Annotated in this window: 98 protein-coding genes, 1 pseudogene and 1 riboswitch; of the genes and pseudogenes, 82 read left to right on the top strand and 17 right to left on the bottom strand. The window is 42.9% G+C overall.

Annotated elements, in window-relative coordinates:
- Positions 1 to 455 (bottom strand): annotated as a pseudogene (locus BN1067_RS09000) (IS5/IS1182 family transposase); the annotation flags it as partial.
- A 371-nt stretch (positions 456 to 826) separates the two neighbouring features.
- Here BN1067_RS09000 and BN1067_RS09005 point away from each other — a divergent pair.
- From BN1067_RS09005 to hxlB, 16 genes are all read left to right on the top strand, one after another.
- Positions 827 to 1,672, top strand: a complete 846-nt coding sequence (locus BN1067_RS09005) for a MurR/RpiR family transcriptional regulator (protein ID WP_053218544.1) — start codon at positions 827 to 829, stop codon at positions 1,670 to 1,672.
- Positions 1,673 to 1,688: 16 nt separating this feature from the next.
- Positions 1,689 to 2,762 (top strand): serine hydrolase domain-containing protein, encoded by a 1,074-nt coding sequence (locus tag BN1067_RS09010; RefSeq protein ID WP_053218545.1) that lies wholly within the window; start codon positions 1,689 to 1,691, stop codon positions 2,760 to 2,762.
- Positions 2,763 to 4,322 carry an ABC transporter substrate-binding protein gene (locus tag BN1067_RS09015; RefSeq protein WP_053218546.1) on the top strand — a complete coding sequence of 520 codons (1,560 nt, stop codon included), beginning with the start codon at positions 2,763 to 2,765 and terminating at the stop codon, positions 4,320 to 4,322.
- A gap of 55 nt (positions 4,323 to 4,377) precedes the next feature.
- The gene (locus tag BN1067_RS09020) at positions 4,378 to 5,322 is read left to right on the top strand and encodes an ABC transporter permease (protein ID WP_053218547.1); all 945 of its coding nucleotides are present in this window, start codon (positions 4,378 to 4,380) and stop codon (positions 5,320 to 5,322) included.
- Positions 5,323 to 5,355: 33 nt separating this feature from the next.
- A complete protein-coding gene (locus BN1067_RS09025) occupies positions 5,356 to 6,183 on the top strand; it encodes an ABC transporter permease (RefSeq protein WP_053218548.1) in 828 nt (275 codons plus the stop codon).
- Between the two features lie 19 nt (positions 6,184 to 6,202).
- Positions 6,203 to 7,126, top strand: coding sequence for an N-acetylmuramic acid 6-phosphate etherase (gene murQ / locus BN1067_RS09030; protein WP_053218549.1), 924 nt, complete (start codon positions 6,203 to 6,205; stop codon positions 7,124 to 7,126).
- On the top strand, positions 7,119 to 8,327 hold the full coding sequence (locus tag BN1067_RS20175; RefSeq protein ID WP_053218550.1) for an anhydro-N-acetylmuramic acid kinase: 1,209 nt from the start codon (positions 7,119 to 7,121) through the stop codon (positions 8,325 to 8,327). Before murQ ends, BN1067_RS20175 begins: the two co-directional genes overlap by 8 nt.
- A complete protein-coding gene (locus BN1067_RS09040) occupies positions 8,324 to 9,310 on the top strand; it encodes an ABC transporter ATP-binding protein (protein WP_053218551.1) in 987 nt (328 codons plus the stop codon). Before BN1067_RS20175 ends, BN1067_RS09040 begins: the two co-directional genes overlap by 4 nt.
- Positions 9,303 to 10,283, top strand: coding sequence for an ABC transporter ATP-binding protein (locus BN1067_RS09045; RefSeq protein ID WP_053218552.1), 981 nt, complete (start codon positions 9,303 to 9,305; stop codon positions 10,281 to 10,283). The genes BN1067_RS09040 and BN1067_RS09045 overlap by 8 nt, the downstream gene beginning before the upstream one ends.
- A 216-nt stretch (positions 10,284 to 10,499) precedes the next feature.
- Positions 10,500 to 11,582: a LacI family DNA-binding transcriptional regulator gene (locus BN1067_RS09050; protein WP_267893603.1), complete on the top strand. Its 1,083-nt coding sequence runs from the start codon at positions 10,500 to 10,502 to the stop codon at positions 11,580 to 11,582.
- A gap of 1 nt (position 11,583) precedes the next feature.
- Positions 11,584 to 12,594 (top strand): TRAP transporter substrate-binding protein, encoded by a 1,011-nt coding sequence (locus BN1067_RS09055; protein ID WP_053218553.1) that lies wholly within the window; start codon positions 11,584 to 11,586, stop codon positions 12,592 to 12,594.
- A gap of 403 nt (positions 12,595 to 12,997) precedes the next feature.
- On the top strand, positions 12,998 to 13,492 hold the full coding sequence (locus BN1067_RS09060; RefSeq protein ID WP_199868496.1) for a TRAP transporter small permease: 495 nt from the start codon (positions 12,998 to 13,000) through the stop codon (positions 13,490 to 13,492).
- The gene (locus BN1067_RS09065) at positions 13,489 to 14,769 is read left to right on the top strand and encodes a TRAP transporter large permease (protein WP_053218555.1); all 1,281 of its coding nucleotides are present in this window, start codon (positions 13,489 to 13,491) and stop codon (positions 14,767 to 14,769) included. The genes BN1067_RS09060 and BN1067_RS09065 overlap by 4 nt, the downstream gene beginning before the upstream one ends.
- Before the next feature lie 79 nt (positions 14,770 to 14,848).
- Complete coding sequence (locus BN1067_RS09070; protein WP_053218556.1) at positions 14,849 to 15,802, top strand: sugar kinase; 954 nt, start codon at positions 14,849 to 14,851, stop codon at positions 15,800 to 15,802.
- A 24-nt stretch (positions 15,803 to 15,826) separates the two neighbouring features.
- Positions 15,827 to 16,447 carry a 3-hexulose-6-phosphate synthase gene (gene hxlA, locus BN1067_RS09075; protein ID WP_053218557.1) on the top strand — a complete coding sequence of 207 codons (621 nt, stop codon included), beginning with the start codon at positions 15,827 to 15,829 and terminating at the stop codon, positions 16,445 to 16,447.
- Positions 16,444 to 17,007 (top strand): 6-phospho-3-hexuloisomerase, encoded by a 564-nt coding sequence (hxlB, locus tag BN1067_RS09080; RefSeq protein ID WP_324777874.1) that lies wholly within the window; start codon positions 16,444 to 16,446, stop codon positions 17,005 to 17,007. Before hxlA ends, hxlB begins: the two co-directional genes overlap by 4 nt.
- A gap of 190 nt (positions 17,008 to 17,197) precedes the next feature.
- Here hxlB and BN1067_RS09085 read toward each other — a convergent pair whose 3' ends face one another.
- The 3 genes from BN1067_RS09085 to BN1067_RS09095 all read right to left on the bottom strand — a co-directional run bounded on the left by BN1067_RS09085 (position 17,198) and on the right by BN1067_RS09095 (position 21,740).
- Positions 17,198 to 18,421 carry an ISL3 family transposase gene (locus tag BN1067_RS09085; protein ID WP_110943399.1) on the bottom strand — a complete coding sequence of 408 codons (1,224 nt, stop codon included), beginning with the start codon at positions 18,419 to 18,421 and terminating at the stop codon, positions 17,198 to 17,200.
- Between the two features lie 158 nt (positions 18,422 to 18,579).
- Positions 18,580 to 20,601 carry a penicillin-binding transpeptidase domain-containing protein gene (locus tag BN1067_RS09090; protein ID WP_053218559.1) on the bottom strand — a complete coding sequence of 674 codons (2,022 nt, stop codon included), beginning with the start codon at positions 20,599 to 20,601 and terminating at the stop codon, positions 18,580 to 18,582.
- Between the two features lie 536 nt (positions 20,602 to 21,137).
- The gene (locus BN1067_RS09095; protein WP_407701360.1) at positions 21,138 to 21,740 is read right to left on the bottom strand and encodes a class D sortase; all 603 of its coding nucleotides are present in this window, start codon (positions 21,738 to 21,740) and stop codon (positions 21,138 to 21,140) included.
- A 364-nt stretch (positions 21,741 to 22,104) separates the two neighbouring features.
- Positions 22,105 to 22,191, top strand: a riboswitch (cyclic di-GMP riboswitch).
- A 23-nt stretch (positions 22,192 to 22,214) separates the two neighbouring features.
- Between BN1067_RS09095 and sinI the strand changes: the two genes are divergently transcribed.
- The 6 genes from sinI (at position 22,215) to nagE (ending at position 26,729) form a co-directional block, all read left to right on the top strand.
- Positions 22,215 to 22,349 carry a DNA-binding anti-repressor SinI gene (sinI, locus tag BN1067_RS09100; protein ID WP_110943400.1) on the top strand — a complete coding sequence of 45 codons (135 nt, stop codon included), beginning with the start codon at positions 22,215 to 22,217 and terminating at the stop codon, positions 22,347 to 22,349.
- Between the two features lie 79 nt (positions 22,350 to 22,428).
- Positions 22,429 to 22,761 carry a helix-turn-helix domain-containing protein gene (locus BN1067_RS09105; RefSeq protein WP_053218620.1) on the top strand — a complete coding sequence of 111 codons (333 nt, stop codon included), beginning with the start codon at positions 22,429 to 22,431 and terminating at the stop codon, positions 22,759 to 22,761.
- Positions 22,762 to 23,054: 293 nt separating this feature from the next.
- Entirely contained in the window at positions 23,055 to 23,573 is a 519-nt protein-coding gene (locus BN1067_RS09110; RefSeq protein WP_324777875.1) for a VanZ family protein, read from the top strand.
- A gap of 126 nt (positions 23,574 to 23,699) precedes the next feature.
- Positions 23,700 to 23,846 (top strand): hypothetical protein, encoded by a 147-nt coding sequence (locus BN1067_RS19845; protein WP_199868497.1) that lies wholly within the window; start codon positions 23,700 to 23,702, stop codon positions 23,844 to 23,846.
- A 193-nt stretch (positions 23,847 to 24,039) separates the two neighbouring features.
- Positions 24,040 to 24,633, top strand: a complete 594-nt coding sequence (locus BN1067_RS09115; RefSeq protein WP_199868498.1) for an REP-associated tyrosine transposase — start codon at positions 24,040 to 24,042, stop codon at positions 24,631 to 24,633.
- 161 nt (positions 24,634 to 24,794) lie between these two features.
- Complete coding sequence (nagE, locus tag BN1067_RS09120; RefSeq protein ID WP_053218561.1) at positions 24,795 to 26,729, top strand: N-acetylglucosamine-specific PTS transporter subunit IIBC; 1,935 nt, start codon at positions 24,795 to 24,797, stop codon at positions 26,727 to 26,729.
- Between the two features lie 351 nt (positions 26,730 to 27,080).
- On the opposite strand, the gene BN1067_RS09125 is transcribed toward nagE, so the two are convergent.
- Positions 27,081 to 27,803: a GntR family transcriptional regulator gene (locus BN1067_RS09125; RefSeq protein ID WP_053218562.1), complete on the bottom strand. Its 723-nt coding sequence runs from the start codon at positions 27,801 to 27,803 to the stop codon at positions 27,081 to 27,083.
- 188 nt (positions 27,804 to 27,991) lie between these two features.
- On the opposite strand from BN1067_RS09125, the gene nagA reads away from it, so the two are divergent.
- Complete coding sequence (gene nagA, locus BN1067_RS09130) at positions 27,992 to 29,185, top strand: N-acetylglucosamine-6-phosphate deacetylase (protein ID WP_053218563.1); 1,194 nt, start codon at positions 27,992 to 27,994, stop codon at positions 29,183 to 29,185.
- A complete protein-coding gene (gene nagB / locus BN1067_RS09135) occupies positions 29,175 to 29,906 on the top strand; it encodes a glucosamine-6-phosphate deaminase (RefSeq protein ID WP_053218564.1) in 732 nt (243 codons plus the stop codon). Before nagA ends, nagB begins: the two co-directional genes overlap by 11 nt.
- A gap of 195 nt (positions 29,907 to 30,101) precedes the next feature.
- Here the strand turns inward: nagB and BN1067_RS09140 are convergent, their stop codons facing one another.
- Both BN1067_RS09140 and BN1067_RS19850 read right to left on the bottom strand, forming a co-directional pair.
- Entirely contained in the window at positions 30,102 to 30,734 is a 633-nt protein-coding gene (locus tag BN1067_RS09140) for a YigZ family protein (protein WP_053218565.1), read from the bottom strand.
- A 7-nt stretch (positions 30,735 to 30,741) separates the two neighbouring features.
- Positions 30,742 to 30,897 carry a hypothetical protein gene (locus tag BN1067_RS19850; protein WP_199868499.1) on the bottom strand — a complete coding sequence of 52 codons (156 nt, stop codon included), beginning with the start codon at positions 30,895 to 30,897 and terminating at the stop codon, positions 30,742 to 30,744.
- Positions 30,898 to 30,946: 49 nt separating this feature from the next.
- On the opposite strand from BN1067_RS19850, the gene BN1067_RS09145 reads away from it, so the two are divergent.
- From BN1067_RS09145 to BN1067_RS09165, 5 genes are all read left to right on the top strand, one after another.
- Positions 30,947 to 32,092 (top strand): sensor histidine kinase, encoded by a 1,146-nt coding sequence (locus BN1067_RS09145; protein ID WP_053218566.1) that lies wholly within the window; start codon positions 30,947 to 30,949, stop codon positions 32,090 to 32,092.
- Positions 32,093 to 32,385: 293 nt separating this feature from the next.
- Positions 32,386 to 33,066 (top strand): response regulator, encoded by a 681-nt coding sequence (locus tag BN1067_RS09150; protein WP_053218567.1) that lies wholly within the window; start codon positions 32,386 to 32,388, stop codon positions 33,064 to 33,066.
- 187 nt (positions 33,067 to 33,253) lie between these two features.
- Positions 33,254 to 34,096 carry a DegV family protein gene (locus tag BN1067_RS09155; protein WP_053218568.1) on the top strand — a complete coding sequence of 281 codons (843 nt, stop codon included), beginning with the start codon at positions 33,254 to 33,256 and terminating at the stop codon, positions 34,094 to 34,096.
- A gap of 529 nt (positions 34,097 to 34,625) precedes the next feature.
- The gene (locus BN1067_RS09160) at positions 34,626 to 35,666 is read left to right on the top strand and encodes a DEAD/DEAH box helicase (RefSeq protein WP_324777876.1); all 1,041 of its coding nucleotides are present in this window, start codon (positions 34,626 to 34,628) and stop codon (positions 35,664 to 35,666) included.
- On the top strand, positions 35,666 to 36,358 hold the full coding sequence (locus tag BN1067_RS09165) for a ComF family protein (protein WP_053218569.1): 693 nt from the start codon (positions 35,666 to 35,668) through the stop codon (positions 36,356 to 36,358). Before BN1067_RS09160 ends, BN1067_RS09165 begins: the two co-directional genes overlap by 1 nt.
- 53 nt (positions 36,359 to 36,411) lie before the next feature.
- Here BN1067_RS09165 and BN1067_RS09170 read toward each other — a convergent pair whose 3' ends face one another.
- Both BN1067_RS09170 and BN1067_RS09175 read right to left on the bottom strand, forming a co-directional pair.
- Positions 36,412 to 36,924 (bottom strand): GIY-YIG nuclease family protein, encoded by a 513-nt coding sequence (locus tag BN1067_RS09170; protein ID WP_053218570.1) that lies wholly within the window; start codon positions 36,922 to 36,924, stop codon positions 36,412 to 36,414.
- 2 nt (positions 36,925 to 36,926) lie between these two features.
- Positions 36,927 to 37,778 (bottom strand): hypothetical protein, encoded by an 852-nt coding sequence (locus tag BN1067_RS09175; RefSeq protein WP_053218571.1) that lies wholly within the window; start codon positions 37,776 to 37,778, stop codon positions 36,927 to 36,929.
- 373 nt (positions 37,779 to 38,151) lie between these two features.
- On the opposite strand from BN1067_RS09175, the gene BN1067_RS09180 reads away from it, so the two are divergent.
- From BN1067_RS09180 to BN1067_RS19855, 12 genes are all read left to right on the top strand, one after another.
- Positions 38,152 to 38,571, top strand: a complete 420-nt coding sequence (locus BN1067_RS09180; RefSeq protein WP_053218572.1) for a TIGR03826 family flagellar region protein — start codon at positions 38,152 to 38,154, stop codon at positions 38,569 to 38,571.
- A gap of 83 nt (positions 38,572 to 38,654) precedes the next feature.
- A complete protein-coding gene (gene flgM / locus BN1067_RS09185) occupies positions 38,655 to 38,924 on the top strand; it encodes a flagellar biosynthesis anti-sigma factor FlgM (RefSeq protein WP_053218573.1) in 270 nt (89 codons plus the stop codon).
- Between the two features lie 14 nt (positions 38,925 to 38,938).
- Positions 38,939 to 39,439, top strand: coding sequence for a flagellar protein FlgN (locus tag BN1067_RS09190; protein WP_053218574.1), 501 nt, complete (start codon positions 38,939 to 38,941; stop codon positions 39,437 to 39,439).
- A 19-nt stretch (positions 39,440 to 39,458) separates the two neighbouring features.
- Positions 39,459 to 40,991: a flagellar hook-associated protein FlgK gene (flgK, locus tag BN1067_RS09195; protein WP_053218575.1), complete on the top strand. Its 1,533-nt coding sequence runs from the start codon at positions 39,459 to 39,461 to the stop codon at positions 40,989 to 40,991.
- 10 nt (positions 40,992 to 41,001) lie between these two features.
- Positions 41,002 to 41,871: a flagellar hook-associated protein FlgL gene (gene flgL, locus BN1067_RS09200; protein ID WP_053218576.1), complete on the top strand. Its 870-nt coding sequence runs from the start codon at positions 41,002 to 41,004 to the stop codon at positions 41,869 to 41,871.
- A gap of 77 nt (positions 41,872 to 41,948) precedes the next feature.
- The gene (locus BN1067_RS09205) at positions 41,949 to 42,539 is read left to right on the top strand and encodes a DUF6470 family protein (protein WP_053218577.1); all 591 of its coding nucleotides are present in this window, start codon (positions 41,949 to 41,951) and stop codon (positions 42,537 to 42,539) included.
- Between the two features lie 13 nt (positions 42,540 to 42,552).
- Positions 42,553 to 43,005, top strand: coding sequence for a flagellar assembly protein FliW (fliW, locus tag BN1067_RS09210; protein ID WP_053218578.1), 453 nt, complete (start codon positions 42,553 to 42,555; stop codon positions 43,003 to 43,005).
- A gap of 2 nt (positions 43,006 to 43,007) precedes the next feature.
- A complete protein-coding gene (gene csrA, locus BN1067_RS09215) occupies positions 43,008 to 43,238 on the top strand; it encodes a carbon storage regulator CsrA (protein ID WP_026570974.1) in 231 nt (76 codons plus the stop codon).
- A 126-nt stretch (positions 43,239 to 43,364) separates the two neighbouring features.
- Positions 43,365 to 44,393 carry a flagellin N-terminal helical domain-containing protein gene (locus BN1067_RS09220; RefSeq protein WP_026570973.1) on the top strand — a complete coding sequence of 343 codons (1,029 nt, stop codon included), beginning with the start codon at positions 43,365 to 43,367 and terminating at the stop codon, positions 44,391 to 44,393.
- 144 nt (positions 44,394 to 44,537) lie between these two features.
- Positions 44,538 to 45,146, top strand: coding sequence for a hypothetical protein (locus tag BN1067_RS09225; protein ID WP_053218579.1), 609 nt, complete (start codon positions 44,538 to 44,540; stop codon positions 45,144 to 45,146).
- Positions 45,136 to 47,007: a motility associated factor glycosyltransferase family protein gene (locus BN1067_RS09230; RefSeq protein WP_053218580.1), complete on the top strand. Its 1,872-nt coding sequence runs from the start codon at positions 45,136 to 45,138 to the stop codon at positions 47,005 to 47,007. Before BN1067_RS09225 ends, BN1067_RS09230 begins: the two co-directional genes overlap by 11 nt.
- Before the next feature lie 371 nt (positions 47,008 to 47,378).
- Positions 47,379 to 47,672: a TylF/MycF/NovP-related O-methyltransferase gene (locus BN1067_RS19855; protein WP_267893609.1), complete on the top strand. Its 294-nt coding sequence runs from the start codon at positions 47,379 to 47,381 to the stop codon at positions 47,670 to 47,672.
- Between the two features lie 175 nt (positions 47,673 to 47,847).
- Here BN1067_RS19855 and BN1067_RS09240 read toward each other — a convergent pair whose 3' ends face one another.
- Genes BN1067_RS09240 through neuB form a run of 3 tightly spaced genes read right to left on the bottom strand, consistent with a single transcriptional unit; the run spans position 47,848 to position 50,728 of the window.
- Entirely contained in the window at positions 47,848 to 48,537 is a 690-nt protein-coding gene (locus BN1067_RS09240; protein ID WP_053218581.1) for an acylneuraminate cytidylyltransferase family protein, read from the bottom strand.
- A 2-nt stretch (positions 48,538 to 48,539) separates the two neighbouring features.
- Positions 48,540 to 49,685 carry a UDP-N-acetylglucosamine 2-epimerase gene (gene neuC / locus BN1067_RS09245; protein ID WP_026570969.1) on the bottom strand — a complete coding sequence of 382 codons (1,146 nt, stop codon included), beginning with the start codon at positions 49,683 to 49,685 and terminating at the stop codon, positions 48,540 to 48,542.
- A complete protein-coding gene (gene neuB / locus BN1067_RS09250; RefSeq protein ID WP_026570968.1) occupies positions 49,685 to 50,728 on the bottom strand; it encodes an N-acetylneuraminate synthase in 1,044 nt (347 codons plus the stop codon). The genes neuC and neuB overlap by 1 nt, the downstream gene beginning before the upstream one ends.
- Before the next feature lie 273 nt (positions 50,729 to 51,001).
- On the opposite strand from neuB, the gene BN1067_RS09255 reads away from it, so the two are divergent.
- The 17 genes from BN1067_RS09255 to BN1067_RS09335 all read left to right on the top strand — a co-directional run bounded on the left by BN1067_RS09255 (position 51,002) and on the right by BN1067_RS09335 (position 69,500).
- Positions 51,002 to 52,063: an NAD(P)/FAD-dependent oxidoreductase gene (locus tag BN1067_RS09255; RefSeq protein ID WP_053218582.1), complete on the top strand. Its 1,062-nt coding sequence runs from the start codon at positions 51,002 to 51,004 to the stop codon at positions 52,061 to 52,063.
- 127 nt (positions 52,064 to 52,190) lie between these two features.
- Positions 52,191 to 52,568: a flagellar protein FlaG gene (flaG, locus tag BN1067_RS09260; protein ID WP_026570966.1), complete on the top strand. Its 378-nt coding sequence runs from the start codon at positions 52,191 to 52,193 to the stop codon at positions 52,566 to 52,568.
- A gap of 14 nt (positions 52,569 to 52,582) precedes the next feature.
- Positions 52,583 to 54,094 (top strand): flagellar hook-associated protein 2, encoded by a 1,512-nt coding sequence (locus BN1067_RS09265; RefSeq protein ID WP_234400660.1) that lies wholly within the window; start codon positions 52,583 to 52,585, stop codon positions 54,092 to 54,094.
- Positions 54,095 to 54,120: 26 nt separating this feature from the next.
- Positions 54,121 to 54,522, top strand: coding sequence for a flagellar export chaperone FliS (gene fliS / locus BN1067_RS09270; RefSeq protein WP_053218583.1), 402 nt, complete (start codon positions 54,121 to 54,123; stop codon positions 54,520 to 54,522).
- Positions 54,519 to 54,875, top strand: a complete 357-nt coding sequence (locus BN1067_RS09275; protein WP_035427022.1) for a flagellar protein FliT — start codon at positions 54,519 to 54,521, stop codon at positions 54,873 to 54,875. The genes fliS and BN1067_RS09275 overlap by 4 nt, the downstream gene beginning before the upstream one ends.
- A gap of 188 nt (positions 54,876 to 55,063) precedes the next feature.
- Positions 55,064 to 55,636 carry a ribosome hibernation-promoting factor, HPF/YfiA family gene (hpf, locus tag BN1067_RS09280; protein ID WP_053218584.1) on the top strand — a complete coding sequence of 191 codons (573 nt, stop codon included), beginning with the start codon at positions 55,064 to 55,066 and terminating at the stop codon, positions 55,634 to 55,636.
- 357 nt (positions 55,637 to 55,993) lie between these two features.
- On the top strand, positions 55,994 to 56,230 hold the full coding sequence (locus BN1067_RS09285; RefSeq protein ID WP_053218585.1) for a hypothetical protein: 237 nt from the start codon (positions 55,994 to 55,996) through the stop codon (positions 56,228 to 56,230).
- Positions 56,231 to 56,428: 198 nt separating this feature from the next.
- Positions 56,429 to 58,939: a preprotein translocase subunit SecA gene (gene secA / locus BN1067_RS09290; RefSeq protein WP_053218586.1), complete on the top strand. Its 2,511-nt coding sequence runs from the start codon at positions 56,429 to 56,431 to the stop codon at positions 58,937 to 58,939.
- A gap of 104 nt (positions 58,940 to 59,043) precedes the next feature.
- Positions 59,044 to 60,142, top strand: a protein-coding gene (prfB, locus tag BN1067_RS09295) for a peptide chain release factor 2 (protein ID WP_234400661.1) whose coding sequence is annotated in 2 segments (ribosomal slippage) — positions 59,044 to 59,106 and positions 59,108 to 60,142 — 1,098 coding nt in all. Because the reading frame shifts where the segments join, the coding sequence is not laid out codon by codon here.
- Between the two features lie 263 nt (positions 60,143 to 60,405).
- A complete protein-coding gene (locus BN1067_RS09300) occupies positions 60,406 to 61,515 on the top strand; it encodes an AI-2E family transporter (RefSeq protein ID WP_110943404.1) in 1,110 nt (369 codons plus the stop codon).
- A gap of 218 nt (positions 61,516 to 61,733) precedes the next feature.
- Complete coding sequence (locus BN1067_RS09305; RefSeq protein ID WP_053218588.1) at positions 61,734 to 62,573, top strand: YitT family protein; 840 nt, start codon at positions 61,734 to 61,736, stop codon at positions 62,571 to 62,573.
- Between the two features lie 45 nt (positions 62,574 to 62,618).
- Positions 62,619 to 62,993 carry a cytochrome c551 gene (gene cccB / locus BN1067_RS09310; protein ID WP_053218589.1) on the top strand — a complete coding sequence of 125 codons (375 nt, stop codon included), beginning with the start codon at positions 62,619 to 62,621 and terminating at the stop codon, positions 62,991 to 62,993.
- A gap of 327 nt (positions 62,994 to 63,320) precedes the next feature.
- Positions 63,321 to 64,007 (top strand): cell division ATP-binding protein FtsE, encoded by a 687-nt coding sequence (gene ftsE, locus BN1067_RS09315; RefSeq protein ID WP_053218590.1) that lies wholly within the window; start codon positions 63,321 to 63,323, stop codon positions 64,005 to 64,007.
- Entirely contained in the window at positions 63,997 to 64,890 is an 894-nt protein-coding gene (ftsX, locus tag BN1067_RS09320; protein ID WP_053218591.1) for a permease-like cell division protein FtsX, read from the top strand. Before ftsE ends, ftsX begins: the two co-directional genes overlap by 11 nt.
- 68 nt (positions 64,891 to 64,958) lie before the next feature.
- Positions 64,959 to 66,380: a murein hydrolase activator EnvC family protein gene (locus BN1067_RS20510; RefSeq protein ID WP_053218592.1), complete on the top strand. Its 1,422-nt coding sequence runs from the start codon at positions 64,959 to 64,961 to the stop codon at positions 66,378 to 66,380.
- A gap of 190 nt (positions 66,381 to 66,570) precedes the next feature.
- Entirely contained in the window at positions 66,571 to 68,055 is a 1,485-nt protein-coding gene (locus BN1067_RS09330) for a S41 family peptidase (RefSeq protein ID WP_053218593.1), read from the top strand.
- A 245-nt stretch (positions 68,056 to 68,300) separates the two neighbouring features.
- Positions 68,301 to 69,500, top strand: a complete 1,200-nt coding sequence (locus BN1067_RS09335; RefSeq protein ID WP_053218594.1) for a PDZ domain-containing protein — start codon at positions 68,301 to 68,303, stop codon at positions 69,498 to 69,500.
- A gap of 248 nt (positions 69,501 to 69,748) precedes the next feature.
- Here BN1067_RS09335 and BN1067_RS09340 read toward each other — a convergent pair whose 3' ends face one another.
- A complete protein-coding gene (locus BN1067_RS09340; protein ID WP_053218595.1) occupies positions 69,749 to 72,940 on the bottom strand; it encodes a DEAD/DEAH box helicase in 3,192 nt (1,063 codons plus the stop codon).
- A gap of 171 nt (positions 72,941 to 73,111) precedes the next feature.
- On the opposite strand from BN1067_RS09340, the gene BN1067_RS09345 reads away from it, so the two are divergent.
- The 3 genes from BN1067_RS09345 (at position 73,112) to BN1067_RS09355 (ending at position 76,207) form a co-directional block, all read left to right on the top strand.
- Positions 73,112 to 73,672 carry a DEAD/DEAH box helicase family protein gene (locus BN1067_RS09345; protein WP_053218596.1) on the top strand — a complete coding sequence of 187 codons (561 nt, stop codon included), beginning with the start codon at positions 73,112 to 73,114 and terminating at the stop codon, positions 73,670 to 73,672.
- A gap of 286 nt (positions 73,673 to 73,958) precedes the next feature.
- The gene (locus BN1067_RS09350; protein ID WP_053218597.1) at positions 73,959 to 75,548 is read left to right on the top strand and encodes a peptide chain release factor 3; all 1,590 of its coding nucleotides are present in this window, start codon (positions 73,959 to 73,961) and stop codon (positions 75,546 to 75,548) included.
- A 284-nt stretch (positions 75,549 to 75,832) separates the two neighbouring features.
- Entirely contained in the window at positions 75,833 to 76,207 is a 375-nt protein-coding gene (locus BN1067_RS09355; RefSeq protein ID WP_053218598.1) for a VOC family protein, read from the top strand.
- 110 nt (positions 76,208 to 76,317) lie between these two features.
- On the opposite strand, the gene BN1067_RS09360 is transcribed toward BN1067_RS09355, so the two are convergent.
- The gene (locus BN1067_RS09360) at positions 76,318 to 77,076 is read right to left on the bottom strand and encodes a FixH family protein (protein ID WP_234400684.1); all 759 of its coding nucleotides are present in this window, start codon (positions 77,074 to 77,076) and stop codon (positions 76,318 to 76,320) included.
- A 307-nt stretch (positions 77,077 to 77,383) separates the two neighbouring features.
- On the opposite strand from BN1067_RS09360, the gene uvrB reads away from it, so the two are divergent.
- From uvrB to BN1067_RS09450, 20 genes are all read left to right on the top strand, one after another.
- Positions 77,384 to 79,366, top strand: a complete 1,983-nt coding sequence (gene uvrB, locus BN1067_RS09365) for an excinuclease ABC subunit UvrB (protein WP_053218625.1) — start codon at positions 77,384 to 77,386, stop codon at positions 79,364 to 79,366.
- Between the two features lie 7 nt (positions 79,367 to 79,373).
- On the top strand, positions 79,374 to 82,250 hold the full coding sequence (uvrA, locus tag BN1067_RS09370) for an excinuclease ABC subunit UvrA (RefSeq protein ID WP_053218600.1): 2,877 nt from the start codon (positions 79,374 to 79,376) through the stop codon (positions 82,248 to 82,250).
- A gap of 221 nt (positions 82,251 to 82,471) precedes the next feature.
- A complete protein-coding gene (locus BN1067_RS19860; RefSeq protein WP_199868501.1) occupies positions 82,472 to 82,639 on the top strand; it encodes a hypothetical protein in 168 nt (55 codons plus the stop codon).
- 415 nt (positions 82,640 to 83,054) lie between these two features.
- A complete protein-coding gene (locus BN1067_RS09375; protein ID WP_053218626.1) occupies positions 83,055 to 83,408 on the top strand; it encodes a YojF family protein in 354 nt (117 codons plus the stop codon).
- Between the two features lie 18 nt (positions 83,409 to 83,426).
- Entirely contained in the window at positions 83,427 to 84,095 is a 669-nt protein-coding gene (gene bshB2, locus BN1067_RS09380) for a bacillithiol biosynthesis deacetylase BshB2 (RefSeq protein ID WP_053218627.1), read from the top strand.
- A 76-nt stretch (positions 84,096 to 84,171) separates the two neighbouring features.
- Positions 84,172 to 85,293 (top strand): DUF4097 family beta strand repeat-containing protein, encoded by a 1,122-nt coding sequence (locus BN1067_RS09385; RefSeq protein WP_110943406.1) that lies wholly within the window; start codon positions 84,172 to 84,174, stop codon positions 85,291 to 85,293.
- 12 nt (positions 85,294 to 85,305) lie between these two features.
- On the top strand, positions 85,306 to 85,503 hold the full coding sequence (locus BN1067_RS09390; RefSeq protein WP_053218602.1) for a PspC domain-containing protein: 198 nt from the start codon (positions 85,306 to 85,308) through the stop codon (positions 85,501 to 85,503).
- On the top strand, positions 85,503 to 85,868 hold the full coding sequence (locus tag BN1067_RS09395; RefSeq protein WP_053218603.1) for a phage holin family protein: 366 nt from the start codon (positions 85,503 to 85,505) through the stop codon (positions 85,866 to 85,868). Before BN1067_RS09390 ends, BN1067_RS09395 begins: the two co-directional genes overlap by 1 nt.
- Before the next feature lie 334 nt (positions 85,869 to 86,202).
- The gene (hprK, locus tag BN1067_RS09400) at positions 86,203 to 87,144 is read left to right on the top strand and encodes an HPr(Ser) kinase/phosphatase (protein ID WP_053218604.1); all 942 of its coding nucleotides are present in this window, start codon (positions 86,203 to 86,205) and stop codon (positions 87,142 to 87,144) included.
- 12 nt (positions 87,145 to 87,156) lie between these two features.
- A complete protein-coding gene (gene lgt / locus BN1067_RS09405; RefSeq protein ID WP_053218605.1) occupies positions 87,157 to 87,984 on the top strand; it encodes a prolipoprotein diacylglyceryl transferase in 828 nt (275 codons plus the stop codon).
- A 20-nt stretch (positions 87,985 to 88,004) separates the two neighbouring features.
- Positions 88,005 to 88,964 (top strand): nucleoside recognition domain-containing protein, encoded by a 960-nt coding sequence (locus BN1067_RS09410; protein ID WP_053218606.1) that lies wholly within the window; start codon positions 88,005 to 88,007, stop codon positions 88,962 to 88,964.
- Positions 88,939 to 89,577, top strand: a complete 639-nt coding sequence (ppaX, locus tag BN1067_RS09415; RefSeq protein WP_053218607.1) for a pyrophosphatase PpaX — start codon at positions 88,939 to 88,941, stop codon at positions 89,575 to 89,577. The genes BN1067_RS09410 and ppaX overlap by 26 nt, the downstream gene beginning before the upstream one ends.
- Before the next feature lie 5 nt (positions 89,578 to 89,582).
- On the top strand, positions 89,583 to 90,122 hold the full coding sequence (locus BN1067_RS09420; protein WP_053218608.1) for an acyltransferase: 540 nt from the start codon (positions 89,583 to 89,585) through the stop codon (positions 90,120 to 90,122).
- A gap of 343 nt (positions 90,123 to 90,465) precedes the next feature.
- Positions 90,466 to 90,969 (top strand): GNAT family N-acetyltransferase, encoded by a 504-nt coding sequence (locus tag BN1067_RS09425; RefSeq protein ID WP_053218609.1) that lies wholly within the window; start codon positions 90,466 to 90,468, stop codon positions 90,967 to 90,969.
- Positions 90,970 to 91,230: 261 nt separating this feature from the next.
- Entirely contained in the window at positions 91,231 to 91,365 is a 135-nt protein-coding gene (locus tag BN1067_RS20425; protein ID WP_267893604.1) for a hypothetical protein, read from the top strand.
- Between the two features lie 26 nt (positions 91,366 to 91,391).
- On the top strand, positions 91,392 to 91,712 hold the full coding sequence (locus BN1067_RS09430; protein WP_053218610.1) for a GyrI-like domain-containing protein: 321 nt from the start codon (positions 91,392 to 91,394) through the stop codon (positions 91,710 to 91,712).
- A 53-nt stretch (positions 91,713 to 91,765) separates the two neighbouring features.
- Complete coding sequence (locus BN1067_RS09435) at positions 91,766 to 92,137, top strand: VOC family protein (protein WP_053218611.1); 372 nt, start codon at positions 91,766 to 91,768, stop codon at positions 92,135 to 92,137.
- A gap of 44 nt (positions 92,138 to 92,181) precedes the next feature.
- Positions 92,182 to 92,682 carry a GyrI-like domain-containing protein gene (locus tag BN1067_RS09440; RefSeq protein WP_053218612.1) on the top strand — a complete coding sequence of 167 codons (501 nt, stop codon included), beginning with the start codon at positions 92,182 to 92,184 and terminating at the stop codon, positions 92,680 to 92,682.
- Between the two features lie 149 nt (positions 92,683 to 92,831).
- The gene (gene glpK / locus BN1067_RS09445; protein WP_053218613.1) at positions 92,832 to 94,322 is read left to right on the top strand and encodes a glycerol kinase GlpK; all 1,491 of its coding nucleotides are present in this window, start codon (positions 92,832 to 92,834) and stop codon (positions 94,320 to 94,322) included.
- 255 nt (positions 94,323 to 94,577) lie between these two features.
- Positions 94,578 to 96,239, top strand: a complete 1,662-nt coding sequence (locus BN1067_RS09450; protein WP_053218614.1) for a glycerol-3-phosphate dehydrogenase/oxidase — start codon at positions 94,578 to 94,580, stop codon at positions 96,237 to 96,239.
- Between the two features lie 46 nt (positions 96,240 to 96,285).
- Here the strand turns inward: BN1067_RS09450 and BN1067_RS09455 are convergent, their stop codons facing one another.
- The 3 genes from BN1067_RS09455 to BN1067_RS09465 form a co-directional block, all read right to left on the bottom strand.
- Positions 96,286 to 97,032: a C40 family peptidase gene (locus BN1067_RS09455; protein WP_199868502.1), complete on the bottom strand. Its 747-nt coding sequence runs from the start codon at positions 97,030 to 97,032 to the stop codon at positions 96,286 to 96,288.
- A 167-nt stretch (positions 97,033 to 97,199) separates the two neighbouring features.
- Entirely contained in the window at positions 97,200 to 97,436 is a 237-nt protein-coding gene (locus BN1067_RS09460) for a hypothetical protein (protein WP_053218615.1), read from the bottom strand.
- Positions 97,437 to 97,572: 136 nt separating this feature from the next.
- Complete coding sequence (locus tag BN1067_RS09465) at positions 97,573 to 98,481, bottom strand: ketopantoate reductase family protein (protein WP_053218616.1); 909 nt, start codon at positions 98,479 to 98,481, stop codon at positions 97,573 to 97,575.
- Positions 98,482 to 98,626: 145 nt separating this feature from the next.
- On the opposite strand from BN1067_RS09465, the gene BN1067_RS09470 reads away from it, so the two are divergent.
- Complete coding sequence (locus tag BN1067_RS09470) at positions 98,627 to 99,433, top strand: hypothetical protein (protein WP_053218617.1); 807 nt, start codon at positions 98,627 to 98,629, stop codon at positions 99,431 to 99,433.
- Positions 99,434 to 99,491: the final 58 nt, after the last annotated feature.

The following is a 99,491-nucleotide window of genomic DNA, read 5'->3' on the forward strand; positions in this document are numbered from 1 at the left end:
CAGGCATCAGGATCTTGAGACTCTTGTAATTCCAGTTGGTCATCTGTAATCGTCTCTTTCAGTAAGTTCAGAGGTTCTTTGATTTTGGGGATAAAAACGAGCTTTGGTTCCTTTTCAATGACTTCGACAAGACGTTCTGAATAGTCCAGCTCAGCTTCAAGCGTATCTTCGGTTGGTTTCAGGAAATTTTTCTTCATGGATTCATCGAGAGAATAAATCATTTTACGGACGTTCTTGGAACGGCTACGCAATACTTCTTGAGGGGATGTTTGATTGTATCGAGCCTTTGTGTGTGTCGCATTAAGGATGAGAGACTTCGATTGGATCACGCCTTTCTCAAGCGCGACCTCTACGGTTTTTCCAATCAGGAAATCTAAAAGGTTTGGATCTTTCAGACGTTTACGACGGAAGTAAGCTAATAAGCTGGGATCAATGACGTCATCTTCCGGTGCCATTTCCCCTCTGTTGATTCCACGATGAGCGTTCGGTGGTGACGCCTGCGGGAACAGCGCGAGCCGAAGATCCACTTGGTTAAGTGATCTTCTTGACCAAGTTAGCTGAGGCCGTGCCCGCGGCAAGCATCCACCGATAAGCGATTCGCGAGAATCAACAACAAACTTTAAAATCTCTTCTGGATTAGAAAGGACTTTTTCAGTGGCCTCCCTTTCGAGGGTGGTTTTTTGTAAACCTTAATATTAAGAAAATTTAAACAATATATTGACCGATGTCGTTTCTTCTATTAAAATGTAGTTTAACTACATAAAAAATATAAAAATATGAAATAAAACTCCGTACGACTGGCCGAGTATCATTGGGGGATTTAAGGATGAATGACGGGTTAGAAAGAATCAGACAAGGAATTACAACGTTGAAACCTTCAGAAAGAAAGGTAGCTCAATACATATTAAAAGATCCTGACAAAATATTAGCGATGCCTATCTCTCGACTAGCCAAAGAGTGCGAAGCTAGTGAAGCTACTATTATCCGAATGTGCAGATCCCTCCAATTTAAAGGGTTTCGAGAATTAAAATTAAGTATTTCTGCTTCCGTTAATAAAAGAGAGGGTCATTCAGAGAGATATCAAGACATTACTACATCTGCAAGCATGAAAGAAATTATTGAAGTTGTTTCGAATAATAATCTCCAATCAATCGAAGCTACCTTATCTGTCCTAAATGAGCACTCCATGGAAGATGCTGTTACAAAGATGGAAAATGCACGAAGAATTTTAGTTGTGGGCGTAGGGGCTTCTGCAATTGTGGCACAAGACTTTGAACAAAAATGTAAGAGAATCAACAAATGGTGTGAAGCTTTGACAGACAGTCATTCCCAACTCACCTCTGCTGTACACCTTACCAAGGAAGATGTAGTGCTGGCCGTTTCTTATTCAGGAGAAACGAAAGAGGTCATCGACACGATAAAAATAGCCCTTGAAAATAAGGCTACTGTAATTTCTATAACAAGTTATGGAAATAATGCAGTGCAAGGTTTAGCAGATGTGAATCTATTTGCTTCCAATCTTGAACAAAGCGTTAGAAGTGGAGCAACGGCTTCAAGGATTGCACAGCTCAATATAGTCGATATTTTGTTTACCGGATTAGCCTCTAAGAACTATCAAACATCAATTGCATTTTTAGATAAGACTAGAAATGTGATTCAAAACAGATTTTAATTTTTTGGAGGTTTTTATGGAAAAAATAGATCAGATATTTGAGCGATACCTCCAAAAAAAGTTCTTTTCAGGGGGAGTTTGCTCTATATCCATTAATGGGCAAGAAGCTTTTCTAAAAGCATACGGAAAAGCCGATACGGTTAAAAATAAGGTAATGAAAGCAACTACCATCTTTGATTTAGCCAGCATCACTAAGATTTTCACCACCACGATAATCCTGCATTTAGTCACTAACAAGAAAATTTCTCTTTCAACGACATTGAAACACTGCCTTCCTATTACATCACGACATTCCACATTAGCTAACATAACAATCAATCAGCTATTATCCCATTCATCCGGGTTGAAAGCTTGGCACCCTTTTTATACGAAATTACCCAACAATAATTTTTTTGAAGTACTTGCTGAGATAGATTTAATAGAAGAAAACAGACAAGAAGTTATGTATAGTGACTTAAACTTCATGTTATTAGGTGAAGTGATTAAAGAACAGACTAACGAAACTTTAGAAACAACTATACAGAAAATGATAAGAGAACCACTAGAATTATCCACCTTGACTTACCAGCCTTCAAGCCATTCCGATATTGCCGCTACAGAATATGGAAACAGAATAGAGATGAAAATGTGCGAGGATAGGAATCTAGTGTTTGATGGTTGGCGGCCAACTCACCAGCCAATCTCAGGCACTGTAAATGATGGGAACGCTTTTTACTTCTTTTCTGGTGAATCGGGGCATGCTGGTTTGTTCTCTAATATAGAAGACTTAATAAAGTTGGGAAATCTGTATATGAAGGGAGGCGTTTATAAAGGCAGGCAATTGATCAGTAAGGAACTGGTTGATTACAGCATCAGCCAGAGAGTCCACAATCGGGGGCTAGGTTGGGAAGTGAATGGGATCTTTCCTGAAGGTGCAGGCCATACAGGATTCACAGGGACAGCTATATGGATTGTACCAGAAAAACAGTTAACTGTAGTAATTCTTACGAACCGTCTTCATGTTGAAAAACCGAAAAACATCAATCCTTTTAGAAAAGAAATCGTTGAAACAGTGCTCAAGGAATTTGAAAAATTAAAGGGGGATTTATAAATGTTTATTAACAGAAAAAAGTGGCTGCTGTGTTTATTCCTTTTTATTTCGCTTATCGTTGCCGGATGTTCCTCTGATGAAACAGGAGGAGAAGAGAATACTGGAGAAGTAAAGGGAGAGACGGCTGAAGAACAAGTTTTGAATATTGCGAATGATCAGGAACCGGCAGGATTGGATCCGCACAAAACACCAGCACATTCTTCTATACGGGTTTACTCCCAAATTTACGAAGGTTTACTTACTTTTGATGAGAATATGGAAGTGAAAGGACAACTGGCAACAGATTGGGAGCAACCCGATGACACTTCTTATGTATTCCATCTGGTAGAAGGTGTTAAATTCCACAATGGCCGTGAAATGAATGCGGAGGATGTTGTTTACAGCTTTGAACGAATTCTGGATGAAGAAACTGCTTCCCATATCGCATCGTATTTTTCCAATATAGAAAAAGTCGAAGCGGAAGATGAGTATACGGTCAAATTTACTTTGAGTGAACCTGATGCAACGTTCCTTTCTTACTTAACCAACGCCAGTGCTGTCGTCATACCTAAAGAGGTGGTAGAAGAGAATGAAGACTTACAGCAAACAGCTGTAGGAACTGGACCATTTAAGCTGGAAGAATGGGTTCCCGATAACCATGTAACCTTAGTTAAAAATGAAGATTATTACATGGAGAATCAGCCGAAATTGGACCAAGTAGTTTATAGCACAATGAAAGAGGAATCTTCCAGGCTATCAGCTATCCGTACTGGAGAAGTAGACTTAACAACTTTATCTGCCAAATCTGCTTCCTTATTACAGGATCAAGATGGAGTAAATATTATGGATTATCAGTCTCTCGAATACAGTTATGTTGGATTCAATGTCGATAAAGAACCATTTAATAATGAAAAAGTCCGTCAAGCATTAAGTCTGGCCACTGACCGTCAAAGCATTGCAGATATAGTATGGGATGGCGATGCCGTCATTTCGGGTCCAGTAGCTCCTTCTATGGGAGATTGGGCAATAGATGTCACAGAGGAAGAGCTTTATCAAAGGGATTTAGAAAAAGCGAAAGAATTATTGGCGGATGCGGGTTATCCGGATGGTTTTAAGACAGTAATTACTACTGCCTCAACATATCCAGACATGGTGGATACAGCGCAACTCTTACAACAACAATGGAAAGAGATTGGGGTAGAAGCAGAGATCAACCAAATTGAATGGGGAGAGTACATTGACACATGGTCAAATACTTCTGCAGATATTCTGGTGGGGCGGAACGGCTCTGGGACGGATCCAGATCGTTCATTAAATTACTTCTTTAACACCGAAGGTTCTGCGAATGTGTGGAATTTTTCGAACGAAGAATATGATGAGCTAGTGGAAAAAGGAAGGCAAACGCTAGATAAAACAGAACGACAAGAGATTTATACAAAGGCACAAGAGCAAATTATTAATCTATCACCTAACCTATTTCTGGTTTCTCCTATGAATTATGTAGCTGTCAGAGACACTGTCGAAGGATTTACTCCTTACCCACATAATGGTGAGGAAATCGTAGAGGTTTATAAGAAGTGATTTTAGGGGCTGTTTTTACAGCCCTTCCTATTCTCTTGGTAGTGAGGGTGATTGAATGTACGCATACATAGCGAGACGTTTATTAATGCTCATCCCGGTATTATTTGGGGTTTCCGTTTTTATTTTTGTCATTATGAGAATCGTTCCAGGAGATGTGGCCATGACTATTCTGGGAACCGATGCTACCCCGGAATCCCTGCAACAGCTGCGGGAAGATTTCGGTTTAAACCTGCCGATTTATCAACAGTATGTTGAATGGATGGCAGGTGTTCTTACAGGAGACTTTGGTGAATCAATGAGAACAGGCAAAGAAGTTCTTCCTGACATCCTTAATCGTTTTAAATTAACATTTGAGTTAACCCTTATTTCAGCAATCATCTCCTGGATAATCGCTATTCCATTAGGAATAATTGCTGCTATAAAGAGAAACTCCAAAACAGATTTTGGAGTCCGGCTGATTTCTTTGTTAGGTGTATCCGTTCCTAACTTTGCTTTAGCCACCGTTTTAATTCTGGTTTTTGCTTTGTTCTTTTCCTATAGTCCGCCTGTGGGATATGTTGGATTCTTTGATGACCCTGCCACCAATTTGCAGATCATGATTCTCCCATCCTTTGTGTTGGGTACCGCGATGGCAGGAGCTGTCATGCGTATGACAAGATCCTCCATATTGGAAATTCTGCGTCAGGATTTTATTCGGACTATTAGAGCTAAGGGAGCAAGAGAAAGAGTGGTCATTTTTCAGCATGCGTTGCGGAATGCGATGATTCCGATTCTTACCATCATTGGGATGCAAATCGGTACCCTTTTGGGAGGAACAGTTATCATCGAACAAATTTTTTCTCTGCCCGGCTTAGGCCAACTTGTTCTAACGGCTATTACGCAAAGAGATTTTACAGTAGTCCAGGGAGCAGTTCTTTTTATTGCATTTGTATTTGTATTGATCAACCTGCTAGTTGACCTTCTTTATTCTTATCTGGATCCAAGGATAACGTACAAATAAGGATTGGAAAGAATCAGGGAAAAGAGTGATGAGATGAAAAATTTTTGGGGAAGATTGAAAAAAGATAAAGTCGGTTTAATAGGATTTCTGGGAATCTTTGTCGTTATAATAATTGGTTTACTCTCACCAGTTATCGCCCCCTATAGTCCGGAACAGATGTTTACCGACCATACCATGGAAGGTCCCAGCAAACAATTCATTTTTGGAACTGATGAATTTGGCCGCGATATATTTTCAAGGATTGTTTATGGAACGCAAGTATCATTAAAAGTGGGAATCATAGCGGTAGGAATTGGAGCGGGCTGTGGGTTGATATTCGGTTTGATTAGTGGATACTTTCAAGGAAAAGTAGATCAGGTGATTATGAGAATTATGGACGTCTTTTTTGCTTTTCCTGATATTTTACTTGCCTTGGCCATAGTCGCGGTTTTGGGCCCTAGTTTAACGAATACCATGATAGCGATAGGCATTGTCTTTACTCCCGTATTTACCCGGACAGTTAGGGCAGCAGTTATCGCTGTGAAAGAGAATGAGTATATTACAAGTGCTGTGGCGATAGGTGTATCTCCATTAAATATTATTTTCAAGCATATAACACCAAACATACTTGCTCCTTTTATCGTCCAAATTACCCTGGCTTTATCTGGAGCAATACTGACAGAAGCGGCCTTAAGCTTCTTAGGTTTGGGTATTCAACCTCCAAATCCTTCATGGGGAGTAATGCTTGACGCAAGCCGGACTTATATGGAGTTCGCTCCATGGACGATTTTATTCCCTGCAGGCGCGATCGTATTCACCATCTTTTGCTTCAATCTTTTTGGAGATAGTTTAAGAGATATTTTAGATCCTAAAATGAAATAGTACACGAGGAGCGTTGCGTATGGACGTGAAAAAAAGCCATCTTGTTACTGAGGAGACCAATCGATTAAGCAGAAACATTGATGAAATGAGCACAGAGGAAATATTGACACTCATAAATGAGGAAGATAACTCCGTTGCTTCGGCAGTAAAACAACAAATACCTAATATCCAAAGCGCAGTTGACTTAATTGTTGCAAGTATTAAAAACGGTGGCCGCTTGTTTTATGTCGGTGCAGGGACAAGTGGGAGATTAGGAGTTTTGGATGCATCTGAATGTCCACCAACATACAACACGCCACCTAACTTGGTGAAAGGATTAATTGCAGGAGGATACTATGCGCTTGTTCATTCCCTTGAAGGAGTGGAAGATGATGAAAATCAAGCCGCTGTTGATTTGTCTGAAGAAGAACTGTGCTCCAAGGACATAGTTGTCGGAATCGCTGCAAGCGGCTCTACACCTTATGTTATAGGGGCTTTAAAGCATGCAGGATTAATGGATGCAAGCACTGTAAGTATTTCATGTAACCCTGCCTCTGTTATTTCCAATTATGCGGATGTTGCTATTGAGGCTGTAACAGGACCCGAAGTTGTGACAGGTTCAACGAGAATGAAAGCAGGAACAGCACAAAAAATGGTGTTGAATATGTTAAGCACAACAACGATGGTGAAACTTGGAAAGGTCTATCAGAACTATATGGTGGATCTTCAGGCAACAAATGAAAAATTGAGAAGAAGGGCTTGTCGTATTGTAAGTAAATTGGCTTCTGTATCGGAACCTGTAGCACATGCTACCTTGCTGGAATCGGAATGGAGCATAAAAGAAGCCTTAATCATGCTCGAGACAAACCTAAGTAGAAGTGCTTCCCGAAAATTTCTCCGTGAAAACAATGGATTGGTAGTACAAGCGATTAATTCAGCAAGACAGGGGTGGGATTATGAATAAACAATTAGGGGTCGGCTTAATGTCAGGTACTTCTCTTGATGGCATAGACGCTGTACTGATAGAAATAGAAGGAGTTTCACCCGACACGCGAGTTAGGTTAGTAGAGTCTTTATCCCATGAATACGATCCAGAAATAAGACAAGCACTAAAAGAATTATGTGATCCGGAGACAGCATCACTAGAAAAAATTTGTTCCATGAATATGTTTTTGGGAAAAGAGATGGGAAAGATAGTCAACGACCTATTAAACAAAGCGAATATAGGTAAAGAAGATGTTCTTTTTGTCAGTTCCCATGGTCAAACAATTTTTCACAAGCCAACAGGTGGAAAAAATGTAACAGATGTGCCTGGTACTTTGCAAATAGGAGATTTGTCGATGTTATCAGAAGTAACAGGAATAACCGCTGTTGGAGATTTCCGAACCGCAGATATGGCTGCAGGTGGACAGGGAGCTCCTCTGGTATCGTTTGTCGATTATATTCTTTTTAATAATCACGAACGTTCCAGGGCCATTCAAAATATTGGCGGAATTGGAAATGTTACATATATACCAAGAAATGCAAAGAGAGATCAGATAATGTCTTTTGACACTGGGCCCGGAAATATGGTAATAGATGAGGTTGTTTATAGAATAACAGAAGGAAAGCAAGCTTATGATAAAGATGGGGCGATTGCTTACAGTGGAGAAGTGAATCAGAAATTATTGGAGAAGCTTATGGAGCAACCATATCTTTCAATGGAACCTCCTAAGACTACTGGCCGTGAGCTTTTTGGAAGTTCCTTTGTAGATTCTATTATGAGGGAGACCGATGATTTGCGTCAGGAAGATATTGTGGCTACAGTTACCGCCTGGACTGCTAAAACAATAGCCGACGGGTACTCCCGTTTTATTGAATCCTCGAATAACGTAATCGATGATGTTGTGATAGGCGGAGGTGGCAGCTACAATCCATTTTTAATGGAGCAGCTGCGTCGGTATCTCCCGAACAAAACAGTTTACAAGCATGAGGATTTCCAACTATCCAGTGATTTTAAGGAAGCTATTGCCTTTGCCATTCTAGGTTTTCACAGTCTATGTGGCCAGTACAACCAAATCCCGTCTGCCACTGGAGCAGATCATCCTGTAATAATGGGCAAAATCTCGCATACTCAGCCACTATCATTTCTCCGATTGAACGCTTTAAGGAGGGATCTGCCGTGAGTTCGTTGCTTGAAATTAGAGATCTTTCCATAGATTTGCATGCAGATCGTAAAAAATTCAATGTGATCAATAGCATCAACCTTACAATAGATAAAAAGCAAAAATATGGAATTGTTGGTGAATCAGGAAGCGGAAAGAGTTTAACTTCTCTTTCCATTATGGATTTACTTCCAGATGCTCTTGCTATTAGTGATGGGAACATACTATTGGATGGAGAAAAAGACTTAACGAAACTCTCCAAAAAAGAATTGTTGAAAATCAGAGGAAATGAAATTTCGATGATTTTTCAGGAACCGATGACTGCTTTGGATCCCCTTTATCCCATAGAGCATCAAATAATGGAGGTATTGAAGTTTCACGGAAGTTATAGCAAAAAGCAAATGAGGCAGTTGGCTGTGGAGATGCTGGAAAAGGTAGGGATACCGAGGCCTCATCAGTTGATGAAAGAATACCCCCACCAATTGTCTGGAGGAATGAGACAAAGAATCATGATTGCTATTGCGCTAATTTGTCATCCAAAGCTTCTTATTGCGGATGAACCAACGACGGCACTGGATGTAACCATTCAAGCGCAAATTCTTGATTTGATGAATGAACTTACGGATACCTATGATACTTCTATTTTAATGATCACTCATGATCTGGGGGTCATAGCGGAAACATGTGAGAGGGTTGCCGTAATGTACTCTGGCGAAGTAGTGGAGGAAGCAGCTGTAACAACGTTATTTAAAAATCCAACCCATCCTTATACGGTGGGATTGCTTGAATCAGTGAAATCACTAGGGGACAAATCGAAAAAATTATATTCTATACCAGGTAATGTTCCATCACCCAAGCAATTGACAGGAGGATGCCGTTTTGCTTCCAGGTGTCCTCATGTAATGGAAATCTGTCATAGCCAAGCCCCACCATTGTTTTCAGTAGATGCAGATCATAAGAGTAAATGTTGGCTATACGGGGAGGAGGAAGTAGTCAATGGGTGATCAACCAGCAGTTCTGGAAGTGAAAAATCTTAAAAAGTATTTTCCTGTAAAAGAAGGAATATTTAAAAGAACGAAAGGCCATGTGAAAGCTGTTAATGATATAAGTTTTGAAGTTCAAGAACATGAAACCTTCGCTTTAGTAGGAGAAAGCGGCTGCGGGAAATCCACTACGGGGCGTTCTATTTTAAGAATCTTAGAACCTAGCGAGGGGGAGGTTTTCTTTAAAGGGGTAAATCTATTAGATTACTCGAAAAGAGAATTTCGAAAAATAAGAAAGGATTTACAGCTTATTTTTCAGGATCCCTACAGTTCACTGAATCCGAGAATGACTGTGAAAAAATTGCTTTTGGAACCGTTGCTTACACATGGAATCACAAACAAAAAGGAAGCAGAACAAAAAGTTATAGAAATTGCAGAAAGAGTAGGACTCTCGAGAGAACAAATTAATCGGCATCCTCACGAATTCAGCGGGGGACAACGTCAACGAATCAGCATTGCCCGTGCTCTGATTCTTCACCCCCAGCTGGTCATTTTAGATGAGGCGGTGTCTGCACTTGATGTGTCCATACAAGCTCAGATTTTAAATCTTTTGATCGAGTTGCAAAAAGATTTAAAACTAACCTATGTATTTATCTCACATGATTTAAATGTGGTGAAGCATATAAGTGACCGAGTAGGTGTCATGTATTTGGGCCAAATGATGGAACTGTCCAATACTGAAGATTTGTATCACAACCCGCTGCATCCCTATACACAATCTCTTCTTTCCGCTATCCCTTCACATGATCCGTCTGTTAAAAAGGAAAGGATTATATTAAAGGGGGATGTACCTGATCCGGCTAATCCGCCCTCTGGTTGTCCGTTTCATTTGAGATGCCCAAAGGCACACAAGAGATGTACTTTAGAAAAACCAGCATTCTTGGAAAAAGAATCAAATCATTGGGTTGCCTGTCATCTTTATGATCAGGAATAGCTATTTCGGTTTTTAAAACCATCCTTTTGAGGGTGGTTTTTTTGTTGAAATTAAATATCCCTTGTTATAGATACTATGACTGACTAACGTTACCCCCTACACTTTTTGTTTTTTCGACAAATTTAGCAATCTATTGATTTTACCGGTTGTAATTTGAATGCGTTTACATTATACTCAAACTAAATCGATTTACTAAACCGTTTTATTAAAAAGCGGTTGCTAATCTTTTACACTACCTTTTTCAAGTACAGGGGTAAGGGAGAGGGGGGCAGGGTTATAAAAACAGTCACGATAAAGGATGTCGCAAGAAAAGCTGGCGTGTCACCTAGCACGGTTTCCCAGTTTGTGAACAAGCGATATCATTATATGGGGGAAAAAACAAAAAAGAAAGTGGCCGAAGCCATTGAGGAACTAGGTTTTCATCCGAACACAGTGGCCAGAAGCTTGAAACAAAAGAAAACGCTTACGATAGGCGTGATTATCTCTAATATTTTGCATCGGTATTCCACTGTCGTCAGCAGGTCGATTGAAGACTATTGTTACAACTATGAATATCATACGATTATCTGCAATGCCGATGATGATCCGGAAAAAGAGCAAAAATACGTGGAAATGCTTCTGGCCAAGCAAATAGACGGTTTGATCGTCGTCCCGACGAATTACAATCGTGAGCTTTATCAAAGGTTGAAAGAACGAAATATTCCGGTCGTATTTTTAGACCGTTATATCGATGACCTTGAAATCCCGACAGTGGTTGTAGATAATCAGAAAATCACCGAACAAGCGATCAACCATTGGATTGAAGCAGGTCATAGGCGGATTTCCTTGATAACGGCTCCGTTGAAGGTTAGTACAAGAAGGGAAAGAGTCGAAGGGTATAAGCAAGCGTTACAACAGGCGGATATTCCGATAAACGATGCCTACCTTCATCATGTCGAGATGGACGATGTCTTTGAAGTTTGTAAGGAGATGCTGGAACTTGAAGAGCCTCCGACAGCTATTTTGGCAGCCAGTGACCTCGTTTTGATTGAACTGGTGAAATTTATTAAGCAACAGCACATACAGGTTCCGGAGGATTTGGCGGTCATGGTATTTGATGAAGTACATCTGGCAGAACTGCACGAACCACCTATTACAACTATCAATCAACCATTCTATGAAATGGGCCAGAAAGCAGCAAGCCTGCTAATGGATTTGATCGACCACAAACCAGTGGAAGATAAAAAGTATGTGTTCGAAGCGACAATCAATATTAGGGAATCGAGCGAAACAAAAATATTAGACAAAGGGGTAATGTAAGATGAAAAAGCGATTAGGAGTTATTTTTTCTGCACTAATCTTATCGGTTATGACAGCATGCGGAGGCACAGAAACGGAAAACAGCAATGCTGCTGAAAATGGAAGCGTTAACTTGATTGCAGCTACACAGTTGGATGCAGATAGTCCGTTTGCTACAGGCTTTGAAAAATTTAAAGAAGTGATTGAGTCAGAAACCGATGGGGATGTAACCGTTGAAATCCACACGGACGGCGCTTTAGGCGGTAATGAAGATGAATTGGTGCAAAACCTGGAATCTGGATCCGTTGATTTGGTAGCAGCTTCTCCTGGATTCATGACCCAAGCGGTTCAGGACGTAGATTTCTTCGCGCTTCCTTACCTATTTGAAAGTCGTGACCATTGGAAAAAAGTTGTGGATGGAGAAGTTGGGGAAACCATTTTTAACAGAATCGAAGAAAATACCTCTTTCAAAATGCTTGGTTACTGGTCAGCAGGTGTGCGAAACTATTACGGCTTCAAACCGATTGAAAAGCCGGAAGATTTGAAAGGCGTAAAAGTACGTGTGCAAAATTCACCTGTCGTTCAAGACACTTGGAAAGCATTTGGTGCACAGCCGGCTAACGTAGCTTGGAATGAAATGTATCAAGCGTTACAAAACAAAGTAATCGACGCAGCAGAAAATGACTTTACCAATATCTATCAAGCAAGTCACTATGAACAGGCAAAATATATTTCCGAAACTGAGCATGATTTCACCACGCGTCTTTTCTTCACTGCTGACAGAGTTTACGACCAATTGAACGATGAACAGAAAACAGCATTTGATAAAGCGGCTGAAGAAGCTACGAAAGCAGCACTTGAAGCTGACGATCAACTAGCAGAAGAATCGTTGAAGGCAATGGAAGACGAAGGGGTAGAAGTCTACGAAGTTGATAAGCAACCATTTATTGATGCAACAGAACAGATCAGACAAGATGCAGTTAAAAAGCTTGGTATGGAAGACTTGTATCAAATCGTACAGGAATTGAAATAAGCTCATCTTGGGCAAGTTCAATAAGAAAACAAAGGGGTTCAATAAACAGTTCAAATAAAAAACCAAACACCCGCTGCCCCGCATTACAAAGTTGTTGGGGGACAACCAGAAATGCAGGCGGCTGCTGGAAATAGAGGAACAAAGATGGAGTTGGGGGACAGTCCCTACCACGAGAACTCTTGCATGATTTGCTCTAGTGGAGGACTTCCGGGGACTGACCCCATTCCACCAATTTGAAGCTTGGAAAAAGAGCGAAATGCTGAAATGGCGGCTTTTTTACAGGAGTGGGGACTGACCCCGGAGCAGGGTGAATTAGCGTGGAACAGCATTAGGGGACTGACCCCATAAATCTCTATAGGGGATGCGCTTGGTGGGTTGGTTTTTAGATGGAGGGGTGTTTTGGGTGAAGAAATGGATTAATGGGTTAGCAAAGGTTCAATTAGTATTGGCGGCAATCTTCTTTATCATCTTTATGGTGTGTGTCATCCTACAGGTTGCCTCCCGTTATATTCCGGGTATCTCCGTGTTTTGGGCGGCCACGATTGCAACTTATTCCTTTATTTGGATGGTCTTTTTCGGAGCGGCAATTACCTTACGCGAGAAGGAGCATTTCAAGCTGACGATTTTACTGGATAAGTTGAAAGGGTTGCCGTTATTGGTCCTGCAGGTCATTATCCAGGTGATCTTGATCTGGTTCGGTTATATTATGGTTTCCGATGGTTATGAAATCAGTCAGCAATTCTGGGGTTGGACGGTTAACAGCATGCCGCAGTTGAAGCAGGGGTATATGTGGCTGGTACTGCCGATTACCGGTGTGACGTTCATGATTTATGCATTGGAAAGCCTTGTCGAGGAATTCAACAAATACCGCAGAGATAAAGGAGGGTATCAAGCATGACAGGTCTATTGCTCGTTCTGCTGTTTGCTGTTTTACTGATTATCGGATTGCCGATCGCATTTGTCATCGCTGTGACGGCTTACGTAGGAATAGCCATGCTTGATACTATTCCGATGACTACGGTAGTTCAGCGGATGTTTTCCGGACTTGATTCTTTCATCCTTCTGGCGGTTCCGTTATTTATTCTTGCCGCCAACATCATGAACCAAGGAAAAATTTCCGATATGCTGATCAAGTTCGCTGTTTCACTTGTAGGACATATTAAAGGCGGACTCGCACAGGCAAACATTGTTGTTTCCATGTTTTTTGGGGGGATCTCCGGGGCTTCCACAGCTGATACGGCCGGAGTCGGAAAAATCCTTATCCCGAACATGCTGCGGGAAAATTACAGCAAGGAAACCTCTGTGGCAGTAACCGCCGCATCTTCAACGATGGGGATGATCATTCCGCCAAGTATTCCGATGGTAATCTACGGAAGTATCGCCAATGTATCCGTAGGAAAGATGTTCATGGCCGGTATTATACCAGGACTTGCAATCGGGCTTGCGCAAATGATCTTTGTGAACTTCATCGCGAAAAAGCATGGCTATCCAAGTCACCAGCGAATGAAGGTTGGCGAGGTACTAAAAGAAGGTATGAAAAGCTTGCCGCCGCTAATGACACCGATCATTATTTTGGGTGGAATCGTCGCAGGTATCGTTACACCGACAGAAGCGGCGGTCATTGCTTGTATCTATGCTTTTATTCTTTCCTTTTTCTTTTATCGCACCATCAAGATAAAAGACATGATGCCAATTCTATATGACACATTAAAGCTAAGCTCGCTTACATTGTTTGCTTTGTCAGCTGCTAGTGCATTAGGACGTCTGATCAGCTATTACAATTTGCCGGTTGTTATCGGTAATTTCTTCACCCAATATATGCCGTATAAATGGTTGTTCATCGTTGCGGTTATCCTTTTATTCTTGTTGATTGGCATGATTCTCGATACGGTTCCGGCTATCATCTTGTTTGTCCCTATCGTTTTGCCGACTGCGTTGAATTTGGGAGTGGACCCCATTCATATCGGAGTCGTGATAATGATGTGTTTGGCCATTGGATTGGTAACACCGCCATATGGGTTATGCCTTCTGTTGGCAAGCCAGATAGCGAAGCTGCAAATCGGAAAATCATTTCGTGCAGTCTTACCGTATATCGGGATTATTCTAGTAGTCATTTTGCTTATAGCATTTGTCCCGGCCATCTTTATGTGGCTGCCGACGATGTTTGACATTTAAATAGAAAATGGAAAGCAGCCAAGCGCACCGGGCGTCAGTTCGGCTGCTTTTCTACTTTCAGAAAAAGGAAGTGTTTTACATGCTGGACGTATTAACAATTGGAGACGGGATGATCACCTTCAATCCCAAAAATACAGGACCGATGCGGTTCGTGAATGAGTTTGAGAGAAAAGTGGGCGGAGCAGAGCTGAATTTTGCTGTCGGCTGTGCCAGGCTTGGAATGCACAGCGGCTGGATTAGCCGTGTGGGGAAGGATGAGTTTGGAAAATACATCCTTAACTTCATGCGCGGGGAAGGGGTAGATGTGACAGAAGCAAGGCTTGTCGAGGGGTACCCAACTTCACTCAATTTTAAAGAAATCCGAGACTCCGGAGAAGGCAAAACGTTTTATTATCGGGAGAAATCACCGACCGAAACGATGACGTTGGACGATATAGACGAAGCCTATATCAAACAGGCGAAAATCCTGCATGTCACAGGGGTATTCCCGGCAATATCCGAAAAAAATATAGACTTGATCAGAAAAGCGATATCGCTTGCCAAGAAACACGGTTTAAAGGTTTCGTTTGATCCGAATATCAGACTGAAGCTTTGGAGCGAAGAAAAAGCGAGGGACGTACTGAAATCGTTTCTTCCAGATGTCGATATCCTGTTGGCCGGAATTGAAGAGTTAAGCTTTCTGTTTGAAATAGAAGAGGAGGAAGCAGGATTGGTCGAGCAGCTGCGTCCTTATGAAATCGAAGCCATTGTCATTAAAAAAGGGGCTGAAGGCAGTGTTGGATACATGAACGGTCAGCGCTTTCAAGTTCCCGGGTTTCCCGTAGGAAAAGTGGTTGATACCGTCGGAGCCGGTGATGGTTTCGATGCAGGTTTTATCTATGCCTGGAATCAAAACTGGAAACCGGAACGAATGCTGACGTTTGCCAACGCAGTTGGTGCGCTTGTTGTTTCCGTAGCTGGTGACAACGAAGGATTGCCTGACTTGGATGAAGTATTGGAAAAGATAGGAGAGAAAAAAAGGGTTGAGCGGTAGCACACAAAGGAGGAGTGTTGGAGGATGAAATTGCAGGTTGCCTTGGATCGACTGCCGTGGGAAGAATGTTTTTCGGTAATCGCTTCGGTAAAAGATTCCGTTGATTATATCGAAATCGGAACGGGAGTCATCAAAGAATTTGGGATAGAAATAATCAAAGAGATGAAACGAACCTATCCGGATAAAACACTGGTTGCAGACATGAAAATTTGCGATGCAGGCAAGCATGAAACGGCACTTGCATTGGATGCAGGAGCAGACATTGCCACCGTCATGGGATTCGCCCCACTACAGACAATCAAGGATTGTATAGAAGTCGCCAATCACGCGGACAAACAGATCATGGTCGATTTGCTTGGAATCCGTAGCCGCGACAAGGTAGATCAACTTGTGGAGAGTGGGGCAGACTTGCTCTCCTTGCATATAGGCAAAGATGAGCAGAAAACCGGTGGACTGGATGCCGGACATTTTGATTTGGTGGAAGGACTGACAGGTGTCCAAACTGCTGTCGCAGGAGGAATTAATCAGGACAGCTTGCCAGCATTTCTTAAGTATCAGCCGGATGTAATCATTGTCGGAAGTGCGATCACGAAAGCAGCGAACCGGGAAGAAGCGGCAAAAACGATTAAAGGGATGATCAAATGAAGGATATGTCAGCAATTATCGATACGATCGGAAAAGAAATAACCGGCGTTCTTGCACGGATTGACCAGGATAGCGTCAAGCAACTGGCAGAAGAATTGAACAGTGCAAGGCGGATTTTTGTCGATGGGGAAGGACGTACAGGACTGATGGGAAAAGCTTTTGCCATGCGGCTGATGCACGCCGGCTTTCCTGTGTATGTCGTAGGAGAGACCATCACGCCAAGTATAGCGGACGGTGACTTGTATGTTGCATTGTCAGGATCTGGGTCGACCGGCGGTACGTTCACGAAAGCCGAAAAAGTACGGGAAGTTGGTGCTAAGGTAGCAGCAGTTACTGCCAATCCTGAATCACCGTTGAGCAAGCTGGCTGACCATGCTATCTACCTTCCGACAGCAACAAAAAAACGGCTCCCGTATGAACCTGATACGATCCAGCCGCTAGGTAATCAATTTGACCAAACGTTGCATTTAGTGTTGGACGCTTCTGTCATCTATGCGATGGAAACGTTTAAAAATACAAATCATGAAGCACTTAAACAACAGCATACCAATTTGGAATAGAGGACAGCAAAGGGACTATCTAACTGGTAGTCCTTTCTTATTGTATTTTTTTTGAAAAGGGAAAGTTTTTTGAGGGTGTGAAGGATTTTACTAGCACGAAGCCAACTTAGATAAAAGAAAAATCGGAAGCAGATGTAAAAAAAAGGGTTCTACGTCAAATGTTGGGGTGGGAGAAATTTGCTCCTACTCCTTAACCCACTTGAAAGCCCCTGAATTCCTTCAGTTGATGATGTAATAACACTTTCGTTCTTAAGCGATCGTAACGACGAAACCCAAAAGCATTCCGTTTGATGACTTTCGTTTGGTTGTTCAATCCTTCAATAAACCCATTGCTATAATCGAGCGCAAAGCTATTCAGAATCTCTGTCTGCCAATTCTTCAAGGTGCCAATCGCTTGTAGATATTCTTCCATACCACTTTGCTTCACTCGGTCATAATACTGATACAATCGTTGTTTTACATAGCCAATATCGGTTTTCCCCATTGCTTTTGCCTCTTCAAACCAGCTGCGAAAAGCCTCTTTCAGCTTATAGGCGACTCGTAGTTCATCCGATAGATCGAGGTATCGGTTCAGATACCAGCGCTGCTTCTCGGTTAGTTCCTCCTGCTTCTTGTAAAAGATATGTTTCATCCGTTTACACTTTTTCCGGTCGTATTCATGGAAGTTCTTTTGGACTCGCCTGCGCACCTTTTCCAAAGCCCAATAAATATACCGACAAAAATGGAAACGATCGGCCACAATGATGGGGCTTCCCACCGCCTTCCGGACAGCTGACTTAAAACTATAGCTCATGTCCATGATGACCTTCCGGACATTACCCCCTTTTTCCCGAAGGTACTGCTTGACGGTTTTGACGGATCGATCAGGCAGGATATCTATTGGATTTCCGGTCTCTCCATCGCCAATGATGACCTGGTATTTCCCCGCATTGGTATCGCCTTTATATTCATCAATCGCAATCACTTCTGGAAGCTCTTCCACCTCTTGAAGTTCTGGTGTGGCCACCTGATCGAACCGGCGAATGGCTGTAGCTTGTGAGGTACGGAACTGCGCAGCGGTATCCTTGAAGTTCATCCCCTGGATCACCCGAAGGCCAAGTGCCTGGTTCCACTCTCTTGAATGACGCTGATAACGGTCCACCATCGGATTGGCTTCTGCGAATCGTTTACCACAGGAACAGGCATAGCGTCGTTTGCGGTAAAACAAATAGGTGGTTCGTTCAAATACCTTTAAGTGCTGGATTTTCTGTATTCGGTAATCATGAACGCGGGAAGTCTGGTTACCACACGCCGGACAGGTTTGCGCCTGCCTGGGCATCTCCACCTCTATGTGGTAAGCTCCCTCCACCTCTTCTACTTTCTTGATAGAAACACTTTCTAATCCGGGTAATGTCATGTTAGAATGCATGTACACACAACTCCTATCTGCTTGTTTCTTAGTCAATTCAAGTGTAGTAGAGATAGGAGCTTGTGTGTATTTTTTATGCGGAATTTTTCTAAAACCCCAACAAATATTGTAGAGCCAAAAAAAGAGAGCGTTCCATTGGAACAGCTCCCTATTTTGCAGATATGTTATTTTATTTCCTCTAATGCTTCGACAGCGCGGTCGACAACAATATGGCTGCCGCCTTGGTCTTTGACGTTCTCCATCATCATCGAGATTAACATATCCTCGTCTTCAGGATAGGTGACAAACCAGCCATTTTCTTCGCCATCTTCATCATCCAGGCTTTTTTTCAATTCTGCTGTACCCGTTTTACCAGATAAGTTGATGTCTAGTGAGGCTGCACTATGAGCCGTTCCGTTTGAAGCGGAGACGACTTTGCGGAGTGCACCACGGATAATAGAGATGTTGTCTTCGCTAACGACGCCTTCTTTCCAAACCTGGCCGTCTTCTTCGCTTTCCTCCAGGGTCGGCTGGATCATATTACCGTTGTTTAGCAAGGTAGTATAAGCCGCTGCCAAATGCAGGGCGCTCATTTCCAACTGTCCTTGACCGTAGCTGGTATCGGCCAACATCGCTTCACTATCGATTTTCCCGTTATTGGAAACGGAGGAAGCTTCGATTGGATAGGTGTAAGGGAAGTCCTCCCCGACTCCAAATTGGTTCAGACCGTCAATCAGATTGTCAGACCCGATTTCCAACGCTTGCTTTGCGAAGTAAATATTATCTGAGCGTACGAGTGCATCCGTTAAATCGACGGGACTGCCTTCCGAGACACGCGTTACACGATAGTCACCCCAAGATTCATCCTTTTGCCATTTAAGACCATTGATTTCGATTGCCTCATTCGGATCGATCGCGCCTGCTTCCAGTCCGATTGCCGCAGTGATTGGTTTAATGGAAGAGCCCGGCGCAAAGGTTGCACTGAAACGATTTTGCAGTGGATGCTGTTCATCATCCTGTAGTTCTTCCAGTCGTGACTGGCTGATTCCATAAGCCAGCTCGTTTGGGTCGAATCCTGGAGCACTCACGAGCGCAAGGGTTTCCCCAGTTTTTGGCTGGACTACAGCTGCCGTGCCGGACTGGTCTTCATAGGAGTTGTAAATCGATTCCTGAATATCTGCATCGATGGTGACCGTAATATCTTCGCCATTTTTCACTTCGGTTTGTGTCAGAACCTGGTCTTCTTCTCCATCCTTTGTTACAGCGATGGTTACGCCGGGTTCACCCTTTAGTCTGTCTTCAAACAATAATTCCAGGCCGCGTTTTCCAATGATATCACTATTTGAATATTCACCCGGATCGGCTTCCTCTATTTCTTCAGCAGTTACCGAGCCGATATACCCGACTAAATGGGAAGCTGCTTCGCCATAGGGATAAACCCTGCCGGTTGTCGTTTGACTTAAAACAGGTCCCAGTTCAAATAGGGCGTCCAATTGTTCCTCGTTCGTTTTTGGAACTTTTTTCAAAGGAACAAACGAATCATCTTGCACCCATTCTGCTTCCAGTGCTGCATTTATTGTATCGACATCCATTGAAAGCAGATAAGCTATCTTTTCTTTCGTTTCTTCAGCATCCTCGCCGAATTCCCCTGGGACTACGCCAATTTCATAAATTTCCTCATTTACCGCAAGGCCATTTTCGTTTCGATCGAAAATTTCTCCCCGTTCTGGAGATTCTGTTTGAAACGAAATTTCGCCTCCGTCTTTCAACTGCGGAAAAATATAGCCGGGATCCCAATTGACTACCCAGTCGGTTTCACCTTCGTCATCCTCTGTTTTGTTCAAAGTAGCATCATATTCAAAGGAAATCGGCCCGCCTACCGTATCCATTTCCACGGAGACCGGGAATTTAGCCGTCTCATCCTCCTGGCTATTTTCTTCACCTTCCTCCGGTTTCTCATAGCTGACATTTAAATTTTCTACGTTCAAATCGTTATAGATTTTTTCATAACGATCAACAAACTCTTCTGTAGGGTAAGCCTCTTTTGATTCAGAGGATGCCATATCGTACATTGCTTTAAAGTCCTGCTCGTTCCAATGGTCGACGAATTCGTCCATCCGTTCTTCCGGTGTTACTTCATCGTTGGAACAAGCTGATAGGACAGCAATTAATGTCATCATAGCTAGCAAACTATAAATTTTTTTCACAGTACCCATCCTTTCTTTATCGTACTTCAAGTAAACAATACAGCCGTACTATCTCGTATGTATTTCTCAACGTTGTACCCGTATGGCCAAAATGAGAACAAAGATTGTTCCGTTTTTGAAGACAAAGCTTCATTCTAGTCAAAAGATTCCAACCCCCATTATACCTCAATACCCCAGCTACCGTCTAAACCAGAAACCAAAAAAACACCAAAAATTTGAAAAAAGAAAAGGTTGAAAAAGAGGATGCAAATCAAGGGGTCAATCAGGGGGTCCAATCAGGGGGTCAGCAATCAGGGGGTCAGTCCCCAAATTAGAGGAACATAGGAAATGCCAAGAAGAGGGGACAGTCCCTCCTTTTCATAGAATGCTGTAGCGATAGGATTTAGATGAATTTTTGGCAAGGAAAACTTTTATTTAGGGTGATTTGGGGTCAGTCCCTGAATCAGTCAAAATGTATGGGAATGAGTTTTGAGGGACTGTCCCCGAGTTAAGGCCGGATTAACTTCAGGAATAGTGGGTTCGCGTTTCTTCAGTGATTAGTCGATTGGGAGGGCTGTAATGATATAGCGCTGTGGGGCGTTTCCTAAATAGGAAAATGGATAACAGGTTGTCAGCGTCAATACTTCGTCGGGCGCTGTGGATTTGATTATTGTCCGATCATTAGCATCGACAATTCTGGCACTTTCCATTTGATAGCGAAACTCTCCATAAGGAAGTTTAACAATAAAAATATCACCGATTTCTACTTCGCCCATTCGTCGGAAAACCGTATCTCTGTGTCCTGATAGTACAATTTGGTCATTCTCGGTAGGATATGCTGTTCCCTTGTAATGGCCAACTCCTTTTTCCAAATCGTCCGGGTCGGTTCCTTCTACAATTGGCAGCTCCGCACCTATTTTCGGGATAGCAAGAATTCCGGCAGTTTCTCCTTGCTCCGGAAGATAAGCTGCATCGCCGTGTTGCTTATCAATTATGGTTGGGTTATTTTGTTTCGTTTCAGAGGAGTTTCTTTCCTTTAATAGTAAATGAGCCTCAGCAAGGCTTTTTTGCTGGGACTGTCCCGTTTGCACTAACTGGATGGCGCCGTATCCTGCTAACACTATACCCACTGCCATGATTAGAAACGCTATTTTTTTCACCCGTTCCATCCCTCTTTCAACGTTTTCTCTTCTATATTAATGAACGGTAATCTTGAAATCTGAAAATCGTTTACATTCAAACTAAATTTATCAGTAATCACTTAGCAAAACAACAGACATTAACCCCTACAATCCGCCAATTTTTATAAGATTGCTAATCAAATTAGGGCTATTAGCCCGGGAATTTTTACGAAAAAGCAGGGTCTCATTAGATTCCCTCGAATCAAGCAGCATTTTGTCTTAATTATAGTATAAATGAATGAGTCTGATTCGCTCTCCTTTACAAAACTAGTAGTTATTAGACAAAAACAACCCATAGGAAATCCATGGAAATTATAGTATATTTTCAATATAACATTGCTTCTTCAGTAAAAGGCAAACTTATTGAAAAATAAGGACGCAAAGCAACAGATCTAAAGCACCTTGGTGCTAGGATGGCTGTGCTGCCTGACAGAATATTGGAGGGTAAACCGTATGTTGAAAACGTTGGACGAAAAAATTCTGGATAGAGATTGGATTCACCTTATGGAAGAAGCAAAGCAGATCGGACTGCAGATTGATGAAGTGAAAATATTTTTGTCCAAGCAATCTTCTGTAAATAGCAAATAACTGTGTGGCTTTTACGTGCTTTATATAGAACCATTCGCCTTTCTTGTGATATAATCTGGTTGAAAGAAGGTGAATGGCCTTGATCGGGGATAAAATCAAACAATTGCGCCAAGAGAAAAAAATGTCCTTATCTGAATTGGCAGAACAAGCTGGCGTGGCAAAATCATACTTAAGTTCAATAGAAAGAAACCTGCAAACGAATCCTTCTATACAATTTATGGAAAAAGTAGGCGCGGTACTGGGAGTGTCCATCAATGAGCTGCTAATGAAAGAAGAAAGCGAAGAAATGAAGAAGCAGCTGGACGAGGATTGGCTGGAGCTCGTTCAAGATGCCATGGAATCCGGAGTTTCTAAAGAACAATTCAGAGAGTTTCTCGAATTTAATCGTTGGCGAATCAACCAGGATAAATAAATAGTACGAAAAAACCTGGACACCCGGAGGGAAAAACGCCCTCCGGGTGTTTCACGTTATTTGGGCGTGGGAGCAGTTTGGGGTCAGTCCCTCATCCTGTTAGCGCTCTAAAGTGTTAAAGCGAGATTTAACAATAGCGGAAAGCTTCTGGCCCTTTTAATGAGGGGACATGCTAAGATCCACTCCTGAAGATTTTGATAAACAAATCTGGGGACTGACCCCCACTCTGTTACAGTTGTAAACGATTCTTTTTGGTATAATGCTAGGTAGGTCAGTGACATGAGGAGATTGGAATGCAGAAGATGAAAAAATGGAGTTATTGGTTATTGCCTATCAGCTGGATGGTGGTGATTTTTTATGCTTCATCCCAGCCATACGAGGATCAGGATATCAAACCTTTTATGGCCGATTACGTTGATTTGGACTTTTTAGCGCCCTCATTAGATGGGATAGTGTTTTCATACCACCATTCGGAGGTTAGTATCCATTCGTTAGGGGTATATGGGTTTGTGGAATTCTTTATAAGAAAAGGAGCACACATGGCTGTGTTCTTCGTGTTACTGCTTTGTTTTTTTACCGCCATTAACAGGACGCTCGATGTTAAGCGCAGAGTGCAAATAATCATTTCCCTTTTTATTACAGTTGCATATGCTGCAATAGATGAGTTTCATCAGAGTTTCACTCAGAATAGGACTCCATATGCCGGTGATGTCGTGCTGGATACTTGCGGTGCTATCCTGGCAATTCTATTTATTTATTTGTTCTATCAGCGAAAAAACAGAAAAATCACAAAAAAAGCTGTAAAATTTTGAAAGAAAATCCCCCTTTTTGTTCCAAAAGATGATATAGTGGAAACAATTATGAAGAAAAACGAATTTGTCAGATGATTCTGTGACTTATATAAAAGCTTAGATTGATAGAAAAAATGAGGTGAAGTAATGAAAGAGCAAGAGTTATATAAAAGCGTATTATCAAAATTGATTGATAAAACAGAGAACTCTCAAATAAATGATTCCCATGAATTTATCGAGCACTTAATCAAGGAATTGAACCAGAATCATGTAGTGAAATCGGAAAATGCCTAAACGATATAAGAGAAGAAGCGTTGAAATTCCAGTCAACGCTTTTTCTTTGCTTCCATACTTTAACACGCTACCACTTTACCATGGTGGGGGACTGACCCCTAAAATATTCTCATTTAGAGATGCTGTTAAAGAGGGTTTTAAGTGATTTTGTCGAAAGGTTATCTGAAATACTATAAGGAAAGAGGGAATGCTAATGCCGAGAATGTTGAGAGCCTGGGTCCCCGGGGGAACTTATCATATTACGGCCCGGGGAAACAGGAAGCAAGTTTTATTTAGGGATGAGGAGGATCTTCACCGATACCTGGAAATTCTCCAATCCGTGAAACAGAAGTATCCTTTTCAGCTACATGCCTACTGCCTTATGCCCAATCACATCCATCTCCTCGTGGAAGCCACCGAACAAGCCCCGAGTATGTTTATGAAAATTCTCCATACGAAATATGCTATTTATTTCAACAGAAAATATGATCTAGTCGGCCACGTTTTTCAGGGAAGATTTCATGCCCACTACATTACTTCAGTACAATATTTTCTCCACGTTTCCCGCTATATTCACCTAAATCCATGCGCAGCCAAGATTTGTTCTATCCCTGAACAATATAAGTGGAGCAGTTACAATGAATATATGTTCCCGGAAATGCAAAAAAGAATAGTAGACCAAGACAGGCTGTTGTCTTATTTTTTTGAACCAAGAAGGTTTCGGTATCATCAGTATGTAAACGATAGAAAAGCCGAAGTAACTGCCTTGGCTCCAGTATTACCAAGTCCTATTCCTGAGGAAAAGTAATTTTTTGTTTTATTTTTGGGGACAGTCCCTCTATAATAAGTTTAGTCGAAAATTGTAGTTGGAGGGACTGTCCCCACACTAAATAGAATTGGTATAGACATCTATATATTACCGGTGTTATACTTTCTACAGCGTTTTCAAAATATAGAGGAGTGGAATTAATGCTAGCGTTTTTACAACGAATTGGTAAATCTTTAATGTTTCCAATCGCTATGCTCCCTGCTGCTGCTCTACTGGTTAGACTGGGTGCTGATGATATGTTGGATATCCAGTTTATCAGCCAGGCAGGAAGCGGGATATTAGATAATCTTGCACTTATTTTCGCGATTGGCGTAGCGATGGGCTTCGCTCGTGATGGAAGCGGAGCTGCCGCCTTGTCAGGTGCAGTAGCATTCCTGGTATTGACTGGCGGTGTCGGAGCCTTTGGTGATGAGTTAGATATGGGCGTATTCGGCGGTATTATCGCCGGAATTGTTGCTGGTCTGCTTTATAACCGGTATTCCAATATCCAACTCCCGGACTGGTTGGCTTTTTTTGGTGGAAAAAGGTTTGTCCCGATCATCACGGCAATTGTCATGGTGATCTTATCTGGTATCTTCGGACTCATCTGGCCGCCAATTCAGACAGCGATCAATGGTCTAGGGGAATGGATGCTTGGTGCAGGCGCCCTTGGGGTCGGAACATATGGCTTTTTCAACCGGCTTTTAATTCCGGTTGGACTCCACCATGTCATCAACACCCTGGTATGGTTTGATTTTGGTTCCTTCGTACCCGAGGGAGCTTCGGAGCCGGTAAGAGGAGAAATCAATCGTTTCTTGCAAGGAGACCCGTCTGCAGGTACTTTCCTTGCAGGATTCTTCCCGATCATGATGTTCGGTCTGCCGGCAGCTTGTCTCGCCATGTATGCCGCTGCTAAAAAGACACGCAGAGCCGCGGTTGGTGGTATGTTATTCAGTATCGGATTTACTGCATTTTTGACCGGTGTAACGGAACCAATTGAGTTTTCATTTATGTTCTTGTCTCCACTTTTATATGTGGTACATGCCATACTGACTGGTATCTCTATGATCATAGCTTTATGGCTAGATATCCGGCATGGGTTTGGTTTTTCAGCCGGTTTCATTGATTATGTCTTAAATTTCGGTATAGCACAAAATCCAATCATTTTGTTCATTCAAGGACTGGTCTTTGCGGCTATTTACTTTGTGGTATTCTACGTGTTGATTGTCAAGCTCGATTTGAAGACCCCCGGCCGTGAGGATGAGGACGTAGAACATGCCGATGAAAGCGGGATTATCGCTAAAGGCGGTAAGAATTATGATGCTAAGGCTTATCATTATTTACAAGCACTCGGTGGTCCAGAAAATATTAAAAACCTGGACTATTGTGCAACCCGGCTTCGCCTGGAAATGAATAACATGGAGGAAGTCGATGAGAAGGCGCTTAAACGCCAAGGAGCCAATGGTGTCATGAAACTGAACAAGCGAAATTTACATGTGGTTGTGGGAACTACAGTTGATTTCCTTGCTGAAGCAATGCGTAAACGAATGGAAAACAACAACATGGAAGCACCGGGAAAAGAAGAGGATGCAGAAATCCCGGCTGAAGAAAGCCAGAGAACAGTAGGAAAACTTGCGAGCAACGATTTTGTTGCTCCTGCATCTGGTAAGCTAATGGAAATTACAGAAGTGCCGGACGAAGTATTCTCTGAAAAAATGATGGGTGATGGATTTGCAATCGAACCAGAAGACGGCTTGTTTGTTGCCCCAGTCGATGGCGAAATCATCAACGTCTTCCCGACCAAGCATGCTGTCGGAATTAAAGCTTCCACTGGACATGAAGTGCTGGTCCATGTCGGACTTGATACCGTGCAGCTTGGAGGAAAAGGCTTTGAAGTATTTGTAAGCGAAGGGAAGCAAGTGAAAAAAGGGGAAAAACTCCTGAAGGTGGACCTCGGATTCATTAGAGAAAATGCAGCTTCTGCCATTACCCCTGTCATCTTCACAAACCTCGGAGATAACGAGCAGGTTAGATTACTTCAAAGCGGTACCATTAAAATTGGCCAGGAAAATATACTTGACTTAAAACAAGAATAACAATCGTAAAACCCCAGCTTTAATAAAAGCTGGGGTTTTGTTTGATTCATTGAAGCCAATTTACTAGGAATCCCGCCGGGGTCAGTCCCCAAAATAACAAAAATGCGAAAAAAGGTGATTGCGGGGACTGACCCCAAACCAAACATAAATAAAAAGAAACCGACTTTGGGGTCAGTCCCCGATCCGCTTAAATCCACCAATGACAAGGTTTTTATATAAGGGAAGACACGAAAAAGACCGTTTCGGGGACTGACCCCTAAACGGTCTTTTCTGCACATATGGGCTCTTATGTTAGCGGTAGGGGACTGTCCCCTCAAGCGTGCTGTCCCCATCCCACCGTCCCATCCGAGCTTAACGGGGCATTTGCAGTTTGAATTTGTATTTGTCTGCCCGGTAGGCGGATTTGACATATTCGAATGGTTCATCATTGCTTAAGTAGGTGAGACGCTCGATTAACAACACAGGATCACCTGGTTTAAGCTGTAAGTACTTGATTTCCTTATCATTGGCAAGTGCCGATTCAATTTCCTGATCGGCATGCTTGATGGTATGGCCGAGCGTGTTTTCGATATAGTCATAAAACGACGGTGCAAAGTCTTCTCTCGTCATGTTCCCTGCGATTTTCTTCGATGTGTAGATTGTTTCTACTGCCAGCGGTGCTTGATCTGCCATCCGAACCCGTTCGATTTTAAAAATCGATTCTCCGATGTCCACTGCCAGATTGGCAGCAAGTTTTTCGTCAGCCTCCATTTCCTCGAAGCGTACAAGCTTACTGGAAGGAGTAAGACCCCTAGCCCGCATATCCTCACTGAAGCTGGTCAATCCCTGTAAGTTTTGCTCGAATTTTTTCTCAGCTACAAATGTACCTTTGCCTTTTTGGCGATACAGCAGCCCTTCAGAGGCCAGGTTGTTAATGGCTTGTCTGACAGTCATCCGGCTGATGTGGTGTTTCTCTGCGTATTCCCGCTCGGAAGGGAGGAGTTCTCCCGGTTTTAATTGTTCGGTTTCGATCAGGTGTTTGATTTCCTCTTCCAATTGATAATATATAGGTAATGGTGAATTTTTATCGACCATATCCATCTCCTTTCATCGCCTGGCTTGTAAAGAGAAAATGAAAAGCTATAAAAATTTTATCAAAATATTCAGGTTAAGTATATACTTATATTAATGTATAGACAACTATATCTCATTGTGATACCTTAAAAGTGACTTCCTATATTATCGGTGTTTTTTGCAATTATTTAGAAAAGAGGCGAGCGACTGTGGCGAAAGAAGGCACGTTACTCATAAAAAATGTTAAGGTTTTTGCGGAAGAGGAAGTAATCGAGAAGGGATATTTATTGGCTGAGCAAGGAAAAATAAAAGAAATCGGCCCAATGGAACAGCTGACTACCGAAACATCCGACAAGGCAGTCGTGGTGGACGGAAACGGTCTTAATGCTATTCCCGGGTTTATAGATGGGCATATTCATGGAGCCAACGGGGCAGACGTAATGGATGCCACTCCGGAAGCATTGGAAACGATGGCGACCGTCCTTCCACGTGAGGGGACCACAAGCTTCCTGGCGACAACCATTACCCAGTCTACCAATAACATCCATAAAGCATTGGAAAATGTAGCTCGTTACCAAAATAAACCGGCTCAAGCGGAGATCATCGGAATCCATTTGGAAGGACCGTTTATCGAGGAAAGCAAAGCAGGTGCCCAGCCGAAGGAACACATTCTAGCTCCAGATGTAGAGCAATTTGAAAAATGGCAGCGAATTTCTGGTAATCGGATCAAGACGATTACTATGGCGCCTGAAAAAGATGAGGATGGAGCACTTACCAAATACCTTACCGGTCACGGAATTAACGTATCGGCAGGACATACATCGGCAACCATCGCCGATATGCGAAAAGCGGTCGAGAACGGTGTCCAACAGGTGACCCATCTATGTAACGCGATGTCGCCAATTCACCATCGTGATATCGGGGTTGTAGGGGCTGCTTTAACACTGGAAGAGCTGAAAAGCGAACTAATTGCTGATAAAATTCATGTCTCTCCGGAGATGATCAATTTTATTTATCAGAACATTGGCAGTCAACGCCTCATGCTGATTACGGACGCGCTCCGGGCAAAGTGCTTAAAACCGGGCACTTATGATCTTGGCGGACAAGAAGCAACGGTAACAGAGGACCGTGCTACGTTAAGTGATGGGACGCTTGCTGGATCTATTTTGAAAATGTACCAGGGCGCCCAAAATATGATGGAAATTACCGATGCGAGGTTAACGGACATTGTAACCATGACAGCAGTCAACCCGGCAAAGCAAGTCAACATGTATGATCGAAAAGGAAGCCTTGCGCCAGGAAAAGATGCGGATGTTTTGTTGGTGGAAGACGATGTCTCCATTAAATACACTTTTTGCCGTGGAGAATTGGCATACGAGGAGGCGAACGAACGTGAATATTAAACAAGTAGAAGACTATGAGGCTATGAGCATAGCAGGTGCCCAGTTAATTATGGAGACAGTAAAGCGGCTGGAAAACCCCGTACTCGGACTGGCGACAGGCTCAACGCCAGAAGGAGTTTATAAACAGCTGATCGATGCATATCAGCGGCAGCAAGTGTCATTCCGTGAAACGACTACCTTCAATCTCGATGAATATGTCGGTCTCGCTGGAGAAGACCCGAACAGCTATCGTTATTTCATGGATGACAAGTTTTTTGACCATATTGACATCAATAAGCAGCAAACCTTTGTTCCGAATGGAAAAGCGGATGACCTGCAACAGGAATGCGAGCAGTATGAACAACGGTTGAAGGACCATCAGGAAATCGATTTGCAAGTATTGGGAATCGGTGTAAATGGCCATATTGGCTTTAATGAACCGGGAACATCGTTTAAAACGAGAACCCACGTTGTCAATCTCGCGCCATCAACACGAGAAGCCAATGCCCGCTTTTTTAACAGCATGCAGGAGGTCCCGGAACAAGCGATTACGATGGGGATTGCAACGATCATGAAAAGCGAGAAAATTGTATTGCTCGTTTCTGGAGAGAAAAAAGCGAGGGCGTTAGATCAATTGCTTCATGGGGATGTAACGGAGGAATTTCCTGCCTCGATATTGCAAACCCATGATAACGTCCAAATCATCGCAGATAAAGCAGCATTATCGAAGGTAAGAGTGTAGGCAATCCGGTGAATTTTTTCACAGAGGATTGCCTTTCCTCTTTTAAAACGGAACGCTAGATTAAGTAAGGTTTCACAGCTGATAGCCACATCCAACTTCGACAAACTTGCCATCCATAAGTGGAAAATGACGTTTCTTTTCCACGAAAGACCTCGACCACTATCATTCCCCGGGAAATAATGTCGAAAAAAAGTACTATACGTCGATTTCCAAATAAGAGCTTCCGCCGGGTGTAATTTCAACCTGGTCGCTGGTTAGGTCTACCATCCAGTCGGTGAACGTTTCTTCCTGACCACTTTCGACGTAAACAGAAAAAGCTACATTTTCCTGATAGGAGATGTCTTTCAACAAGTATTCCGAATTGCGAAGTTGATTTTCCAATTTGCCGAGTAGGGAATAATCAGCTTTGACAAGAAAGTGTTTCATTAGCTGGCGTCTAACGATCCCGGTCGTATCCAGCGCCTGCGAGGTTGTACCGGAATACGCACGGATCAATCCGCCGGCGCCTAGCTTGATCCCTCCGAAGTATCGGGTCACCACTACGACGGTATCTTTAAGGTCCTTCTTTTTTAACACTTCAAGAATGGGAACACCAGCTGTTCCGCTTGGTTCGCCGTCATCATTGGCTTTTTGGATTTGGTTATGTTCCCCGATCATATAGGCAGAGCAGTTATGGGTAGCATCATGATGTCGTTTTTTAATTTCCCCGATGAAGGCTTGAGCTTCCTCCTCGGTTTCGACCCGCTTTACATGGCCGATGAAGCGAGACTTCTGTATGGTGACTTCATCCGTCCCTTCGGTTTTTACGGTAAAATAGCTATTTAGCATCTTGCATTTAACCTCCTAAATCTTCATTATATAAAGTAAGAGCAAGTGCCGCAAATAATTGAGAAACTGCTGGCCGCGCATGTTGGGCTTTTTTGGGCATAATGGAATTTTTTGAAGGAAGACCTTTTATAAAATTTTGAAGCACAGGGAAAATTACCCCCATAAGCCTGATTTATCCTTCGAATGTACTATGAGGAGATAGGTGGAGAAAGATGACAAAGAAAGCAGATGAGAAAGCATTGGATCATATTATAACTGAGATGATCGATACGGTGGAAAACAGTAAGGATGAAGTTTTTTACATAGGCGAAGAGTCCCGTAAGGAGTACGAACAGCTGCAAAACGAATTAGCTGAAACGAAGCGTCAGGTCATCCATGTTATAGAAGAAGGCGACGATCTCGAACAAAAAGTACGTTTCTCCAGAATTAGACTATCTGAAGTAAGTAAGCATTTTGATAACTTTTCAGAAAAAGAAATCAGAGAGGTTTATGATCAAACCCATACGTTACAATCCGAGTTGACGATGAAGCGGGAAAAGGAAAAAAATCTGCGCGAGAAACGGGATGAAATTGAGCGGCGCCTTCGATCGCTGGAACAGACAGTCAAGCGGGCGGAAGGTCTAGTCGGCAAGATTTCCGTCGTCTTAAATTATTTGAACGATGATTTCAAACAAGTGTCCGAGGTGCTTCAGGACGCTCAGCAAAAACAAGAATTCGGCTTGAAAATCATCGAAGCCCAGGAAGAAGAGCGAAGACGTTTGTCCCGTGAGATGCATGACGGGCCAGCGCAAATGCTTGCCAACATTCTCTTGCGCTCCGAACTAGTCGACCGCACATTCCGTGAGCGAAGCGTCGAAGAAGCTGTCCAGGAAATGAAAAGCATGCGGAAAATGGTCCATACATCCTTGTCGGAGGTCCGGCGGATTATTTATGATTTGCGCCCGATGGCACTTGATGATCTCGGGCTCGTCCCGACCATGAAAAAGTACTTGACCAACACGGAAGAATATAACCGAATCAAGATTGAGTTTACTCCGCTTGGAGAGCAGCGGCGGCTTGACACCAAATATGAAGTGGCCTTGTTCCGACTAATGCAGGAATCGGTGCAGAATGCCGTCAAGCACTCGGAGGCGACGTTGATCCAGGTAAAGATGGAGATTATGCAGGACAAAGTTGGATTGGTGATCAAAGATAATGGAAAAGGGTTTGAAATGAGTGACAGAAGGGAAAAGTCATTCGGTATCATCGGCATGAAGGAACGTGTTGAAATGTTGGATGGAGAAATCGATATTTACTCCAAAATCAACGAAGGCACTTCCGTGATTATCAATGTGCCGTTGAACCAGCAGGAAGTATAGCGGGATTGACTAATGTCGTAATTTGAGGATGATTAAATTAAAGTAAAACTTGCTCAAATTAATACAAATCCAGCTATATCATGTATAATATAGAGAAAGAGACACACTGCGACAGCAGAAAGGTTTAGTAACTGGTGGTAGAAAACATAGCAACTATTACAGCAAGAGGAAAAAATCAACTTAAAAGGCGGTGTTTAACGCTGTCCTGGTATATGTTGATTTATTCTGGCCGTTGGCGGGCAGACAATTCCCGCTGAAGGAGTTTCACTTCATGCAATTAGGAGGAACAGAGTATGACAACCAACATATTATTAGTCGATGACCACAAGTTATTCCGTGAAGGTGTTAAAAGAATCTTAGATTTCGAGCCTTCATTCAATGTTGTCGCTGAAGGGGATGACGGTTCCACAGCAGTAAAGCTGGTGGAAGAGTACAATCCGGATGTCGTCTTGATGGATATCAACATGCCGAACCTTAATGGTGTCCAGGCAACTTCGGATTTGATTGAGAAGCACCCGGACATAAGCGTCATCATTTTATCAATCCATGATGATGAAAATTACGTGACACATGCTTTAAAAACCGGTGCGCAAGGGTATTTACTGAAGGAAATGGATTCTGATGCGCTGATCGAGGCGATTAAGGTCGTCAGTGAAGGCGGTTCCTACCTCCATCCGAAAGTAACCCACAACCTTGTGCAGGAATACCGCAGACTGGCTGAGGAAAGTGCCAACAAGCCGGTGGAAAAACAAATCGATTATCGCAAACCATTGCATTTGCTGACACGGAGAGAATGCGAAGTGCTGCAGCTATTGGCTGACGGCAAGAGCAACCGCGGAGTCGCGGAGGCATTGTACATTAGTGAAAAAACGGTAAAAAACCACGTCAGTAATATTTTGCAAAAAATGAATGTAAACGATCGGACACAGGCCGTTGTTTCAGCTATTCGAAATGGCTGGGTCGAAGTCCTGTAACCAACACTGAAAAAGCCGGGGGATATCCCCCGGCTTTTGTCCATTCTGCGAGCAGACGTGTGCCGGAAAAGGTTACCATTCTAGCAAATTTAGCCAAAAGAATTTTTTTGTGCTAGATAATCATGGAATCTGCCTGTAAAATAGAAGATAAGCATAATCGAAACTTTGTCTATGAAAGGTAGATTTTATGAAAATTGCTGTTATGACTGATAGTACGGCTTATATACCGGAAGAGGTCCGCCGTGAAAAAAATATACATATGGTGCCGCTCAACGTCATTTTTGAAAATCAATCCTATCAGGAGGAAGTCGATATTACGGCAGATGAATTTTATCCGATGGTGAAAGCTGCCGCGGAACTGCCAAAAACCTCCCAGCCATCGATCGGATTGATCACCGAAAAGCTGGAAGAACTGGCTAAGGATTATGATGCCGTCATTTCTGTCCACTTATCAAGCGGGATTAGCGGGACGTTTGAAGCTGTCGGTTCTGCCGGGAGAATGGTCGAAGGAATTGACGTACACCCTTATGATTCGGAAATGAGTTGTATGGTACAAGGGTTTTATGCCCTGGAGGCTGCAGATATGGCCGCCGACAATGCAACGGTTGAAGAGATTCTGGCACGGCTCGATGAAATGAAGCAGTCGATGAGCGCTTACTTTATGGTTGATGATTTGAACAACTTGCATAGAGGGGGACGTTTAAATGGTGCCCAGGCTTTGGTTGGCAGCATGCTCCAGGTAAAACCGCTGCTTTATTTTGAAGATAAAAAAATCGTTCCATTTGAAAAAATCCGTACCCGGAAGCGTGCCTTGAAGCGGATTGAAGATTTATTTGCGGCTGATGCCGAAACCGGTAAGCCGATTCGGGCGGCCGTGATTCATTCACTTCGTGAAGAGGAAGCACAGGCGATGAAACAGGATTTCGAAGCAAAGTATCCAAACGCCGAAGTGGTCGTCAGTTACTTCGGTCCAGTGATCGGTACCCATTTAGGCGAAGGTGCCATCGGACTTGGCTGGTATTTTAAATAGGTTCAAGCTATCATTCAATTTTATATAATCTATGTCCCGCCTCAATTTGGCGGGGCATCAATCTTGGAAGGAGCTGGTTTTCATTTTTCATTTGTTTACCTCCATCCAGTCGTATTTTCATCCCACTTTTGACTGGATTCCCTCTACTAACAAACCCTCTGAAGTAGCCTCTAAAAAAGAAATCCCGGAAAAATATTTTGTACATGCCAAACGATTTGCCGGAAAACTGTTGCTTAAGGAAGAAATTCCTCTTGATGCTTCTGAATGGAGTGAATTACTCCACGCCAGAGCGTTTGAAGCTGTTAACTCAATCGAAGGCCATTGGTGGGGATGGCGCTGCCGCCGCTGTGGCAACAAGCTGCGCCGACAATTTGCAAATATCCCTTGCGCCCGCTGTAACGAAACCCATCTTTACTGCCGTAACTGCGTGGGAATGGGGAGGGTGCTTCAATGCCAGCCGTTGTATGTTTGGACGGGCTCTCCTCCAGAATGGCCAGTTCAGGAAAACGTGTGCAGGTGGGAAGGGCAATTGACAAACGCTCAAAGGCATGCCTCCGACCGGATTAAGGAAGTGATGGAAGCTGGTAATGGGGAGCTCCTGATCTGGGCGGTTTGTGGCGCTGGAAAAACCGAGATGCTGTTTGAAGGAATAGGAAGTTCTCTGGAAGCAGGCAAGCGTGTTTGTCTTGCTACGCCACGCGCCGATGTGGTCAGGGAACTGCTGCCCCGATTTAAACAGGCATTCCCTGACGTATCAATCTCCGGTTTGTATGGGGGAAGCGAGGATAAAACGGGTGACGGTCAGCTCGTACTAGCGACAACCCATCAGCTGTTGCGTTTTGCTCGTGCATTCGATGTCCTCATTATCGATGAAATCGACGCATTTCCATATCACAAAGATCCTTCACTACCATTTGCGGCTGCCCGAGCTGCAAAAAAAGAAGCTGCCCGTGTGTATTTGACAGCAACTCCGAGAAAAGAAGAGCGCCGGCGGATCGATTCTGGTCAACTAGAATCCGCTTTTGTTCCGGTCCGATTCCACGGACACCCTCTTCCAGTACCCCGCTTTATGCTTTCCAATCGAATGAAAAAGTCATTGCGACAAAATCTCCCTCCCGACAATTTTTTTGAATGGCTGAAGCATCGTCAGCAACCGAATAGACAGCTATTGATATTCGTGCCACACGTGGAGCTTGCCGGAAAAATGGAGAAAGCAATCGGTCTGGTGCTGAATAATCAGTTTGGTTTATCGGCAGTTTCTTCTGTCCATGCTGCCGATGAGGACAGGGAAGAGAAGGTCCGGCAATTTCGAAATAAACAACTGAACGTGCTGATCACCACAACGATATTGGAACGGGGTGTCACCTTTCCTTCTGTTGATGTGGCCGTGCTGGATGCAGGGCATTCTGTATTCGATGAGGCTGCACTTGTGCAGATCGCAGGCAGGGCAGGGAGGAGCCCTGATGATCCGGATGGTGAGGTGCTGTTTTTTCATGCGGGGAAAACGAATGCGATGGTAGCTTCCGTCCGTTCGATACAAGCAATGAACAAGCGGGCGGTGAGGATTTGATGCATTGTTTATGGTGTGATCAAGAAATCGTGAACGAAACGCATTGGGGAAATGTTTTGCTGCCTGATCGGGTGAAATATTTATGTGTGAGGTGCGAATCAATGTTGGAGAAGCTTGACGGGGCTTTGTGTGTCAAGTGCTCCCGGCCCGTTAAGCAAGGGGGCGAAACCTGTCAAGATTGTCGCCGGTGGGAAAAGCTCGACCAGTGGAAAGGGGCCCTGAAGCAAAATCGGTCTGTTTACGCGTATAATAAGGGGATGCAGGAGATGCTGGCCAAATGGAAGTATCGCGGTGATTATAAATTGCGTGAAGCATTTCAGGTGGATTTTCAGGCAAGTTATCGGAATGCCTTTAGCAGCGACTTGCGAAAGCACGCAATGTTAGTACCCATCCCATTAAGTGAGGAGCGACTGTACGAGCGGGGTTTCAATCAGGCAGTGGCGCTGATTGAGTTATTGGATAAATCGGCTTCGCCATTATTGAGCAGAATACATGGCGAAAAACAGTCCAAAAAATCCCGCCGGCAGCGCATCCAAACTGAAAACCCGTTTTCGATCGTAGAGACGACCGATAAACCGGTCATTCTAATTGACGATATCTACACTACCGGCACTACCCTCCGCCATGCCGCCCGAACCCTGAAAACAAACGGATCCCCGGAAGTTTACTCCTTTACGCTTGTTCGAAGCTAATACACACCTCCAAAGAAAAAAGCCTTAGGACATTACCCCAGGCTTAAAACATCTTAAGCTATTACTGAATTTTCAATGGCAAGTGTTTGATTATATTCTTCAGCCAACATAGTAGATACAAACTCAACTGTTGGATCTATTTCTTCAACTAGGTTCCGTAAATTGTCGATGTCAGTTTTAAAAAATTCTTTTCTGAAATTCACTTTATTTACACGCTGTTCTTTTAGCTCAGAATGCAATTTCTGTTCTAATTCTACTGCGTTGTCACTAAAAACCATAGCATGCACATCAAATTTAAAAGGAACTGATGCACTTCCTAATTCGTCAATTCTTTCTTGAGGAATCATTCTTCTTGTCATGCCAATTTTAAACATATTTTCTCCGAAAGATCCTAAATTAGAAATAGCATAAACATATCCCGCTTTTCCAAGTGCTAAACTTGATATTTCTTCCTTCTTATCATTGACACTTTTCATTTGCGATTCAAGTTCTTTTAATCTGTCTTCTAACTGTTTTACTTTTAATTCATCTTTCTCCTCTAAAAGTAATTGTTTATTTCTAGCCATTTCTATTTCGAGTCTTCAAGATTATTATATTTTAATTGAAATAATAATATTTGTATTTCAGCTTGGAGAGCAATAATCATCAAATTATAAATGGTCTTATTACTTTTTGTTGAGTATCTATCCTCAAATTTAGATAATACCTTTTTTATTTCTTTATTCGTTGCAGTAGAAAGCTTACGTAGTTCTTTTGAATTATCCGAATGCAAATGAAGAGTCATAACTGTTCCAATCAGCGAGTCATCAGACAATTCCTCTTCTAACTGTTCTATTTGATTTTCTACTTCTTCAAAATTAATAGTAAAAGGAAATCTCTCATTAAAATTTTTTAATCCAACAACCTCTGACTTATATTTCCTTGCTTGAGTCCTATACTTTTTTATTTCTTTAAGTAACATTTCATATTCATTGTTCATCGATTCTAGTTTATTTTGTTGTTCTTGTGTTTTTTCTAATACTATTTTTAAATCCTCATTAGCAGAATTATTTATAGAATCTGCTTCCTTTTTTGCATTACTAATAATTTCTTCTTTTTCTGTGAGAGTATCATTTTTTGTTTCTTCAATTATTTTGTTGATTAGTTCGTTTTTATTCTCTAGAATAGATGACTTTTCTTCAAGTTCACGTGTAGTGTGCTCTAGTTCTTTGTTTAGGTTGGCTATTTTTTCATCCTTTTCCCTTACTGGTATATTTAGTAACTCATCCTCTTTCAGATGGTTATAAAATTCACTTCTTTTTTTGGACTGAATTATTAGCAAAATTATAGCTAAAATTCCAGGAACAACTAGAAAACCTAAAAATGAAAGGCATACAATTACTGTGCTGGAGTACCACCACTTATCTCTATAAGTTGTCATTTCCTTCCTCCTTGTTAAATGATAATTATAATTCTAACATAAATTGGAAGGTGGCAACCTTTTAATAGCAAATTAGGTGATATATATTCAATTAATTTCTTATGCTAACAAATTAGAAGTTTAACCTTTACTATAAGGTACAGACCTTCCGAAACTAAAAATCCTGTTTTATCAACATTCCACTTAAAAATGAGAGAGAAAAACCCCTGATTGGGTTCAGTCCCCTCCCGAGCCAAAATCTCTAATTTCTCTCCAAGGGGGACAGTCCCCGGTTCATGTCTCCGGCTGTTCTGCCATTATTTCTCATTCTCTTGTCACGGTTCAGGGAGTCATGTGCTATAATGTACGAAAAATGCTTTTAGGGGGAACGACGATGGGAGAATTAATGAACTGTCCACGCTGTGATGCATTGTTTGTATCTGGTGTCCGGTCAATTTGCCAGGATTGCTACAAAGAAGAGGAGCGTGCTTACACGACAGTTTACAATTACCTGCGCCCGAGAAAAAATCGCCAGGCCACTATCCCGGAAATTGTAGAAGCTACTGGAGTAGATGAAGAAATTATCTATAAATTTATAAAAGAAAAACGTTTACGGCCATCTCAATTCCCGAATTTGACTTATCCATGTGATCGATGCGGGACGATGATATCAGACGGTAATCTCTGTAACAACTGCCTGACAGAGATGCAAGCAGACCTGGACGAACAAAGAAAATTGGATGAAATCGCCCGACGTAACCAACAGAATGTTCAAGAAGCAAACACATACTATACAGTCGAAAAAAAACAATGACTTTTTATTAAACAATACTGCCCATCTGCCGATATTAAGATTAGAGCATGTACGCCAGTTAACCGTGAAAGGAGTGCAGTGCATTGAAGATTAATGGTACCAATCAAACCAACTTTAATCCGTACCAAAAACAACTGCAGAAGCAGGCGGAAGTGAAAAAAGAATTGACAAACAAAGAAGATAAAATACAAATCTCGAGCCAGGCAAAACAGCTTCAGGAAACGGCGAAACCAGATCCGGCACGGCAGCAGCGAGTACAGGAAATTAAACAGGCAGTAGAATCCGGCGAATATAATATCGATCCAAAACAGACTGCTAAGAAGATGATTGAATTTTGGAATAATCAAGGCTAGAGGGAGGACATCCGATGTCCGTTCAACCGATCGTGGAATCATTACAGCGTATGATCAAGCTGCATGACAGTTTATTAACCCTTTCAAAAGAAAAAACAGAGTCGCTGAAATCCGGTGAAACAGATAAGCTGCAAAGTCTGATGCTGCAAGAACGAAAGCATGTGCAGGCAATCAACCAGGTTGAGAAGCAGCGTCAGCAGGAAGTGGAAGCATGGGCAATTCAAGCCGGCCTTCGTCCGGAAGAAGCTACTGTATCGGTCATCCTTGACCATTTGGAGGATGAGCAGGAGAAGATAGATTTAGAAAATCGCTTTTTAAAGCTGACCAATGTGCTGTACGACTTAAAACAGCAAGAGAACCTAAATCAGGATCTAACAAGGCAATCCTTACAATTCATTCAAATGTCAATAGATATGATGGATCCTTCCTTGAAAAATATGAATTACGGAAATGCAAAGATCCAGCAGCAGGCATCACAATCATCCAAGCGTTCGCTGTTTGATTCAAAAGCGTAGGGAGAGAGGAGTAACAAGTGTGAGTTCAACTTTTAACGGATTAGAGGTAGCCAGACGTGCGCTGACGACCCAGCAATCCGCTTTATATACCACCGGTCATAACATAGCCAATGCGAATACGGAGGGTTTTACCAGACAGCGAGTCAATTTCGAACAGACGGGTCCATACCCGCCGGCATCTCGAAACAGACCACAGATTCCAGGGCAAGTAGGCAGCGGTGTCCAGGCGGGGTCAATTGAACGGGTCCGTGACCAGTTTTTGGACAAGCAATACCGAAGCGAGAATGCCAAGTTCGGTTACTATGACTCCAAAGCAAGTGCGATGGAGCAAATGGAATCGATCATGAACGAGCCGTCAGAGCAAGGGCTGTCGAAAACAATGGATCGTTTTTGGCAATCGCTTCAGGACTTGGCTACCAATAAAGACGAAGGCTCCAGGTCTGTTACGGTGCAACGGGCTACTGCGGTTGCTGAGACGTTTAATTATGTTTCCGATTCTTTAAATTCAGAAAGAAGCAATCTGCAGGAAGAAATGAATGTTACGAAAAAGGAGATAAATTCATTAGTCAGGCAGATAAACAACCTAAACAAACAAATCGGGGACATTGAACCCCACGGTCTGGTACCTAATGATTTATATGATGAACGAGACAGATGTATAGATAAGCTCTCCGGCCTTGTGAATATCAATGTTTCCTATGAAAGCAGCGGTGGACAGCCAAACGCGATTGCACAGGGGAAAGCAACTATCACTTTGGCTGATGCACAAGGAAAAGATACAGACACCGTCTTGATCGACGCATCATCTGGCGAGTATAAGCAAATGGAAATAGGTCTTGATGATAAACAAAATGTAGAGCAATTCAATTTTAAAACCATTGACAAGGATGGCAATGAAACATCGACTGATTCCATTGCTGCGGCTGATTTTTCTTCTCAAGGTAAAATGAAAGCACTCATGGAATCCAATGGCTACATAGATGGTGGCGAAGCAGTTGGGGAATATCCGGATATGCTGGACGAGTTGAATTTTTTAGCTGAAAACCTAACTGCCGCACTTAATGAAGTTCACGCTCAAGGTGTTGATGCCAATGGTGGCCCTGGGCAGGAATTCTTTGTGATTGACGACCCGGAAAATGCTGCCGCATCGATAAAAGTATCTGAAGCAATTCAAGAAGATAGTGACTTGATTGCTGTCAGTGCCAATGGAGACAGCGGTAATGGGGAAAACGCGCTCGCCATGGCTGAAGCAATGCGTAAGAAAGGTGTCGGCGAACTGGGAGAAGGTTCGTCGATACAAAGTTACTATGAAGGGGTTATCGGTGAAATGGCCGTGGTTGCTCAGGAAGCCGATCGGATGCAAAGCAACGCTACGGTACTCAGAGATCAAGTGGATGCAAATAGACAATCGGTCAGTGCCGTATCGCTCGATGAAGAAATGACAAACATGATCAAATTCCAGCACGCATACAATGCGGCTGCACGGAATATGACGACCGTGGATGAAATGCTTGATCGGATCATCAATAATATGGGATTAGTCGGAAGGTAGGTGACTGAAATTGCGCGTAACACAAGGGATGCTTTCGAATAATATGTTGAAAAACTTAAGCAACAGCTATAATAGTTTAGGGACCTATATGGATCAATTATCGACGGGGAAAAAGATAAATCGGCCTTCTGATGATCCAGTGGTCGCTATGAAAGGTATGAATTACCGCACGCAAGTGACAGAGATTGAGCAATATCAGCGTAACACAAGCGAAGTTCATAACTGGATGGACAACTCTGATTCGGCTTTGGATCAAGCTACGCAAGCTCTTCAAAGACTACGGGAATTAGCGGTTCAAGGCAGTAATGGAACGTATGAAGATGGACAAAGGGAAAACATGGCACAAGAAGTTGATCAATTGCGCGATCATTTGGCTGACATTGCCAATACGAAAGTGAACGGGAAATATATTTTCAATGGTACGAAAACCGATACCCCTCCTGTAATCGATGGTGAAGTCCAGGAGGGTGGTGGAGACGTTCTAGTCGAAGTGGCCAGCGGCACTAAGTTAAAGGCCAATATTGATGCCGGAGAAGTATTCAGTAGTGACTTGTTCGACGATATTCAAGCTTTCTCTGATGCCTTGAGGTCTGATATACCTGATGAAGAAATGGGTGCCAATATTTCTTCGCTGGATAATCATATCGACAATGTAGTAAACGAGCGAGCAGATTTAGGTGCACGCATGAACCGGTTAGATCTTATAGAAGACCGCCTTTCTTCTCAAGAAGTTACAGCTAACAAAATGATGTCAGATAATGAAGACATTGATTTAGAAAAAGTCATCATGAAACTAACCACTCAGGAGAGTGTTCATAGGGCCGCTCTCAGTGCCGGGTCACGAATTATCCAGCCAACTTTGACAGATTTTCTAAGATAAAAATAATTTTGGTGAAAGCACTTGCCCTCTATATGAGCGGCAAGGCTTTTTACTATGAAGGGAATGGAGGAGCACGTATGCAACTGCCTCAGGTCAGAATGCAATCTAAACTGGCAAAAATCCAAATCACGCAGACACCGGTACAGCAAACCATTAAACAACCAAAAGCAGAGCAAACAATCAGACAACCCCATGCTGAAGTTACCATGCAACGCATACCGTCCAAAATGACTATTGATCAATCAAAAGCTTGGGAGGATATGAATCTTAAGAGTGCTGCCAAGAGCATATCTGAAGCGGCTCAAAAAGGGAAAGAGGCAGTATATAAGGGCATGCAGCGAAGAGTGAGCCAAGGGGAGCAACTGATGAAAATTGAAAATGGAGGAAATCCAATAGCCTCTCAAGGAAAACAAAATGGGGAAAAACCAATGAAGCAATTCAATATTGGCTGGATTCCATCCCATTTTGCCGTGAAAACCGATTACCAGCCGTCCGAGCTGAAGATAAATGTCCAAACCCATGAACCGATTATTGAAAATAAGCCGAACAAGCCAATCATCAATAATCAACCCGGTGGAGTAGAAACATCTATTCTTCAAAAGGAGAGTTTGGATATTGACTTTGCAAATTTGAAATTTAAAGGTATTGATTTTGAAATGTTGATATAAAAGGATGATGAATATGAAAATAAAAACAAAATATTTGGGAGAAGTAGAGATAGATAGAGAAAAGGTGATCGCTTTTCCACATGGAATTCCGGGTTTTATTGAAGAGAAGGAGTTCGTTTTGTTAGATTTTCCAGACAACCCTGTCTTTCAAATATTACAATCTATCAACACCCAACAACTAGCCTTCATCGTTACTGCACCTTATCAATTTAACAGTAGTTACGAGGTTGAATTAGATAAAGCCATTTTAGATGTATTAGAAATAAATGAAGAACAAGAGGTAGTCATTTTGGCCATTATTTCATTAAAAGAGCCATTTGAAAAAAGTACGATAAATTTACAGGCTCCCCTTGTTATAAATAACAGGAATTGTATGGGAAAACAGTTTATAACGAATAATAAAAGATATGGTACAAAGGAACCAATCAATGTTGAATCCATTTCCTCTAGTGAGAAGGGGGATTAATGATGCTTGTATTAACCAGAAAATTAGATGAAGCAATTCAAATCGGAGAAGATATTGAACTAAAAGTATTAGAGATAGATGGAGAGCAAGTAAAACTGGGAATAACTGCACCAAAACATATCGACATCCATAGGAAGGAAATCTATCTCGAAATTAAGCGTGAAAACAATGAGGCTGCTCACGTTTCAAAAGACTTGCTGAATTTATTAAAAAATAATTCAAAAAGAGGTTAAACATTATGCAATTCTCTCCGATAATATAAATGTACACCAAATGATGCCAAAGACGGCCGCTTTGGTTCATGCGGTGGAGACCACAAGGACGTGGGATATATTTAACCATTCAGGGAGGAAATAATAATGAGAATTAATCACAACATTGCGGCGTTAAACACACACCGCCAACTTGCAGGTAACCAATCTGCTACTCAAAACTCTTTAGAAAAACTTTCTTCAGGTCTTCGTATCAACAAAGCTGGAGACGATGCTGCAGGACTTGCAATCTCTGAGAAAATGCGCGGACAAATCCGTGGATTGGATCAAGCACAAAACAATGCTCAAGACGGCATCTCTTTGATTCAAACTGCTGAAGGTGCGATGAATGAAACTCACTCTATCCTTCAACGTATGCGTGAATTGGCTGTTCAATCTTCCAACGATACGAACACCGACGCAGACCGTGCTGAACTTCAAAAAGAAGTAAACCAGTTGTCTGAAGAGTTGACTCGTATTGCAGACGATACAGAGTTCAACACCCAAAAACTATTAGATGGTAACTTTGAAGGTAAATTCCATATCGGTGCAAACAAAGACCAAAACATTTCTCTTTCTATCAATGCAGTTGATGCTGAAACACTAAAAGTAGGGGAAGAATTGGATGTAGCAAATGCAACTAGCGGTGACTACAGCGGTCAATCCGTATTGCAAGATGCCAGCGGTAACACTGTAGCTGTATTTGTTGATGATGCATACTATTCAACTAGTGATGTAACAGGTACTGCTGCGAGCGGTAACCTTGCTGCTGCAACAGATGCAGTTGCTTATGTAGATTCTGCAGCACTTGCTTCCGGAGACACTGCATACCGTGGTATTGACATCTCTTCTCAGTCCGGTGCTAACAGTGCTATTGACACAGTTAACGATGCAATTGAAACAGTATCCGCTGAGCGTTCTAAACTAGGGGCATACCAAAATCGTTTAGAACATACTATTAACAACTTGGGTACTTCTTCAGAAAACCTTACTGCTGCTGAATCTCGTATCAGAGACGTAGACATGGCTAAAGAAATGATGGCGTTCACCAAGAACAATATCCTTTCTCAAGCTGCTCAATCTATGCTGGCTCAAGCTAATCAACAGCCACAAGGTGTTCTTCAACTACTTCAATAATATAGTATTTAAAACCGCCGTTTTAGACGGCGGTTTTTTTGTGTTTTCATATTCGCAGAAATAAAACACAAATTACCCTTGATAGTTGTCGATTTTTACCGATATAAATAGTATAATTACCTAAGTTTATGGGAGGTTTATTAGGTGCTTCTTACAATTAACGACAATTCATTTGAATTTGAGAATAAATTATCCGCTGTTGAATCCATCATTAAGAAAATTGAAAACGAAGTTTCTGATTCAAATCAGTTCTTTAGTCACTTAATAATTGATGATGAGGAAATTTTTGATCAGTTTGAACTGAGAATTGAGGAAGACATCGCTTCTATCCAAGAGGTGAAGGTTGTCCTTAAGTCCATTAAGCAATTCGTGAACGATTGCCTTATCACAAAAGAAGATTATTTAACAGGAGCTATTCCTGAATTGGAAATTTTAATAGATGAATTATACCAGGGACCAACTAATGAATCCTGGGAAAAGCTTGGGCAACTTTTAGAAGGCTTGCAATGGTTGAATCAGCTCATCGATACCATTGACAAAGGTTCGCATCACCCGGGAAATTGGGATGCCTATCTCCGATTGCATGCTACATTAGTTGCTGAGTTTTCCTCATTAGAACAGGCAATAAATACGCAGGATCACATTCTTATTGCTGATATCCTTCAATATGAGGTACTGGCCGTATTGAATTCATTGAAAACCGAAACAACAACAACGATTGACCGGGAAGGGACAAGAAGTAATGTTAATTGAAAACATTAACTATTTAAGAAAGCACTATCGGCAAATAAGAGACTATTTCAAAGAAAATGAAGAAATGTTATTAGAAGAACCTATTGAAATGGTTCAATCTAAAACAGGAATACCGACTCTTCAAGTGCATACCGAAAGTGGTTCATTGCTACTCCATAGTAAATATAACCCTGAACAAGAAGCTGAGCGTCTCGTTCAAAAATACAAAGATGAGATGGACCAATACCAACATGTGTTATTCTACGGAGTGGGATTAGGCTACCATGTGGAAGCATTCTTGAAAGAGTTTCCAAATATTTCTTTTTCATTGTATGAACCAAGCCCCGCTATCTTTTATCATTATCTATCTACTAAGCGATTAGAAAGTCTACCTGTAAAACAGTTGACCAACCTATACTTGGAGACCTCGTCCAGGACTAGTCTGAAAAGCCTCGTCCATCATACTAACGAATTGAACGGGAATATGCTGCTGGTACCTTTGCCAAGTTATGAGCGAGTATTTAAAGAATCCTATCAAACCTTTTTGAAGCAATTTAAAAAAAGCATGCAAAACAAAAAGTTCTCGTTTCATACAAACTTAGCATTTGAAAAACGCTGGACGGTCAATAGTATGAAAAATTTTCCTAAAGTCATCAAAACACCGAACATTCTTCACAAAAAAAATGAGGGCATCTTTAAAGATAATCCAGTGATTATCGTTTCTGCTGGTCCCTCGTTAAATGATGAACTGGAAAATCTAAAATATATTAAACAAAACCGTCTAGCTTATATTTTTGCGGTAGGCTCAGCAAACAAAACACTAATCAAACATGGCATAATTCCCGATGCCGTTTGCTCCTACGACCCTAAAGCGGTGAATTATTTGGTAGTCGAAGAAATTAAAACAAATAAAATCGACATTCCTCTTATTTTTGGCAGTAGTGTAGGTTTTGAAACTCTTGAGAACTATCCTGGGCCTAAGATTCATTTTATTACAAGCCAGGATACGGTTTCAGGATACTATTTGGATGAAGACCGTTCGGATTATTTTATTGTCGATGATGCACCTTCTATTGCCATTATCACCTTCCAGATTCTTTCCAGACTAAAGGCAAGTACAGTTATTCTGGTCGGGCAAAATCTGGCATACAGGGATAACCGTTTTTATTCATCTGGGATTGAGTATGAGGGAAGGAGTACTTCGGTTTCTAAAAGCGATCTGGATAAAGCAATGACCGTAAAAGATGTTCAGGGAAAAGAAGTTTTAACCAATGAAAGCTTTTTGCGCATGAAATCAGTACTGGAATATTATATTTCAAAGTCCAAAATGAACGTGATTAATACAACAAAAGGCGGGGCTGCCATCTCTGGCACAATTTTTGAAAGCCTTGAGGAAGTAATTAATCAAAAGTTGACGAATGCTGTGGTGGATGAGAAGTGGTATCACGATCTTAACTATTTTTATAATGTGGAAAATATTTGGAAAAGACAATCGGACATGGATAAAGCCAGGGACGAAATTGGAAATATAATGGATGGACTGACGACCAGGCTCCGACAAATTGAATATTTAACAGACAGGAAGCAATCCAAGGAACTTGAAAAAGAATTCGTCGGTTTAGACAAAGAATTTAAAAAGCTTAGAAAAAATATCTATTATCGGACTTTTTTACATCCCATGCTGCGAGTTCCCTTTGAATTTACTGAAAAAAAGGTAAAAAATGTAAAGTTCGAACATAATCAGATAGTAAAAGGGACAACCATTGTTAGAGCTTATAGCCGATTCATTTATGAATGCAAAAAAACTTTAAACCAGACGTTACCTTTTTATCAAGAGCTCGAAAGTACAACAGCTAAAGAATCAGTCAAAGGAGAATACTAGATGATACAACTACCTGACTTTGACAAAAGTTTTGACTATGAGGATGACTTTTATTTATCGTGTGATCCTTCCAGGGTCTCAAAAATCCTCGCACACTATGAATTATAAAAAAAGTCTTGAACAGCCTGGGAGCAATTGTGGAATATGGGGTGTTTAAAGGTGCTTCATTGGCCAGATTTGCTATGTTTCGGGAGTTGTTTGAAAATTCCTTTTCTAAAAAAAATCGGATTTGATGCATTTGGGAAATTTCCCAATACTGATTTCTCGGAAGATAAAGAATTAAGACAACATTTTATTGACGTAGCGGGCCGGGAAGGAATATCCAAAAAGCAACTGTATGACGTTTTGGAAAATAAAGGGTAAATAATCAAATTAAATTAATGGAAGGGGACATTTCACAAACAGTTCCAGAATACTTAAATAAGAATCCCCATTTGAAGATATCTTTGCTGAACTTAGATACTGATATTTATGAACCAGCGGTTACAATTTTAGAAAATTTATACCCACGAATCTCTATCGGAGGGATACTGATTGTAGATGATTACGGGGTTTTTGCAGGTGAAACTAAAGCTGTCGATAACTTTTTCAAAGATAAAAATATTCAAATCAACAAGTTTCCATTTGCAAAGACTCCAAGTTTTATTATCAAAAAAGAGGGATAGTCTTCGTTAAAATGATTGTTCCCTTAGTATTCTCTATAGCTAAAAAGTGCTGAAAGTCAAGTATGATAAATGTAAAGGGTGATGATTATTAGTTACATAATCATCACCCTTTATTGTCAGCCGGACTCAAAGGAAATCCCATGGCCGATCAGTGAAATTCAGGAGAAAAAAATCCTCATACTTTAACTCTTCTCAAGAGTTCTTCAATATCGCTCTGTTTATCTATATCCAAATCATACTTCTCGTCCATGATATAGCCTATTTCGTTATCATTCAGACTGGTCTGATTAGATAAGGAGGAGATCTTATTAATGTAAATAGCACCATTTACTTTATAAACATCGGGGAAATCCTGACGTCTTAGGGTACTGTTTATATTTAGGACGTTTTTTAACCGGCCTTCCGAGCTTATCGTTCTCATTAAAACGGGATGTTCAACTACTTTACTAATGCTGACAAGGCCATTTTGACCATTTTCAATAATTTTCAAAGCTGCTTCATCAATATGCCAACTTTTCCGTAAAGGCTGGGTGGGTTGCAGGATAACAACGTAACTATATTCCTTATACCGGTTTCTTTGCTCATTAATGACATGCATGACAGCATCGATTGTTTTCGAATGATCACCGGCAAGTTCAGGCGGTCTAAGGAAAGGGACACTTGCCCCAAGTTTGATGGACACATCGGCAATATCCTGGTCGTCGGTAGAGACAATAACATCATCGATAGCTTCAGATGTTAAAGCCTCTTCGATTGTGTACTGAATAAGTGGTTTCCTATTAACAAATGTCAGGTTTTTTCTCGGTATTCCCTTGCTTCCGCCGCGGGCAGGAATCACTGCTAAGAAAGTTTTTCCATTAAGCATGTTTACACCTCATTACTAGAAGCATCAATAAATTTCTTTTGGATAGAGACGCTCCATATAGTGTCACTTTCCAAAAGCTTAATGAACTGCTTGTGGCTATTTCCTTCGCCATAATCTACTTGCCTGTTTTGCCTGCCATTTATGGAAGCAATAGCATGTAGTATATCTTCACTATTTTCCTTTACGGAAATTATTGAACCGCCCTGTTTAGTGGCATCATATCTTCCGTTTTGTCTATTTCCGATATCAATAGAGGGTATGCCGTAAATGCCAGTTTCTCTAATCCCAGTACTAGAATTGCCAATTAAAAATCTTGAATTTTTAAGTAAAGTCAAAAAATATTCGAAACGCATAGAGGGATACAATTTGATTTTTGGATTTTCTTCAAATTGTTGATACATATCTAAGATTTTTTGGTTGCCTTCATCATTGTTCGGGTATATTACCACATAATTATGGTTGGATTGTACTACTGCCTCGACAACTTGTTTAATATTGTGTTCCAATTGTTCCAACTCAGTAGTGACGGGGTGATAAATCAGAATAGCATATGAATCAAAAGGAAGCTCGTATCTTTGTTTTACTTCGTTCAAATCGGGCAAGTCTTCTGACAACATGATGTCTATATCGGGTGATCCAATGATGAAAATAGTATCCTCTTTTTCGCCGAGTTGTATGACCCTTCTCTTAGCTTCCTGATTACTTACAAGATGTATGTGTGAAAATTTGGTTATGGCATGTCTGATCGATTCGTCAATCGTACCTGAAATCTCGCCGCCCTCGATATGGATAACCCGTATATTATTGAATCCACCTACTATAGCTCCTGCTAGTGCTTCAAGTCTGTCTCCGTGAATCACTATCATGTCCGGCTGGAGTTCGTGAACATAGTTACTTAAACCCAATATGGTATTACTTAACGTAATATCCATTTGACCTTGTCCTGTTTGGTTTATATACTGATGGATGTTTTTGAAATTATCTTTTTTTATTTCCTGCCAAGTAGAACCATACTTAGATAACATGTGCATCCCGGTGACAAAAACAAACAATTCAAAGCTATCACTCAATTCAACTTCCTTCATAAGTGATTTCAATTTACCATAGTCTGCTCTTGTTCCCGTGATGAATAATACTTTTTTTTTCATTAAAGAACGTCACTCCAACTTAGATGCTCATCTTTTTCAATAGTCCTTGCTGATTTCCTGCCAATCAACCGATTATAATCCTCTGCTTTGATTTCGCCTGTTCCAGGTCTTTTAACCCAAATGTTATCTTTTGTGATTGTATCCCCGGATGCTATTTTTTTGGTGCTCACCACTGTGGCAAACGCAAAGTCGACTGTCACTTTTTCTTCTGCCGCTGCTTCTTTTTTGCCACCTCGCATTTTGGATATCTCTTTACTGCCGCTTATGAGTTGTTCTAATTCTTGAGGATCCATTGAACAAACTATATCCGGCCCTTTTCTAGCTTTACTATCGGTGAAATGTCTTTCCAGTATACTGGCCCCTAAGCCGGTAGCGGCTAAGCAAGCATTGTTATTAAGTGTATGATCGGACAACCCGACAACGGCATTAGGGAATTCCTTTATTAATTCTTTCATTGCCCCCAATCGAACTAACTCAGGGGGGGTAGGATATACATTCGTACAGTGAAGTAAAGCATATTGTATTTGATGCTTTTCTAAAATATCGACCGTTTTTCTTACGGCCTCGATGTCATTCATACCTGTCGAAACAATCATAGGTTTTCCAAAAGAGGCAATATGTTCAATCAAAGGATAATTATTACATTCACCAGAACCAATTTTATATGCCTTTACTTGCATTTTTTCAAGCCTGTTTGCTGCTGCCCTTGAAAAAGGGGTGCTCAGGAAAATCATTCCTTTGGCTTCAACATAATTTTTGAGTTCCATTTCTTCCTTTTCATTAAGTGCACACCTATCCATTACATCATAAATCGATACATCTGTATTGCCGGGAATGACACTCTTGGCAGCTTTGCTCATTTCATCTTCCACAATATGAGTTTGATGTTTAATTACTTCTGCACCAGATTTAAAAGCTGCATCAACCATTTGTTTTGCAGTAGTCAAACTGCCTTCATGGTTGATACCGATTTCTGCTATTACTAAAGGTTCATAGGCATAACCAATTTTTCTATCACCTATTTGTAAAACGGGGTTATTCATTTAGGGGTCCTCCAATAAGATGATTTAATCTATCTACTATAATTATCGGGTGAAATCAAGGAAATTTTAAATCAAGGAATCCTATTATACTATGTTTAGGAGAGTAAATAAATATTACTATTTTTATTAGAGAGAGATTCAAGTTTGGGATTTTTGTTTAGACTCTAGTCATTCGACAGCTTTTTTGATAATCTTTAAAGTGGGAAACCTTGTAAGCGTTTTTCACTATAAATACGCGACAAGCTAGTCAACTAGATTAGAAGGGGTTAAGGTATGAGGAGATTAGTGATACTTGGCGGCGGCTACGGAGGGGTTAAAATTCTGAATAAACTTTTGGATGGTGGATTACCTGGAGATGTCCATATTACGTTAATCGACAGGAATCCTTACCATTCGTTGAAAACAGAATTTTATGCAATAGCTGCCGGGACAAAAGCAGACAGGGAAGTAAGAATGGAGTTTCCAGAGCATGGGCAGGTTGATTATGTGTATGGAGAGATTGAAAAAATCGACGTGGACGATAAGCAGATTCTTGTCCAAGGGGTGACGGAAGCTGTCCCATACCATTATTTGGTGATCGGGTTGGGCTGTGAAGACAATTACCATGGCATTGAAGGAGCAGCGGAGTTTACCGAAAGCGTGCAGACCATTTCACGGGCCAGACATGGAAGTGTCGCAGTCGGCGACTTAAAAGCATATGGTAAGGTTGCCATCGTGGGTGCCGGTTTAAGCGGTATTGAGGTAGCATCCGAAATCAGGGAAAGCCGGCCGGACTTGAACGTAAGGTTGCTCGATCGCGGGGAAACGGTGTTGAGTGCGTTCAATTCGAAAATCCAAAATTACGTGGAAGAATGGTTTGCCAAAAATGACGTCGAAGTCATTCACAAGGCAAATGTCGAATATGTCGAAAAAGACGGTGTATGCAACAATGGGGTTTGCTTTGTGAATGATGTTACAATTTGGACTGCAGGTGTACAGCCAAATTATTTGGTCCGGGAGCTTCCATTCTCGAAGGACCGACAGAATAAGATAGTGCTAAATGATTATTATCAGGTTCCTTCTCATCCGACGGTATATGTTGTGGGGGACTGTGCTTCTTCTGTGCATTCGCCCAGTGCACAGCTGGCTGGACAACAGGGGGAACAAATAGCGGATGTACTGCTTGCATTGTTAAACGACAATGCGCCGGAACAGCCGAAAGAAATCAAGTTAAAAGGAGCTTTAGGCTCATTGGGCAAATCGGACGGTTTCGGGAACATGCTGCAGCAGCCGGTGACAGGATTGTTGCCTCGTCTGGCCAAATCGGGTGTGCTGTGGCTGAACAAACGACACTAGCATTCAGTATTGGTGAACGGATAGGAGATGTCCTATCCGTTTTTATATATTTTTCGGATGAACCTTTACTTTTTAAATGTCTTGCCGATATAAAAAGAAACTACATAGAATAGGAGTGGCTTTTGCCATGAACGTTGGGAAGATTTTATCTGGATCCCAACTCCTGCAAAAGACTGAACAACTTGAGTTTTCTACAACTGCAAGAGAAAGATCCATTAATGAACCTGTTAGTGAACAAACTGATTTTGAAGTAATTAATGGTGCGTATAAAGAAGAAAATGAAAAAAATCAAGTCCAAAACACTATCGACGCACTGAATGAATTTTTAGAGCCGACTCATACTGGTCTCAAGTTTGAATTGCATGACAAGCTTGAAAAGTATTATGTAACAGTGATAGACACGGATACAAAGGAAGTAATCAAGGAAATACCACCGAAAAAGCTTCTTGATGTCTATGCTGCAATGGCTGAATTCATGGGATTTATTGTCGATGAAAAGATTTAAAGGCTGGTGAAAAAATGGTAAACAATGTAAATAGTATGCGAATTGGCGGTTTGGCTTCCGGGATGGACATCGATCAACTAGTCAATGATTTAATGGAAGCTGAGCGTATCCCGCTGCAAAAGATGGAGCAAGACAAAACGTGGACAACTTGGCAGCGCGATGCTTACAGGGATGTAAACAAAAGTTTATCTGAATTAGATGATCTGGTTCAGAAAATGAAATATCAAAAAGTCTATAGTACCAGACAGGCTTCCTCGTCACAAGAAAGTGCAGTATCAGCCACGGCAGCTGCCTCAGCTTCAAATGGAACCTATAACATTGAAGTGACTCAGTTGGCAGAGGCTGCAGTGAATGTCAGTACCCAAGGGATTTCTGGAGGAACTGAAAAGATAAATCCGTTCGGCAAACTATCTGAGCAGAATTTTACCGGCGGTGTTACAGTACCTAGTACGATGAAATTCACCACATATGAAAATGGAGAAGGAACAGAATACGAAATTGACATTACAGAAAACGATACATTAAATAGTGTGTTGACGAAGATTACAAACCAAGATAACGGAGTACGTGCTTTTTATGACGTACAAGCGGATAAAGTCGTAATGGAGCGAACAGAAGCAGGTGTACATAATGAAGGAGGCCCGGAAATCGATTTCAGCGCAGACACCTCCGGGTTTTTTACAGGCACCTTGCAGCTTGGTCAGGAGAAGGCTGCGCAAGATGCAGAATTCATATACAATGGCGCTATTACGTTGAAGTCCAAAACAAACTCAACGACTCTAAACGGCGTGACATTTAACTTCAATGACACAACAAATGGTTCCGCCAATATAACCGTCAGTAATGACGTAGATGCCTCAGTAGAAAAAATAATGAAGTTCGTGGATAAGTACAATGAAGTGATTGAAAAGGTAAACGGAAGCCTAAGTGAAGAAAAATACCGGGATTATAAACCATTGACCGATGCTCAAAAGCAAGACATGTCTGAAAAAGAAATTGAGTTGTGGGAAGAAAAAGCGAAGAGTGGATTACTAAAAGGTGATTCAATACTTTCCTCGGGAATTTTCAATATGCGGCAGGACTGGTATTCGGAAATTGACAATGGCAGTGAGTACTCTCATTTATCAGAGATAGGCATTGAAACCTCTCCGAATTACTTGGATGGAGGGAAGTTAATCGTAACCGAAGGTAAACTGCGTGAAGCACTTCAGAGTGATCCTGATTCTGTTTATCAGTTGTTTTCCAATGATGTGGAAGGTGATGGTCGTGGCATAATCAACCGACTGGATGATTCGATTAATTCCACAGTGAAGAGAATCGAAGAACGTGCTGGTAAAGGTTACCACACATTGGAACAATATACACTCGGAAAGCAGTTGAAGGATGTTGATAGCAGAATTGACCGTTTTCAAGATCGATTGACCCAAATCGAAGACCGATACTGGAGCCAGTTTACTGCGATGGAGAAAGCAATTCAAAGAATGAATGAACAATCTTCTTATTTGATGCAACAATTTAATGGATAATATGTTATGGGGAGTGTTTTACACAAATGTCAATGCAACAGCAATACCAGGCGTATAAAAATAATTCCGTGACAACCGCTTCGCCAGGGGAATTGACGCTGATGCTATATAACGGATGCCTCAAGTTCACAAAACAGGCAGTCAAGGATATTGAAGCAGGAAACCATGAACAAAAAAACATCAATATACAAAAGGCTCAAAAAATCATTCAGGAATTAATGGTCACTCTTGATCAAAAAGCCGAAATTTCCAAGGAAATCCTGCCTATTTATGATTATATAAATCGTCGGCTTATGGAAGCGAACATAAATAGCGATAAGGAAATCGTGGAAGAAGTTATGGGCTTGGTGGAAGAGTTCCGTGATACTTGGAAGGAAGTCATCAAACTAAATAGACAAAAACAATATGGCCGGGGAGCCCAAGCATGAAGAACCGGATCCAGCCTCTTTATGATATTACCCTGGAACTAAGCGAGAAATTAAAAGGAGAAATTCCAGCAGACCAGCGTGAAGAGACCATTTCAGAGATTAATAGAGTCCTCGAACACAGAGACACTTTGATAGAAGGAATTGCATCACCTTATTCCGAGGAAGAAATGGAAACCGGGCGCGCTTTACTGCCGATAAACCGGGAAGTTCATGACAGCCTGAAACAGTTACTGATGAGGTTGCGAACAGAAATGAAAACAGTCAAAAAGCAAAAAAACTCTAACCATAAATATACTAATCCTTATAAACAATTAGCGAACTATGATGGCATGTTTTTAGATCAAAAGAAGTGAAAGAGAGGCGTTTCGACGCCTTTTTTTTATTGGATAAATCCTGTAAAACGGGGTTGGATTAGGAGTGGAGGATGTCTTTTCCTTTACCTTTTCGACACATATTCGACAAAATATTTCTTTGTTTAGGGAGGAATTGGACAGGGTATTGTGGAATAATAAATACATAAGGTTAAAAAGGAGGCACTTACATGAAATTCAACATTCGTGGTGAGAATCTAGAAGTGACTGAATCCATCAGCAGTTATGTGGAAAAGAAGATCTGTAAGCTAGAACGGTATTTTGAAAAACCGCCAACATCCGATGTATATGTGAATCTAGGTGTCTATAATGATGAGCAGGTAATCGAAGTAACCATCCCGATGACCAATTTGCTGTTGCGTGCAGAGGAACGACACAGCGACTTATATGCTGCCATCGACCTTGTAGTAGATAAATTAGAACGGCAAATCCGTAAATATAAAACAAAAGTAAACCGGAAATCCCGGCAAAACGGCGCCCCTAAACATGTTTTCGCAGAATTGGAACAGGAGGCGTTGGAAAGCCAGCTGAACCAGGAAGAAATGGAAGAAGATGCGGGCGTCGAAATCGTCCGTACCAAGCGATTCAATTTGAAGCCGATGGATTCGGAGGAAGCAGTCCTGCAAATGGATATGCTCGGTCACGCTTTCTATGTATTCACTAACGCTGTAACAGGTGATACGAATGTTGTTTATCGTCGCCGTGATGGCCGCTATGGCTTGATTGAACCTAATGAAGCTTAACGGCAACCGCTTATCTTGATTGTAACGCAGGAGTATGAAGTCTCGATAAAGCCCCGATTAAATTACTGTAAAGAAACGATCCGGCTGATTTTGATTGGCCGGATCTTCATTTGACATTTTTCTTGCAAACTTGAAGTTTGAGGATAAATATACCTATCAAAATACAAAAATCCCCTGGGCAAACGTAACGTTTCAGGGGTTTTGTGTATGAATTTGTAAAAAACGCTCATTCGTCAGAATTCCTTCCCTATGATATAACATACTTAACACGGGAACAGGCTCTCTCTAAAGTAAAACCATTTTCCGAACAGTCTGCTTCCCGTACATATTTCTACATCCTCAAGGGAGGGAGCGCAATTGGCAGTCAGCCGTTGCAAGCAATGCGAAGAACAGAAAAATACGTTAAGGCAACACGAAGATACGATCACCCAGCTGTTGGAGATTATCGCTGTTACCAACCGGAAGCTGGCAGAATTGGAAGAAAAGCATTTCAAGCTTGAAAAGGACTCCTTCTTTCAGCATCAAGCTCCCCGCTTCACCGTGCCTCCCCAAGCCTCGCACGTTTCCTCTATGCTCCCTCGCCTGAATAAGTAGCCCGTCCCTCCGGGCTGCTTATTTTTATTTAAAAAAAGGAAACCACTCTTATCTATTCGTGTTCACCGGCGCTTTCTTGTCATCGAACACCGCTAGTGTTATTATAAAGTTTGGACTAACCTATTTCTTACAGATTTCAAATATAGGAGAAAGAAAGCCTTTTTATCGAGCTTTCTTAAATAAAGAGGAGCGTTTTACATGCGTGGATTACTAAAGAAAGTTTTCGGGGATGGTAACCAACGTCAAGTTAGTCGTCTGCAAAAAACGGCAGATGAAATAGAAGCGCTGGAACCTGAATACGAGCGATTGACAGATGAAGAATTACGAAATAAAACAGAAGCATTTAAAGAGCGTTATCAAAACGGTGAAAGCTTGGACAGTATGTTGCCGGAAGCCTATGCGGTTGTCAGAGAAGGGGCGAAGCGTGTTCTGAACATGCGGCCATTCCCTGTCCAGTTATTAGGAGCGATAGCCCTGCATGAAGGAAACATTGCAGAGATGAAGACAGGGGAAGGTAAAACGCTTGCTTCCACCATGCCTGCTTACCTGAATGCGTTGACTGGTAAGGGTGTACACATCGTTACGGTCAACGATTATTTGGCAGAACGTGACGCCAACCAGATGGGTGAGCTGTTTCAATTTTTAGGGCTTACGGTTGGAATCAACAGCAACGGCCTTAGTAAGGAAGAAAAACGTGCTGCCTATGCAGCAGATATCACGTATGGTACCAACAATGAATATGGATTCGATTACTTGCGCGACAATATGGTGCTGTACAAAGAACAAATGGTGCAGCGTCCGCTTCACTTTGCCATCATTGATGAGGTTGACTCGATTTTAATTGATGAGGCGAGAACACCTTTGATTATTTCCGGTTCAGCACAAAAATCGGCAAGTCTTTATCAGCAGGCGAATGCTTATGTACGCACACTTCGCAATGAAGAAGATTACACCTATGATGAAAAAACAAAAGGGGTTCAGCTGACCGAGGAAGGGATCAACAAAGCGGAACGCTTTTTCGGCATTGAAAACTTGTTTGATTTGGAAAATGTCACGTTGACGCACCATATCAACCAGGCGTTGAAGGCGCATGTCTCAATGCACCGTGATACCGATTATGTAGTGGAAGAAGGAGAAGTCGTCATCGTTGACCAGTTCACAGGCCGTTTGATGAAAGGGCGCCGTTATAGTGACGGACTCCATCAGGCGATTGAAGCAAAAGAAGGTTTGCAAATTCAAAATGAAAGCATGACCTTGGCATCGATCACCTTCCAGAACTTTTTCCGTATGTATGAAAAGCTTGCAGGGATGACGGGTACAGCGAAAACAGAGGAAGAAGAATTCCGTAATATATATAACATGGATGTTGTAGTGATTCCGACCAACAAGCCGATTGTCCGGGATGATAAAGCGGATCTCATCTATCAGTCGATGGAAGGGAAATTCCGTGCGGTGGTAGAGGAAATCAAAGAACGCCATGAGGCCGGACAACCAGTGCTGGTCGGTACTGTTGCCGTGGAAACGTCTGAGTTGATTTCCAAGCTGCTGAAAAAAGCAGGTGTTCCGCATAATGTGTTGAACGCGAAAAACCACTATCGGGAAGCAGAAATCATCGAGGATGCCGGACAAAAAGGTGCGGTAACGATTGCGACCAACATGGCTGGACGCGGTACCGATATTAAACTCGGAGATGGCGTCAAAGAATTGGGCGGCCTTGCCGTTATCGGCACGGAACGTCATGAATCCCGCCGGATCGATAACCAGCTGCGTGGTCGTTCCGGTCGTCAAGGTGACCCGGGTGTGACTCAGTTTTATCTTTCGATGGAAGATGAACTGATGCGCCGGTTCGGTTCAGACAATATGAAAGCAATGATGGAGCGTTTCGGCATGGATGACACGCAGCCGATTGAAAGTAAAATGGTTTCCAGGGCGGTCGAGTCAGCTCAAAAACGAGTGGAAGGTAATAACTTCGATGCCCGTAAAACGATTCTTTCCTATGACGATGTACTGCGCCAGCAAAGGGAAATCATTTACAAGCAGCGCTTTGAGGTCATTGATTCCGATAACCTGCGTGAGATCATCGAGCAAATGATGCAATCGACGATCGAGCGGACGATCCAATCCTACACTTCCGATGAAGTAGAAGAAAATTGGGATTTAGGTGCTCTTGTGGAGTATCTGCATGCTAACCTGTTGGAACAGGAAGATATTTCAGTCGATGATCTAGCCGGAAAAGATCCGGAAGAAATGAACGAACTGATTTTTGAAAAGGTTAAACAGCGCTATGACAAGAAAGAAGAAGAACTGACAGCTGAGCAAATGCGTGAATTTGAAAAAGTTATCCTGCTTCGCTCTGTTGATACCAAATGGATGGACCACATCGACCAAATGGATCAATTGCGTCAAGGTATCCACCTGCGGGCATATGGTCAAAACGATCCGCTTCGCGAGTATCAAATGGAAGGCTATGCGATGTTTGAACAAATGATCGCTGCCATTGAAGAAGAGGTTTCCAAGTATGTCATGAAGGCACAAATCAGGGAAAACCTCCAGCGGGAAGAAGTCGTCAAAAATACGCAGGCAGTGTCAGGCGGTCAAGAAGAGAAGAAGAAAACGAAAAAGCCGTATGTGAAAACAGAAACAGTCGGCAGGAATGAACCATGTCCTTGCGGCAGCGGCAAAAAATATAAAAACTGTCACGGGCGGTAGAGCTCAAACAGTTAGACAAGGAAAGCACTTCTTTATACGGAAGTGTTTTCCACTGTCAGGAACGGGAAAACGTTTGATAAACAATCATTTGAGGTGACGACACAATGGAATTAGTGGAAATCAGGCAAGAGTTGGATAAAATGGCTAAGCGATTAGCGGACTTCAGGGGGTCTCTTTGACTTAGAACAAAAGAGAGCCCGTATTGCTGAACTGGAAGAAGAAATGACTGCTCCGAACTTTTGGGATGACCAGCAAGAGGCACAAAAGGTCATCAATGAGGTCAACGGGCTGAAAGAATTGGTGCAAACCTTTGATAAGCATGAAGAAACTCATGAAAACTTGGAAGTTTCTTATGAACTTGTAAAAGAGGAAAACGATGAGGATTTGCGTGAAGAGCTGGAGTCGGAAGTATTGGAATTGACCGAAGCACTCAACAATTATGAATTGTTTATTTTGTTATCTGAGCCGTACGACAAGAACAATGCGATTCTTGAGCTTCATCCTGGCGCCGGCGGAACGGAGTCACAGGACTGGGCAAGCATGCTCCTGCGGATGTATACCCGTTGGGCAGAAAGCAAGAATTTCAAGGTGGAAACCATGGATTACTTGCCTGGTGAGGAAGCGGGGGTCAAAAGTGTCACCCTGTTGATTAAAGGTCACAACGCATATGGGTACTTGAAAGCAGAAAAAGGGGTGCACCGGCTGGTTCGGATTTCCCCGTTTGATTCTTCTGGCAGAAGACATACTTCGTTTGTTTCCTGTGAAGTGATGCCGGAACTTGACGATAATATTGATGTTGATGTGCAAACAGAAGATTTGAAAATCGATACGTACCGTTCCAGTGGAGCTGGCGGTCAGCACGTCAACACGACGGATTCCGCTGTACGGATTACCCATTTACCGACCAATACGGTCGTTACGTGTCAATCGGAGCGTTCCCAAATCAAAAACCGGGAGCAAGCGATGAAAATGCTCAAGGCAAAGCTGTATCAATTGGAAATTGAGAAGCAGAAGCAGGAGCTGAATGAAATCCGTGGAGAGCAGAAGGAAATAGGCTGGGGAAGTCAGATCCGTTCGTATGTTTTCCACCCGTATTCAATGGTCAAAGACCACCGTACCAATCACGAAATCGGCAACACGCAGGCTGTGATGGACGGAGACATTGATCCATTTATTGATTCTTATTTACGTTCCCAAATGTAAACAAGTAAAAGTCTGGAGTAGTGCCAAGGAGGCATTCTCCAGACTTTTTGTTTGGAGGAATCTGCAAAATACGGCTCTTTAGTGAATGCTGGGGTGTCCTATCCCCGGTCATGATATAGGTTCGTAAAGTGACAAAAATCATACCAACACCTTTGACCGCGAATCTAAGTTATTCATCGCCTGTTACGGACTCTTCCTACGTTTACCTTGCTGGCTGTTAGGCTATTACTTTATATATGGATACAGGAAGAGGATGTGACGGTATGAAGGAATTGACGAAACGTAAGTGGTTTGTCCCTGGTGTAGGGATCGTTATGTTATTATTGATCATTTATTTACTTGATTTAGTGAGCTTTGTTTTCACCCCGCTTGTCATTATATTTACGACGCTGGCTGCACCGATTATCGTAGCGGGTGTCTTATACTATTTGATGAGGCCGTTTGTCCACTTTGGGAGCAAATACATTCCCGATAGGGTGGCCATTTTACTCGTTTATTTATTGGCTGCCGGAGTGCTGACAGGTTTCATTTTCCTGATCGGCCCTCCATTGCAACAGCAGTTTACCAAACTCGCGGAAAATTTACCGCAATTTATCGAGGGTGTTCAGGGCTGGATAAAAGACGTGCAAAGCAACGGCTGGGTTCAGCGTTTTCAGGAAAGTGGCAATGTTTCTACTGGCGAGCTGGCCAGTAAAGTCGGAGATTACCTTAGCAGTTCAATGGAATCGATCGGTTCCAATATTTTGACGGTGATCACTACGATTACGAATATCGTGGTATTGCTTGTCACCGTTCCTTTCATTTTGTTTTATATGCTTAGGGAAGGTGACAAGCTTCCGAAGCGACTTTTGCGTTTTACGCCAGATAAATATGAGAGCGAAGGCAGAAAAGTACTAAAAGACTTGGATCATGCCTTGAGCTCCTATATTCAAGGACAGCTTATTGTCAGTCTTTGTGTCGGTACGCTCCTGACCATCGGCTATTTCATCCTCGGATTGCAGTACCCCCTCGTACTTGGTTTGGTAGCCACCGTTACTAATGTTGTACCGTTTATTGGTCCGTTTATCGGAACAGCACCAGCGGTCATTGTTGGATTGACGGAATCACCGGTTAAAGGCTTGCTTGTCCTGTTGGTGATCGTTATCGTGCAGCAAATCGACAGCAACTTCTTCTCCCCTCAGGTTATGGGGAAAAAACTCGACATCCACCCATTGACCGTTATCTTGATCTTGCTTGTTGCCGCGAACTTTGGCGGTCTTATTGGATTGATTTTAGGCGTGCCAGCGTATGCAGTCGGCAAGACCATTGTCGTAAACATGTATCGATTTATTCTTATCCACCGAAGAGCTAGGTCAGAAAAGCAACAAATATAAACCGGGGACAGTCCCCCGCCGATGTAGAGTGGTAAAGCGGTGTCGCGCTAATACACTACCGTGGTGGGGGACTGTCCCCGAAGCCTTGCTGTCCCCGAAGCCTTGTTACCGAATGGCGGTAAATGATATACTCCATAAGGTTGGGTGGGGAGGGTTGTCCTTCTCTGCTACTTGATGAACGGGGTGTTATGATGATTGCAAAGTACAGGCGGAATCCAATGCCTATATGGCTTGTTCATGTAATGGAATATTCATTGGTAATTATCGGAGCGTTTTTTGTGGCGCTCGCTTTTAATGTTTTTCTTTTGCCGCATGATATCGCATCAGGCGGTGTAGCCGGTATCAGTACGATAACCAACGCATTGTTTGGCTGGGAACCTTCTGTGGTACAGTGGGCGCTAAATATCCCTTTGTTTATTTCCGGGGTAATAATTCTTGGGAAAAACTTCGGTCTGAAATCCTTGGTCGGCACCGTGGTTTTGCCATTTTTCGTGTTTTTAACACGTGAATTACCGCCAGCTACCCCTGATCCTTTGCTTGGGGCGATTTTCGGAGGGATGGGTGTCGGGCTTGGTCTTGGCATTGTCTTCCGCGGGAAGGCGTCAACTGGAGGAATCGATCTTGCTGCCCAGATCCTTCACAAATTCACGCATTTACCGCTCGGCGTTTGTGTGCCGATATTTGATGGGATGATTGTGCTGACAGCAACGTTTGTTTTCTCGGTAGAAGAAGGGTTGTATGCCTTGATCGGCCTGTTCGTGACCAGCAGGACGATTGACTTTGTACAGGTAGGGCTGAACACGTCGAAAAATGTTTTGATCATTACCGACTATACAGAAGATATAAGGAGAGCGCTTTTGGAGGATGTCGACAGAGGTGTTACTGTTCTCAACGGGACCGGGGGATACACCGAGCAAGAACGACGCATCGTCATGTGCGTGGTAGCACAGAACGAATTCACCAAATTGACACAACTTGTGAAAAGAATTGACCCGAATGCCTTTGTGGTAGCTATGAATGCCACGGAAGTACTTGGCGAGGGTTTTAAAACCCATTGATTTGCTTATAATAGAGAGGACCAAGTAATAAATGGGGGATAGACATTGAAAAAAATTTCATTCCTGTTCCTGCTTGCTGCAGCCTTTATCCTAAATGGATGCGGCTCTGGTGACCAGGCAGAAGATGATGGACAAACACCATCTGAAGACCAGCAAACCGAAGAAAATGATGGTTCGAATGCCACAGAAGGGACTGTTGATACCGCTGCAGCTGAAGAAGCATATAAGAAAAGCTGTCAATCGTGTCACGGAGCAGATTTAAGTGGCAATGTGGGACCAGATCTCACGGAAGTCGGAAGCAAGTATTCCCAGGAAGAAATCTTGGAAATCATTGAAAAAGGCAAAGGCGGAATGCCACCAGGACAAGCGACAGGAGAAGATGCAGAATTAATCGCCACCTGGCTAGCAGAGAAAAAATAGAAACAGAAAAAGATGTCCTGAAAAGGGCATCTTTTTTATTCAAAAAAACAGGAAAGCTGCCGATAAAAGGAAGGTAGTTGAATTTTTCTAGCAAAATCACTGTCTATCCTACCAATTACGTCATTATTCCGGTTGGTTTACTAGGTAAATAGGTTAAATTGTTGGGATAACGCTAAATTTGAAATATAAATGTAATAATTTTAGGGCTAAAAAATTTTAAAAGAGATGTTATAATGTTAAAAGACTTGCTGATTCGACAAAATATCAGCGTCGGCTAGCTAGAAAATTCAACAAGATAGAACATATTGAGATAAAGGTGATAAATTTATGATAGATATGCAGGGAGTTTACAAGACTTACCCGAATGGTGTCACTGCCTTGAATGGTATTGACGTCCGTATCGAGCAGGGTGAGTTTGTATATGTTGTTGGTCCAAGTGGCGCGGGGAAGTCTACGTTCATCAAGATGATTTTTAGAGAAGAGAAACCAACAAGAGGTACAGTTATCGTCAATGATTACAAGCTTCATGATTTGAAGTGGAAAAAAGTTCCTTACTTAAGAAGGGATATAGGCGTTGTTTACCAGGATTTCAAATTACTCCCCAAAATGACAGTCTTCGAAAATGTAGCATTCGCACTGGAAGTAATTGAAGAGAGCCCGAAAGTAATACGTAAGCGAGTTATGGATGTATTGGATCAAGTCGGTTTGAAAAACAAAGCTCGCTTTATCCCGGATGAATTATCTGGGGGAGAACAACAACGGGTAGCCATTGCCAGGGCGATTGTCAATCATCCTCATTTGGTTATCGCTGATGAACCGACCGGAAACCTGGATCCGGAAACTTCGTGGGATATCATGAAAATCCTAGAAGAAATCAATGCAACAGGAACAACCATTCTAATGGCCACTCACAGCAAAGAGATTGTGAATACTATCAAGAAACGCGTCATTGCTATCGAAGACGGTATTGTAGTGCGTGATGAACACCGAGGTGAATATGGCTATGAAATTTAATACATTCAAAAGGCACCTTCGCGAAGGCGCTAAAAACATCCGCCGGAATGGCTGGATGACGATTGCTTCTGTAGGAGCTGTAACAACTACCTTGATTTTGGTCGGTGCTTTTCTTGCCTTGATGCTTAACCTGAACCAAGTAGCCGGAAACATCGAGGAAGACGTGGAAATAAAAGCGCTGGTAGAAGTTACTGCTGATGAAGCGCAAGTAGACGAAATCCGCCAACAAATCGAAAACATCCCTGATGTTGCTAGTATAGATTATTCCTCAAAAGAAGAGGAATTAAACGGTTTAATAGAAAGTATGGGCGAGCAAGGTGAAACGTGGGAGATGTTCGAACAGGACAACCCGCTGAATGACGCTTTTGTCGTCAAAACAGCAGATCCGCTAGATACGTTTAATGTAGCTTCAGAATTAGAAAAAATCGATAATATTCAGGAAGTAAACTATGGAGAAGACGTAGTCCAAAATTTATTCCGTTTCAATAAGTACGCAAGAAACATCGGATTGGCCTTGATTATCGGCTTGGTTTTCACGGCAATCTTCCTTATTTCCAATACCATTAAAATTACCATCATGGCTCGCAGCAAGGAAATTGGCATTATGAAGCTTGTAGGAGCAACGAATGCATTTATTCGCTGGCCGTTTTTCATAGAAGGTCTGCTTCTCGGGGTACTTGGAAGTATTATTCCGATAGCAGTGATTATCTCAGGTTATTATTACCTAGACACGAATGTAAGCCAATTGATCACATTTGATTTTGTCTCATTGATGCCTTTCAATCCGTTTGCTTGGCAGCTTTCCCTCATCATTCTGGGAATCGGCGCAGTAATCGGAGTTTGGGGCAGTGTCATGAGCGTTCGGAAGTTCTTAAAGGTGTAGGCAGAAAAGTTAGTCAACAAAAAAGAAAAAACCAATCGCTATATGGGTATTAACAGGGGGAAAAGAAGATGAATAAGAAAAAACCGGCATATTTATTCATGATCACTGCATTAACGTTAGGAACTGTTTTACCGGGTGTCAGCCATGTCAAAGCAAATGAAATGGACAACGTAAAAGAAGAAATCAATTCTTTGAAAGAAAAACAGAATGATGTCAGTGAAGAGAAAAATCAAGTGAATGGTAAAAAGTCCAACACAGAAGAGAAAATTGAACAGAATAAAGAAAACCAGAACAAGGTAACAAACGAAATCGAGACAATCGATCAGGAACTCGCTGATGCACAAGAAAGAATCGCAGACAAAGAAGCGGAAATCAGCACAACCAATCAGGAAATCGAGCAAACTACTGCTGAAATCGAAAAGACCAAACAAGAAATTGAACAGCTGAAAGCGGATATCGAAGACCTGAAAGAGCGGATTGCCAAGCGAGAAGATTTGTTGAAAAACCGTTTGCGTAACATTCAGAAAAACGGTGGGGATATCAGTTACCTGGAAGTCCTGATGGGAGCGCAAAACTTCGGGGATTTCATCAACCGGGCAACTGCCGTGAACAAAATCATGGATCAAGACAAAGATATAATGGAAACCCATAGGGCAGAAAAAGCTGAACTGGAAACGAAACAAAAAGAAGTGGAAACAAAGAAAGAACAGCTGGAAACTAAGCAAGCAGAGCTTGAAAACAAGAAGAACAGTTTGCAACAACAAAAGCAGGAACTTGAATCGTTGAAAGCTGATCTGAACAAGAAGATGGAACAAAAGGAATCGTACATGGCTGAGCTGGAAAACGAAGAGCATGAACTGGAAGAATACAAAATGTCTCTAGAGGAAGAGCAGCAATTGCTTGCAAGCCAGGAAAGCGCGATTCAACAAGCAATTCAGCAGGCACAAGCTGAGCAGCAAAAACTGGAACAGCTGGCAGCAGAGAAAAAGCGTCAAGAAGAAGCCCGCAAGAAAGCGGCGGCAGCCAAATCAAGCGGAAGCAGTAGCAGCGGCGGCTCATCTTCCCAAAGCAACGTCTCTTCCCAGCAATCAAGCGGTAATGGCATGTTTTCTCGTCCAGCAAGTGGTCGAAACACTTCCGGCATAGGGCAGCGCTGGGGTACGTTCCATGCAGGGATCGATATTGCCAATAGCATCGGTACACCTGTCCATGCTTCAGCTAGTGGGGTAGTAAGTAGAGCATACCGGTCTTCCTCTTATGGAAACTGTGTATTTATCAGCCATTACATTGATGGACAAGTTTACACTACTGTATATGCTCATTTAAATAGCTATAACGTATCGACTGGTCAGACTGTGAGCCAAGGACAGCAAATCGGACAATTGGGTAATACGGGCGATTCAACTGGACCTCACTTGCACTTTGAACTGCACAAAGGACCATGGAATGCTTCGAAAAGTAATGCAGTAAACCCTTATAACTACTTCTAAGCTTTGTTGACATGTTTGGGACAAGTCCCGCATAAACTGAATTAAGAAAAGGCATCGCACAGCTTCGGTGTGATGCCTTTTTCTACATCTTCCTTTTTTTCTATTGTCTCTCAACCAGGGATTATTTCATGTTAAAGTAGTAAGGAGAGGCTTTTGGCGGAACAGAATTAAATCCATTGGAGTGAAAACCATGAATCTCAAGAAACGCTACATAGCGGTGATAATGGCAGCGGCTTTACTGCTCGGCGCTGTCGGGGCCTATTTCGGTGTCCAGCTCGCCCAGTCACAGGATTCCACTGCCGGGCAGGGAAACAGTAGTGAAAAGTTTACTGATTTAAGTGCAGATGAGCAGCAACAGTTTATGGAAAGTGCACAAGGGAGCGAACAACTTGATAAGGTGAACAAGGCGTTTAACCTGATAAAAGACAGTTACTTGGAAGATGTGGAGGACAGCCAGCTAATTGAAGGCGCGATTCAAGGAATGATGGACAGCCTCGAGGATCCATATAGTGTATATATGGATCAGGAAACGGTAGAGGAATTCAATCATTCGATCGAATCATCGTTTGAAGGAATTGGTGCCGAGGTAAGCATGGTGGAAGGAAAGGTTACCATCATTGCACCCATCAAGGATTCCCCGGCTGAAGAAGCAGGTTTGAAACCGAACGATCAAATCCTCAAAGTGGACGGAGAAAGTGTAGAAGGATTGGATTTATACGACGCTGTTTCCAAAATTAGAGGGGAGCAGGGATCGAAGGTAACATTGGAAATCAACCGGCCGGGAGTTTCAGATCCTTTGAATATCGAATTGACAAGGGACGACATTCCACTAGAAACCGTGTATGCCGATACAGAAGAAGTAAACGGTAAAACAGCAGGAATCATCGAGATCACTTCTTTTTCAGAAGGAACAGCAAAACGGTTCGACGAGGAACTTGCGAAACTGGAAGAGAAAAATATAGATGGATTGGTTATCGATGTCCGAGGAAACCCTGGCGGCTTGTTTACCGCTGTAGAGGATATTCTGAAAAATTTCATTCCAAAGGATACACCATATGTCCAAATAGAAGACCGCAATGGGGAAAAGTCCCGTTATTTCTCTGAAATTGAGGGAAAGAAAGGCTATCCGGTCAGTGTTTTGATCGATGAAGGCAGCGCTTCTGCCTCGGAAATACTGGCAGGGGCAATGAAAGAAGCGGGTGACGCAGAGCTTGTCGGTACCACTAGTTTTGGGAAAGGTACTGTTCAGCAAGCCATTCCATTGGGAGATGGCAGTACGATCAAGATGACGTTATTCAAATGGTTGACACCGGAAGGGAACTGGATTCATGAAAAAGGCATTGAACCTACAGTAGAAATCAAGCAGCCGGATTATTTTTATACGAATCCTCTGCAAGTGGAGGAACCGCTTGAGCTGAACCAAAACAACGATCAAGTGAAGAATGCCCAAATCATGCTTAGTGGACTTGGTTATGAGCCTGGCAATAAGGATGGACTATTTGACCAGAAAACGGCAACAGCAGTACAACAATTCCAAGGGGACAAGAGCCTCGACCAAACCGGCAAAATTGATGAGCAGACAGCCAACAAGCTGCAAGCTGATATTGTGGAAAAAATTAGAGAAGGCAGTAACGACAAACAAAAAGAAAAAGCACTGGAAGTATTGTTTCAGTAACTAACATTACTAACACCCGCCCGGTCCCAGCCGGCGGGTGTTTTTTAGGTGAACCGGGGTCAGTCCCCCAACGAGGTAAAGTGTTAACACGTTATCTCGTTGGGGGACTGACCCCAAAAAGATCTTATTTGCTATTACTCGTTCATAATATTGCTGTCTTATAGGCATTTTCCTATGCTATAATAAACCTACTATTATCGAGACAAGAAACGTGATAGAATTACGAGCCGGAGAGGAGGGATGGCATGGCGATGGATGCATGGTTGATAGAGTTAGCAAAAGGAGTCGGCAGGCTGTTTTTGAATCCGCTGCTGTACTGGTCGGTAATCCTTCTTTTGTTGGCTTCTACCCGGCGGATAAAACAAGAACGCACTCAGTTTGGACTTAAGGTTTTCGATGCATTTTCAGAAGCGAAGCATACGTGGTCAGTCAGTATGATTGGAGGGATTCTGCTATCGGCAGCTTTTGTCGGAGGCGGAGTAGTATTCAGCTATCCAGTTGTCATACTGTTGTCGATCATGATGATTTTGTTGTCCATTACGGGAAGATTCACTTTGTTATCGGCAGCTTACACCTTCGGGTTCAGCTACTTGATTTTACTAATTGCTCCGCCTTTGATAGAGCAATATTCCGATTTTAGCTGGACAACGGATTTGCAATCCCTGAATTTCACCGGGCTTGCCATACTGCTTTCGGCCTTTCTAGTAATAGAAGCCTTTTTGTATTTGCGAATTTCCAGCAGGGAAACCTATCCGGAATTAGTAAAAGGGAGCCGTGGGAAATGGGTGGGGCGGCACCGTCTGAAAAAACTTGCCGTCATTCCGTTTTTCACGCTGGTGCCAGCGGGCATGATCGAACCATTCGCAGATTGGTGGCCTGTATTACATATCCAGGGAGAAAGCTTCGGTCTTATTCTTTTGCCTTTGATGACAGGATTGGAGCAAGTAGTAAAAGGGACAAAGCCAGTACATGCTGCCAAAAATATTGGCAGATCTGTCCTAGTGCTTGCATTCCTCGTACTATTTTTTGCTATTGCGAGTTACTTTGTGCCGTTTTTCTCACTTGGAGCATTTGCTGTAGCTTTGATTGGCAGGGAATGGATTACGTATCGTTTTCGTGAGAAAGAAAAGCAGGAGCAGCCTTTCTTCCATCCTTCTGAAAAGGGTCTGCTGATACTCGGTATCATTCCAGGTACCCCGGCAGATAGACTCGGTATGCTTGTCGGAGAGCGGATTGAACGGGTGAACGGGCAGCAAATCGGGAATGAAAAGGAGTTTTACAGCGCTTTGCAGCGGAATAGTGCCTTTTGCAAATTAGAGGTAAGGGATGAACAGGGAGAGCTTCGTTTCTTACAGCGAGCGATGTACCAGGGGGATCCACATGAACTCGGTATCCTGTTCGCAAAAGAGGAATACCGCTTACGTCAAAAGGAAAAGACTAGCTAAACAATAGGATAAAGGTTTTTAGTAAAGGGGTGCCCTGTCTGGCACCTCTTGTTTTATTCTATTAAGTTCCCATCCCAAAGTTGTTGAAGAAAGGGTGGTGCACACCTTAAGTTCTTGTGACAAAAATAATAGAGAGAAATAAAAACTACTAAAAAAGCATCGTATAAAAACAATGCTTTTTTAGTGTTTCGTTATAAAAGGGTTGGTAAAGTGTAATTTTCTATCTCAAAAAGACCTCTTTGCCCCTGTTATACTTTCATTTGCAGCAATTCCCGTATTTCCTGTTCGGACAGCTTCGAGAGCATGGTCTCGCCCGGCTGGATGATTTGGTCGACAAGTTCGCGTTTTTTTTGCTGCAATTCATATATTTTCTCTTCAATCGTTCCTTCGGTGATCAAACGTACTACCTGAACGACGTTTTTCTGGCCAATGCGATGCGCGCGGCCGGCAGCTTGTTCTTCGACTGCGGGATTCCACCATAAGTCGTATAAAATCACCGTATCTGCCCCGGTAAGATTCAAGCCCGTTCCTCCAGCTTTCAAGGAAATCAGGAAGACTGCCTTTTCCCCGTTATTAAATCGATCCACCATTTCCATACGTTTTAAAGAAGGGGTCGAGCCGTCCAGGGTAAATACCTCGATACCTTGCTCAGTCAGTTTTTTCTCGATAATGCCCAGCATGGTTGAAAATTGGGAGAACACGAGCGCCCGTTTTCCATTTTCCTGTAATTCCTGAAGCATTTCCAGTAATTGTTCGAGTTTACCGGATTGTCCTTGATAGTTATCGAGAAACAGGGCGGGATGACAGCATATCTGCCGCAGTCTCGTCAATCCGGCCAGTATTTCCAGTTTCCCTTTATCAAAGCCTTTTTCTTCGATCGTCTCGGCGACTTGCTGCTGCATTCTTTCCAGGTAAGCCAAGTACACTTGTTTTTGCTGCTTGGTAAGATCGGAATATTGAACTGTCTCGATCTTGTCAGGAAGTTCCTCGAGGACGTCTTTTTTAAGCCGGCGCAAAATGAATGGCCGGGTGATTCGGGCAATATAGTCATGTTCCAGGTTAAGAAATGCTTTCTTATTGACAAACAGGCCGGGAGAAATCGTATGGAAAATCGCCCAAAGCTCTTCAAGGGAATTTTCGATTGGCGTTCCACTAAGGGCAAACCGTTTACTAGCGTTAATCACCCTTGTCGCTTTGGCCGTTTGGGTTAAATGGTTTTTGATTGCTTGCGCTTCGTCCAATATAAAGTGGTCAAAAACGGTTTGTTCGTATATGGCCGTATCTTTGCGCAGCAGCGGGTACGACGTCACATAGACATCCGCATCACTGTTGGCATTGACTATTTCCCGGCGTTGTTGTTTGGTGCCGGCGACTACGGCAACATGGAGCGAAGGCGCAAATTTCTCGAATTCCTTTTGCCAGTTGTACAACAACGAAGCCGGAGCGACGACGAGGCTTTTCATTTTCGATTTGTGTTCTTTTTCTGACAAGAGGTACGTGATCGTTTGGATGGTTTTACCTAGTCCCATATCGTCTGCCAATATGCCGCCAAGCTGATAATGACTCAATGTTTTAAACCATTGATAGCCAGTCAACTGATAATCACGGAGTTCCGCCTCCAATTTTTCAGGGAGGGGAAAATCCAGCTCTCCAGGGTTTTTGAGCTGGGTCAGCAGCTGTTGAAAAGCTTCACTGTATTCGGCATGGCCGTCCTCGAATGCCTCTTCGACTTGGAAACTACGGGCCATCGGGACTTGGATTTTACCGTCTTCGACATGATTTTTATGAAGATGAAGATTGTCTGCAAGCTGTCGAAAGGAATCGAACGTTTCATCCTCCAACGAGACAAGTGCCCCATCTGGAATTCGGTAATAGCGCTTTTTCTCGATCAGCGCCTGCATTAACTGCTGTACTTCATCGGTGGAAATTCCTTCGATGTCGAATTGGATATCAAGCATGCCGTTTAGTCGATTGACTTCCACAGAACTGGACATTATTGGATCAGCGGAATTTATTAGTGTTTTTATCTTAGAAGAAAGGTACACATCAGCCATCTCTTCCAGCTTCGGGAGCGTTTCTTGAAGAAAATGATAAATGGCATCTGTTTTGAATAATTGATACATGTTGTTTAAAAAGACAAATTCAGCTTTCTCCAGCATGCGGATCAGCGCCAATTCTTTAGCAGCTTCCCTTTTGATCACTTTATCCGCCAGTCGGTCTTCCTGATATGGATATACAATGTCTTCCCCATAATGAAACGCCAGCTTCAATTGAAGGGAATCTGCTACTTCATCAAGATATACTTTGGCTCGTAGCGGACTTGTCGTGATGGCTTTTTTGGTTTTTTCGGCATAATGAACGCGGCCGATTTTTTCCAGTTTGGGAACGACATTGCTGACGAATGAACTCATCTCTTTACCGGCGATCTGTTGCTGTTTATCCGTCCTGTATGGCAGCAGGGCATACAGCTGGTCCATGATTTTATGTTGTTCCTTATCGAGCAGGTAAAAGGTTGCGTCAGAAAATAGGCAGCCATAGTGTTGGAAGTACATATAATTCGCCAAATCGGAAATATCGATTTGAAAGGATTCCTCGGCCTGTTTGTCTAGTTGGAAGCGGACAGGCTGAACGTTTTGTTCCACCTCGATCGGCATTTTCTCTTCTCTCACCTGATAATAACTGTCTGCCTCGGCCAGCAGCATGAGCATTTCTCCAGCAGAAGCCGGCGGCAGTATAATCGATCGTTTATCAGCCATAGGATTGGAAAAAGAATTTTCGTATAAGGCCTCATTGTCATAGGCATCGATCAACTGGTCGATAACATGTTGATCTTGCTCACGGAATACGTGGCTGCTGGGCTGATAGGTGAAAGAAGGCGTTACTTTATAAGGAATCCCTTTTTTGATATGGGACAACAATTCCCGGATGTCTTTGATGACATACGTTCTGGATATGCCCAGTCTCACTTCTGTTTCAAGGAAAAACGTTGAATTATGAGGATTCACCCTGCTTTGCAGGATGTATTCTACCTGCAACAGTTGCTTTTGTTTCGGCGTTTTTTCGGTGAATGCATCAATCATTCTTACAGAAAAATCATAATCGGCTTTTTCAACCGCGAAATCCTCCTGCCCGGTTTCAGTCCGGATTTTGCTCCATGACTCTTGGCTGATTGCCAGCAAAACGGCGGCTATATGCTTGCAGGTATAATGCGTGGCATAGGCAGGACAGTCGCAGCTCCCTTCCAAATCATCATCATCAAAAAAGAAAATACGGACACTGTACGTTTCTGTTCCCCGGACTTGACCGCGCCAGGCATTGATCGTCGGATTGTAGGTGATTCCATGCACCCGGCCCTTTTGGAAATAGTCCAGGCCTCTTTTATAAAAACGTTCCCCGGTGATTTTTACGATGTCTTGTTTATCTAAAAAAAACGTTCGCAACTCTATCTCATCCCTTACTGAAAAAACATAGTCATCTCTCTATTATAACAGAGGCTGCAAGCAGGTAGATGACGGAACAAAGAGGTAAATCATACAAACGACAATGGAACGGCAGGAATTAGAAAGGATTTGTGTTAGCATAAGGAAATACAAATAAAAGGGGGAAGGGGAATGAAGTTTATTCTGTTGTTCGGTCCGCAAGCTGTCGGGAAAATGACTATTGGTGAGAAACTCGAGAAAATGACCGGTCTTAAGCTGTTTCATAACCATATGACCATTGAATTAATTCATCATTTCTTTGAATTTGAAACACCGTCATTTCAACGTCTTGTGAACTTATTCCGTCACGAAATTTTTGAAGAGGTTGCCACTAGTGATTTACCCGGAATGATTTTCACTTACGTGTGGGCATTCGACGAGAAGGAAGACTGGGATTTTGTCGAGAAAATTTGTGATACTTTCGAATCGAAGGGAGCAGAAGTCTTCTTCGTGGAATTGGAGGCGCCTTTGTCCATTAGACTGAAACGCAATACGACGCCACACCGTCTGGATCAAAAGCCTACTAAAAGAAACATCGAACAATCGGAAAACAATTTGCGCCACATCCACGAAAAGCACCGTTTGAATTCAGCACCTGGAGAGATTACCAGGGATGCATATATGCGAATCGATAATTCCGGTTTGACAGCAGAAGAAACGGCCTATCTTATTAAAGAGCGGTTTAATTTATAAAACTGTGGAAATTACCTGGTGAAAACCTAAATATTGTCTTTGTTCTTATTGAGAATTTCAGGTTGATAAACAGCAGGCAAATTAGCTATGATAGTAAAGGTATTAAAACGTTGAACTCTCCCCGGAAGGAGAGTCTGCTTGAAGCACTGCTATATAGCCAAGCTTTTAGCGCACCTGTTCCTGACAAGTGCATGTTAAATAAAGGAGAATCATCCAATGTAAACATAAATCCCTTGTAGTACAGAAGCGTAATAACCATCAATCTATAAGGAAAGGGATTTTTTCTATGTCTATAAAAGAAGAAGTGAACAAACGAAAGACCTTTGCGATTATTTCCCACCCGGATGCCGGAAAAACGACTTTGACGGAGAAACTGCTATTATTCGGAAACCTGATTCGGTCGGCTGGTACAGTAAAAGGGAAGAAATCAGGAAAATTTGCAACATCCGACTGGATGGAAATCGAGAAGCAGCGTGGTATCTCGGTTACTTCCAGTGTCATGAATTTTCCATATAAAGGACATCAGGTGAATATTTTGGATACACCTGGTCACGAAGATTTCAGTGAAGATACGTACCGGACATTAACTGCTGTAGACAGTGTTGTCATGATCATTGATGCGACAAAGGGAATCGAGGCGCAGACGATCAAGCTGTTCAAGGTTTGCCGGATGCGCGGAATTCCGATCTTTACCTTTATCAATAAGCTGGATCGGGAAGGCCGTGAACCGCTTGAATTGATGGAGGAGATCGAGGAAGTACTCGATATCGAAACCTATCCGATGAACTGGCCGGTGGGAATGGGCAAACGATTCCTGGGGATATTCGACCGGCACGGAGAACAATTTGTCCGTTTTAACGGCAATGAAGAGGAAAGCTATATACCATATGCTGATCTCGATAAACCGGAATACGCAGACTTGGTGAATGATGCAACCTATAAAGAAACGGAAGACGAGCTGGCACTTCTCGATGAAGCGGGCGATCAATTTTCGCTTGACGCCGTTTTGCGCGGAGAACAGACGCCGATCTTTTTTGGCAGTGCGCTTGCTCCATTCGGCGTGCAGACCTTTTTTGATACGTTCATTTCGATGGCTCCTGCTCCGACAGCGAGGAAGTCGACGGAAGGATTGGTAAGCCCGGATAATCCGGACTTTTCCGGGTTTGTGTTCAAAATCCAAGCCAATATGAATCCAGCCCACCGGGACCGCGTTGCCTTCCTGCGCGTCTGTTCCGGGAAGTTCCAGCGGGGCATGAGTGTTAAACTGGCTCGAACGGATAAACCGATTAAACTATCTCAATCCCAGCAATTTGTCGCATCCTCGCGGGATACGATTGAAGAAGCGTATGCTGGAGATATTATCGGGATTTATGATCCGAACGCATACCGGATCGGTGATACGCTGATCGAAGGCAAAGAGTCGTTTGAATACGATGAACTGCCTCAGTTCCCGCCGGAATTGTTTAAAAAAGTATCTGCGAAAAACGTCATGAAGGCAAAGCAATTCAAAAAAGGCATCGAGCAGCTGGTTCAAGAAGGGGCCATCCAGTTGTTCCGTGGCAGCAATGACGAATCTTATATTATCGGGGCGGTCGGCGAGCTGCAATATGAAGTGTTTGAATACCGCATGAAAAACGAATATAACGTCGAGGTCATCCTGGAATCCATCGGGGAAAGAATACCACGCTGGCTTAAGGAAGAACAAGTCGACCGAACGATGTTTGATGAACGCAACCTGCTTGTCAAGGACCGTGAAGGGGAGTACCTCGCGTTATTCAAGAATGACTTCTCGCTGCGCTGGTTCCAGGATAAGCACCCTGATGTCGATCTTATTGATTTGTTTGAAGTGAACCAGTATAACCAAAGCTCTCAATAAAAACATATAGATAAACAGATAAGCATAAGTGGCTTGGATAATAGCCAAAGTGCCCAATCCCACAACCGAACGAGGCTTTGAACTCGTTCGGTTTTTGACTTTTAATAGAAGTTGCCAAACTACTTTCTCTTAAAATACCCCACTCCGCGGGAACAGCTCCAACTACCTGATATAGATAACTACTTTACCAGTAGGATATTCAGTCCACTTTTCAAAGCAAAACTCTATGGAATTTTATGTTAAAATTGTAGGCAAGCAAGAATTTATAGGAGGGGATAGTCAAGATGGCTGATTTTGAGATTAAAAGACTCCATACGATTGTGGTTCCTGTAAAGGACTTAGAAAGGTCTATCTCGTTTTACAAAGATGTGTTGAATTTAACGGAAGAATTTGTCGAGAACGGGATGGCTTCTTATTCCGTCGGTTCCGGAGAAAAGAAAATCACATTGCTGTTACACATCATCGATCAACCAGAACCAGTGGAAAAAGGGATTGTTATCGAGTTTGAGGTAGACGACGTGAATAAAACAGTCACTTCCATAAGAGAAGCAGGAGGGCAAATTATCCAGGAACCAGTTGAAAGGGAATGGGGAGTGAAGGAAGCTGTTATTGCCGATCCGGATGGTTATAACATTTGGATGGTAGAGCCGTTATCATAGACAGGCAGTTGTAAGAGAGATAGAAGTTCGCAATACAAAAGAGTAGCCTGATCATCCGAAGTGACCAGGCTACTCTTTGAAACTGGTTAACCATGTTATCCGCGACAAGCCTATTCCTCAACCTCTATGGCCGTCTCCTGATGCGAATGTAATTCCCCTTTTTTAACATGGATGTTGACAGCATGACTGCCGGGATGGGCAAACGTCACATTTCCGGTATAACTACCGCTATCTTCTTCATTTAAATCAATCCATTGCGGATTCTCGTTTTCATCAAAGGAAATTTCGAGTGTGACATTGGCTCCGGTCAATGGCTCGTCTTCCTGATTGATGCTGACAGTCATTTTGCTATCCTCGTGAACCTTAATTGCTTCTGGGGAATCCAGTTGGACAGTCAAACCATCCGCATGGTGGTGATCACTGTCTTCATGACTATCTTGTCCATGCTCTCCTTCGTTCACTTTTGTGGTGTCCGAATCACCAATCACCAAGGACTTTTTCGGCATGATATGCATTTGACGGGCGGTGACGTGGGATTGAACCACATATGTTCCTTCGACTTCAAAACTTTTTTCTATTCCGTAAATCCCATCACCCTGGTATTCCGCTTCGATCAGTTCACTTTCCTCTTTTGTACCTTCCTGCCAAACTTCAAATTCTACTTCTTCGGCATCTTCCACATTTTCTCCGCCTTGGGTAACTTTAGCGGTCAAGCTGACGGAATCGCCACTTTCCGCTTGTTCCGGCACCTGCAATGCTACCTCAATCGGTTGCGGTTCGGTAGTTTCACCGTCAGATCCAGATCCCTGATTGTCGGATTGACCACAGGCGGTGAGGGTCAGAAAGCTTACAAAAAGTAACCATAACATTCGTTTCACGGTAGTAACTCATCCTTTCTTAGCTAAGTTCGCTATGTAAATGTTTCTATTTCAGATTATAGGCAATTGTATTATAGACTACAATGCTAATAGATGACTCCTTTGTGAACAATCATCGAATCAAACATTTTTCTATAAACCATGGAAAGAACGTGTTAAACTGTCTTCGTGCCGCTATCTGGCAAAAATTAAAAAGAAAACGGATCAAAAATCGAATGTTTGTTCGGTTTTGTGTTAATATAGTAATACCATGTGATAAAATAGTTCACGAATAGAAAGAACGGAGGTTGGTTTGATCGTGGAAAATAAATTCGACCTTGTTGCCCAGTATCAGCCACAGGGAGATCAGCCAAGAGCGATTGACGAACTGGTGGACGGTCTAAGAAAAGGGAAGAAGCACCAGACGCTTCTCGGTGCTACCGGTACAGGTAAAACGTTCACGATGTCGAATGTCATTAAAGAAATTAATCGCCCGACTTTGGTGATTGCCCACAATAAAACATTGGCAGGACAGCTGTACAGTGAATTTAAAGAGTTTTTTCCGGATAACGCAGTCGAATATTTTGTCAGCTACTATGATTATTATCAGCCGGAAGCATATGTTCCGTCGACGGATACATTTATCGAAAAAGATGCCAGCATCAACGACGAAATTGATAAGCTGCGGCATTCCGCTACATCTGCGTTGTTCGAGCGCAACGATGTCCTGATTGTCGCCAGTGTATCGTGTATTTATGGTTTGGGTTCTCCGGAAGAATACCGCAGCCAGGTACTATCGCTCCGAAGCGGTATGGAAAAAGACCGCGATCAACTGTTGCGTGATTTAGTTGATATCCAGTATGCCCGTAACGATATTGATTTCCAGCGCGGTACATTTCGCGTCCGCGGGGATTCCGTAGAAATCATCCCTGCTTCCAGAGAGGAGCATTGCCTCCGCATTGAGTTTTTCGGAGATGAAATCGACCGGATCCGAGAGGTAGATGCCTTGACGGGCGAAATAATCGGTGACCGTGAACATATTGCGATTTTCCCGGCCTCCCACTTCGTAACCCGTGAAGAAAACTTAAAACGCGCAATCAAAAATATTGAGCAAGAGCTACACGAACGGGTGAAGGAACTGAAAGATCAAAACAAGCTCCTGGAAGCGCAGCGAATCGAACAGCGGACCAATTATGACCTGGAAATGATGAATGAGATGGGCTTTTGTTCGGGAATCGAAAACTATTCCCGCCATTTGACGTTTCGGGAGCCGGGCTCTACACCATATACGTTGCTTGACTATTTTCCGGATGACTTTCTTATTGTTGTCGATGAGTCCCACGTCACCCTGCCTCAAATCCGTGGTATGTACAATGGTGACCAGGCGAGGAAACAGGTGTTGGTGGACCACGGATTCCGTTTGCCATCCGCGATGGACAACCGACCGCTGACATTCAGCGAGTTTGAAAAGAAAATCAATCAGATGGTCTATGTATCGGCAACTCCTGGACCTTACGAACTGGAGCATACACCAAAAATGACCGAGCAGATCATCCGTCCGACTGGCTTGTTGGATCCTGAAGTCGAAGTCCGTCCAATCGAAGGACAGATCGATGACTTGATTGGCGAAATCAACAAGCGGATCGAGCGGAATGAACGGGTATTGATTACAACGCTGACGAAAAAAATGTCCGAGGATTTAACCGATTATCTTAAGGAAATCGGCATCAAAGTAGCTTATTTGCATTCCGAAATTAAAACTTTGGAGAGAATCGAGATTATCCGGGACCTGCGGGTGGGTAAATATGATGTATTAGTAGGAATCAACTTGCTCCGGGAAGGACTCGATATTCCGGAGGTGTCGCTGGTGACGATTTTAGATGCAGACAAAGAAGGCTTCCTGCGTTCCGAACGTTCTCTGATTCAAACAATGGGAAGGGCTGCACGTAATGAAAACGGCCGTGTTATCATGTATGCCGATAAAATTACCGATTCGATGGAACGGGCGATAGACGAAACCAACCGTCGTCGTGCTAAACAACAGGCTTATAATGAAGAACACGGCATTACACCGAAAACGATCAAGAAAGGTGTCCGTGACGTAATTCGCGCTACAGTGGCAGCGGAAGAGACGGAAGAGTACAAGTCCGAACAGCCAAAACTATCGGAAATGACGAAAAAGGAACGGGAAAAAGTAATCGAAGATATGGAAAAAGAAATGAAACAGGCGGCAAGGGACCTGAACTTCGAAAGGGCCGCCGAGCTGCGTGACTTGGTTTTGGAACTAAAAGCGGAAGGATGACCTAGGTATGGCGAAAAAATCGATAACGATTAAAGGGGCCCGTGCCCATAATTTGAAAAACGTTGATGTAGATATACCAAAGGATCAGCTAGTCGTTTTGACTGGCTTATCCGGTTCCGGAAAATCCTCTCTGGCTTTCGATACAATTTATGCAGAAGGGCAGCGCCGTTATGTCGAATCACTATCGGCATATGCCCGCCAGTTTCTCGGCCAGATGGACAAACCGGATGTCGATGCGATTGAAGGGTTATCACCTGCTATCTCGATCGATCAGAAAACCACGAGTAAAAACCCGCGTTCCACAGTTGGTACCGTGACAGAGATTTATGATTATTTGCGGTTGTTGTATGCGAGGATCGGTCACCCAACTTGTCCGATTCACGGAATCGAAATTTCTTCGCAGACCGTGCAGCAAATGGTCGATCGAATCCTCGAATATCCGGAAAGAACCAAAATGCAAATCCTGGCCCCGGTCATTTCAGGCCGTAAAGGGGAACACGTGAAAGTGCTGGAGGATTTGAAGAAAGAAGGGTATATCCGGGTAAGAGTGGACGGAGATATGTATGAGATTACCGATGAAATAAATCTGGAAAAGAACAAAAAGCATTCGATCGAAGTAGTTGTCGACCGGATTGTCGTCAAAGAAGGTGTGTCCGGACGTTTGTCCGATTCATTGGAAACGGCTCTGGGCCTCGGCGATGGCAATGTTATTGTCGATATTATCGGAGAAGAAGAGTTGTTGTTCAGCGAACATCACGCATGCCCCATCTGTGGGTTCTCCATAGGGGAATTAGAACCGCGTTTGTTCTCTTTCAATAGTCCTTACGGGGCATGTGATCGTTGTGACGGCTTAGGTACCCAGTTGGAAGTCGATGTTGACCTCGTCATGCCTGACCGCAGTTTGACATTGAGAGAAGGGGCAATTGTTGCCTGGGAACCAACGAGTTCCCAATATTACCCCAAGCTTCTTGAAAGTGTCTGCAATCATTTTGGCATTGACATGGATGTACCAGTCGAGCAGCTTCCGAAGCGGCAGTTGGATAAAATCCTGCACGGAAGTGGCAAGGAAAAAATCCATTTCCGTTATGAAAATGATTTTGGCCGTATTAGGGAGAATGACATCTATTTTGAAGGTGTATTGAAAAATATTGCCCGCCGGTATCGGGAAACAACATCCGATTTCATCCGCGAGCAAATGGAAAAATACATGACGCAAAAGCCTTGTCCGAAGTGTGACGGCTACCGCCTTAAAGACGAAGCGATGGCTGTTTTGATCAATGGCCTTCATGTCGGGAAAGTGACAGAAATGTCGGTCACCGAAGCGTATCAATTTTTTGAAACAGTTCATTTGTCAGAAAAAGAAGAGCAGATTGCCCGGATGATTTTAAAGGAAATCGGGGACAGACTGACCTTCTTGAACAACGTCGGGCTCGATTATTTGACGTTGTCCCGTTCTGCCGGAACATTATCCGGTGGGGAAGCGCAGCGTATCCGGCTGGCAACGCAAATCGGTTCTGCCCTGACAGGTGTTTTATATGTATTGGATGAACCTTCTATTGGACTGCATCAACGAGACAATGACCGTTTGATCGGCACCTTGAAACGAATGCGGGATCTCGGAAACACGCTGATTGTGGTGGAACACGACGAAGACACGATGATTGCTGCTGACTGGTTGATCGATATTGGACCAGGAGCAGGAGAACATGGAGGACAAGTAGTATCAAGCGGCACGCCAAAACAGGTTATGAAGGATAAAAAATCATTGACCGGTCAATATTTATCCGGGAAAAAATTCATTCCGCTTCCCCAGGAACGAAGGAAGCCTGATGAACGAGCGATTGAAGTCATTGGTGCAGAGGAAAACAATTTGAAAAAAGTGGATGCTAAAATTCCGCTTGGCTTGTTTACCGCCGTCACTGGTGTGTCCGGCTCCGGAAAAAGTACGCTCATCAATGAAATTTTGCATAAGTCTCTCTCCATGCAGCTACATCGGGGCAAGCAAAAACCAGGGAAGCATAAACAGATTAAAGGTATTGAGCATTTGGATAAAGTAATAGATATCGACCAATCACCTATAGGTCGGACACCGCGTTCCAATCCGGCGACGTACACCGGTGTGTTCGATGATATTCGTGACGTTTTCGCCCAGACGAATGAAGCAAAAATACGCGGTTATAAAAAGGGACGGTTCAGCTTCAATGTCAAAGGGGGCCGTTGCGAGGCCTGTCGCGGCGATGGAATTATCAAAATCGAAATGCACTTTTTACCAGATGTTTATGTACCGTGTGAGGTATGCCATGGCAAGCGTTATAACCGCGAGACATTGGAAGTGAAGTACAAGGGGAAAAATATCGCTGATGTGCTAGATATGACCATTGAAGAGTCGCTTGATTTTTTCGCCAATATACCGAAAATCCAGCGTAAACTGCAGACCATTTTCGATGTCGGACTCGGGTATGTCCGGCTTGGACAGCCTGCCACTACCTTGTCAGGAGGGGAAGCGCAGCGTGTCAAGCTGGCCAGTGAACTCCACCGTCGATCAAACGGCAAGTCCTTATATATATTGGATGAGCCGACAACCGGTCTCCATGTAGATGACATCTCCCGTCTGCTGGAAGTATTGCAACGATTGGTCAACAACGGGGATACGGTGCTGATCATCGAGCATAACCTTGATGTCATAAAGGCCGCAGATAACATTATCGACCTTGGACCTGAAGGTGGTGACCGGGGCGGCCAAATCATAGCTTCCGGTACACCCGAAGAGGTAGCCGACGCACCACAGTCTTACACAGGGAAATACTTGAAGCCAATCTTGGAAAGAGACCGCCAACGAATGACTGATAAAGTAAAACAGCAGGAAAAGGTAGCTTCCAAATAAGGTTGAGTATTGATACAAAAACAAAGGCCGGACGATGATTCGTTATTCTTCGGAATCGATCTCGTTCGGTTTTTTTGCTGGTTTAAAAAAAGCACTGGCTCTATACTGAATGTGGTGGTGTCCCCTGTTGTGATGGGTGTACCTGCAAAAAAATACACTCATTCCCTCTCTCTTTGTTACCCTAAAGTTGCTGACACCAAAGGAAAAAGAGAGGGATATGAGTGCAACGTCATATTATGGAATTACTGGGGATTAAAGATAAACAAGTAGATGTATGGAATATAGAGGAAGAAGGAAGCGCCTTAAGAGTAGAGCTTTACACAGCGGGCTTTGCGAGGAGGCTCGGGCGTTCGTCCGCGGAAAGCGAGTTTATTTCCTCTGCGGTTTGAGCAAAATAGCTGTTTTTAGAATGAGCCTTTCGATAAAGAGAAGAAAAATCGCACCACCACATTTGACAGAGAACCAAAGCTCTTTTCCATGCTCTGTTGTAGTCACCTAATAGTTACAAAATGCGAACGATTTTTGGATGATATAGCCATGTCAGCGGAAAGTGAGGTATACAGCCGAAGCAGTCGGTTAGCTTCCTGTTTCGAATCGTTTCTCTCTTCCATTGCGTATCACCGGATGTTTACAAGGTTCATGTTTGCTCGGGAATATTGCTTGTTTTTCCTCGTGATACTGACGGTATTTGGAACTTCTTTTTAGTTGCCGAAACGGGGGGAAGGGCAGAATAAATGTTTTGACGCTCCCGTCGATTTTGGGTAAGGTGAAAATAGTAACCGGTGAAGGAAGGGAAAGTTGGAAATGGAACCAATTCAAATAAATGAAGTACAAAAACAATTGGATCGGCTGGCTAACAAGGATGTATATGTTCACTTGGAAACAACCAATGGTGCCTATGCCAGTCACTTTAATCAAAATGCTTATAATGTCGGTGCGTTCATTCGCAATGCAAAAGTAAATTACTTGCATGGGAAAATCGTCGGCGACAATGGTACATACCGTGTCGGTTTAAAGCTGGACATTGGCTGGGTTTATGCAGAAGGAGTCAGCCAATGGGAGCTTGATCACCTGGGAAGGCTGTTGATGGCCGGACATGACCGTGAAGGTCGACTGATGGTCGCCTTGGAAATCAGCGAAAAGCCGTTCAAAAACTAGTAGGGAGAGATGATTGATTTGGAGAAACATGTAGTTGTCATATATCCACATCCTGATGATGAAGCATTCGGAGCTGCCGGTACGATCAGTGAATTCAGGCGAAATGGAGTACCTGTAACCTATTTATGTGGAACGCTGGGTGAAATGGGTCGGAATATGGGAAACCCCACATTTGCCAATCGGGAAACCTTGCCTGAAATCCGTAAAAAAGAGTTAATCGATGCTTGTAAGGTAATGGATGTCGAGCTTCGGATGCTAGGATACAGGGACAAGACATTGGAATTCGAGTCACGGGACGAGATTGCGGACCACTTGAAAAAACTGTTAGAGGAAATCGAACCGAGCCTGGTGATCACCCATTTTCCGGGCCATGCCGTCCACCCCGACCATAATGCAATGGGAGCTGCAGCGATAGAAGCAGTCCGACAGATGGAACCAAAAAAGCGGCCAAAAGTATGGGCACAGGCAATCAGTCATGACCATGTGAAACTTTTCGGGGAGCCGGACGTAATTAATAATGTAAAACCTGTTTTCGATCAAAAAATGAAAACAATCATGGCTCATCGTTCTCAAGCACAAGGTGTATTGGGTAGTATGAACGGAGATACAGAAGCAGCTGCTAGTTTGGAAGAGGCTGCCAAGGAACGTCTGGGCAACGAAAGTTTTTATACATGGAATTTTGATTGATAATCGGGTTAACAGCCGCTGGACTAAACTTTACCTGAATGCGAGGTTTTACGTTTTAGTTGAGCGGTTTTTTAAGATGGTCAACTTAACAAGGCAGGTGGAGAACGTGAAGGAAGAACGCAAAAAAATATTGAAGATGATTGAAGATGGCCTGATTAGTTCACAAGAGGCCGAAGAACTGCTCGATTCTCTTGAAGAAGCAGAGCAAGCCGGGCAAAATTCGAATGCTGTGTCTACCAAGGTGGATTGGGAGCAAGGAGAGAAACAGAAGCAGTACAATACGAAAGAAGCCAAAAAAAGCACCATTTTTGGTTTTGTAGAGGAAGCTTTTAAAAAAATCAAGAATGTAGATTTAGACTTCAATTTCGGCACCAATTACGAGGTTTCGCATATATTCCATCATCACCATGCTGCTTTTCATGACATTGATATCGATGTCGCCAATGGGAATGTGACAATCCAGCCATGGAGTGAAACAGATGTCAGGGTCGAATGCAAAGCGAAAGTGTATCAAGTAGACAATCAAGAACAAGCGCGTGAAAAGTTCCATAAAGAAGCTGCTTTTCTATTGGAAGAGGAGCGTCTGCAATTTTATCTGCATAGCCAGCAAGTGAAAGTAGACGTAATCGTCAAAGTTCCAGAACAGGAATATCGAAAAGCAATCGTAAAATTGTTTAATGGCAGTTTTTTCGGTGAAAAATTAACCGTGGATCATTTTCAAGCAAAGTCGACCAACGGTTCCATTAATCTGATGGATGGGAATGGGAAGGTCATGGTGGCCGAAACAGCAAATGGTTCGATTAAAGTTAGAGACTGCCGCTGGGAAGTGGCGGATATGGAAACAATAAACGGAAAGATTAATGTAGATGGGGCGTTCGAAAAAATCGATGCTCAGCTAGTCAATGGCAGTATCGGCGTTCGGTGGAAAGAAGGCTTCCAGCCAAAATCAGGCTTCTTTAAATCGACCACTGGAAGTGTCCGTCTGATTTTGCCAGACCAAGTTCGTATCGACGGGAAAGCGGAAACGAAAATCGGAAACATCCATTGTGATTTGAATAATTATCATATAACAGAAGAAAAGAGAGAAGTAATCAACCGTTCCTTACATTTCGAAGTCAACCAGGAACTCGATGCTGAACCATTTAATGTAGAGGCAGAAACGAAAACAGGTTCTGTATGGATTTTACCAACCAAGTAGGAGGAATGTTTAATGAGTAGAAAATTATTCCGGTCACGAAATGACCGTAAGATTTCCGGTGTATTAGGTGGGTTGGCCGATTATTTCGATATGGATGCTACCCTGCTGCGCCTGCTGTTTGTGCTCATCTTTATATTCACCGGTTTCTTTCCACTAGGAATTCTCTATATTCTCTCTATCTTCATCATGCCTAAGGAGCCGCTTGTCTAGTGCTAAAGCGGTGGCTCCTTTCCATCCTGTTGAATGCAGTGGCCCTGATAGTAGTTGATCAGCTGTTTGCTAACTTTTTTCTCGAAGGCTTTGGTACAGCGCTTCTGGCCAGTTTAATTTTATCGATACTGAATGTCGTCATTAAACCATTGTTAATCCTTTTGACATTGCCGATTACGGTTATTACGCTGGGGTTGTTTTTGTTCATCATCAATGCGATCACCCTGATGATTACGCAAGGTTTTTTGGGAGGCTCTTTTGTCATCGACGGTTTCGGCGTTGCAGTCTTGGCAGCGATTATCTTGTCGTTGTTGAATTTGCTGCTCAACCGCTTAATCAGAGATACCATTGATTTGAACCGCTAAACACGATATTAAAAAAGCAGGCTGACGGAAATAATTTCACGGCAGCCTGTTTTTTTATGTTGGCTGTTCTTCTATAAAAGATCATTGAGAGTCTATGAGGGATGCTTCTTTATGGCGGAGACACGTGGGCGCTGTTTATTTTAACGGATGAGACGACAAAATAGATATAGGCTGTTCTGATAAAGTAGAAATCTAATGAAAGAAGGAGCGAAATACGGCATGCCACCGCTATAAGCATTCGTTTTCATCTTGATGTCAGATACTAATGCCTCCGAATAAAAAAAGTGCTACAATAGGATACAGTGATTAGCAAGGTACGATGGAGGGATACATAATGGCAAAGGTACGTACCCAGGATTTATTGAACCAGTTCAACTTAGAACTTGTAGCAGGCCACAATGGCGTGCACAGGGAGATTTTCATGAGTGACATTTCCCGGCCTGGTCTGGAAATGGCCGGTTATTTTAAATACTATCCGAAAAATCGGTTGCAGTTGCTTGGCAAAACGGAAATGTCTTTTTTTAACGAGCTGAGCACGGAAGAACAGCGCGACCGTGTAGAAAATCTTTGCACAGATATCACCCCGGGGATCGTCATAACAAGAGGGATGGACATCCCGGAAGTGCTGATTGAAGCGGCTGACAATTCTGGTGTGCCGCTGATGCGTTCTCCGCATAAAACGACCAGGGTGACCAGCAGGCTGACGAATTATTTGGAGACCAGGTTTGCCCCATTTACCGCCATTCATGGCGTTTTAGTCGACATTTATGGTATAGGCGTCCTAATAACCGGGCAGAGTGGTGTTGGTAAAAGTGAGACGGCGCTAGAGCTGGTAAAACGGGGACACCGGTTGGTCGCTGATGACAGCGTTGAAATCCGGCAGGAAGATTACGATAGTCTAATCGGCAATTCTCCGCCCTTGATCGAGCATTTATTGGAAATCCGCGGTTTGGGAATCATCAATGTTATGACTCTGTTCGGCGCTGGATCGGTCCGGTCGCATAAAAAGATTTCCATGATCATCCACCTCGAATTATGGGATCAGAAGAAACAATACGATCGGCTCGGATTGGAAGAAGAAACGATGAAAATAATGGATGTCGAAATACCGAAGGCAGTCATCCCTGTCCGTCCGGGAAGAAACTTGTCTGTCATTATTGAGGTGGCAGCGATGAATTTCCGCTTGAAAAGAATGGGTGTCAATGCTGCCGAAGAGTTTTCTGAACGGCTGACCAATATGATCCAACAGGAAAAAAGCGAGGATATACAGGAGTAGGAGGCGAACGAATTGACGTGTAGTGCACCCGCGTTAGACCGCGTATTATTTGAACTAGGACCACTGACTGTTTATTGGTATGGAGTTATTATTGCGGCCGGAGCTTTTCTTGGTCTTTGGCTGGCAACAAGGGAAACGGACCGGTTAGGCCTGAATAAAGATTTGTTCGTGGATCTGATTGTATTTGCGATTCCTGCTGCAATCATTTCTGCACGGATTTATTATGTTGCCTTCGAATGGGACCGCTATGCCGGCGGTCCCTGGTGGGATGTGTTTGCCATTTGGGAAGGCGGCATTGCAATACACGGGGCATTGATCGGTGCAATTTTAACAGCTGTAATTTTTGCCAGGGTACGGAACGTGTCATTTTGGCAGCTGGCAGATATTGCAGCCCCGAGTCTCATTCTCGGCCAGGCAATCGGACGCTGGGGGAACTTTATGAACCAGGAGGCTCACGGAGGTCCGGTCTCACAGACTGCTTATGATAACTTCATACAGTACCTTCCGGATTTTATCAACAATCAAATGTGTATCGGCGGGGTTCTGTATCATCCGACTTTTTTGTATGAGTCGGTCTGGAATTTGCTCGGTTTGATCTTGCTGTTGATATTGCGCCGTTTCAACCCGCGACGCGGCGAAGTGTTTTTAAGCTATGTTATTTGGTATTCCATCGGCCGTTACTTTATTGAAGGCATGCGGACGGACAGTTTGTATATCGTCGGACAGCTGCGGACGGCTCAGGTGATTTCCATCGTGCTCGTTCTCCTTAGCATTGTCTTGATCATCTACCGTCGTTATTCCGGAAAAGCAGACCGCTACTATAACGGAAAGAAAGTCTGAAGAAAATAGGGGGAAGGTACATGACTGGAATATTACAACGCGGCTTTAAGGCAGGATTGTCTTTGTCCTGGACATTGGGCAAGGTTATCTTTCCTGTCACCCTGATTGTCACTATTTTGCGCTTCACACCGATATTGGGATGGTTGATTGATTTGCTCAGCCCGATGATGAAGTGGATCGGGTTGTCCGGTGAGGCAGCAGTTCCCCTTGTTTTGGGAAATCTCTTGAATCTTTATGCCGGTATTGGGGCGATCGTTTCTTTTGATTTTTCAGTTAAGCAAGTGTTCATCATGGCGGTGATGATGTCGTTTTCCCATAACCTGTTAATTGAATCCACAGTCGCTTCCAAAGTAGGGGTTAGCTGGTGGATTGTCGTTGGTGTCCGGGTTTCGCTTGCATTGGTTTCCGCATTGCTGATCAATTTGTTTTGGAAGGGCGGCGGAGAGCTTGCCCAATATGGCTTGATTTCCAAAGCGGAGCAAGTTCCCGAAACATGGACTGGTATTTTTGCGCAAGGTCTGCAGACAGCTGCTATGGGCGTGTTACAACTGGCTTTGATTGTGATACCGCTGATGGTATTCATGCAATTCTTCCGTGAACTCGGCTGGATGGATAAACTATCCAATTGGTTTGCTCCTTTCACCAGACTTCTTGGCATGGAGAAAAACGCTTCCATGACACTGGTTGCTGGATTGACGCTAGGACTTGCATATGGAGCTGGATTAATGATTCAGGCGGTCAAAGAAGACGGCGTTTCAAAAAAAGATATGTATTTAGCCCTGATTTTTCTGGTATCCTGCCATGCAGTCGTCGAAGATACGCTTGTATTCGTACCTTTAGGCATTCCGGTATGGCCGTTATTGGCAATCCGACTGGTCACTGCAGTATTGCTGACAGCAGCAATCGCTTATTTTTGGAACAGGGCGGAATCGAGACAGAGAAAGGAGCCCGCACATGAACATTCGTACGATTCTCTTTGATTTGGATGGTACCTTAATTGATACAAATGAACTGATTATTGCTTCGTTCACCCATACATTGGGCAAATATGCGAAGAAGGAATTTGCCCGGGAGGAAATATTGGAGTTTATCGGCCCACCGTTAAAAGACAGCTTCATGAAAATAGATCCTGACCGGGTAGAGGATATGATTGCGACTTATCGCGAACATAATTTAAGCAATCACGACAGCTACGTAACGGCTTATCCTACCGTTGTCGAAACATTGACCGCTCTCCATGATGCAGGCTACCAGCTTGGAATTGTCACCACGAAAATCAAATCCACTGCCATGATGGGGTTGAAATTGACCGGAATCGACCATCTTTTTGAAACAGTCATCGGCCTGGAGGATGTCACCCATGCCAAACCACATCCGGAACCGATTTTAAAAGCTTTACAGCAGCTGGGAGCCAAGGCGTCTACATCTTTGATGGTAGGCGATAACTACCATGATATCGAGGCAGGTCATCATGCAGGGACCCATACCGCCGGAGTGGCCTGGACGATAAAAGGACGGGAATTTCTACAATCGTACAACCCGGATTACATGCTGGAACAAATGAGTGATTTGCGTGAAATACTGGGAGCGTGATCGTCATGCGTAAAACCGAGCGTTATCGGGTGAACACAGCCAACTCGCTTTGGCATATTTACAAAACGGTTCCGTTTCTCAAAGTCGTAAAAAACTTTGCTGTCATCCAGGTTGCCCGTTATACGCCGTTTTTGTCAGTGAAAAATTGGCTGTACCGAACATTCCTGAGAATGAAAGTCGGCGATCAGACGGCATTCGCTTTAATGGTAATGCTGGACATCATGTTTCCGGAAAAAATATCGGTCGGTAAAAATACAGTCATCGGCTATAATACGACGATATTGGCACATGAATACCTGATTCGCGAGTATCGTCTCGGAGAGGTCGTAATCGGTGAGAATGTTATGATTGGCGCAAACACGACGATTTTACCCGGAGTCACGATCGGAGACGGTGCGATTGTTTCAGCAGGAACACTTGTACATAAAGATGTGGAGGCAGGAACTTTCGTCGGGGGAAATCCGATGCGGGTTATTTATTCCAAAAAAGAATTGGAAAAACGGCAAGTAGAGGATACATTTTTTGGGGATGGGCATTACCAGTAGTTCTATTACAGACAATACCTTGTGATGAAAGTAGTAGGGCAATAGCATAATGGCCAAAGCAAAAACCGGACGAATTCGAAATGATAATCGAATTCGCCCGGTTTTTTGATTTTCCACTACAATTTCCTGATCCGACAGTCTCTCCTTCCAACAAAGACTAGGTACGCAGACTCCAACTGTGCCCGCGGAAGGTGAAGTACTTTGTCGGAGTGGAATAGTTGCCAATAGTACTTTTCATCCTTCTATGTTGTTTTTCTTTTGATTTCATTGAAAATACGTTTCAACAGGAAAACCATGTTATTTGTAGAATCCAATTGTAAAAGGAAATGGGAGAGTGGATAGTATGATTGAAGTGAAAAGGGGATTGCCGGAACACGTGGAGGGTATTGCCAGAGTTTGTATAGAGGGAAGATGGGGCGCAATCCGCCATATTAAAAGTCCGGAAAGTTTAAGAAGGAATGATCAAATATTTTACAATCAGGAACGTATCCGTCGAGAATTAGAGGAAACAGATGGATGGGATGGATATTTCGTTGCCCTTGATGAAGGAAATGTTGTCGGAGCTATTGGTGGAGGAATGACAGGAGAGTACACAAGTGAAGTCTTTGTTTTATATTTGGATCCCAATCGTCGTAGAGAAGGGATAGGTACCAAACTTTTAGACCATTTAACAACTATTCAGCGCACCAAGGGAGCTAAGGAACAATGGGTATCCGTTTTAAAAGGAAACGATAAAGGGATTCCTTTCTATGAAGCAAGAGGCTTTCAGTTTGTTCGTGAAAAAAAGGCATATGGAAATGCCGAAGGAGAAAATTATATTTCACTGAGGTATAAACGGCAGATTTAAAAAGGCTGAACATAAACACCAGAATGGCAGCTGGGGTGCTCTTCTGTTTTCCCCACGAAACAAGCGATATCCATTAAACCGTAAATTAAATGTATTCATTTCATTTTCCTCAGAGGAGAAACGCCGTTGTTGTGGAAATAAAAAATAGGTTGAAGTCTACGAAGAAGGATTTATTAAGTGTGTAAAGCTAAATATGTTTTAAAAAGAAAGGATGGTGCTAATCAAAACCGGATAAGCGAACGGAAAGGAGGATGAAGTGTATTGAAAGAAACGAACGCCATCACTTTTAAGGGAGTAAGAGAATCAAACGAAAAGAAATTAGTCGGCTTTCGTGTGGTTTGCGAGGATATGGAAGGCTATAGTCAAGAGATTCCAAAAGAAAATCGATGTCGTTAGCTAGACGTAAACAGGAGATAAAGCAGTTGGTTAATCCGGTTAAATTAATCGGAGCGTTTAAGGCTGGTGAGACTTCAAAAGAAGATGACGGTTACTGGGTTTGTTACGAAGTACACCACTTTGAAGAGATACCCGATGGGATGTTTAATCAAGTCGTCCTTGAACAGAAGTATGCCGTTTTACACTTTAGAGGGCATGCTTCCGAAATTTTTCGAGTTTATCATCATTTGCACCAGTGGATTGAAGAGAATGGATATAAGAGAGTGCCAGATAAGTGGACATTGGAACTATATTCGAAATGGACAGAAAAGGAAGATCATGTGGATTTATGTAATCCGATTTTTTAGTTGCGGGAGAATATTCCGATGAGAAACAGTTTCTAATCGAGGAGGAAAATAGCATGGTGAAAAGTCCGATTAAAAGCAAAATCAACTTGGTGTTCATTCCGGTAAGCGATATTGAGAAAGCTAGAGAATGGTATGCCAAGATACTCGGAATTGAAGACGGAGAGTTTCATTTCGACCATTTATTCGAAGCAAAAATGAGTGATGGATCTGGCTTGATGCTGGATACCATGCCTGCCTGGAGAGACGAGAACGGGGAACTTCCAACTATTAACATTCCTGCAATCCAATTTGGTACTGATAATATTCAAGCATCCTATCAATTTATGAAAGACAATGGGGTGAACCTTGTCACGGACATTCAGTACGATCAGTTTTTTGTTATAAAAGATCCAGATGGCAATATGATGATGGTGTGCAAGGATTAAATGGGTCGCATTTCATTCATTATTTTTGAAGGTGGGAAAAGAAAATGAAATATGAAATTGTCACGTTACCCGAATATCGGGCAGTTGGATTAAAATGGCAAGGTACATTCGATGAAATTGTACCTGGGTTAAAAAAGGTGATTCAACAAATGGGAGAACGTGCGGGTGAGCTGGAAGAAAAGGTGAATCCTCTTGTACAATTAGGCCTCTCCTATCATGTGATTGAAAACGGCTTTATCCATTATGCAGTTTATGAGGTGAGTAAGGATCAGGAAATACCTGGTGGAATGGTGGAAATAAAGATACCCGAAATGACCTATGTGAAGACTTCCCATCACAAAGGTGAAGATGTTTCGGAGACTTATTCAGATTTACATCGATGGTTATTCCAAAGCGACTATAATGCACTAAGAGAAAATGATATGATATACTATGATCCTTATATGCCAATTAAACATGAGCATTACCCTGTTGATAGTGATCCTGAGGACCCTCATTTTGATATCTACATTCCGATTGTCAAAAATCATAACACAGGGCGTTGATTGTCAAAGATCAACGTCCTGTTTTGCGGTAAAACCTGTAGATCCTTTAAGCAGGACTCTCTCATTCTGGAAGAAAAGGGTTAGTAGGACTATGGAATGGGAAATAAAGCAAATAAACGCTTACAAACATAAAATGGGAGGAATAAGCTATGGAAAAATACATAATGGCACTAGATCAAGGAACGACTAGTTCAAGAGCCATCTTGTTTAATCATCAAGGCGAAATTGTGGAAACGGCCCAACGGGAGTTTCAACAATTTTTCCCACAGTCAGGTTGGGTGGAGCATGATGCCAATGAAATTTGGACATCGATTACATCCTGCATTGCGGAGGTTTTGCGTAAGTCGGATGTAGAACCGGAGAATATTGCTGCCATCGGCATTACCAACCAGCGGGAAACGACGGTTGTTTGGGATCGTCATACAAAAAAACCGATCTACAAAGCGATCGTCTGGCAGTCCAGGCAGACAGCACCGATTTGCAGGGAGCTTAAAGAGCAAGGGTACAACGATCTTTTCCGGGAAAAAACAGGGCTGTTGATTGATCCGTATTTTGCGGGAACAAAGGTTAAATGGATTCTCGATAATGTAGAAGGTGCCCGGGAAAAAGCGGATAATGGAGACTTGATGTTCGGCACCATCGATTCATGGCTGATTTACAAGCTTTCAGGCGGAAAAGCACATGTCACGGATTATTCCAATGCCTCCCGTACCTTGATGTTCAATATCCATGAGCTGAAATGGGACGAAGAGCTGCTTGACATTCTAGGTGTGCCGAAAAGCATGCTGCCTGAGGTGAAGGATTCATCAGAAGTGTATGCAGAGACGGTGGAATATCACTTTTTCGGCCACAATGTTCCTATCGCCGGAGCAGCTGGTGACCAGCATGCTGCTTTATTCGGACAGGCATGCTTCGATGACGGAACAGCTAAAAACACATATGGAACTGGCTGTTTTGTTTTGATGAACACAGGGGATAAAGCAGTTAAATCCGAGCACGGCTTGTTGACCACACTCGCTTGGGGATTAAATGGAAAGGTGGAGTATGCGCTAGAAGGAAGTATTTTTGTCGCAGGATCAGCCATTCAATGGCTGCGTGACGGATTAAAGATTATCGAATCGGCACCGCAAAGTGAAGCGTATGCAAAACGTGTAACCGATTCTTCCGGGGTTTACATGGTACCTGCTTTTGTCGGATTGGGAACTCCATATTGGGACAGCGATGCCCGCGGTGCAATGTTCGGCCTTACCCGCGGAACGGAAAGAGAACATATTGTCCGGGCGACGTTGGAAGCCTTGGCATACCAGACCAAAGATGTAGTGGACGCCATGGTGGAAGACGCCAACATGGATTTGAAGTCACTGCGTGTAGACGGTGGCGCTGTAAAAAATGATTTTCTGATGCAATTCCAAAGCGATATGCTCGGCGTTTCGGTTGAAAGGCCGGCTGTAACGGAAACAACCGCGTTGGGAGCAGCTTACTTGGCAGGCTTGGCAGTAGGCTTTTGGGAGGATAAAGAAGAACTGAAGCAACATTGGAAAATGGAGAAAAATTTTGAACCGGAAATGGATAAAAAGGAAAAAGACGAGCTTTACCGGGGATGGAAAAAAGCAATTGAAGCAACACAAGTATTCAAGTAAAATCCTTTGCAATGGATTCAGGTCGTGCTATAATGAAAGCAAGTTAATAAGAAACGGCCGGAGAAATGGAGAGACCGCACAATTCTATGGGGATACCTGTAGAACTTGTTGCGGTCTCTTTTTTTAATGCCCCCTCTGCTAAATAATCCGAAAACTTGTGGATTTCCAATTATGGTACATGAACCTGCCCTGTTTCGGGTAAAGAATAGATAAGATTATTTCTCTTAGCCGTGAAGAATAAAGGAGTGTCGGATAATGGCTAGATTTTCTAATTTGCACAGACAAGAAATTTTCGAGGAATTGACGAAAGAACCGCTTGACTTATTTATAATAGGTGGTGGAATTACTGGGGCCGGAATCGCCCTGGACGCAGTCACGAGAGGATTAAAAACAGGTTTGGTTGAAATGCAGGACTTCGCAGCCGGAACATCAAGCCGCTCAACGAAACTGGTGCACGGCGGTCTTCGTTATTTAAAACAATTTGAAGTGAAAATGGTTGCTGAAGTCGGGAAGGAACGGGCAATCGTTTATGAGAATGGTCCGCATGTCACGACACCGGAATGGATGATGCTTCCTTTCCATAAAGGAGGAACCTTTGGTCCGTTCACTTCGAATATCGGTTTACGGGTTTATGACTTTCTTGCCGGAGTTAAGAGAAGTGAAAGAAGAACCATGCTTTCGGCCAATGAAGCGATCGAACGGGAACCGCTTGTGAAAAAAGACGGCCTCCGCGGAGCCGGTTATTATGTTGAATACAAGACTGATGATGCCCGGCTGACCCTGGAAGTGATGAAAAAAGCGGCAGAGCAAGGTGCGTATGCCGTCAACTATACGAAGGTCACTGATTTTATTTACGACAAAAACGGCAAAGTGGCTGGTGCCGTCATCGAGGACTTGACCACAGGGGAACAACAGGAAGTATATGCGAAAAAAATCATCAACGCAGCAGGTCCTTGGGTGGATACGCTACGGGAAATTGACGGATCCAAAAAAGGGAAAACACTTCAACTTACAAAGGGAGTGCATCTTGTCTTTGACGGAGAAAGATTCCCGCTTACCCAGGCGATTTATTTTGATACACCGGATGGCCGGATGGTTTTTGCGATCCCGCGTGAAGGTAAAACATATGTGGGAACAACTGATACTGCCTATGAAGGCGATATTGCGCATCCAGTTATGACCGTGGAAGACCGCGATTACATCCTTGAATCAATCAACTATATGTTCCCGGATGTTGGCATCAAAGCAGAGGATGTAGAATCTAGCTGGGCTGGCTTGCGTCCATTGATCGGAGAAGAAGGCAAGGATCCGGGAGAGATTTCCCGTAAGGACGAAATTTTTGTATCAGATTCGGGGCTGATATCCATGGCCGGTGGTAAGCTGACTGGTTATCGGAAAATGGCTGTCAGTGCGGTTGATTTGGTCGTCAAGCAACTGAAAGAGGAAGAAGGGGTTCTTTACTCTTCATCAGAAACACGTAATATGCCGATTTCCGGTGGGGATGTCGGTGGATCAAAAGGTTTTGAGCGCTACAGACAACAAAAAATCACGGAAGGAACGGCACTTGGCTTAGGCGAAGAGGAAGCAGCTTCCTTAGTCGATACCTATGGTTCCAATGTGGAGAGAGTTTTCTCCATGTACACCGATTTACAAAATGAAGCTGCCGAAAATGGCATTGATCCGCTTGTGTTCGCTCAGCTTCGCTATGCTATCGATGAAGAATTGATTTATAAACCGGTCGACTTCTTTGTTCGCCGGACGGGTGCTCTGTTCTTCCATATCAATTGGGTTCGGGAGCATAAGGACAACGTGATTACGTATCTGGCCAAAATATTTAAGTGGACAGATGAGAAAAAGAATGATTATACGAACGAATTGGATCAGCTACTAAACGAAGCAGTAAATCCAGTGGCCTAGAGAAAAAACGAGCTGCCTGTAAAAAGGGCAGCTCGTTTTTCTGTTTTTAGCCGATAAATTCTTTCCATAGCTTTTTGACATGCTTTACTTTTCCGATTTGCCGGGTCAAGTAAATTTTTTTTGGCTTTAAAAAGCCGTCACGAAAATAATACTGTTTCTGCTTACGATCCATTAGCCGGAGTACTTCGGTGTCCCATTGCTGGAGCATATACTTTCGGAAAGGGAAATGTTGATATTGCTTTGGCTGATAAAATTTTTGAGAATATAAATCCGGATATTGATACAGTTCTCCTTGATATACTAAATCCAGTTCAGGATGATAGCGGAAATCATCCGGGGTGATCAAGGAGCTAGGCCTGTTAAACAGTCGATGTCCAGCCCTGTTCAATACTTCCGCCACGAATTGGGAACAAAAATAAGAAGCGGGTATTTCAATGGGATAATTAATCGGAATGCCTACAAGACCAGCATAATTATACAAGTAACGTTTCGGATTCTTTTCGAAGACAGCGATCAAACGCTCGAGTCTTCGGTATTCTCTTGCAGACAGTTTTAACCGGTATATAGCGCAGGTCGAGTCAGGATACCAGCTGAACGTTCCTTTGACAAAATCTTCTCTGACAAAACCACCCCAGAATGGATTGAGTGGCTCCCGCCGTGCAAAGCTGTAAATCCGGCTGAGATCTTTATCCAGCGCGAGAGAAGCGTGATTGTACGGTGCAGAAGTAACCGACTTTAACGCCCAGTTGATCAACGATCCTGTATTCGTCAGCACAATATAAACCGCTCGCATAATGCCACCCCATGTCAGAAATTTACTAACTGGTGTCAATATACTATGTTTTCCAATTCTTGTATAGCTAGTTTCCAAAGAAAGGGCGTATCATCAGAAAAAATACTTCTTGAGACGTAGTGCAACAATGTCGGATATTTCAAAAAGCTGCTGTATAGGAATATACCTTATGACTCGAATTGATCTCTGGCACTTGCAGCAATTAGCAATGCACCGATTATAAACGAAACAATACTCAAAGCGAGCAGTGCATAACCTGCATTGCCAATTTCATGAGAGGGTGGTGTGTTTGGCCAGAATTGGTTGCTGGCGGAAAGAATCGCCGAAGTTATATATTGAGCCGATAGAAATATCGCTCCTATTAGAATAAAAAGTATCCCGGAAAACATCTTGTAAGGATTCATGAAAAGTCCTCTCTTTCAACTAAAATAGATGGAGCGGATCGGCAGGATTCTATTGAGGGTAAAAGCCCGCAGTTCTGGTGGACTGCTTCTTCCTCCAAAAATACGTTGCCAATCCGCCCCTTAAGGAAGTTCATCTTCACGCAAACGGTTTGATCAATCCATAAACGGCGCGTATCGTCGGCAGTTCTATTTCCGATTCGGCCGCTAATCGTAAAGCGCCGCCGTGTAAATGCTCAACTTCCAGACTGATGCCTTTCCGTCTGTCCTGGTGCATGGAAGAAGTAGCAGTCTTGTCAAGCCCGTTTAATCGTTGAACTGCTTGATCGACATGCTCCTTGGTCAGGTTGATATTATGCTGGTTGGCCAGCAGCTTCATTTCTTGCAGCATGGCTTTGGCGATTTCGAAAGTTTCCGGGAAGTTTCTAATTGTTCCGATCGGAAGGTCTGCAGCTGTGGTGATCCCAGAGAAAGAGGTGATGAACATATATTTTTTCCACATATCGGTCTCGATATCATCACTCCACCTAGCATTAAAATTAGCCTTTTTGGAAGCAGCATCAATCTGCCGGCAAATGTCATCCTGATCCGGAGTCAAAGGACCGAAAACAAGATCGTGGAATTCACTTGTATGTACGACGCCGCCTTGTTCATCCAGAGTGGATATAATAAACGACAAACCGCCTAACACGTTGTTTTTTCCGAGTTTCTTCTGCAGAATTTGGATATGCTCGATTCCGTTAAGGACAGGAAGTACCTTTGCACCTTTATCTGTAAGTACTTGCAATTGCTCCAATGTGCCGTCAAGATGATAACCTTTTACCGCCAATAAGACGAGATCGGCTTCTTGAATTTTTGTTGCATCTTCCACTAGTTCCGGTTGTTCAATATAATAATCCCCTTGTCGACTTTGTATTTTCAGGCCATGTTTTTTCAGTTGACTTGCTCTTTTCGGTCGAACCAGGAAGGTGACATCCTCGCCTGCCTCCTTCCATCTCGCCCCGAAGTAAGCCCCTAAGGCACCTGCGCCAACAATTACGATTTTCATATGATCCCTCCTGATAAAATTGCTGCGTTTTCATCGTTCATTTTAGCACAATCCATGGTTTCAATCAGAAAAAACGCTTGATTTTTCTGACAATTGAAACCAAAACGAAACAGAATCGTACATTCCTTAAGGGAGGAGGAAAAGGATGACAAATGTATCAGACTTGTTAAGAGAAGATGGAAAACGCCAACTAATAACCGGCATTATTTTATTATTTTGCAGTTTATGTACGACCCTATTGTTTTTATTGTATGCCCGTCAATGGGAAACAGGCGTTTTAACTGTTGCCTGTGCCGTCGTAGGAGGTACCGTTTTTTCCAGAGGAATGCATGATAGGAAGCTGGGGAAGCAAACCAGCTTGATTATGCAAAAAGATAAAAGCATACCTGTAAGTAGAAAAGTAGATCGGGTAATGGCCATTGAAGGAACGCTTTCATCCCAAACATCGATTATGAGCCTGGATGATAAATTATTTTGTACATTAAAGGAAACAGGGTTTCCAAGCAGCTTGTTTTTTCATATTGTTCGGTTTTTTATGACCCCCGGCTCCTTTTTACCAAAAAACTTTCAGCTGCTTGATGATCAGGGTAATACCTTGTTTTATTTACAAAAACGGGGTGGAGTTTCTTGGCGTTCCTACGTATTTAATGAAAATGGCGATTGTGTCGGTTATATTTGCCCGGTAAAAGGGGAGAAAGGCTCTGTGCTGCAATTTATCGACGAGTCAGGCCAACGTTGGCGGGCAGTGAAAGATTATCGGGATTTTTTCTCGATTACAGATATAGAAGGGAAAACGCTACTGATAATGAAGCCTGGAGCCATTCCGCTCGAATACGCCGAACGTTTTTCTAAAAGTGATTCCGTGGTAGTGGAATGGAGTGAAACGGAAAATATCCACTATTCCTTGTTCCTGTTCCTTTTGGCTGTATTGAAAAGCAGGTCAACTGATTGAGGCCACTGAAAAACTGAAGGTCTTTGAAAAGTGGAATTTAAAAAAAGCGGTCTGTATG

Origin of the sequence: Virgibacillus senegalensis, assembly GCF_000821245.2 — a bacterium.
Lineage (GTDB): Bacteria > Bacillota > Bacilli > Bacillales > Amphibacillaceae > Sediminibacillus > Sediminibacillus senegalensis.

Bases quoted from the DNA above. Each gene is read 5' to 3' on its own strand.
- BN1067_RS09005 (WP_053218544.1), top strand. From the start codon at position 827: ATGAATGACGGGTTAGAAAGAATCAGACAAGGAATTACAACGTTGAAA.
- BN1067_RS09010 (WP_053218545.1), top strand. From the start codon at position 1,689: ATGGAAAAAATAGATCAGATATTTGAGCGATACCTCCAAAAAAAGTTC.
- BN1067_RS09015 (WP_053218546.1), top strand. From the start codon at position 2,763: ATGTTTATTAACAGAAAAAAGTGGCTGCTGTGTTTATTCCTTTTTATT.
- BN1067_RS09020 (WP_053218547.1), top strand. From the start codon at position 4,378: ATGTACGCATACATAGCGAGACGTTTATTAATGCTCATCCCGGTATTA.
- BN1067_RS09025 (WP_053218548.1), top strand. From the start codon at position 5,356: ATGAAAAATTTTTGGGGAAGATTGAAAAAAGATAAAGTCGGTTTAATA.
- murQ (WP_053218549.1), top strand. From the start codon at position 6,203: ATGGACGTGAAAAAAAGCCATCTTGTTACTGAGGAGACCAATCGATTA.
- BN1067_RS20175 (WP_053218550.1), top strand. From the start codon at position 7,119: ATGAATAAACAATTAGGGGTCGGCTTAATGTCAGGTACTTCTCTTGAT.
- BN1067_RS09045 (WP_053218552.1), top strand. From the start codon at position 9,303: ATGGGTGATCAACCAGCAGTTCTGGAAGTGAAAAATCTTAAAAAGTAT.
- BN1067_RS09055 (WP_053218553.1), top strand. From the start codon at position 11,584: ATGAAAAAGCGATTAGGAGTTATTTTTTCTGCACTAATCTTATCGGTT.
- BN1067_RS09065 (WP_053218555.1), top strand. From the start codon at position 13,489: ATGACAGGTCTATTGCTCGTTCTGCTGTTTGCTGTTTTACTGATTATC.
- BN1067_RS09070 (WP_053218556.1), top strand. From the start codon at position 14,849: ATGCTGGACGTATTAACAATTGGAGACGGGATGATCACCTTCAATCCC.
- hxlA (WP_053218557.1), top strand. From the start codon at position 15,827: ATGAAATTGCAGGTTGCCTTGGATCGACTGCCGTGGGAAGAATGTTTT.
- hxlB (WP_324777874.1), top strand. From the start codon at position 16,444: ATGAAGGATATGTCAGCAATTATCGATACGATCGGAAAAGAAATAACC.
- sinI (WP_110943400.1), top strand. From the start codon at position 22,215: ATGTTGAAAACGTTGGACGAAAAAATTCTGGATAGAGATTGGATTCAC.
- BN1067_RS09110 (WP_324777875.1), top strand. From the start codon at position 23,055: ATGCAGAAGATGAAAAAATGGAGTTATTGGTTATTGCCTATCAGCTGG.
- BN1067_RS19845 (WP_199868497.1), top strand. From the start codon at position 23,700: ATGAAAGAGCAAGAGTTATATAAAAGCGTATTATCAAAATTGATTGAT.
- BN1067_RS09115 (WP_199868498.1), top strand. From the start codon at position 24,040: ATGCCGAGAATGTTGAGAGCCTGGGTCCCCGGGGGAACTTATCATATT.
- nagE (WP_053218561.1), top strand. From the start codon at position 24,795: ATGCTAGCGTTTTTACAACGAATTGGTAAATCTTTAATGTTTCCAATC.
- BN1067_RS09125 (WP_053218562.1), bottom strand. From the start codon at position 27,803: ATGGTCGATAAAAATTCACCATTACCTATATATTATCAATTGGAAGAG.
- BN1067_RS09140 (WP_053218565.1), bottom strand. From the start codon at position 30,734: ATGCTAAATAGCTATTTTACCGTAAAAACCGAAGGGACGGATGAAGTC.
- BN1067_RS19850 (WP_199868499.1), bottom strand. From the start codon at position 30,897: ATGGGGGTAATTTTCCCTGTGCTTCAAAATTTTATAAAAGGTCTTCCT.
- BN1067_RS09145 (WP_053218566.1), top strand. From the start codon at position 30,947: ATGACAAAGAAAGCAGATGAGAAAGCATTGGATCATATTATAACTGAG.
- BN1067_RS09150 (WP_053218567.1), top strand. From the start codon at position 32,386: ATGACAACCAACATATTATTAGTCGATGACCACAAGTTATTCCGTGAA.
- BN1067_RS09155 (WP_053218568.1), top strand. From the start codon at position 33,254: ATGAAAATTGCTGTTATGACTGATAGTACGGCTTATATACCGGAAGAG.
- BN1067_RS09165 (WP_053218569.1), top strand. From the start codon at position 35,666: ATGCATTGTTTATGGTGTGATCAAGAAATCGTGAACGAAACGCATTGG.
- BN1067_RS09170 (WP_053218570.1), bottom strand. From the start codon at position 36,924: ATGGCTAGAAATAAACAATTACTTTTAGAGGAGAAAGATGAATTAAAA.
- BN1067_RS09175 (WP_053218571.1), bottom strand. From the start codon at position 37,778: ATGACAACTTATAGAGATAAGTGGTGGTACTCCAGCACAGTAATTGTA.
- BN1067_RS09180 (WP_053218572.1), top strand. From the start codon at position 38,152: ATGGGAGAATTAATGAACTGTCCACGCTGTGATGCATTGTTTGTATCT.
- BN1067_RS09190 (WP_053218574.1), top strand. From the start codon at position 38,939: ATGTCCGTTCAACCGATCGTGGAATCATTACAGCGTATGATCAAGCTG.
- BN1067_RS09205 (WP_053218577.1), top strand. From the start codon at position 41,949: ATGCAACTGCCTCAGGTCAGAATGCAATCTAAACTGGCAAAAATCCAA.
- fliW (WP_053218578.1), top strand. From the start codon at position 42,553: ATGAAAATAAAAACAAAATATTTGGGAGAAGTAGAGATAGATAGAGAA.
- csrA (WP_026570974.1), top strand. From the start codon at position 43,008: ATGCTTGTATTAACCAGAAAATTAGATGAAGCAATTCAAATCGGAGAA.
- BN1067_RS09220 (WP_026570973.1), top strand. From the start codon at position 43,365: ATGAGAATTAATCACAACATTGCGGCGTTAAACACACACCGCCAACTT.
- BN1067_RS09230 (WP_053218580.1), top strand. From the start codon at position 45,136: ATGTTAATTGAAAACATTAACTATTTAAGAAAGCACTATCGGCAAATA.
- BN1067_RS09240 (WP_053218581.1), bottom strand. From the start codon at position 48,537: ATGCTTAATGGAAAAACTTTCTTAGCAGTGATTCCTGCCCGCGGCGGA.
- neuC (WP_026570969.1), bottom strand. From the start codon at position 49,685: ATGAAAAAAAAAGTATTATTCATCACGGGAACAAGAGCAGACTATGGT.
- neuB (WP_026570968.1), bottom strand. From the start codon at position 50,728: ATGAATAACCCCGTTTTACAAATAGGTGATAGAAAAATTGGTTATGCC.
- BN1067_RS09255 (WP_053218582.1), top strand. From the start codon at position 51,002: ATGAGGAGATTAGTGATACTTGGCGGCGGCTACGGAGGGGTTAAAATT.
- flaG (WP_026570966.1), top strand. From the start codon at position 52,191: ATGAACGTTGGGAAGATTTTATCTGGATCCCAACTCCTGCAAAAGACT.
- BN1067_RS09265 (WP_234400660.1), top strand. From the start codon at position 52,583: ATGGTAAACAATGTAAATAGTATGCGAATTGGCGGTTTGGCTTCCGGG.
- fliS (WP_053218583.1), top strand. From the start codon at position 54,121: ATGTCAATGCAACAGCAATACCAGGCGTATAAAAATAATTCCGTGACA.
- BN1067_RS09275 (WP_035427022.1), top strand. From the start codon at position 54,519: ATGAAGAACCGGATCCAGCCTCTTTATGATATTACCCTGGAACTAAGC.
- hpf (WP_053218584.1), top strand. From the start codon at position 55,064: ATGAAATTCAACATTCGTGGTGAGAATCTAGAAGTGACTGAATCCATC.
- secA (WP_053218586.1), top strand. From the start codon at position 56,429: ATGCGTGGATTACTAAAGAAAGTTTTCGGGGATGGTAACCAACGTCAA.
- BN1067_RS09300 (WP_110943404.1), top strand. From the start codon at position 60,406: ATGAAGGAATTGACGAAACGTAAGTGGTTTGTCCCTGGTGTAGGGATC.
- BN1067_RS09305 (WP_053218588.1), top strand. From the start codon at position 61,734: ATGCCTATATGGCTTGTTCATGTAATGGAATATTCATTGGTAATTATC.
- ftsE (WP_053218590.1), top strand. From the start codon at position 63,321: ATGATAGATATGCAGGGAGTTTACAAGACTTACCCGAATGGTGTCACT.
- ftsX (WP_053218591.1), top strand. From the start codon at position 63,997: ATGAAATTTAATACATTCAAAAGGCACCTTCGCGAAGGCGCTAAAAAC.
- BN1067_RS20510 (WP_053218592.1), top strand. From the start codon at position 64,959: ATGAATAAGAAAAAACCGGCATATTTATTCATGATCACTGCATTAACG.
- BN1067_RS09330 (WP_053218593.1), top strand. From the start codon at position 66,571: ATGAATCTCAAGAAACGCTACATAGCGGTGATAATGGCAGCGGCTTTA.
- BN1067_RS09335 (WP_053218594.1), top strand. From the start codon at position 68,301: ATGGCGATGGATGCATGGTTGATAGAGTTAGCAAAAGGAGTCGGCAGG.
- BN1067_RS09345 (WP_053218596.1), top strand. From the start codon at position 73,112: ATGAAGTTTATTCTGTTGTTCGGTCCGCAAGCTGTCGGGAAAATGACT.
- BN1067_RS09350 (WP_053218597.1), top strand. From the start codon at position 73,959: ATGTCTATAAAAGAAGAAGTGAACAAACGAAAGACCTTTGCGATTATT.
- BN1067_RS09355 (WP_053218598.1), top strand. From the start codon at position 75,833: ATGGCTGATTTTGAGATTAAAAGACTCCATACGATTGTGGTTCCTGTA.
- BN1067_RS09360 (WP_234400684.1), bottom strand. From the start codon at position 77,076: ATGTTATGGTTACTTTTTGTAAGCTTTCTGACCCTCACCGCCTGTGGT.
- uvrA (WP_053218600.1), top strand. From the start codon at position 79,374: ATGGCGAAAAAATCGATAACGATTAAAGGGGCCCGTGCCCATAATTTG.
- BN1067_RS09375 (WP_053218626.1), top strand. From the start codon at position 83,055: ATGGAACCAATTCAAATAAATGAAGTACAAAAACAATTGGATCGGCTG.
- BN1067_RS09385 (WP_110943406.1), top strand. From the start codon at position 84,172: ATGGTCAACTTAACAAGGCAGGTGGAGAACGTGAAGGAAGAACGCAAA.
- BN1067_RS09390 (WP_053218602.1), top strand. From the start codon at position 85,306: ATGAGTAGAAAATTATTCCGGTCACGAAATGACCGTAAGATTTCCGGT.
- hprK (WP_053218604.1), top strand. From the start codon at position 86,203: ATGGCAAAGGTACGTACCCAGGATTTATTGAACCAGTTCAACTTAGAA.
- BN1067_RS09410 (WP_053218606.1), top strand. From the start codon at position 88,005: ATGACTGGAATATTACAACGCGGCTTTAAGGCAGGATTGTCTTTGTCC.
- ppaX (WP_053218607.1), top strand. From the start codon at position 88,939: ATGAACATTCGTACGATTCTCTTTGATTTGGATGGTACCTTAATTGAT.
- BN1067_RS09420 (WP_053218608.1), top strand. From the start codon at position 89,583: ATGCGTAAAACCGAGCGTTATCGGGTGAACACAGCCAACTCGCTTTGG.
- BN1067_RS09425 (WP_053218609.1), top strand. From the start codon at position 90,466: ATGATTGAAGTGAAAAGGGGATTGCCGGAACACGTGGAGGGTATTGCC.
- BN1067_RS09435 (WP_053218611.1), top strand. From the start codon at position 91,766: ATGGTGAAAAGTCCGATTAAAAGCAAAATCAACTTGGTGTTCATTCCG.
- BN1067_RS09440 (WP_053218612.1), top strand. From the start codon at position 92,182: ATGAAATATGAAATTGTCACGTTACCCGAATATCGGGCAGTTGGATTA.
- glpK (WP_053218613.1), top strand. From the start codon at position 92,832: ATGGAAAAATACATAATGGCACTAGATCAAGGAACGACTAGTTCAAGA.
- BN1067_RS09450 (WP_053218614.1), top strand. From the start codon at position 94,578: ATGGCTAGATTTTCTAATTTGCACAGACAAGAAATTTTCGAGGAATTG.
- BN1067_RS09455 (WP_199868502.1), bottom strand. From the start codon at position 97,032: ATGCGAGCGGTTTATATTGTGCTGACGAATACAGGATCGTTGATCAAC.
- BN1067_RS09460 (WP_053218615.1), bottom strand. From the start codon at position 97,436: ATGAATCCTTACAAGATGTTTTCCGGGATACTTTTTATTCTAATAGGA.
- BN1067_RS09465 (WP_053218616.1), bottom strand. From the start codon at position 98,481: ATGAAAATCGTAATTGTTGGCGCAGGTGCCTTAGGGGCTTACTTCGGG.
- BN1067_RS09470 (WP_053218617.1), top strand. From the start codon at position 98,627: ATGACAAATGTATCAGACTTGTTAAGAGAAGATGGAAAACGCCAACTA.